This window comes from Flavobacterium cerinum, assembly GCF_024496085.1.
In the GTDB taxonomy this organism is placed as follows: domain Bacteria; phylum Bacteroidota; class Bacteroidia; order Flavobacteriales; family Flavobacteriaceae; genus Flavobacterium; species Flavobacterium cerinum_A.
On the sequence record NZ_CP101751.1, the window covers coordinates 461,371 to 576,713 of the forward strand.

The 115,343-nt window shown below is 38.1% G+C and carries 105 protein-coding genes and 2 tRNA genes (1 of these 107 running past the window's edge); 66 read left to right on the top strand and 41 right to left on the bottom strand.

The features are described 5' to 3' along the window. Positions 1 to 83: 83 nt before the first annotated feature. The 5 genes from NOX80_RS02040 to NOX80_RS02060 form a co-directional block, all read right to left on the bottom strand. Positions 84 to 560 carry a hypothetical protein gene (locus NOX80_RS02040; RefSeq protein ID WP_256551676.1) on the bottom strand — a complete coding sequence of 159 codons (477 nt, stop codon included), beginning with the start codon at positions 558 to 560 and terminating at the stop codon, positions 84 to 86. Continuing rightward, positions 557 to 1,393, bottom strand: coding sequence for a phytoene/squalene synthase family protein (locus tag NOX80_RS02045; protein ID WP_256551677.1), 837 nt, complete (start codon positions 1,391 to 1,393; stop codon positions 557 to 559). Before NOX80_RS02045 ends, NOX80_RS02040 begins: the two co-directional genes overlap by 4 nt. Beyond that, on the bottom strand, positions 1,377 to 2,870 hold the full coding sequence (locus NOX80_RS02050) for a phytoene desaturase family protein (protein WP_256551678.1): 1,494 nt from the start codon (positions 2,868 to 2,870) through the stop codon (positions 1,377 to 1,379). The genes NOX80_RS02045 and NOX80_RS02050 overlap by 17 nt, the downstream gene beginning before the upstream one ends. 12 nt (positions 2,871 to 2,882) lie before the next feature. Continuing rightward, positions 2,883 to 3,548, bottom strand: a complete 666-nt coding sequence (locus NOX80_RS02055; RefSeq protein WP_256551679.1) for a MarR family winged helix-turn-helix transcriptional regulator — start codon at positions 3,546 to 3,548, stop codon at positions 2,883 to 2,885. A 435-nt stretch (positions 3,549 to 3,983) separates the two neighbouring features. Next, positions 3,984 to 4,691 (bottom strand): CPBP family intramembrane glutamic endopeptidase, encoded by a 708-nt coding sequence (locus NOX80_RS02060; RefSeq protein WP_256551680.1) that lies wholly within the window; start codon positions 4,689 to 4,691, stop codon positions 3,984 to 3,986. Between the two features lie 86 nt (positions 4,692 to 4,777). Between NOX80_RS02060 and NOX80_RS02065 the strand changes: the two genes are divergently transcribed. From NOX80_RS02065 to NOX80_RS02135, 15 genes are all read left to right on the top strand, one after another. Further along, a complete protein-coding gene (locus NOX80_RS02065; RefSeq protein WP_256551681.1) occupies positions 4,778 to 5,200 on the top strand; it encodes a helix-turn-helix domain-containing protein in 423 nt (140 codons plus the stop codon). A gap of 305 nt (positions 5,201 to 5,505) precedes the next feature. Then, positions 5,506 to 5,874 carry a hypothetical protein gene (locus NOX80_RS02070; protein WP_256551682.1) on the top strand — a complete coding sequence of 123 codons (369 nt, stop codon included), beginning with the start codon at positions 5,506 to 5,508 and terminating at the stop codon, positions 5,872 to 5,874. A 196-nt stretch (positions 5,875 to 6,070) separates the two neighbouring features. After that, positions 6,071 to 6,997 carry a FixH family protein gene (locus NOX80_RS02075; protein ID WP_256551683.1) on the top strand — a complete coding sequence of 309 codons (927 nt, stop codon included), beginning with the start codon at positions 6,071 to 6,073 and terminating at the stop codon, positions 6,995 to 6,997. A 4-nt stretch (positions 6,998 to 7,001) separates the two neighbouring features. Further along, positions 7,002 to 8,996 carry a TonB-dependent receptor plug domain-containing protein gene (locus NOX80_RS02080; RefSeq protein ID WP_256551684.1) on the top strand — a complete coding sequence of 665 codons (1,995 nt, stop codon included), beginning with the start codon at positions 7,002 to 7,004 and terminating at the stop codon, positions 8,994 to 8,996. A 40-nt stretch (positions 8,997 to 9,036) separates the two neighbouring features. After that, the gene (locus NOX80_RS02085; RefSeq protein ID WP_256551685.1) at positions 9,037 to 9,903 is read left to right on the top strand and encodes an MbnP family protein; all 867 of its coding nucleotides are present in this window, start codon (positions 9,037 to 9,039) and stop codon (positions 9,901 to 9,903) included. 53 nt (positions 9,904 to 9,956) lie between these two features. Continuing rightward, positions 9,957 to 10,976 (top strand): cytochrome-c peroxidase, encoded by a 1,020-nt coding sequence (locus tag NOX80_RS02090; protein ID WP_256551686.1) that lies wholly within the window; start codon positions 9,957 to 9,959, stop codon positions 10,974 to 10,976. Positions 10,977 to 11,135: 159 nt separating this feature from the next. Next, positions 11,136 to 11,741, top strand: a complete 606-nt coding sequence (locus NOX80_RS02095; protein ID WP_256551687.1) for an SCO family protein — start codon at positions 11,136 to 11,138, stop codon at positions 11,739 to 11,741. 4 nt (positions 11,742 to 11,745) lie between these two features. Next, on the top strand, positions 11,746 to 12,123 hold the full coding sequence (locus NOX80_RS02100) for a hypothetical protein (protein WP_256551688.1): 378 nt from the start codon (positions 11,746 to 11,748) through the stop codon (positions 12,121 to 12,123). 38 nt (positions 12,124 to 12,161) lie between these two features. Further along, positions 12,162 to 13,025, top strand: coding sequence for a helix-turn-helix domain-containing protein (locus NOX80_RS02105; protein ID WP_256551689.1), 864 nt, complete (start codon positions 12,162 to 12,164; stop codon positions 13,023 to 13,025). Between the two features lie 18 nt (positions 13,026 to 13,043). Next, complete coding sequence (locus NOX80_RS02110) at positions 13,044 to 13,376, top strand: YHS domain-containing protein (protein WP_256551690.1); 333 nt, start codon at positions 13,044 to 13,046, stop codon at positions 13,374 to 13,376. Positions 13,377 to 13,524: 148 nt separating this feature from the next. Beyond that, complete coding sequence (locus NOX80_RS02115) at positions 13,525 to 13,692, top strand: hypothetical protein (RefSeq protein WP_256551691.1); 168 nt, start codon at positions 13,525 to 13,527, stop codon at positions 13,690 to 13,692. Positions 13,693 to 14,071: 379 nt separating this feature from the next. Continuing rightward, positions 14,072 to 15,538 carry a c-type cytochrome gene (locus tag NOX80_RS02120; protein ID WP_256551692.1) on the top strand — a complete coding sequence of 489 codons (1,467 nt, stop codon included), beginning with the start codon at positions 14,072 to 14,074 and terminating at the stop codon, positions 15,536 to 15,538. After that, positions 15,531 to 16,883, top strand: a complete 1,353-nt coding sequence (locus NOX80_RS02125) for a c-type cytochrome (protein ID WP_256551693.1) — start codon at positions 15,531 to 15,533, stop codon at positions 16,881 to 16,883. The genes NOX80_RS02120 and NOX80_RS02125 overlap by 8 nt, the downstream gene beginning before the upstream one ends. A gap of 4 nt (positions 16,884 to 16,887) precedes the next feature. Then, complete coding sequence (locus NOX80_RS02130; protein WP_168732830.1) at positions 16,888 to 17,052, top strand: hypothetical protein; 165 nt, start codon at positions 16,888 to 16,890, stop codon at positions 17,050 to 17,052. Positions 17,053 to 17,816: 764 nt separating this feature from the next. Next, positions 17,817 to 19,505, top strand: a complete 1,689-nt coding sequence (locus NOX80_RS02135; RefSeq protein ID WP_256551694.1) for a GEVED domain-containing protein — start codon at positions 17,817 to 17,819, stop codon at positions 19,503 to 19,505. 496 nt (positions 19,506 to 20,001) lie between these two features. Here NOX80_RS02135 and NOX80_RS02140 read toward each other — a convergent pair. The 4 genes from NOX80_RS02140 to NOX80_RS02155 all read right to left on the bottom strand — a co-directional run bounded on the left by NOX80_RS02140 (position 20,002) and on the right by NOX80_RS02155 (position 23,137). After that, positions 20,002 to 20,089: transfer RNA gene (locus tag NOX80_RS02140), tRNA-Ser, on the bottom strand. 62 nt (positions 20,090 to 20,151) lie between these two features. Further along, on the bottom strand, positions 20,152 to 21,180 hold the full coding sequence (locus NOX80_RS02145) for an asparaginase (protein ID WP_256551695.1): 1,029 nt from the start codon (positions 21,178 to 21,180) through the stop codon (positions 20,152 to 20,154). Continuing rightward, positions 21,173 to 22,306: a 1-acyl-sn-glycerol-3-phosphate acyltransferase gene (locus tag NOX80_RS02150; protein WP_256551696.1), complete on the bottom strand. Its 1,134-nt coding sequence runs from the start codon at positions 22,304 to 22,306 to the stop codon at positions 21,173 to 21,175. The genes NOX80_RS02145 and NOX80_RS02150 overlap by 8 nt, the downstream gene beginning before the upstream one ends. Before the next feature lie 63 nt (positions 22,307 to 22,369). Continuing rightward, positions 22,370 to 23,137, bottom strand: a complete 768-nt coding sequence (locus NOX80_RS02155) for a TatD family hydrolase (protein ID WP_256551697.1) — start codon at positions 23,135 to 23,137, stop codon at positions 22,370 to 22,372. Between the two features lie 67 nt (positions 23,138 to 23,204). Between NOX80_RS02155 and NOX80_RS02160 the strand changes: the two genes are divergently transcribed. The 3 genes from NOX80_RS02160 (at position 23,205) to NOX80_RS02170 (ending at position 26,362) form a co-directional block, all read left to right on the top strand. Next, positions 23,205 to 23,645, top strand: coding sequence for a retropepsin-like aspartic protease (locus tag NOX80_RS02160; RefSeq protein WP_256551698.1), 441 nt, complete (start codon positions 23,205 to 23,207; stop codon positions 23,643 to 23,645). A 61-nt stretch (positions 23,646 to 23,706) separates the two neighbouring features. Continuing rightward, entirely contained in the window at positions 23,707 to 25,290 is a 1,584-nt protein-coding gene (locus NOX80_RS02165) for a T9SS type A sorting domain-containing protein (RefSeq protein WP_256551699.1), read from the top strand. Between the two features lie 265 nt (positions 25,291 to 25,555). Beyond that, positions 25,556 to 26,362 (top strand): hypothetical protein, encoded by an 807-nt coding sequence (locus tag NOX80_RS02170; protein WP_256551700.1) that lies wholly within the window; start codon positions 25,556 to 25,558, stop codon positions 26,360 to 26,362. A 75-nt stretch (positions 26,363 to 26,437) separates the two neighbouring features. Here the strand turns inward: NOX80_RS02170 and NOX80_RS02175 are convergent, their stop codons facing one another. The 3 genes from NOX80_RS02175 to NOX80_RS02185 all read right to left on the bottom strand — a co-directional run bounded on the left by NOX80_RS02175 (position 26,438) and on the right by NOX80_RS02185 (position 31,862). Further along, the gene (locus NOX80_RS02175) at positions 26,438 to 27,655 is read right to left on the bottom strand and encodes a TCR/Tet family MFS transporter (RefSeq protein ID WP_256551701.1); all 1,218 of its coding nucleotides are present in this window, start codon (positions 27,653 to 27,655) and stop codon (positions 26,438 to 26,440) included. A 160-nt stretch (positions 27,656 to 27,815) separates the two neighbouring features. Next, positions 27,816 to 29,036 (bottom strand): 2-oxoglutarate dehydrogenase complex dihydrolipoyllysine-residue succinyltransferase, encoded by a 1,221-nt coding sequence (gene odhB / locus NOX80_RS02180; RefSeq protein ID WP_256551702.1) that lies wholly within the window; start codon positions 29,034 to 29,036, stop codon positions 27,816 to 27,818. A gap of 54 nt (positions 29,037 to 29,090) precedes the next feature. Further along, entirely contained in the window at positions 29,091 to 31,862 is a 2,772-nt protein-coding gene (locus NOX80_RS02185; protein ID WP_256551703.1) for a 2-oxoglutarate dehydrogenase E1 component, read from the bottom strand. 108 nt (positions 31,863 to 31,970) lie between these two features. Between NOX80_RS02185 and NOX80_RS02190 the strand changes: the two genes are divergently transcribed. After that, positions 31,971 to 32,522 (top strand): hypothetical protein, encoded by a 552-nt coding sequence (locus tag NOX80_RS02190; protein WP_256551704.1) that lies wholly within the window; start codon positions 31,971 to 31,973, stop codon positions 32,520 to 32,522. On the opposite strand, the gene NOX80_RS02195 is transcribed toward NOX80_RS02190, so the two are convergent. Further along, on the bottom strand, positions 32,506 to 32,856 hold the full coding sequence (locus tag NOX80_RS02195; RefSeq protein ID WP_256551705.1) for a hypothetical protein: 351 nt from the start codon (positions 32,854 to 32,856) through the stop codon (positions 32,506 to 32,508). The two genes, NOX80_RS02190 and NOX80_RS02195, sit on opposite strands and share 17 nt — an antisense overlap. 1 nt (position 32,857) lies before the next feature. Further along, positions 32,858 to 33,832 (bottom strand): polyprenyl synthetase family protein, encoded by a 975-nt coding sequence (locus NOX80_RS02200; RefSeq protein ID WP_256551706.1) that lies wholly within the window; start codon positions 33,830 to 33,832, stop codon positions 32,858 to 32,860. A gap of 137 nt (positions 33,833 to 33,969) precedes the next feature. On the opposite strand from NOX80_RS02200, the gene NOX80_RS02205 reads away from it, so the two are divergent. Genes NOX80_RS02205 through NOX80_RS02220 form a run of 4 tightly spaced genes read left to right on the top strand, consistent with a single transcriptional unit; the run spans position 33,970 to position 40,215 of the window. Beyond that, a complete protein-coding gene (locus NOX80_RS02205; RefSeq protein ID WP_256551707.1) occupies positions 33,970 to 34,569 on the top strand; it encodes a TetR/AcrR family transcriptional regulator in 600 nt (199 codons plus the stop codon). 7 nt (positions 34,570 to 34,576) lie between these two features. After that, positions 34,577 to 35,911, top strand: coding sequence for a TolC family protein (locus tag NOX80_RS02210; RefSeq protein ID WP_256551708.1), 1,335 nt, complete (start codon positions 34,577 to 34,579; stop codon positions 35,909 to 35,911). Positions 35,912 to 35,923: 12 nt separating this feature from the next. Then, entirely contained in the window at positions 35,924 to 36,988 is a 1,065-nt protein-coding gene (locus NOX80_RS02215; RefSeq protein ID WP_256551709.1) for an efflux RND transporter periplasmic adaptor subunit, read from the top strand. A gap of 53 nt (positions 36,989 to 37,041) precedes the next feature. Next, positions 37,042 to 40,215 (top strand): efflux RND transporter permease subunit, encoded by a 3,174-nt coding sequence (locus tag NOX80_RS02220; RefSeq protein ID WP_256551710.1) that lies wholly within the window; start codon positions 37,042 to 37,044, stop codon positions 40,213 to 40,215. Positions 40,216 to 40,342: 127 nt separating this feature from the next. On the opposite strand, the gene NOX80_RS02225 is transcribed toward NOX80_RS02220, so the two are convergent. Beyond that, positions 40,343 to 40,690, bottom strand: coding sequence for a toxin-antitoxin system YwqK family antitoxin (locus tag NOX80_RS02225; RefSeq protein ID WP_256551711.1), 348 nt, complete (start codon positions 40,688 to 40,690; stop codon positions 40,343 to 40,345). A gap of 230 nt (positions 40,691 to 40,920) precedes the next feature. On the opposite strand from NOX80_RS02225, the gene aspS reads away from it, so the two are divergent. From aspS to NOX80_RS02325, 20 genes are all read left to right on the top strand, one after another. Continuing rightward, positions 40,921 to 42,672: an aspartate--tRNA ligase gene (gene aspS / locus NOX80_RS02230; RefSeq protein ID WP_256551712.1), complete on the top strand. Its 1,752-nt coding sequence runs from the start codon at positions 40,921 to 40,923 to the stop codon at positions 42,670 to 42,672. Between the two features lie 174 nt (positions 42,673 to 42,846). Continuing rightward, the gene (locus NOX80_RS02235; RefSeq protein ID WP_136403891.1) at positions 42,847 to 43,047 is read left to right on the top strand and encodes a cold-shock protein; all 201 of its coding nucleotides are present in this window, start codon (positions 42,847 to 42,849) and stop codon (positions 43,045 to 43,047) included. A 237-nt stretch (positions 43,048 to 43,284) separates the two neighbouring features. Then, positions 43,285 to 43,650 carry an NADH-quinone oxidoreductase subunit A gene (locus NOX80_RS02240; RefSeq protein ID WP_136403890.1) on the top strand — a complete coding sequence of 122 codons (366 nt, stop codon included), beginning with the start codon at positions 43,285 to 43,287 and terminating at the stop codon, positions 43,648 to 43,650. A 65-nt stretch (positions 43,651 to 43,715) separates the two neighbouring features. Continuing rightward, positions 43,716 to 44,267, top strand: a complete 552-nt coding sequence (locus NOX80_RS02245) for an NADH-quinone oxidoreductase subunit B (RefSeq protein WP_256551713.1) — start codon at positions 43,716 to 43,718, stop codon at positions 44,265 to 44,267. A 1-nt stretch (position 44,268) separates the two neighbouring features. Then, entirely contained in the window at positions 44,269 to 44,790 is a 522-nt protein-coding gene (locus NOX80_RS02250) for an NADH-quinone oxidoreductase subunit C (RefSeq protein WP_256551714.1), read from the top strand. Between the two features lie 32 nt (positions 44,791 to 44,822). Further along, positions 44,823 to 46,058 carry an NADH-quinone oxidoreductase subunit D gene (locus NOX80_RS02255; RefSeq protein ID WP_256551715.1) on the top strand — a complete coding sequence of 412 codons (1,236 nt, stop codon included), beginning with the start codon at positions 44,823 to 44,825 and terminating at the stop codon, positions 46,056 to 46,058. Between the two features lie 5 nt (positions 46,059 to 46,063). Continuing rightward, positions 46,064 to 46,594, top strand: a complete 531-nt coding sequence (locus NOX80_RS02260; protein ID WP_256551716.1) for an NADH-quinone oxidoreductase subunit NuoE family protein — start codon at positions 46,064 to 46,066, stop codon at positions 46,592 to 46,594. A gap of 4 nt (positions 46,595 to 46,598) precedes the next feature. Then, positions 46,599 to 47,966: an NADH-quinone oxidoreductase subunit NuoF gene (gene nuoF, locus NOX80_RS02265; protein WP_256551717.1), complete on the top strand. Its 1,368-nt coding sequence runs from the start codon at positions 46,599 to 46,601 to the stop codon at positions 47,964 to 47,966. A gap of 18 nt (positions 47,967 to 47,984) precedes the next feature. Continuing rightward, positions 47,985 to 49,013 carry a 2Fe-2S iron-sulfur cluster-binding protein gene (locus NOX80_RS02270; RefSeq protein WP_256551718.1) on the top strand — a complete coding sequence of 343 codons (1,029 nt, stop codon included), beginning with the start codon at positions 47,985 to 47,987 and terminating at the stop codon, positions 49,011 to 49,013. A 4-nt stretch (positions 49,014 to 49,017) separates the two neighbouring features. After that, positions 49,018 to 50,049, top strand: coding sequence for an NADH-quinone oxidoreductase subunit NuoH (nuoH, locus tag NOX80_RS02275; RefSeq protein WP_256551720.1), 1,032 nt, complete (start codon positions 49,018 to 49,020; stop codon positions 50,047 to 50,049). Positions 50,050 to 50,061: 12 nt separating this feature from the next. Then, complete coding sequence (gene nuoI / locus NOX80_RS02280) at positions 50,062 to 50,607, top strand: NADH-quinone oxidoreductase subunit NuoI (RefSeq protein ID WP_256551721.1); 546 nt, start codon at positions 50,062 to 50,064, stop codon at positions 50,605 to 50,607. A gap of 2 nt (positions 50,608 to 50,609) precedes the next feature. Next, a complete protein-coding gene (locus NOX80_RS02285) occupies positions 50,610 to 51,116 on the top strand; it encodes an NADH-quinone oxidoreductase subunit J family protein (RefSeq protein WP_256551722.1) in 507 nt (168 codons plus the stop codon). Positions 51,117 to 51,122: 6 nt separating this feature from the next. After that, on the top strand, positions 51,123 to 51,443 hold the full coding sequence (nuoK, locus tag NOX80_RS02290; RefSeq protein ID WP_136403880.1) for an NADH-quinone oxidoreductase subunit NuoK: 321 nt from the start codon (positions 51,123 to 51,125) through the stop codon (positions 51,441 to 51,443). A 6-nt stretch (positions 51,444 to 51,449) separates the two neighbouring features. Then, on the top strand, positions 51,450 to 53,336 hold the full coding sequence (gene nuoL / locus NOX80_RS02295) for an NADH-quinone oxidoreductase subunit L (protein ID WP_256551723.1): 1,887 nt from the start codon (positions 51,450 to 51,452) through the stop codon (positions 53,334 to 53,336). 10 nt (positions 53,337 to 53,346) lie between these two features. Continuing rightward, the gene (locus NOX80_RS02300) at positions 53,347 to 54,780 is read left to right on the top strand and encodes a complex I subunit 4 family protein (protein ID WP_256551724.1); all 1,434 of its coding nucleotides are present in this window, start codon (positions 53,347 to 53,349) and stop codon (positions 54,778 to 54,780) included. Between the two features lie 15 nt (positions 54,781 to 54,795). Then, positions 54,796 to 56,163 carry an NADH-quinone oxidoreductase subunit N gene (locus tag NOX80_RS02305; RefSeq protein WP_256551725.1) on the top strand — a complete coding sequence of 456 codons (1,368 nt, stop codon included), beginning with the start codon at positions 54,796 to 54,798 and terminating at the stop codon, positions 56,161 to 56,163. A 203-nt stretch (positions 56,164 to 56,366) separates the two neighbouring features. After that, positions 56,367 to 56,834 (top strand): DUF6934 family protein, encoded by a 468-nt coding sequence (locus NOX80_RS02310; RefSeq protein ID WP_256551726.1) that lies wholly within the window; start codon positions 56,367 to 56,369, stop codon positions 56,832 to 56,834. Between the two features lie 2 nt (positions 56,835 to 56,836). Then, the gene (locus NOX80_RS02315) at positions 56,837 to 56,986 is read left to right on the top strand and encodes a hypothetical protein (protein WP_256551727.1); all 150 of its coding nucleotides are present in this window, start codon (positions 56,837 to 56,839) and stop codon (positions 56,984 to 56,986) included. Positions 56,987 to 57,253: 267 nt separating this feature from the next. Further along, positions 57,254 to 58,522, top strand: coding sequence for a Y-family DNA polymerase (locus tag NOX80_RS02320; protein WP_256551728.1), 1,269 nt, complete (start codon positions 57,254 to 57,256; stop codon positions 58,520 to 58,522). Continuing rightward, complete coding sequence (locus NOX80_RS02325) at positions 58,513 to 58,950, top strand: LexA family protein (RefSeq protein ID WP_256551729.1); 438 nt, start codon at positions 58,513 to 58,515, stop codon at positions 58,948 to 58,950. Before NOX80_RS02320 ends, NOX80_RS02325 begins: the two co-directional genes overlap by 10 nt. Here the strand turns inward: NOX80_RS02325 and NOX80_RS02330 are convergent. From NOX80_RS02330 to NOX80_RS02355, 6 genes are all read right to left on the bottom strand, one after another. Next, complete coding sequence (locus tag NOX80_RS02330) at positions 58,947 to 59,300, bottom strand: hypothetical protein (protein WP_256551730.1); 354 nt, start codon at positions 59,298 to 59,300, stop codon at positions 58,947 to 58,949. The two genes, NOX80_RS02325 and NOX80_RS02330, sit on opposite strands and share 4 nt — an antisense overlap. 149 nt (positions 59,301 to 59,449) lie before the next feature. Then, a complete protein-coding gene (locus NOX80_RS02335; protein ID WP_256551731.1) occupies positions 59,450 to 60,463 on the bottom strand; it encodes an LLM class flavin-dependent oxidoreductase in 1,014 nt (337 codons plus the stop codon). Between the two features lie 66 nt (positions 60,464 to 60,529). Next, positions 60,530 to 62,227 (bottom strand): single-stranded-DNA-specific exonuclease RecJ, encoded by a 1,698-nt coding sequence (gene recJ, locus NOX80_RS02340; protein WP_256551732.1) that lies wholly within the window; start codon positions 62,225 to 62,227, stop codon positions 60,530 to 60,532. Between the two features lie 58 nt (positions 62,228 to 62,285). After that, positions 62,286 to 62,708, bottom strand: coding sequence for an OsmC family protein (locus tag NOX80_RS02345; RefSeq protein WP_256551733.1), 423 nt, complete (start codon positions 62,706 to 62,708; stop codon positions 62,286 to 62,288). 2 nt (positions 62,709 to 62,710) lie between these two features. Then, the gene (rsmI, locus tag NOX80_RS02350; RefSeq protein ID WP_256551734.1) at positions 62,711 to 63,415 is read right to left on the bottom strand and encodes a 16S rRNA (cytidine(1402)-2'-O)-methyltransferase; all 705 of its coding nucleotides are present in this window, start codon (positions 63,413 to 63,415) and stop codon (positions 62,711 to 62,713) included. A gap of 73 nt (positions 63,416 to 63,488) precedes the next feature. Then, complete coding sequence (locus NOX80_RS02355; protein ID WP_256551735.1) at positions 63,489 to 64,538, bottom strand: hypothetical protein; 1,050 nt, start codon at positions 64,536 to 64,538, stop codon at positions 63,489 to 63,491. A 104-nt stretch (positions 64,539 to 64,642) separates the two neighbouring features. On the opposite strand from NOX80_RS02355, the gene NOX80_RS02360 reads away from it, so the two are divergent. From NOX80_RS02360 to NOX80_RS02395, 8 genes are all read left to right on the top strand, one after another. After that, the gene (locus NOX80_RS02360; protein WP_256551736.1) at positions 64,643 to 65,266 is read left to right on the top strand and encodes a thymidine kinase; all 624 of its coding nucleotides are present in this window, start codon (positions 64,643 to 64,645) and stop codon (positions 65,264 to 65,266) included. Between the two features lie 3 nt (positions 65,267 to 65,269). After that, complete coding sequence (locus tag NOX80_RS02365; protein ID WP_256551737.1) at positions 65,270 to 67,702, top strand: bifunctional UDP-N-acetylmuramoyl-tripeptide:D-alanyl-D-alanine ligase/alanine racemase; 2,433 nt, start codon at positions 65,270 to 65,272, stop codon at positions 67,700 to 67,702. Positions 67,703 to 67,785: 83 nt separating this feature from the next. After that, positions 67,786 to 68,163: a large conductance mechanosensitive channel protein MscL gene (mscL, locus tag NOX80_RS02370; RefSeq protein WP_256551738.1), complete on the top strand. Its 378-nt coding sequence runs from the start codon at positions 67,786 to 67,788 to the stop codon at positions 68,161 to 68,163. 126 nt (positions 68,164 to 68,289) lie between these two features. After that, positions 68,290 to 69,279, top strand: coding sequence for an aspartate-semialdehyde dehydrogenase (locus NOX80_RS02375; protein WP_256551739.1), 990 nt, complete (start codon positions 68,290 to 68,292; stop codon positions 69,277 to 69,279). A gap of 100 nt (positions 69,280 to 69,379) precedes the next feature. Further along, on the top strand, positions 69,380 to 69,727 hold the full coding sequence (locus NOX80_RS02380; RefSeq protein WP_256551740.1) for a hypothetical protein: 348 nt from the start codon (positions 69,380 to 69,382) through the stop codon (positions 69,725 to 69,727). Between the two features lie 71 nt (positions 69,728 to 69,798). Further along, positions 69,799 to 72,186, top strand: a complete 2,388-nt coding sequence (locus tag NOX80_RS02385) for a TonB-dependent receptor (protein ID WP_256551741.1) — start codon at positions 69,799 to 69,801, stop codon at positions 72,184 to 72,186. After that, positions 72,179 to 72,499, top strand: coding sequence for a hypothetical protein (locus tag NOX80_RS02390; protein WP_256551742.1), 321 nt, complete (start codon positions 72,179 to 72,181; stop codon positions 72,497 to 72,499). The genes NOX80_RS02385 and NOX80_RS02390 overlap by 8 nt, the downstream gene beginning before the upstream one ends. Positions 72,500 to 72,566: 67 nt before the next feature. Further along, positions 72,567 to 73,070, top strand: coding sequence for a DUF4625 domain-containing protein (locus NOX80_RS02395; RefSeq protein ID WP_256551743.1), 504 nt, complete (start codon positions 72,567 to 72,569; stop codon positions 73,068 to 73,070). 75 nt (positions 73,071 to 73,145) lie between these two features. Here the strand turns inward: NOX80_RS02395 and NOX80_RS02400 are convergent, their stop codons facing one another. Further along, the gene (locus NOX80_RS02400; RefSeq protein WP_256551744.1) at positions 73,146 to 74,129 is read right to left on the bottom strand and encodes a hypothetical protein; all 984 of its coding nucleotides are present in this window, start codon (positions 74,127 to 74,129) and stop codon (positions 73,146 to 73,148) included. 241 nt (positions 74,130 to 74,370) lie between these two features. On the opposite strand from NOX80_RS02400, the gene NOX80_RS02405 reads away from it, so the two are divergent. Beyond that, on the top strand, positions 74,371 to 76,500 hold the full coding sequence (locus tag NOX80_RS02405) for a prolyl oligopeptidase family serine peptidase (protein ID WP_371926073.1): 2,130 nt from the start codon (positions 74,371 to 74,373) through the stop codon (positions 76,498 to 76,500). Between the two features lie 80 nt (positions 76,501 to 76,580). Here NOX80_RS02405 and NOX80_RS02410 read toward each other — a convergent pair whose 3' ends face one another. Beyond that, positions 76,581 to 77,384 carry a TIGR00266 family protein gene (locus NOX80_RS02410; RefSeq protein ID WP_256551745.1) on the bottom strand — a complete coding sequence of 268 codons (804 nt, stop codon included), beginning with the start codon at positions 77,382 to 77,384 and terminating at the stop codon, positions 76,581 to 76,583. Positions 77,385 to 77,594: 210 nt separating this feature from the next. On the opposite strand from NOX80_RS02410, the gene NOX80_RS02415 reads away from it, so the two are divergent. Next, complete coding sequence (locus NOX80_RS02415; RefSeq protein WP_256551746.1) at positions 77,595 to 78,035, top strand: DUF1842 domain-containing protein; 441 nt, start codon at positions 77,595 to 77,597, stop codon at positions 78,033 to 78,035. A gap of 113 nt (positions 78,036 to 78,148) precedes the next feature. Here the strand turns inward: NOX80_RS02415 and mtgA are convergent, their stop codons facing one another. From mtgA to NOX80_RS02435, 4 genes are read right to left on the bottom strand one after another with little or no spacing between them, the layout of a single operon-like run. Then, positions 78,149 to 78,892 (bottom strand): monofunctional biosynthetic peptidoglycan transglycosylase, encoded by a 744-nt coding sequence (gene mtgA, locus NOX80_RS02420; RefSeq protein WP_256551747.1) that lies wholly within the window; start codon positions 78,890 to 78,892, stop codon positions 78,149 to 78,151. Then, on the bottom strand, positions 78,892 to 80,010 hold the full coding sequence (locus tag NOX80_RS02425) for an NAD(P)/FAD-dependent oxidoreductase (RefSeq protein WP_256551748.1): 1,119 nt from the start codon (positions 80,008 to 80,010) through the stop codon (positions 78,892 to 78,894). The genes mtgA and NOX80_RS02425 overlap by 1 nt, the downstream gene beginning before the upstream one ends. Next, positions 80,010 to 80,696: a DedA family protein gene (locus NOX80_RS02430; RefSeq protein WP_256551749.1), complete on the bottom strand. Its 687-nt coding sequence runs from the start codon at positions 80,694 to 80,696 to the stop codon at positions 80,010 to 80,012. The genes NOX80_RS02425 and NOX80_RS02430 overlap by 1 nt, the downstream gene beginning before the upstream one ends. Positions 80,697 to 80,727: 31 nt before the next feature. Continuing rightward, the gene (locus NOX80_RS02435) at positions 80,728 to 82,233 is read right to left on the bottom strand and encodes a dicarboxylate/amino acid:cation symporter (RefSeq protein ID WP_256551750.1); all 1,506 of its coding nucleotides are present in this window, start codon (positions 82,231 to 82,233) and stop codon (positions 80,728 to 80,730) included. Between the two features lie 260 nt (positions 82,234 to 82,493). Between NOX80_RS02435 and NOX80_RS02440 the strand changes: the two genes are divergently transcribed. From NOX80_RS02440 to NOX80_RS02460, 5 genes are all read left to right on the top strand, one after another. Beyond that, positions 82,494 to 85,847: a GEVED domain-containing protein gene (locus tag NOX80_RS02440; RefSeq protein ID WP_256551751.1), complete on the top strand. Its 3,354-nt coding sequence runs from the start codon at positions 82,494 to 82,496 to the stop codon at positions 85,845 to 85,847. A 134-nt stretch (positions 85,848 to 85,981) separates the two neighbouring features. Beyond that, positions 85,982 to 87,883 (top strand): S9 family peptidase, encoded by a 1,902-nt coding sequence (locus tag NOX80_RS02445; RefSeq protein ID WP_256551752.1) that lies wholly within the window; start codon positions 85,982 to 85,984, stop codon positions 87,881 to 87,883. Positions 87,884 to 88,230: 347 nt separating this feature from the next. Beyond that, positions 88,231 to 88,932: a hypothetical protein gene (locus NOX80_RS02450; RefSeq protein ID WP_256551753.1), complete on the top strand. Its 702-nt coding sequence runs from the start codon at positions 88,231 to 88,233 to the stop codon at positions 88,930 to 88,932. Between the two features lie 214 nt (positions 88,933 to 89,146). Then, positions 89,147 to 90,343 (top strand): aminopeptidase C, encoded by a 1,197-nt coding sequence (locus tag NOX80_RS02455; RefSeq protein WP_256551754.1) that lies wholly within the window; start codon positions 89,147 to 89,149, stop codon positions 90,341 to 90,343. Positions 90,344 to 90,448: 105 nt separating this feature from the next. Beyond that, a complete protein-coding gene (locus NOX80_RS02460) occupies positions 90,449 to 91,645 on the top strand; it encodes a hypothetical protein (protein WP_256551755.1) in 1,197 nt (398 codons plus the stop codon). Between the two features lie 37 nt (positions 91,646 to 91,682). Here the strand turns inward: NOX80_RS02460 and NOX80_RS02465 are convergent, their stop codons facing one another. The 8 genes from NOX80_RS02465 to pdxA form a co-directional block, all read right to left on the bottom strand. Then, positions 91,683 to 92,258 carry a DUF481 domain-containing protein gene (locus NOX80_RS02465; protein WP_256551756.1) on the bottom strand — a complete coding sequence of 192 codons (576 nt, stop codon included), beginning with the start codon at positions 92,256 to 92,258 and terminating at the stop codon, positions 91,683 to 91,685. Further along, a complete protein-coding gene (locus NOX80_RS02470) occupies positions 92,258 to 93,325 on the bottom strand; it encodes a hypothetical protein (RefSeq protein WP_256551757.1) in 1,068 nt (355 codons plus the stop codon). Before NOX80_RS02470 ends, NOX80_RS02465 begins: the two co-directional genes overlap by 1 nt. A 96-nt stretch (positions 93,326 to 93,421) precedes the next feature. After that, entirely contained in the window at positions 93,422 to 94,771 is a 1,350-nt protein-coding gene (gene accC, locus NOX80_RS02475; protein WP_256551758.1) for an acetyl-CoA carboxylase biotin carboxylase subunit, read from the bottom strand. A 90-nt stretch (positions 94,772 to 94,861) separates the two neighbouring features. Next, complete coding sequence (accB, locus tag NOX80_RS02480) at positions 94,862 to 95,353, bottom strand: acetyl-CoA carboxylase biotin carboxyl carrier protein (protein WP_256551759.1); 492 nt, start codon at positions 95,351 to 95,353, stop codon at positions 94,862 to 94,864. Between the two features lie 22 nt (positions 95,354 to 95,375). After that, the gene (locus tag NOX80_RS02485) at positions 95,376 to 96,380 is read right to left on the bottom strand and encodes a beta-ketoacyl-ACP synthase III (protein WP_256551760.1); all 1,005 of its coding nucleotides are present in this window, start codon (positions 96,378 to 96,380) and stop codon (positions 95,376 to 95,378) included. 162 nt (positions 96,381 to 96,542) lie between these two features. Further along, entirely contained in the window at positions 96,543 to 96,737 is a 195-nt protein-coding gene (gene rpmF, locus NOX80_RS02490) for a 50S ribosomal protein L32 (protein WP_256551761.1), read from the bottom strand. Between the two features lie 9 nt (positions 96,738 to 96,746). Next, positions 96,747 to 97,280, bottom strand: coding sequence for a YceD family protein (locus tag NOX80_RS02495; protein ID WP_256551762.1), 534 nt, complete (start codon positions 97,278 to 97,280; stop codon positions 96,747 to 96,749). Positions 97,281 to 97,350: 70 nt separating this feature from the next. Next, entirely contained in the window at positions 97,351 to 98,400 is a 1,050-nt protein-coding gene (gene pdxA / locus NOX80_RS02500) for a 4-hydroxythreonine-4-phosphate dehydrogenase PdxA (RefSeq protein ID WP_256551763.1), read from the bottom strand. A gap of 58 nt (positions 98,401 to 98,458) precedes the next feature. Here pdxA and NOX80_RS02505 point away from each other — a divergent pair, with 58 nt between their 5' ends. Continuing rightward, entirely contained in the window at positions 98,459 to 99,055 is a 597-nt protein-coding gene (locus NOX80_RS02505) for a riboflavin synthase (RefSeq protein WP_256551764.1), read from the top strand. A gap of 29 nt (positions 99,056 to 99,084) precedes the next feature. Here the strand turns inward: NOX80_RS02505 and NOX80_RS02510 are convergent. Beyond that, positions 99,085 to 100,316 (bottom strand): IS3 family transposase gene (locus tag NOX80_RS02510; RefSeq protein WP_256551765.1). Its coding sequence is split into 2 segments (ribosomal slippage): positions 99,085 to 99,968 and positions 99,968 to 100,316, totalling 1,233 coding nucleotides; the frame shifts between segments, so codons are not numbered across the junction. A 63-nt stretch (positions 100,317 to 100,379) separates the two neighbouring features. Continuing rightward, the gene (locus tag NOX80_RS02515) at positions 100,380 to 100,595 is read right to left on the bottom strand and encodes a hypothetical protein (RefSeq protein ID WP_256551766.1); all 216 of its coding nucleotides are present in this window, start codon (positions 100,593 to 100,595) and stop codon (positions 100,380 to 100,382) included. 544 nt (positions 100,596 to 101,139) lie between these two features. Here NOX80_RS02515 and NOX80_RS02520 point away from each other — a divergent pair. Then, positions 101,140 to 101,517 carry a hypothetical protein gene (locus NOX80_RS02520; RefSeq protein ID WP_256551767.1) on the top strand — a complete coding sequence of 126 codons (378 nt, stop codon included), beginning with the start codon at positions 101,140 to 101,142 and terminating at the stop codon, positions 101,515 to 101,517. Positions 101,518 to 101,651: 134 nt separating this feature from the next. Here NOX80_RS02520 and NOX80_RS02525 read toward each other — a convergent pair. Both NOX80_RS02525 and mce read right to left on the bottom strand, forming a co-directional pair. Then, positions 101,652 to 101,725: transfer RNA gene (locus NOX80_RS02525), tRNA-Ile, on the bottom strand. 46 nt (positions 101,726 to 101,771) lie between these two features. Further along, a complete protein-coding gene (gene mce / locus NOX80_RS02530; RefSeq protein ID WP_256551768.1) occupies positions 101,772 to 102,176 on the bottom strand; it encodes a methylmalonyl-CoA epimerase in 405 nt (134 codons plus the stop codon). A gap of 116 nt (positions 102,177 to 102,292) precedes the next feature. Here mce and rbfA point away from each other — a divergent pair, with 116 nt between their 5' ends. The 3 genes from rbfA (at position 102,293) to NOX80_RS02545 (ending at position 105,474) form a co-directional block, all read left to right on the top strand. Then, on the top strand, positions 102,293 to 102,685 hold the full coding sequence (gene rbfA / locus NOX80_RS02535; protein ID WP_256551769.1) for a 30S ribosome-binding factor RbfA: 393 nt from the start codon (positions 102,293 to 102,295) through the stop codon (positions 102,683 to 102,685). Continuing rightward, positions 102,686 to 103,885, top strand: coding sequence for an ABC transporter permease (locus NOX80_RS02540; protein WP_256551770.1), 1,200 nt, complete (start codon positions 102,686 to 102,688; stop codon positions 103,883 to 103,885). Positions 103,886 to 104,046: 161 nt separating this feature from the next. Continuing rightward, entirely contained in the window at positions 104,047 to 105,474 is a 1,428-nt protein-coding gene (locus NOX80_RS02545; protein ID WP_256551771.1) for an MATE family efflux transporter, read from the top strand. Between the two features lie 78 nt (positions 105,475 to 105,552). Here the strand turns inward: NOX80_RS02545 and dusB are convergent, their stop codons facing one another. After that, a complete protein-coding gene (gene dusB, locus NOX80_RS02550; RefSeq protein WP_256553055.1) occupies positions 105,553 to 106,545 on the bottom strand; it encodes a tRNA dihydrouridine synthase DusB in 993 nt (330 codons plus the stop codon). Positions 106,546 to 106,965: 420 nt separating this feature from the next. Here dusB and lepA point away from each other — a divergent pair, with 420 nt between their 5' ends. From lepA to thiL, 3 genes are all read left to right on the top strand, one after another. Beyond that, positions 106,966 to 108,762 (top strand): translation elongation factor 4, encoded by a 1,797-nt coding sequence (gene lepA / locus NOX80_RS02555; protein WP_256551772.1) that lies wholly within the window; start codon positions 106,966 to 106,968, stop codon positions 108,760 to 108,762. Between the two features lie 191 nt (positions 108,763 to 108,953). Beyond that, on the top strand, positions 108,954 to 113,006 hold the full coding sequence (locus NOX80_RS02560) for a T9SS type B sorting domain-containing protein (RefSeq protein ID WP_256551773.1): 4,053 nt from the start codon (positions 108,954 to 108,956) through the stop codon (positions 113,004 to 113,006). 91 nt (positions 113,007 to 113,097) lie between these two features. Beyond that, entirely contained in the window at positions 113,098 to 114,147 is a 1,050-nt protein-coding gene (gene thiL, locus NOX80_RS02565) for a thiamine-phosphate kinase (RefSeq protein WP_256551774.1), read from the top strand. 417 nt (positions 114,148 to 114,564) lie between these two features. Here thiL and NOX80_RS02570 read toward each other — a convergent pair whose 3' ends face one another. Next, positions 114,565 to 115,343, bottom strand: partial view of a glycine--tRNA ligase gene (locus NOX80_RS02570; RefSeq protein WP_256551775.1) — the 3' portion only. 763 nt of this gene lie beyond the right edge of the window; the window shows 779 of its 1,542 coding nt (coding positions 764–1,542); its start codon lies beyond the right edge, outside the window — the gene reads right to left on this strand; the stop codon is at positions 114,565 to 114,567.

The following is a 115,343-nucleotide window of genomic DNA, read 5'->3' on the forward strand; positions in this document are numbered from 1 at the left end:
AAATGAACTGAGCACTGATTGTAACCCACATTGAAAAAGCGGTTTTGACACATGTAATGGTTGTTTTCTTTTAAATTGGTATATCATCGTATTTCTTTTTTAATGACTTTGGCAATCATATTCTTCAGTAAAGTTGAGGTTATGCTGTTTTTGTTTTCGTGAATAAATTGCAAATCTTGTGCTACTTCGTTATTGTATCCTAAAAATGAAGGACAATTTTGCTGAATCGATAATCGGATAAAACGGATTTCAATATTATCCGGGTTTTCTTTTACAGCATTTTCGATATCTTTTTTTCCCTTGTTAAAAGCATTGAGTTTAACAATCGGATTGATGGCATGACTCGCCCAGATTGTTTTGAAAGCTCCCCTGTAGGCAAGATAAACACTATTTCCGTTTTTAGTATGCAACTGCACTAACATGGCCTTACATAACTTTTTATCCGACACGGCTTTAATGTAATTCGCTCGTATGGCATCCATCTCCTTATCCGGATAATCATTATCTGCTACCCTTGTAAGATAGGGAAAAAGGAGTAGCAACACCATCAATAACTTCATAAAACAGCTATTTTATATTGTACATAACTGCTCATCGCAAGGGATAACTTTTGACTATTGGGAATACGGATCCGTTGCGACATTATTTTCTCCGCCGGAGTGTTTTTAATTTTATTAAATAATGACAAATAATATTTATAGGCCAGATAGACTCCAAACCGGGACGAAGCCGGTAGCATTTTGATCCCGGTAAGCGCTTCTTTAAATTCCGTTTCGATTTCGGTTTCGATCTGATGTTTAATCTCCGGGCTAAAAAGATTCATTTGAATATTAGGAAAATAGGTACGTCCCAAAATCTGATAGTCGTCTTTCAGATCTCTTAAAAAATTCACTTTCTGAAAAGCGGAACCCAATTTCATCGCATAGGGTTTTAGTTTTTCAAACGAGGCCTTATCTCCATCCACAAATACCTGAAGACACATTAGCCCTACCACTTCGGCTGAACCTAAAATATATTCCTGATACCGCTCGGAATTATAATCTAACTGATGCAAGTCCATTTCCATACTATGCAGGAATTGTGCAATTAATGACCGGTCGATATTATAACGGCTTACCGTTTCCTGAAAAGACTGTAATATCGGGTTTAATGAAATTCCTTCCTGAAGAGCCGTATCGGTTTCATTTCGAAAGCGTTCCAGTAAAGTCGCTTTATCATAATCGTGAAAACTGTCAACAATCTCATCTGCCAGTCGTACATAACCATAAATAGCGTATATAGCAGGTCTGATAGCGGGCTTTAAAGCCAGAATACCCAGAGAGAAGCTGGTACTGTATTTTTCGGTCACAATTTTACTGACCTTATAGGATACTTCGTCAAATAGCTTTTTCATACCGGGATATTTTTAGTTTATCTACTTCTTTTGCAACTATATTACCTGATATAATAGAAGGTGGAACTCCCGGTCCGGGTACTGTTAGTTGACCGGTGTAGAACAGATTTTTTACGTGCTTGTTTTTAATAGACGGTTTTAGTACCGCCGTTTGATTTAGCGTATTGGCTAATCCGTAGGCATTACCGCCATAAGCATTATAATCGTTTATAAAATCGCTGACACAATAACTTTTTTTATACTCTAATTTTGATTTTAAGTTATAAACTCCGGTATGTTTTTCTATGCGTTCTAACATTTCGTCCAAATACTTTTCCCGAACGGATTCCGCATCGGAAAGCCCCGTGGCAAGCGGTATCAGTAAAAAAAGGTTTTCACAACCTTCCGGAGCGACAGTAGGATCGGTTTTAGACGGACAACAGGCGTAGAACAATGGTTTTTCCGGCCATTTTTTAGTATTGTAAATCGTATCGACATGTTCGTCCAGATCATTCTCAAAAAACAACGTATGGTGTTTCAAGCCGGGAATCCGTTCCTTAAACCCCAGATAGTAAATTAAACAGGAAGGTGCAAAGGTTCGGGAAGCCCAATACTTTTCATCATAATTTCGCATTTCGGGTTCCAGCAGCGTTTCTGTATGATGATAGTCACAGGATGCTATTATGCTATCAAACGCCTGGAATGTTCCGTTAACGATTAATCCTTTAGCCTGACCTTGTTCCACAACAATCTGATCAATATTTTGATTAAAATGAAAATGCGCACCTTGTTCTTCTGCTACTTTTTTCATTGCTATAACCAATTGATAAAAACCACCTGCCGGATACCAGGTTCCCAGAGCATAACCGCCATAATTCATCAGACTATACAAGGCCGGAATTTTGATTGGTGAAGCCCCGAGAAATATAACCGGAAATTCCATTAGCGTTCTTAGCTTGGGATTGGAAAAATAGTGACCTACATAACTTCTGAAATTAGTAAGCAAATTCAGTTTTAAAGCGGTACCTGCAATTTTGGGTGACATGAATTCAACCCAACTGTGACAAGGCTTATTTACAAATTCACGCATTCCAACATCATATTTGAATTTGGCAGCTTTCATAAATACGTCCAGTTTTTTACCGGCTCCTTTTTCAATATCCTCAAATAAAGCTTTAAGCGCTTCATAGGATTTCGGAACTCCGATTTTTTCATCGCTGAAAATCATTTCAAACTGCGGATTTAAAGCTATCAGATCGTAAAAATCGGAAGTACGATAACCAAAGTCATTAAAAAATGATTCGATAATATCGGGCATCCAATACCAGCTTGGCCCCATATCAAAGGTGTATCCGTTAGTCGTTTGAAACTGCCGGGCTCTTCCGCCGGGCTGACTTTGCTTTTCAAAAACATGAACCTCATTACCCGACTGAGCGCAATATGAAGCTGCTGACAAACCCGAAATCCCGGAACCGATTATTGCGATTTTCTTTTTCATAGCCTATATTTTTTAGTCTATAAAATAGGCCGCATTCACTTTTTGCAAAAGCTCATGACTATCTATCTGTTGAGAAAAAATCGGGTGATGAAAATCATCCAGCTTATTTAACAACCGTATTAATTGCATTTTTTCGGAATGAGACAGATCTCCTGAAACGATTTGGGTTGCAAGTCGTATTTTTCCCATTTGAGCATCTAATGACTGTAAGCCTTCCTGTGAAATTTCAATTACCTTACTCCTTTTATCCGTTTCGGAGTCATTTTGTGTTACCCAACCGTTTTTAATTAATCGGTTTATGATCTGCATTCCGGTTGGCTTATCCTGAATATTTCTTTTAATAAGCTCCATTTTGGTCATTGCTCCAAATGCCTTCAAGTTGATCAAATAAATAAAATCTTCCTGAGTCGAAAATTCTGATTCCTGTATTGCCGACTTGGAATAGGTTTTAGCATATCGATTCATGTGCACCAATAAAGTACTGATTACACTCTCCGGGCTTCTTCCCTCCGTTTTACCTTCCCAATCAGGTTCATCTAAAGAAAAGTCCGTTTGTTTTTCCCTCTCAAAAAACCATCTTTTAAAACCACTTACATCTTTGGCATAACCATCATTGTTATTCTCCTTTTCGAATTTTTCGACAAGTTGAATAACATCCTGAATAAGCTGATAGTTCATAAATAATCTATTTTTAGTATGTAAATATACTAAAAATAAACAAACAAGTATTTTTAAATACTTTATTTTATTAGAATTTAGAAAAAAGAGACGTTCTACACAGAAATAAAAGCAGATAAAGCACTACCATCCAAAGCATTAAAATACTTACAAAAACTTCTAAGCAATTCCCATTTTTAAATTCTTTGTAGCAAAAAAAGATTTTTCCCATAATGACCGATAAATAAAACCCCTATAATTCTTGCATTTATTTCAAGAGGCAACAAGCATTGAAGGAAAATGAAAGTTTGTTAGTTTTTTATATTTATAGTTCTTTCCGACAAAAAATACTATAAAAAGGAAAAATCAGACTATTACACGAGTAGTATTTATACGTATAGATAACCTACATTTTAAAAAGTACCGAACATCCGGATCTATACAGATTCAGGAGATCTAAATAGTATTGGGTTTTGATCTTTTTTGTATTGCTTTCAAATACATATAACTAAGTATTTGAAAACCCGAAAAATGGATAACCAGAACCGTAATAGAAATAACAGCCACGGGCACAACCGGATCAGCCGGAAAAGATTTTATTAATAATTGCAGACCGATAGCCTTATTCTTAGAAAAAAGAATCATCGTGGAAAAATTGGTTCCGAAATGTAGCGCCAGCGGTAAATATATAGTTTTAGATTGTGCAAATGCCAATGCAAAGATATAGCCCACTGATCCCGTGCTCAAAAATATAAATACCATTTGTAACGGACTACCAAATGCATTCCAGGAAAACCAATGATAAACACCAAAGGCTATAGAAGATATTATTATTGCTTTTTGATTGCCTAATTTTCGGATCAGAATATACAGTAAAGCACCGCGAAAAATTAGCTCCTCAAAAACAACTGCCCGAATGATATATACAACAGAATTTACAAAAGCTGAAAAAGTATAATCCGGATTCAACTTTAAAGGATTGTGAACAAGTGCCGCTACTGAAAATTCAAAGAGGCAGTAATAAGCAACCGGCCATACAATACTTACTGAAAACAAAATGAATCTGTACCGGGTGAGCTTAACACCAAGCACGCTTAAATTTTCCTTAATTGCATACTTTAAAATAAAGTACGACAAAACGATTTCTATAAAAATTCCTATCATAACATATTAATTACCCAAATTTATTAACTTTGAGTATAGAAAATTGCCGCCAAATACAAATGGCGTATAAATGACGTATTGACGGGATGTCTACAAATAACCAATGTATAGCTGAACTTCTTCGTACCGGCAGAATAGCCAAAGGGTATACTCAACAGAAACTTTCCGAAGTGACCAATGTCAGTTTGCGTTCGATACAACGAATCGAAAAAGGTCAGGTAAAACCCAGAATGTATACACTACAATTGTTATCTGCCGAACTGGGAATACAGATAGCGGATTTATCACTTTCCGAAAAGAGTTCTGAACCCTTGACAAAAAAACAAATCAATTTTGCACGGGAAATCATTCTCTCTGTAGGGAGTGGACTTTTCTTATTATTTGGCAGTGTTGCTTTTCTTTGTCAAAGTGTAAGATTTCCCGAAACCCGTTTCGAATTATATGCCTTTTGGGCTATCATTACGTTGGTTTACCTGATAATCACGTTAAAAATATGGAAAAACAATTAAGCCTGTATTCGTTATACATTACATTATTTCAGTTTTTTAACTCGCTATTCAGGGACAAACAACCTTTTTCCTCCGAAATCAGCAGTTCGTTTTCATTGAGAGATATTATCCGCTTAAATAAAGATTCAGTGACTAAATTTTACCATTGCGATATTCCAAGCCTGTAATTATTGTTTATTTAGCAAATTCATCAGGCATATTCAAGCCGAAATTCGGAAATTGACACAAAACGAGTGAATTTTGCACAAAAAAGATTTCCATCTAAAATGTAATAATTACCTTTGCTGCGGATTTAAACTGTTTTAGTGAGAAAGTTTATAGTCATATTAGCACTCTTTATGCTTCTTAAGCCTGTAATTCCGGTTTTGGAGTATATTGTATTTTATGATTATATCAAAAACGAACTTTGTGAAAACAAAGACAAACCGAAACTTAAATGTAACGGAAAATGCCATTTAGCGAAAGAGATGGCTAAAGCATCCGATACTCCTGAAAAAGGAAACGAAAAAAAGCATATTTCAATAGAAACAAGTATTGTTTTCTATAAAGAAATCGAAGAGGATTTCGGTTTTAGTCCCCTTTTCTACAAATACAAATCAAAAATATCTTCAAATTATGATCTGTCCTATTCTTATTTAGAGACAGATTCTCTATTTCGACCTCCGGTAGTTTAATTTTTTAATAGGATTATTGCACCAGGTATTGTTTTTCTACAATATCAGAACGGATATGGCCTGTATTCAGATATGTGCACTATTCTCTATTTTATCACCGGTAGCTTTACAACTTAATAGCGCTTTTTTTAAAACTGTTATTTCATGTAAACTGCCAGTCGATACCACATAGTTTTTAATTAAACATTTACCTGAAATGAAATTTTTTAATTTTTTTGTAATTGCGACATTGTTCGCAGTTATAACTTCATGTACTCTGGACAAAACGGATTTTGAAGCCGAAACCAACAGGGATGTTACCGAATATTTTGAATTTAAAGAAGTTACTTCTTTCAACAGCGGTAATTACAAGATAAGTGTTGCGGCTTTAAACGGGACTTTTTATAAAGGATATAATGAAATTCGCTTAACCATAATAAATACTCAAAACAACCAGACTCTGAATAGCTCAGATGTCACTTGCTTACCTATACTGACCAATTCAGACGGTAATAAAACTTCGTGTCCACACCGATATAATTTGGTCTATAACACAGAGGGGAATTATTATTCGGGATATGCCGTATTTACAAGTATAAGTAATCCAATGGAAAACTGGGACCTTTATATTGGTTTCACCGATAATAATCAGTTACATTCCGCTAATGGCCTTATCTCCGTTCAGAATCAACCAAATATGAATCTGAATATGACATCCTTTACGGGAAATGACGGCGAAAAGTATTTTATTGCATTGGTAGCTCCTCAGAAACCCAGAGTAGCCGAAAACGAATTGGTAGCAGGAATTTACAAATACAATCAGCCCACAGAACCTGCGGGAACATTTCCTGATCCGTCACAGTTTTCATATTCCGAAGTGCAAAATTATACTTTGAAACTGGATCCGAGAATGCCGGAACCCTCAATGGGTAATCATTCCTCGCCTAACAATGTTGATTTAACTCAGAAAACAGACGGGTTGTATTATGGAGTAGTTAATTACACCATGACCGGAAACTGGACACTGAATTTTATTATGCAGAATCAAAACGGACAAGTCATAAAAGGAACAGAAGTTCCGACGGATTTCACACCGGGAATCGAAGGAGTAAAAAGCGAACTTTATATTGACATTTTATTCTGATACTATGAGATATATCACAATAGTATTGCTTTTTTGGGGAATGTTTCTCAATGCTCAGAATAACGGAGCAAAAAAAGACAGCATTAAAGAAAAAGAAATCAAGTTAAAAGAAGTCGAAATTATTGTAGCTACTAAGAAGAAAATAGAAACCGAAATGAAAATGGCAGTTTCGGTAGATCAGTTTCTGGCTTCTTCCGATCAGATCAGTTTTATTAAACGTGGCGCATATGCATGGGAACCATTGTTAAACAATATGAGTACAGAACGTTCTGTCATCACTATTGACGGAATGCACGTTTTCGGAGCTTGTACAGACAAAATGGATCCGATTACATCTTATGTGGAGAGCAATAATCTATCGACAATCGATATAAAATCAGGTCAGGAAGGCGGCATGCACGGTTCAACTGTAGCGGGAAGCATCGATTTGAAAAGAAAAAACACAGCATTTAGCGAAAAGCAAGAATGGAAAGGTGCTTATCAATCGGGTTTTGAATTTAACAATAAGCAGTTTTTCAACCTTGGAAATGTATCTTTTGCGAGTAATAAATTCGTAGCAGACGGAAGTATTTCCTATCGAAAAGCCGAAAATTATTTTGACGGTAATAACAATGAAGTGAAACATTCGCAATTCAAAAAATTCAACAGTTCTTTAGGATTGGCTTACAAAACGAGTACTTTGTCTTCTCTACGAGCTGATGCTATTTTTGATATGGCGAAAGATGTAGGCTATCCTGCACTTCCGATGGATTTATGGCTTTCAAGAGCATTAATCACTTCGGTTGCCTACAAGCAATTGTTTAAAGAAGGATTAGTAAGAGTCTGGGATTCGAAAATCTATTTTAATGCCATAGAGCATTATATGGACGACACCACCCGACCTGAAAACCTGGTGCATATGGATATGCCGGGCTGGAGTACAACGTATGGATTGGTTTCTAAAATTAATCTAAAAAAAGAAAACTACTCTTCAGAAGTTCAGCTGAATGCATATAATAATGTTTCCATTGCCGAAATGCGAATGTATCCGCAGGATCGAAGCAAACAGACCATGTTTGCCTACAGCTGGCCCTGGGTTACAACTCGTTATGCTGGCCTTTCCATAAACAATTCATTGGAAATTACTGAAAAAAGTCAGATCAATTTCGGTGGTTCTTTAGGCATGAATTATAACCATTCCAAATATGTGGATTTTAATTGGATTTTTCATCCCGGAGCGCCACAGGAAAAAACCCGTTTTTTACCCAGTCTGTATGCCGGTTATACGATAGATGTCAAAAAGTTTAATTTTTCTGCCGGAGGCGGTTATGGCCATCGTGCGCCATCTGTTTCAGAAGGTTACGGCTATTATATCTATAACAGTTTCGATCGTTACGATTACATAGGAAACCCGGATTTAAAAAATGAAATTTCGTATGAGATTAACGTTGCTGCCGGTTTCTCTGATGAAAAGTTTAGCCTTAAAGCCAAAGCAAACTATTTTTATATTCAGAATTACATCATCGGAAGAATTTTAAGCATGGGAAGTCCTATGAACTATCAATCAGTTGGAGTAAAAGGATACACTTCGCTTGACTATGCTACTTTGTTTAATTTTTCACTTAACGCTCAATACGACATACTGGAACATCTGCATTGGAAAGGAACCCTGACCTACGCCCGCGGGAAAGATAATAAAGACGGAAACCTTCCTTTTATACGCCCGTTGAGTTATCAGACTTCATTACAGTATCACTATAAAGATTTCGGTTTTCAGACCGCTTTAAACGGTGATTTCGAACAAATTAATTACAGTCCTGAATATGGAGAAGACAAAACACCCGCTTACAGGATTTGGAACTTGTCTGCTGATTATACTTTTTATATCAACAATTTCAAAACTGTATTTCAGATCGGTGCCGAGAATATCTTAAATGAATATTACAGTACTTATGCCGACTGGGGAAATATCCCAAGAATGGGACGCAATATTTTTACCTCTTTAAAAATCAATTTTTAATTCTAAAATCAATTAATAGTAACAACTAAATTTTTCAAAAATGAGAAATCTTAAAAAGTACCTTTTATTATCTGCTATTTCATTAGCAATTGTATCGTGCAGTAGTGATGATGCCGCACCAGTAGCCAATAACGTAACACTATCTTTCAAAAACACCTTTGGGGATACCGAGATTGTTTTAGGAGGAGCGACATCTTCTACGGCAACTGTAAACACATCTGATGCAGGTCAGGTTCACCATTTTTCGGAACTGAAATATGTAATCAGTAACATTCGTCTGGTAAAAGCAGATGGAACTGAAGTACCATATAATATAAACGATTTGGATAAAGGCGCGACCGTTATTAACCATGCCAATCCTTCAACATTAAATTATGTAATGAGTAATATTCCTACCGGAGAGTACAAACAAATTAAATTCGGTTTGGGAGTACGAAGTGACCTGAATACATTAAATCAGGTAAGTTTCCCTAACTTCTATGCTACTGCCGGTGCCAACGACACTCAAATGATGTGGGAATGGGGAACGGGATATCGCTTTACCAAAATTGAAGGATTTTATGGTGCCGATAATAAAGAAATGTCTATTCACACCGGAAGCACTGTTGAAGGTTCTGAAGGGAATTATACGCAAGGTGTTGATGCCTACAGAAACATTACATTGGATCTGCCTGTAAACGCTGTTGTCGGTAATCAGTCGCCTAAAATTAAAATAAAAGCCGACTTTAATAAACTATTAAGCGGAACTACTAATACGATTACATTATCAACCGGAACAGGAATGGGTGACAATGCTACACCTAATATTCACACAGCTGTTCAGATGGTAAAATTTGTAGATAATTTAGGCGGAAACGGAACAAACGATCTTAAAGGAATGTTCTCTGTTAGTACCGTAGAAAACTAATTGATACAAAGAGCCGTCTTAAACAGGCGGCTCTATTAAATACTTCATATAAGATGAAAGTTTTTTTTAAAATTTTACCTCTTTTATTCTTGTCAGTGTCTTGTAGCAATGACAACTACGAACCGGTTTCATATGATAATCCCGAACTATCATTAAATATTCCCGTTGGTTTTCCGGCATTGAATAATTCGTTTTACACCAACAAGCCTACAAAATACGGAGTTGAATTAGGAGAAAAACTGTTTAATGAAAAACGGTTTAGTGCAGACAATACTATTTCGTGCGCAAGTTGTCACAAGCAATCATCTGCCTTTGCCGACAATGCTATACAGGCAATCGGAATTAATGGTAGAATCGGACTTCGGAATACACCACCAGTTCAAAATCTTGCTTTTATGAAATTCTACAATTGGGACGGAAGCAAGCTGAGTTTAGAAAATCAGCCCATTGTTCCCATTATTACCCATGAAGAAATGGATTCATCTATTTTAGAAGTCATTGGTAAAATTCAAAATGACACTTCATACAAAACACTTTTTCAAAAGGCATTCGGGGATGAAAATATTACACCCGAACGAATTTACAAAAGTATTGCCCAGTATGAATACACATTGATTTCCGCCAACAGTAAATACGACAAAGTAATGCGAAATGAAGGAGCTGCTTTTACAGAAAGTGAAACACAGGGCTATCTGATTTTTCAGCAGAAGTGCTCCGGTTGCCACAGTACAGAACTCTTTACCGATCAAAGTTTCCGAAACATAGGATTTCCGGTAAACCCGAATTCTAATGAAGCCGGGAGAGCAAGAGTTACCGGAAATATGCAAGAGTACATGAGCTTTCGGGTACCGTCTTTACGTAATGTCGAATATACCGCGCCTTATGGCAGTTTTGGACAATTCGCGACACTTAAAGATGTTTTGGATTATTTTGACAATGGCGTTTTAGATGCCGATAATTTAGATCCTGTATTTAAAAATAATGACAAAAGAATTCCGCTTACCGAACAGGAAAAAGAATATCTAATTTCCTTTATGAAAACATTAAGTGACGGCAGTTTTACAAATCATTAATATTAAATTCTGATGACTATACTTTATCTCAGACAGCATTGGTTCACTTTAAATGTATGTTAGAAAAGACCTAATTCCGATCTCCCTGTTTTAAAGAAGCAATGCAATTTTAGCAAAAATTAAAAATTACATTTACAATATTTTGATCATCATTTTTCAATGGAAAAATTAGTAGGAAGCATACTGTTAGGACTGGTATTATTGTCGTGTACGAACCGACAACAAAGATTGCCTTTTCTGGGGAATCCGATTGTAAAAGGACAAGACACCCTCTATCCGAAGATTAAGGATTTTACTTTTATTAATCAGGATAGTATAACGGTGACGAATAAAACATTTGATGGTAAAATATATATCACCGATTTTATTTTCTTGTCTTGCCCAACGATTTGTCCTAAAATGACCGTTGAAATGCTTGCTGTTTATCACGAATATCAAAACAATCCAAATATTGCTTTTTTATCGCATACGATAGATCCCGAACAGGATACTATAAAGCGGTTAAAAACATATTCAGAAAACCTGGGGATTACCGGTAACTGGCATTTTGTAACCGGCAATAAGGAAAACATCTATCAGATGGCAACCGAAAGCTACTTTATGACAGCTTATCCCGATGCCAAAGAACCGGGAGGCTATGTACATAGCGGCGGGTTACTATTAATCGATCGTAACCGACATATCCGTGGTGTTTACGACGGAACCAATCCGCAGGAAACAAAACGATTAATCGCTGATATAGCCTTATTATTAAAAGAAAAATAAAGCAGTGAAAAAGATTACAACCTTTTTTTTACTTATTTTATTTGTGTTTCAAAGTACGAGTAACTTTTGGATCATAACTTCTTTTTATATCAATCAGGACTATATTACTGAGAACATATGTATCAACCGGTTTGATAAAATTCCGGTTTGTTATGGTAAATGTTATCTATCCAAACAGCTTAGGGAAAATGACAAAAAAGAACAAAAGCTTCCTAATATAAAAGAAAAAGAAATTCAACTCTTTTATTACAACGATTTTGATTTTACAATCAACAAAGTAACCGATAATGGTTATTATATACATTATCCCCGGTACAGACCGAAATTCTTTACGGAAGAATACCTTTATTCCGTATTTCACCCTCCCAAACAGAACGCCTAAAATACCGTTTAAAATTTTTTAATTTAAATGAAACCATTATGCAAACCGGATATTTAACTGTTTGTAACATGGGTTTATTCGGCGATAATGCTGTTAACTTCTGGATGGAGGACCTGACGGGTATTCTGGAGCGGTTTCCGCTATTGGAACGTCCACACAAGCAGGATTTTTTTGCCATCTACAGTGTTGAACAGGCGGAAGGCGATATCTGTATTGATAATCAAAAGATTAAGCTGGAACCGCAAAAGGTTATCGTAATCAGACCTCGTTGCATCAGTAATATAAACATTAATAAAGCAGCTAAAGGAAAGCTGATTTGTTTTACAGAAGACTTTTTTTCCCTGCGTTACAATAACAATATTCTGCATCACTTTTCTTTTTTAGAAAGGGAAGCATTGCCGTATATCAGGTTAAATGATACTCAAATAGCGCGCTGGGAAACATTACAACTTTTTGTTGATAGCGAATTTAAAACCAAAGGAAAGGAAACGGGCAAGGTACTCCGTTCGTATCTGAATATTTTATTATTTGAGTTGGAGCGACTCTATAATCCTTTAGGAACACCAAAAGAACATTCACTCCGACAAGAGAAGATACAACTTTTCCAAAAGTTAATCGATCAGAATTTTAAAGAAAAGAAGTTACCTTCCGACTATGCCGCAATCTTAAATGTAAGTCCGAATTACCTGAATAAAATGTGTAAGGAAGAAACGGGACTCACTGCCGGCGATCTTATCCGGAAGCAAATCGTATTGGAAGCACAGCGATTGTTGCTCTATACTACGGATACTATAAACGAAATAGCCGATAAACTCGGATTTGAAAACGTATCTTATTTTGTGACTTTCTTTAAAAAGCAGGCTAATGTTACTCCTGAGCAATTCAGAAGAACTGAGAAATAAATCGTAAAAACAAACACCATGAAAATAAAACATAACAAACTTCTAACAATACTACTGAATACAATGGCATTGTTGACGCTGACAGTCTTTTTCAGTTGCCAGGAAAAAGAGGGCGGAAATACTTTAAATAGTTCTAAGCAACTGATTCAACCGGAAAATCCGCTTAATAAACTGAAATACGATAATACAATCGATTTTTTTTGTAAAATGGATATAACCCGGTATGGTGTTAGTGATACACTTCACTATAAGGGAAAATTATACGGTTTTTGTTCTAAAATGTGCAAAGATGAATTTCGGAAGAACCCGGATTCATACCTTACCGATAAAACGGTTTTGGAGCATAAATAACCAAAAGTGTAAAAAGTAAAATAAAAGTACTTTTTATCTAATGAAAGCGTTCCGTTTATTGAAACTTCCGGCATGATTATTTTGAAAGTTTTTACTGATTTGTAGTCATCTTTGTGAAGTCAAAACAAAGCGCAAAAGCAAAGAAATAATGCCAAAAATTTTTTATTTTTTTCCTTTTCTGGTTTTATCGGTACTGATTGTTGCTATATGCCATGATCAGGATCAAAAGAAAAAAATTGCAGAAAAAGAACCGGATATAGTAAATGTTACAGGAACCGATTCTAATTCAAATACCCGTAAATTAATTAAAGCCTGATCTTTAAAAACGTTGTTACAGTCGTGTGTAGCGACCGGAATGGAGATCAGTAACGATAACTGTAACTGCTGACAAAAAACAGTTATTTATTTTAATTACAAGAGCCATTTTCCAAAGAAGCAGTAATGTTAAAAAGTACCCATTATTAGTAAGCTTCCTGAAAGCGGTTAGTTAAAGCCCCTGATGCGAAAGTATCGGGGTTTTTTGTACCCTATTTTTAGCGATAATAATGGAAATACGTTATATCGCGGGTTTTAAGGTGTAAAAAACGAAAAAAAAGTCCGCTTTCATGAAAAAGAAAGGAACGTTTATCTAAATATTCCGCTTTTTTATTTTTATGTCCGTGGCCGTATTCTTCGAAACTTTGCAAAAAAAATTTATGGATTTCCCAATGTTTCATTTGGACTGGCTTAATAACCGGATGCTGATCGCCGGTATAGCCACCCTGCATGTAATTATTAATCATAGTCTTGCTGTAGGCTTTATTCCTTTTATAACATGGTTAGAACAAAAAGGAGTAAAGAAAAGTGCTGCCCATGAAGTAACCCAAACGGAATGGGATCAAATGGTCTATAAAATGATGAAAGTAGCATTTATCATTACCACAACTATTGGAGCGATGACCGGAGTTGGAATATGGTTTTCGGCCTCACTAATAAGCCCGGCTTCGATAGGTAGTTTAATCCGTGTTTTTTACTGGGCATGGTTTACGGAATGGATAGTATTCGTTACAGAAGTTATTCTCATTATGATCTATTTTTTGACATGGAAGAACAGTAATAGCTCATTAAAAGCCAAGTTGCGACATATCCGCTTCGGCTGGTTTTTGAGTATCGCATCCTGGATAACTATGGCGTTAATTGTTTCCATTCTTGGATTTATGATGGATCCGGGAAATTGGAATACCGATAAAAGCCTGATAAATGGTTTTACAAACCCGATCTATCTGCCGCAATTGTTATTCAGAAGCCCTACAGCTATGTTATTGGGAGGTATTTTCGGATTGTTGTTGGCTACTTTGTTTACCAAATCCGGATCGGAAATAAGAAAAGTAGTAGTTCAGGCAGCTTCAAAATGGATATTGCTTTGGGCCCCGATCACACTTATAGGTGCTGTCATTTACTATAAGGCGATACCGGAAGCAATGACTGAAAATATGAGTACAGCAGTTGGAACAATGGACTTTGCGCAGTATTATGATTTACTGAAATATATGATTGTAGCAGGTATCGGATTAACAGTTATTATAGCTTTAATCGGTTTGTTCAAAACAAAAAAGATTAAGCCTTATATGGTAGTCATACCGGTTATTACTGCCTTTGCCTTTTTGGGATTCTTTGAGCGGGTAAGAGAATTTATTCGTAAACCTTATGTCATCGGGCAATATATGTATTCGAATTTATTGCTGGAAGACGATTATGTGGTCTATCAACAGGATGGTGTTTTAAAACATGCTACTTATACTACCGTAACGGAAATCAATGATGAAAACAAGATTGAAGCGGGTAAAAATGTATTTACCATTGCTTGTAGCCGTTGCCATACGACACAGGGTGTAAATAGTGTGGTGGATGTCTTCGAAAGAATGTATGGCGTTGGTCAGCCGCTGGATATAAATTCAATGGCTACTTATATTCCCAACATGCACAACGGAAGAAACTATATGCCGCCATTTCCGGGAACACAACAAGAATCGGAAGCATTAGCCGAATATATCCGATATGTCCAGGAAACAGGAGAATCTCTGGAAGGCGCACAAACGGATGGCATTGCTGTGAATCCTTCCAATTCTGTAAAAGCTGTTTTAGAGTATAAAAAAAGTAAAAAAAAGACAACAGATGAATAATAGCTTATTGATAGCCCTGCAATCCGGTTCAATACCGGTACCCAAAGATATCCCATTACCCTTACCGCTACCGGAATGGTTGCTGATTATAATATTAGTGATTTCATTTTTAGCCCATATTATTTTTGTGAACCTGATGTTGGGCGGATCACTATTGACACTTTGGTCCGAAATAAAAGGATTAAAAGACAAAGAGTACGATATTCTGGCTCTCGAAATAGCCAAAACGACTACTGTAAATAAAAGTATTGCCGTAGTATTGGGAGTTGCACCGCTTTTGAGTATTAATGTATTATATACCGTATACTTTTATTCGGCTAATGCACTAACCGGTTTGGTATGGATTGCGGTAATACCGTTGGTAACCATAGCTTTTCTACTCACCTACCTTCATAAATATACATGGAAAACCCTGGAAAATAACAAAGCCGTTCATATTTCAATTCTGGCGCTGGCAGTGGTAATCTTTTTATTTATTCCGTTTATCTTTCTAACCAATATCAATCTGATGTTATTCCCCGAAAAATGGGCGGTTGTAAAAGGCTTTATGGATGCTTTGCTGTTACCTAATGTCTTTCCGAGGTATTTCCATTTTATTTTTGCTTCACTGTCGGTTACCGGATTATTTCTGTTCTGGTATATGAGTCGAAAGAACTATCCTTTTGAAACGATTTTTAGCAGACTAACCCGTTACGATATTCAACGCAAAGGCTATTCTCTGGCTTTGGTTGCTTCGATTGCACAGTTTCTGATCGGTCCTTTAGTATTGCTTACATTGCCGTCCAAAGGTATGGGGTGGAACCTGATTTTAGTGATTCTCACCGGAGCTGCGATGGCACTTCCGGCGATGTGGATGATGTGGAAAGCGCTTTCCGGAGCCCGGGAAAATATGAGCCGGAATTTTTATAAAATTGCCCTGCTGCTCACCGTAACCGTATTGTTTATGGGATCCGGAAGGCAGATATACCGGGCGAATTCATTAAAACAACACCAGGAACTGGTAAAAATTAAAACAGTAGCATTTCAGGAAATTAAAAAACAGGCTATCGCAAAGAGTAAAACAGCACAGACGAATGAAGCCAATGGAACACTTTCGGAAGCCGATAAAGGTAAAAAAGTATTCAATCAATACTGTGCTGCGTGTCATAAACCAACGGAAAAGCTGGTTGGACCACCGGTAACAGAAATGCAATCCATTTATAAAGACAATGTTCCCGGATTGAAAAACTGGATTCGTAAACCCGGAAAAAAACGCCCGGATTATGCCCAAATGCCGGCATTCCCACAGATAGCTGATTCGGATTTGAATAACTTGACAACGTATCTTTTAACATTAAACAAATAAAACTATGGTAGCCGTATTTGGAATCATGATCGCCTTATTTATTGTTCTCGCGGTGATAAACCTTGTAAAGATCAATATGCTGGCATTACAGATTATTAAAGACAAAGAGCTTAATAATCAGGAAAACCCGAAAGAGAAAAAATATCAGTTTATTAAGGGACTGTATTAAAAGTAATACCCGCCAGTTTTCAGGCGGGTTATTCTAATTTAGAAAATCAATCCGAATATATATGTTTTCGGTTATAAGAATGCTATTCACGAAAACAAATAGGTTCTACTCTTTTGTGAAGCGTTACTTTTGTCTCGTGAAAAAAATACTTGTCATATTTGCTTTTTGGATGTTGCTAAAGCCGGTCTTACCAGTTTTGGAGTACGTAGTAAATTATCAGTATATCGTAACAGAACTTTGTATCAACAAAAACAAACCAGCGGTTCATTGTAACGGAAAATGTCACTTAATGCAAGAGTTGGCTAAGGCTTCTGACAGCCAGGAAAAACAATTACCGGAAAAAAAGCTCTCGCTTTTGGAAAGCAGTATTTTGTTTTACAAAGAACTCGAATATTTTAAAATCTGTTATTGGACTCAACCGGAAAATCGGAAAAGTCACTTTAACTACGACAATTCTTTTTATACGCATCTTATTAGCTGTTCACTGCTAAAACCTCCCATTTTTATTTAATTCTAAATATCAGGATTCGCCTCTCAGAAAAGTAGTTTATCTACCAGTATTCCGTTGGAATAAAGAATATTAAATTCAAATGAACAGGAAACCAAAATCAAGCAAAACAGCCCTTTAGTCTCATTCTAATAGGTTTTAAACTTTTATTTGGCGATTCTACGGAAAGAGCAAAGCTGACAGTATTCCTGAAAACCCTTATGGATTATGATCATATCAATAATCCGTTATTTTACTTTCAAACATAGAAAAACCAATGAAAAACAACTATATTTTTTTACTGCTGTTTTTAAGCAGTATGGCAATGGGACAAAATACTGTCCAACCACAATGGAACACACAGGGAATAACCGTAGCCGGCGGAAACGGAGCCGGTTCGGATGCCAACCAGCTTATGATGCCCTACTCTGTTTTTGTAGATGAACAAAATAATATATATGTAGCTGATGCTCCCAATCATAGAATCCAAAAATGGTTACCCGGAGCAACAACCGGAATAACCGTAGCCGGAGGAAATGGTGCGGGAGATGGTAGTAATCAGCTAAACTATCCCACAGGAGTATGGGTTAAAAATGACGGAACAATTTATATTTTAGATAGTTTTAATGCCCGAATTCAGCAATGGTTACCAGCTGCAATTACAGGAACAACTGTAGCGGGAGATAATGGTGTTGGTAGTGCTGAAAATCAAATGAGCTATCCGGGCGGATTCTTTTTAAAAGGAAATGATTTTTACATTGCGGATTCCGGGAACAGTCGCATTTTGAAATGGGGAATTGGTAATACTACAGGATCAGTCGTAGCCGGAGGAAGTTTTGGTGCCGGAATGAACCAATTAGGCAATCCTAATTTAAGCGGAACTGTCTATGTCGATAACGATAATGCTATTTATGTAACCGATTTCAGTAACAACAGAATCCAGAAATGGCACTCGGGAGCAACAGATGCCATAACGGTCGCCGGCGGAAACGGTGATGGTTCCGGTAATAACCAAACGTTTACTCCTAATGGTATTTATGTGTTGAACGGTGGAATAATACTGATAGCCGAATACGGAAATAACCGGATTAGCCAATGGACAGAAAGTCAGTCGGAAGGTACGGTTATTGCCGGCGGAAACGGATCCGGTTTAGCTGCCAATCAGTTGAATTTACCAAGAGGTCTGTTTGTCGCACAGAACGGAGATCTTTATGTAACAGACTTCGGAAATAACAGAATACAAAAATTTGAAGCCATTCCACAACAGCAACCTATCTGTACGGAAAATCTTGGTGGTGGCTTAGAGCCTTCTTTTGTGGAATTAAAAATCAACGGAACCAATTTCCTGCATACTACTTATGAAGAGCCTACAATATATTATCATGAATACCCACAGTCAGGAAATACCACAACCCCATTAAATCGCGGACAGCAATATAGTTTTTACACTTTTACATCTTCAGAAGCTGTCATCGGACTTTGGATTGATTACAATCGGAATAATATTTTTGAGGCGAATGAGTATACGCAGCTTGTAAATAATATGAATTCTCAAAACACCAAGAACTTTACGGTTAGTACTAACGCTCTAATAGGAACTACCAAAATGAGACTTCGCTCCCGTGCCTACGGTAGTACAATTGAAGATAATGATGCCTGTACCCATTTCGGCTCCGGTGAAACCAGAGATTATACTATTACGATAGCCGATTCCAATCTTTCTTTAGGAGAAAACGAAACCGCAAAAAAGGTTCACTTATTTCCGAATCCGACACAATCTACGCTTAATATACAAGCATCAAAACCGGTTTCAATTGCGATACTTAGTCTGGATGGTCGGATACAAATTCCGCGTGAACAAACAAATGTACTGAACTTACAATCACTATCTCCTGGAATTTACATGGCATTAGTGTATGATGAAGACTTAACAATTCGGGAAGTGGTTAAAATAATTAAACAATAAAATAAACACGATTTTTAAAGTGACAATTCATTTTGATTATAAACCCGTATTTCAACTGATTTGGATAACCTTTTCAGAAACTTCATGTCTGAATTTAGAAGATTGTAATACTTGTAGATACTCAATAAGTTGAAGAAGCGTGGGATTTAGCTCAATGCTTAACAGTAATTTATGGACATTACATATATTCATCTAACTAAATCTTGACAATGCAAATACTAAGATTTCATTGTTAATCGCTATAGATTATAGTTCATTTTTTAAGCCTTTATAAGATCATAAAGGCTTATTTTTTTGAATTATTTACTTTCATAAACTTATCTATGCATTGATAATCAAAGTGAGATTTAAATTTACAAAAGCAATAAAAAAGCACAATATTTAATTTATTATCAGTCAATCAATTGTCACTACTTGGCTGTAAAGGTTTGAGAGGATTTGAACAATAAAAAAACACGCTGTAAATCAATGATTTACAGCGTGTCACACTATTCAGCAGAGAGGAAGGGATTCGAACCCTCGATACTCTTTTGGAGTATACACACTTTCCAGGCGTGCGCCTTCGACCACTCGGCCACCTCTCTAAATTTTCAGACTGCGAATTAACGACTTTTATTTTGTTTTTTCAATGCTTTTTGAAAAAAATTTATGTCATTTCCCCGCGTATTGCTGTTTCGAATATAGTTTTAAAAACCGAAGGCGAAACTTGTTGCCCTAACAGGTACATCAACTTAGCAATTGCTGCTTCTGTAGTGATATCCCGTCCGGAAATCACGCCTATTTTTTTCAGTTCCAGTCCGGTTTCATATTTGTCCATATTGACACTTCCACCGGAACATTGCGTCACATTGACCACATGAAGTCCTTTTGCAATGGCTTTTTCTAACGTACTGATAAACCATTCTTCCGTAGGTGCATTTCCGGAACCATAGGTTTCCAGCACTACTCCTTTTAAATTCGGAATATGCAATACGGCTTGTAATACGCTTTCATTAATTCCCGGAAACATTTTAACGATTACCACATGATCGTCGAATGCAGTGTTGACTTTTAGTTTTTTATTTCCGGTTTTATGGAACAACAGATCTTCATTTACCTTTAAATGTACACCGGATTCCGCTATAGCCGGATAATTAGGCGATGTAAAGGCATTAAAATGTTCTGCACTTATCTTAGTAGTACGGTTACCGCGGTATAATTTATATTCGAAATACAAACATACTTCCGTAACCAGCGGTTTATTTTTATTTTTTAGTGTCGCAATTTGTATCGCTGTGATCAGATTTTCTTTTGCATCGGTTCTTAAATCCCCTATCGGTAATTGCGATCCGGTAAAAACAACGGGTTTATCCAGATTTTCTAACATAAAACTTAATGCAGAAGCCGAATACGACATCGTATCGGAGCCGTGTAACACCACAAATCCGTCAAATTGATCATAATTGCTTTCAATTGCATTCGCCATTGCTACCCATTTTTTCGGGTTCATATTGGACGAATCAATCGGTTCTTTAAACGAGAACGTCGCAATATCGCAATCCAGTAGTTTCAGTTCCGGGATACGCAATAGCAATTCATCGAAGTCAAACGCTTTTAAGGCACCTGTTTCGGCATCTTTTACCATACCGATGGTTCCTCCTGTATAAATCAACAGAATGTTCGGTCGATTAGACATTTTCGTATTTCATTTTATTGATAACCGGATTGGCATACATTGCCAAAAATCCTTCCCGAAGTGTTTTTACTTCAGCTCCGAGTTTCATTTCCAGTCTTCTTTCAAAAAGTTGTTTTTCTTTCTGCGTATATTGATTGGAAAAACGATCGGTTTTATGTAATAAATCATAAGCAATATAGTTTGTTGGCCACAATCTGTATGTCGAAAGAATCGAATCGTCAATTACTTGCGCCAATGCTTGAATCTGCTTATTGGAGTTATCAAATTCGGCTCCGATCTTATCCAGCTCTTTGTCCAATATATCACCAACATGGATATGAATACGTTTTTTTTGCCCTATAATTCCGCTTATCAACGTGATAAAATCTTCATTTTTCTCTTTGATATATACCTCATCATTGGCTTCAGCCATTAATTGCGGCATTTTAAGGGCATCGGTAGGATCGTATTCGTACGATATCGATACCGGAACTATTTTCAGTCTTTTAAAGAATCCTATTACATCCTTTCCTTCGCAGGCCATAGCCAACATTTTCAAAACGCCGGGATGCGTGGCATCATTACCGTCTTTTGTACGTCCTTCCCGTTGGGCAATCCATACGGAACGGTTTTCTTTTGTTAGCAAATGATACATAAACTCCGACATTAACTTGGAGCTTTGCAATAGTTCCCGAGGCGACAATCCGCGTTGTACCAAAAAGTTTCGGTTTAACTTGGAAAGTGACAATAAGAAGGATTTTTGCACCAGGTTATCCCCGATAGCAGAAGCTGTCATAATCTGTCCGTGATCAAAAAGGCTAACATTCAATAAAGAAGTATCCAGAATGATATCCCTGTGATTTGAAATAAAAAGATAAGCTGTATTCGGTTCCAACTTCTCAAATCCGGAAGTGGTGAGACCATCTGAACTTTTTTCCAACACCCGTTGTACTGACTGGTAAATAAAATTTACCTGAAAGTCTCTGATAGAATGTGTTCTTCCCAATTGCTCCATCCATACCGCTTCATCTACATCGGGAAACGTAAAGCTCATCAAAGCTTTCATCATAGGGTGATGCATGATACTTTTCAGGGCTTCATTTACTTCAGAATCATAAAACTGGCGTATATGATCAAATTTTGACATTAGTTACTAATTTAACAATCCACAAATGAACAAAAATTTTATTAATTGAAGGGAAATTCTTTGTTAAATCCCAAAAATTGCTTTCGAGTTTTCCGTGGTAATCCGGGCGATTTCTTCTATTGGAAGTTGGTACAATCCGGCCAGTTTTTCAGCAACCAGTTTTGTATAACCGCTCTCATTTCGTTTTCCCCGATACGGAACCGGTGCCAAATAAGGCGAATCGGTTTCCAATACAATATGTTTCAGATCAATTTGTTCTAAAAATTGATCGATTTTTCCGTTTTTAAACGTAACCACTCCACCGATTCCCAGTTTCATATTATACGATATCGCTTGCAAAGCTTGCTCATAAGTCCCGCTAAAACAATGGAAAATTCCAAATAAATCTTCTGATTTTTCCAGTTCCAAAACTTCAAAAATTTCATCGAAAGCTTCCCGGCAATGAATATTAATCGGTAATTTATATTTTTTTGCCAGCTGTATCTGACGACGAAAAGCAATTTTCTGGATATCCAATGTGGTTTTGTCCCAATATAAATCGATACCGATTTCGCCTATGGCTTTAAATTCCCGTTGTTCCAAAGCAGCTTCTACATGTGCTAGTTCCTGTTCGTAGTTTTCTTTTACATAACAAGGATGCAATCCGATCATCAGATAAATATTGTCCGGATAGGCTTTTTCCAACGCATACATTTTCTGAGTATAGGAAGAATCTATCGAAGGTACAAAAAAACGGGTCACTCCTTCTGCAATCGCTCTTCTTATCATCTCATCCCGATCCTGATCAAACTCTTCTGAGTATAAATGCGTATGGGTATCTGTTAAAATCATTCTAAATCTTTTCGTTTAAAGCGGCAAAGGTACAACAGTTGTTTAATTTTTAAGCTACTTTTGATTTATGGAAAATTTACATGAAGTTTTAAAACACAACGGTTATACCAAGATCCCTTTCAAAGTATCGAAAACACAGCATTTATTGATTAAAGCCAAAATCAACGGTGCTTCCGGCAACTTTATCCTGGATACCGGTGCATCCAACAGTTGTATCGGTTTTGAAAGTATCGAACGTTTTTTTCTTGCTGCTGAAGATTCTCCCACCAAAGCAGCCGGTGCCGGCGCTACCGGTATGCACACCCAAATGGCTAACGGAAATCTGCTACAACTTTCCCGTTGGAAAACAGATGATTTTTCATTGGTTATTTTCGACATGAGTCACGTCAATCTGGCTTTAAAACAATACAAAGCGAAACCGGTTCACGGTATTATAGGCGCTGATGTACTATTAAAAGGCAAAGGAATTATCGATTATTACAATCATTATCTTTATTTAAAAAAATAGTATTCGCCATTCGCGATTTTTCATTAGCTTTAGCCATCCAAACCAATGACTATCAAAGCATATGAAAAAAAATTACGTATTCACATTACTTACCTGTCTGATCACCTTGTTTGCATTCGGAACCTGTCCGACTCCAACCGGGCTTTCCGTAACAGGCGTCACTTCTAATTCCGCTCAAATTGGCTGGATCGGTAACATCCAGACCGAATGGGAAGTTTATATTACTCCGGTAGGAACACCAGCTCCGACAGTAAATACTACGGGCACAATTGTAACCTATAATCCTTATATAGCGACAAACCTTATTTCTTGTACTTCCTACAATGTATATGTCCGCTCAGTTTGCTCTCCGACCGAATTCAGTAACTGGTCGGCTGCTATTACTTTTAATACGAAATTAGGTCTTAATTCTGACATTCCGGCTATTGAAGTTTGTGACAGTAATAACGACGGAATAACCAGTTTCGATTTAACATCGAATAACTATGCGATCTTATATGGTTTAAACCCAAATGAATACACTGTAAGCTTTCATGAAACTCCGGAAGGTGCTTATAACAATACCGAACCCATCACTACACCTACGAGCTATCTCAATATTAATCCGTATACAATGACGATTTATGTCCGAGTAGCGAACTTAACATCCGGCTGCTTCGGTGTTGTTACTTTCAATATCATTGTCCATTCAAGTCCATCAATTCATCTTCCATACAATAGTTATATTTGTTATGACAATACAACCAGTACGGCCACACCTTATATTATTAACACGTATTTATCTCCTAATCAATATACTTTTGAATGGTATAAAGACAGTGTGATTATCGCCGGTGCAACAGGAAGTTCATTCACCACTACTACAGCCGGTGTTTATTCGGTTGTTGTCCACAACATCATCACCGGATGTACTATTAATGCCACAACTGCGATTACCTATTCAAATGCTCCAACTGCTTCGGCCGATATCGACAACCAAACCGTTACAATCACTACGACCGGACCCGGAAATTTCAAGTATTTAATCGACAATGAACCGGCACAATTGAGTAATATCTTTGAAAATGTAGCTTTAGGAACACATACTATTCAGGTAATTCCGACTAATTCGAGTTGTCCTCCGTTTTATCTGACCATAACGGTGACAACACCTTCCTCACCGCTTGGGCAAACAACTCAGACATTTACACAAGGACAAACTTTAGCCAATCTGGTGATAACCGGGCAAAACATTCAATGGTATGCCACTCCCGGAACAGCAGGATTAACTTCTACTACCGAAACGCCATTACCAATGAGCACTGTTTTGGCACATAATACAACCTATTATGCATCGCAAACAATTAACGGGATTGAAAGTCCGGATCGATTAGCTGTTACCGCAATGATGGTGCTTAACAATGACGATTTCACTTTTAAAAAATTAGTTTATTATCCGAATCCGATTTCGAATAATCTAACGATTTCCAATCAGGAAGCAATTTCAGCAATTACCATTTCTAACTTATTAGGTCAAACCGTAGTAGACAAAAAAATAAACAGTAATCAATATGATGTTGATTTCTCCGGTTTATCCAAAGGCATTTACCTTGTTAAAGTCACCGCCAATAATCAAAGTAAAACATTTAAAGTCATAAAAGAATAAACAAGAAAGCCTCCATCATCCGGAGGCTTTTTTTATACTCCTCTTTCGTCTGTTTAACTCCTAAATAGCATTTATTATTTATAATTATATCTCAATCATGAGATATAATAAACTTTTAAACAAATCCGTTAAATTCTTTTATTATTTCAAAAATATTGTTAAAATTTGTAAAGCATAATACAAAACTAACTTTTAAATTAATTCCATTTAATGACACCAAGCCAATGATAAACTAAAAATCTAACCCAATCTTAACTAACTAAAAATGAAACTGATTATTGAACAACTTAAAAAAGGCATTCAAACCCATCCTTCCGTTCTTAACAGTACCTTATCAAGTGTCAAAACATGGAAAAGAGCCCAATACATTATCCTTTCGGAAATCATGTCCCATGTATTAGCCCGGTCAGAATTCCTTCAGGGAAATCGGAAAAACGAATTAGGCACCACTATTTCGAGTACAACCTTACATCGTATTTTTACCAATGATTATACAGCGAAGGAGAACCTAGATTTACGATTCCTTAAAACGCTGGATAAACTCGCCATATTTATCGGTTACCCCTCGCTAAATAATTTTATAGCCAACCATCACGGTAAGCCGATCGATCATACCGAACATACGGCTTATTTCGAACATCTAATCTATCAATTTTGTGAAGATGAATTTCAGTGCCTGCTTAAACTTCCGGAAGTTAATCTGAGCGGTTTATCTGATTTTATTTTTGAAGACGGTCCGTTAACCCAGCGAATTACCGGATTATTGGAAAAATACGCGCAATTAAACTTACATCTGAATACCGACAATAACCGATCTAATTTTGAAATATTCGATTTTCGGCATACGCGTATAGATGACTCTCTGGCTGTAATTTCAGCTAAGGAACTTTGGAATCTCGAATGGCGGGATGCTACCGGAACGATTAATAACGTCTATAACAAAGTTAATTTACAAACTTATTTTATCAAAAAACAGCATAACATCTGGAAAATATGGGACAATTACAATCCTGATTATCACAATTTAAGCTTAGAATCCTCATTAAATATGCTTCAAAAAATAGAGACTTAAAACTTTATTTATTCCATAAAAAAACCTGTCAGATTGATTTCTGACAGGTTTCTATTTTTTTAAACGTTTCCGGTATTACAAATTACCTTTCTTGAAAACCATATAGGATATTATTGTACTAACTAACATCAATACTCCACCTAGTAAAAAAGGGGCTCCGGCAAACTGGAACGGCGCCTGATCATGTGTAAAGAAATAAAACGTATTTGTCATTAACGGCGGACCGATGATCGATGTTACGCTCATCAAACTGGTTAAGGTTCCCTGCAATTCCCCTTGTTCTGTTGGCGGCACATGACTGGTTATAACCGATTGTAAAGCCGGTCCTGCAATTCCTCCTAAACAGTACGGAATAAGAAACAGCAACATCATCCAACCTTCATAAGCAAAAGCAAACAGGAACATCCCGATCGTATATAATAACATTCCTACATAGATACTTTTTTCATTTCCTAATTTCGGATTGATCCACCGAATTAAACCTCCCTGTACCAAACCAACCAATAATCCAATGGCTCCTAATGAAATTCCAACCATTTTTTCATCCCAATTGAAACGATACATCGTAAAGAAACTCCAGTTACTATGTACGGCATGCGCCGCAATATAAAGAATTGTCATCGATACTACCAATCCGATTAGTGCCGGATATTTTTTCAGATTCAATAAAGACCCTACCGGGTTAGCTCTTTTCCAGTCGAAAGCCCGACGGTTTTCTTTTGCCAATGATTCCGGAAGGACAAACATCCCATACAAAAAGTTTATCGCACATAAAACTGCTGCTGCATAAAACGGAACACGCGCTCCGTATTGTCCTAAAACGCCTCCTATTACCGGTCCGATTATAAAACCTAAACCGAAAGCAGCACCGATCATTCCGAAGTTTTTAGCCCGGTCTTCACTCGTGCTGATATCAGCAATATAAGCGGAAGCCGTTGTTATACTGGCACCGGTAATACCGGCTAAAATACGCCCTATAAACAACCAGGTGATGGTTGGCGCAAACGACAACAGCAAATAATCTAATGCAAATCCTAATAAGGATACTAATATAATGGGTCTCCTCCCGTATTTATCGCTTAGGTTTCCGATTACCGGAGCGAAAATAAATTGGGTAAAGGCATAGGCAAATGTCAACCATCCGCCGTATTTGGATGCCACACTGACATCTCCGTGTATTAACTCTTCGATCAGTTTAGGGATAACCGGAATAATAATTCCCCAACCGGTAATATCGATAAGCATGGTTATAAATATAAAACCAATCGCTGCCGATTTTTGTTTCTGTTTCATCTATTTTTTTCTTACTAATCCGTCACAAAAATATTCTTTTTTGCTTCTGTTATTCATTTTTCTTTTAAAGGTTACTTTAACTTTTTTATAGCGCCTGTTTGAAAAGCATAAAAAAACCACGCTAATAGCGTGGTTTTTTTTATCATATTGAAAGATCTTATTATAGCTCTAATGCTTTTTTAGGATTGTTATCCATTAAGATTTCCATTGGGTTTTCCAACGCTTCTTTTACAGCCACAAGGAATCCTACTGATTCACGGCCGTCAATAATTCTATGATCGTATGATAAAGCTACAAACATTACCGGAGCGATAACGATCTGACCGTTTTTCACTACAGCACGCTCTACCACATTATGCATTCCTAAAATACCGGATTGCGGCGGATTGATGATTGGTGTCGACAACATACTTCCGAATACACCTCCGTTAGAGATTGTAAATGTACCGCCTGTCATCTCGTCAACCGTGATTTGTCCGTCACGAGCACGTATCGCTAAACGCTTAATTTCTGCCTCAACACCTCTGAAAGACAATAATTCTGCATTACGCACTACCGGTACCATTAATCCTTTAGGACCGGAAACAGCTACGGAGATATCACAGAAATCATACGAAACTTTTTCTTGTCCGTCGATCATTGAGTTTACATCCGGATATAATTGCAATGCTCTTGTAACCGCTTTAGTAAAGAATGACATAAAACCTAAACCTAATCCGTGTTTTGCTTTAAATGCCTCTTTATATTCTTCACGTAACGCGTAAATTGCACTCATATCCACTTCGTTGAACGTAGTCAACATTGCTGTTTCGTTTTTCGCAGACACTAATCTTTCTGCAACTTTACGACGTAACATAGATAATTTAGTTCTTTCAGAACCTCTGTTTCCTCCTGTAGGCGTACCCATTGAAGGAACTGCATTTACAGCATCTTCTTTTGTAATTCTTCCACCTTTTCCAGTACCAACGATTTCTGTAGACTGAATGTTTTTCTCATCAAGAATTTTTCGGGCAGCAGGTGATGGTGTACCTGTTGCATAAGTAGTAGCTGCCGGTGCCGGCGCTGCTTTAGGAGCTTCAGCTTTAGGAGCCTCAACCGCTTTTTCTTCTTTAGCCGGTGCTGCTGCGCCACCTTCCGGTTTTGCTGCACCTGTATCGATTAAACAAACTACCTGACCTACTGCTACCGCATCACCTTCTTCAGCTTTAAGGGTAATGATACCACTTGCTTCCGCCGGTAATTCAAGGGTTGCCTTATCGGAGTCAACCTCTGCAATAGCTTGATCTTTTTCTACATAATCTCCGTCTTTTACCAACCACGTTGCAATTTCAACTTCTGTGATTGATTCCCCCGGTGAAGGGACTTTCATTTCTAAAATCATCGGTATATAATTTTATAAGGTGTTGTTATTTTTACTGTGTCTCAAATGTACAATTTAATTGAATAAATTTTTGTCAAAAACCATTGCAATTGCATTAGCATGACGTTTTTTAGAACGGGTATAACTTCCGGCAGCCGGTGCGCTATACGCTTTCGGTGAAGCCAGACGCAATTTCACTTCATTGAAATTCATTAGCATATATCCGTAAGCTCCCATGTTTTTCGGTTCTTCCTGAGCCCAAACAAAATCATCTGCATTCGGGTATTTTGCCAATACCGCTTTTATTTGCTCTACCGGTAACGGGAACAATTGTTCGATTCGTACTAAGGCTACATCGTTTCTTCCTTTTTCTTCTCTTTCCGCTAATAAATCATAATAGAATTTACCGGTACAGAATACTACTGATTTTACTTCATTAGGATTTACCGTTACATCATCGATTACTTCCTGGAAGTTTCCGGTTGTAAATTCCTCAACTGAAGAAACCGCTAACGGATGACGCAATAAACTCTTCGGTGTAAATACGATTAACGGTTTACGGAATTTCGTCACCATTTGTCGGCGTAACAAGTGGAAGAAGTTAGCAGGTGTAGTACAATCCGCTACATACATATTATGTTTCGCACACAATTGTAAATAACGCTCCATACGAGCCGAAGAGTGTTCTGCTCCCTGGTTTTCATATCCGTGCGGCAATAACATTACCAAACCGTTTTGGTTATTCCATTTATCTTCCGCAGCAGAAATATACTGATCAATCATGATTTGTGCTCCGTTCGAGAAATCTCCGAACTGTGCTTCCCAGATTGTCAATGTATTCGGGCTAGCCAAAGCGTATCCGTAATCAAAACCAACTACTCCGTATTCTGACAATAATGAGTTATAGATATAGAATTTACCTTTCTGATCTTTCAGCTGGTTTAATAATACCACTTCTTCTTCCGAATCTTCTACTTTTACAACGGCATGACGGTGCGAGAACGTTCCTCTTTCTACGTCCTGACCTGAAATACGCACATCGTATCCTTCTGTTAACAAGGAACCGTAGGCTAACATTTCACCCATTGCCCAGTCTAACTTATCGGTTTCGAAGAACATCGTTTTTCTGTCGTTTATCAGTTTTTGAATCTTACTGATAAATTTTTTGTCGGATGGCAATTCTGTCACCACTTTAGCAATATCAGTCAACACTGATTTGTCTACTTTGGTTTCAAATTTCTGCAACATCACATCATCACTCACTTGTTCGAATCCTTTCCATTCGTCTTGCATGAACGGGGTGATGATTGTTAAATCTTTTTTACGGGAAGCTTCTAAATTCTCTTCTAATCCCGCTTTATATTCGGCTTCCAATGTACCCACATAGTTATTGTCGATTACATTTTCTGCTTTTAATTTCTCTGCATAGATATCTCTTGCATTTTTATGTTTTGAGATGATCTTATATAATTGCGGCTGCGTAAAACGAGGTTCATCACCTTCGTTATGACCGTATTTTCTGTATCCTAAAAGGTCGATAAATACATCCGATCCGAATTCCATTCGGTAATCCAATGCAAATAACATTGCGTGTACTACAGCTTCCGCATCATCCGCATTAACATGTAATACCGGCGACAAGGTTACTTTTGCAATATCCGTACAATAGGTAGACGAACGCGCATCTAAATAGTTCGTTGTAAATCCAACCTGGTTATTGATCACTAAGTGAATCGTTCCGTTGGTTTTATAACCGTCCAGTTTTGCCATCTGAACAATTTCGTATACAATTCCCTGTCCGGCCACAGCTGCGTCACCGTGAACAGCGATCGGCAATACTTTCGCCGTATCATTCGGGAAATATCGGTCTTGTTTTGCTCTGGCGATTCCTTCGATTACCGCACCTACTGTTTCCAGGTGAGACGGGTTTGGTGCCAGGTTGATATTAATATTTTTTCCGGTCTGTGTCGTTCTGTTGGCTGTTAATCCTAAGTGGTATTTTACGTCACCGTCAAACAAGGCATCATCATCATAATCTTTTCCGTCAAATTCAGAGAAAATATCCTGAGTTGCTTTTCCGAAAACATTTGCTAAAACATTTAAACGTCCGCGGTGTGCCATTCCCATTACAAACTGCTCAACACCTTTTTCAGCTGCTGTTTCAATTAAGGCATCTAAAGCCGGGATTGCTGATTCACATCCTTCCAGAGAGAAACGTTTTTGTCCAACATATTTTGTATGAAGGAAATTTTCAAAAGAAACCGCTTCATTTAATTTTTTAAGGATACGTTTTTTCTGATCGGCATTAAAACTTGGGTGATTATCATTGATATCCAGTCTTTTCTGAATCCACTCGATGATTTTCGGGTCACGGATATACATGTACTCCACTCCGATTGATTCACAATACACTTTATTCAGGTGATTTAAGATATCCTGAAGTGTACATGGGTTTAAGTTTACCACTCTTGCCGCGTCAAAAACCGTATTCAGATCTGCTGTTGTTAATCCGAAGTTTTCAATTGCTAATGACGGTGTAAAGATTCTTCTGTCACGAACCGGATTTGTTTTGGTAAACAAATGCCCTCTTGTACGATATCCTTCAATCAGTTTTAAAACGTTAAATTCTTTTTGTAATTTATCGGAAACTGCAGAACAATCCGTTTGTCCGTTTGCCATAGCCGATAATTGCTCTACCGGGCTTTCGCTATATTCACTAGCAAAATCAAACCCCTGGAAGAAGCTCCTCCAACTTGGTTCAACGCTATCTGGATTCTGTAAATATTGATCGTATAAATCTGCAAAAAATGCAGTGTGTGCCGCGTTTAAAAAGGAAAACCTATCCATAACTTTGTCTAAAGACCTTTTTTGTTAGAAAATTTTTCGCAAAAGTACGACAATTGTAATAATCTTTCAATGTTTTTCATACTTTTATGTCATAAAATATTCCTAAAAATGAACATCAAATCAAGCATCAACAGTTTTTTAACAATCTTTTTGAGTTGTGTCTTTTATTTAATGTCGACTTCTACATTAAAAGCACAAGTTTATCAACAAACGGCTCAAAAAAGTGATTTCTGGGAAAAAGTACGTTTTGGAGGTGGTTTAGGCCTAAACTTTGGGAATAATTTTACAAATATTAATATTGCACCGAGCGCCATCTATCAGGTCAACGAATATTTTGCTGCGGGAATCGGTCTGACCGGGAGTTATGTTAAACAAAAAAATTACTACGATTCCTATCTTTACGGCGCCAGTCTTATAACCTTGTTTAATCCGTTACCGGAAATACAGTTATCGGCAGAATTGGAACAACTTCGCGTTAACAATACCTATACGCAGTTTACACCAAAAATAGAAGATGACTTTTGGAATACCGCTTTATTTTTAGGTGCCGGATATCACCTTCAAAACATTACGATCGGAGTACGTTATAACGTTTTATTTAAGGAAAGAAACAATGTGTACAGCGAAGCTTTTATGCCTTTCGTTAGAGTTTATTTCTAAACCAAACTTTTTGCCATTCGCGTTTTAAAACCAGAAAAGCAACTTGTTCCGCTAATTCCACGATATCAGAACCATCCAGACTTTTTACTTGTTCTTCCGGCACATCAATAATGTACAGCAGATTTAAATATTCGGCAAATTTAAATTGAATCAGCTGGTAAATTTTATCATGCAACCGCAACTTTAAATCAATCGGCGAAATAGAAACATCCAAATCCAGACTTTCATTAGCCAAAGTAAAATCTTTATTGATCTGTTCAACCAGCTTTCGGTACAAATCTTCTTTTTGTGCTTCCGATAGCAGCAAATCGGTATTTAAAGGCGGTGTATACATCTTAAACCTGTCGTTTCATCAGGTTTTCCCCGAAGTCTTTTAATTTTTCTTTTTTATCTGAAGCGATATCCATTTTTTCCAATGTTGCAAATGCTTTTAAAGTATAAAATTCAATCGCTTTTTGCGTTTCTTTTGCCGCTCCGGTATTCTCAAAAACACTTTTTACGGAAGCAATTTTATCGTTATTATCGACCGGCTGAATAGAAAACAAATGCAATAATTCCGCTTTAGTAGTAGCATCAGCAAATTCCAATGCTTTCAGGTACAAATACGTTTTTTTATTTTCGATGATATCGCCTCCAACCTGCTTTCCGAAAGTCAGCGGATCACCAAAAGCATCCAGATAATCATCCTGCAACTGGAAGGCAATACCCAGATTTAGTCCGAAATCATAAATCAAATCTGCATTTTCCGTACTGGCTTCCGCTACAATCGCACCCATTTTCATCGCCGCAGCAACCAAAACAGCCGTCTTATATTCGATCATTTTCAGATATTCCGGAATAGTCACATCATCACGTTGTTCAAAGTCGACATCCCATTGTTGTCCTTCGCAAACTTCCAAAGCCGTTTTACTAAACAATTTGGCTAAAGCCGAAAACACTACAGGTTCGTATTGTTCAAAATATTGATACGCCAAAATAAGCATGGCATCACCCGATAATATTCCGGTATTGATGTCCCATTTTTCATGAACCGTTTCATTTCCTCTTCGCAACGGAGCATCGTCCATAATATCATCATGAATCAGTGAAAAATTATGAAACAACTCAACTGCAGTGGCAGCAGCCATCGCTTTTCCGGCATCGGTATCGAATACTTCGGCCGCCATTAAAGTCAAAACCGGTCGCATTCGTTTCCCTCCCAACGACAATATATAAGTAATCGGGTCGTATAAATTTCTCGGTTCTTTTTCGATGGATAGCGTTGAAAAATGTTCTGCAATGAGCGTCTGATAATAATGTACTGGGTGCATACCTGATATTTTCGGCTAAAATAAAGCAAATAGCAACGCTATCAAAGCAAAAAATTTTTGTTAAAATATCGTAAAAACTTTGGAAACTTTTTTAGTATTAAAAGTTTCCTTTATACATTTGCCGAAATTTTTTGACCATGAAAAACGAAATTTTAGAGAAAGCATCCGACATGTTCCTGAATTTAGGCTTCAAAAGTGTGACGATGGATGACATCGCTTCTGAAATGGGTATTTCAAAAAAAACCATTTATGAACACTATGCCACTAAAGTGGAATTAGTCAAAGCAGCGACTACATATCTGTTTGATAAAATCTCTGCCGGAATTGACGAAATATGCACACTCGGCAAAAATCCGATCGAAGAGCTTTTCGATATTAAAGATTATGTGCAAAAAAACATAAAAGAGGAAAACTCTTCAACCATATTCCAGTTACAAAAGTACTATCCGAAAATTCACGATTGTTTAAAATCCATGCAATTTGAAAAAATGGACACTTGTGTGATCGACAACCTGAACCGGGGAAAAGAAGCCGGTTTATTCCGCCAGGAAATCGATGTAGATTTTATCGGTCGTATTTACTATGCCAGTGCCATGAGCACAATGGACATTGAATTGTTCCCGGAAAACATGTACACGCGTAAGGAGCTGGATGAAAAACTGTTGGAATATCACGTTCGCGGTATTGCCACTCCGAAAGGAATTGAAACTTTAGAAAAATTACTCATTAATCAATAAACATCATATGAAAACAAGAATAACAATTGCGTTATTATTTTTTGCCATTGTCAGCCAGGCACAGGTTCAGCGTTTGTCGCTAAAAGACGCTCTGAAATATGCCCTGGAAAACAAAGCCGATGCTAAAAAAGCTAAGCTTGAGGTTGACAACAGTAATCACAAAATAGCCGAAGTACGCTCCCGTGCCTTACCGCAAATCAGCTTAAACGGAAGCCTTACTTATAACCCGATCTTACAGCTAAATGCTTTACCGGGCGACTTTTTCGGACAACCGGGAACTACTATTCTCGCTCCGTTAGGGCAAAAATGGAACTCTGTTGGCGGCGCCACTTTAACACAGAATATCTTTGATTATTCTGTTTTAACCGGATTAAAAGCAGCGAAGTCTACTCGTGAATTTTATCAGGTGAATGCGCAATTAACAGAAGAGCAGGTGATCGAAAAAGTGGCTAATGCTTACTATCAGGTATTCGTACAAAAACAAAAACTGAACACTATCGACAGTACATTGGCGAACAATACCAAAGTACGTAATATTATCGACGGACAGTTTAAAAACGGATTGGCCAAAAAAATCGATTTGGATCGTGTAAATGTAAAATTGATCAACCTTAATTCTACAAAACAACAATTGGTTAACGGTGTGCAAATGCAGGAAAACACATTAAAATTCCTTATTGGTTTACCTGCTTCCACCCCAATTGAAATTGTAAAAGAAGACATTCAGGTTAAACCGTTCCTAAACGAGACACCATCCGTAACAAACAGAAGTGAATATCAGTTATTGGAAAAACAAAAAACACTTCTGAAATACCAAAAAGAATCATTTATAGCAGAACATTATCCCACTTTATCCCTTTCTGCTAACTATAATTATATTGGTCAGGGTCCGGTAATGCCTTTAGGAGCAAAACCTGCTGACGGTGTGTATTGGTCGGATTTCTCTACGATCGGATTAAACCTGAAGATTCCTGTTTTTACCGGTTTCGCCACCCGTTCAAAAGTAAGACAAGCTGATGTGAGTCTTCAAAAAATTGAAGAAGATCTGAAAGATTCTGAATTAGCTTTAGGATTAGAATTTGAAAATGCGAAATCGCAGTTAAACAACAGTCTTATTACGATTAACAATCAAAAAGAGAATGTGAATCTGGCCCAGGAAGTTTTCAGCAATACCAAAAACAATTATATCAACGGACTGGCTTCTTTAACTGATCTGTTGGATTCTGAAAATGCACTGACAGAAGCAAAAAACAATTATACATCCGCTTTATTGGAATACAAACTGGCCGAAATCCAGATCATTAAATCCAAAGGAGCGTTAAAAACACTTTTAAATCAATAACCATCAATCAATATGAAAAGAAAAATTATCACAGCAGTCGTTATATTAGGTTCATTAGGCCTGATCGCTTATGTGTTAAGCAGCAATAAAGCAAAGAATGAAGAGAAAACAGCCGTAGTAGCCGAAACCAATGCTACTGTAGTTGTAAAGATAGATACTGTAAAAACACAACCCGTTTCCCTGGATTTCATCGCAAACGGAAATTTTTATCCGTCTCAGGAATTAAATTTCTCCGCTGAAAACTCAGGACGCGTAACAAAGGTTTTAGTTGATGAAGGAACGCCGGTACGAATCGGACAAACTTTAGCCATAATTAAAGCGGATAAAATTAACGTAGACTTACAAAATGCGGAAGCTTCTTATCAAAATGCAGCAGCTGATGCGCAACGTTTTGAAAGCGCATTCAAAACCGGAGGTGTAACCAAACAACAATTGGATCAGGCGAAACTGGCACTTGCCAATGCTAAAGCGCATTTACAACAAGCTAAAATCACATTGGGTGATGCAAGCATTAAATCGTCTATCAACGGAATCGTAAACAAACGTTTTATCGAACCGGGATCTGTTGTTTCTCCGGGAACACAATTGTTTGAATTAGTGAATGTATCCACTTTAAAATTAAAAGTTTCCGTAAGCGAAGATCAAATTGCCGGGCTTAAAGTAGGTTCACCTATTAAAGTGAAAGCAAGCGTTTATCCGGATAAAGAATTTAACGGTAAAATCACCTTTATCGCTCCGAAAGCCGATAGTAGTCTGAATTTCCCGGTTGAAATCGAAATCGTAAACAACGCTGCTAACGAATTAAAAGCAGGTATGTACGGAACCGCTTTGTTCTCTTCTTCATCAGACAAAACACCTTTAATGATTGTACCGCGTACAGCTTTTGTAGGAAGTGTTAGCGCTAATCAGGTTTTTGTAATGGAAAAAGACGGAACGGCTAAAATGAAAACCGTAACCGGCGGAAGAATCATTGGTGAAAAAGTAGAAATCCTGAACGGATTAAGCAATGGTGATATCGTGATTACGAGTGGTCAGATCAACTTAACTGATGGTGCAAAAGTTACCGTTTTAAAATAGTTATGTGTTTTGATTAAACCGATCAGAACATTGACATAAACTTAAAAAAACATATGAAATTAGCAGAAATATCCATAAAACGTCCGTCCTTAATCGTCGTTCTCTTTACGATTCTGACATTAGGAGGACTATTCAGCTACGGTCTTTTGGGTTATGAATTGATCCCGAAATTCGAGAATAACGTAATCAGTATTTCGACCATTTATCCGGGTGCTTCGCCGGGTGAGGTTGAAAACACGGTTACTAAAAAAATTGAGGATGCGATTTCCTCGTTGGAAAACATTAAAAAAATCGATTCCAAATCCTACGAAAGTTTATCCGTTGTAGCAATCCAGTTAAACAATAACGCCAATGTGGATTATGCGTTAAACGATGCACAACGTAAAATCAACGCGGTTTTAAGTGATCTTCCGGATGACGTTAAACAACCGTCATTGAGTAAATTCTCCTTGAGTGATTTACCGATTATGACTATTGCGGCGAACGCTAAAATGGACGAAGCACAGTTCTTTGACCTTATCGATAAAAAGATCAGCCCGATATTATCCCGTGTTAACGGTGTGGCACAAATTCGTTTAATCGGCGGACAAGAACGTGAAATTCAGGTAAACCTTGACGCTAACAAAATGAAAGGATACGGATTATCCGTTCCGCAAGTACAACAGGGAATTTTAACCTCTAACCTGGATTTCCCTACCGGAAATATCCAAACACGCGACCAGAAAATTTTGATTCGTCTGGCCGGTAAATATAAAACGGTAGAAGAATTGCGTAACCTTGTTGTTTCCGATAACAAGGGTGTACAAGTACGTCTTCAGGATGTTGCCGATGTACAGGATACACAAAAAGAGGTTGAAAAAATTGCTCGTGTAGATGAGAAAAATGCGATTATCCTTCAGGTGATCAAACAGTCTGATGCTAACGCAGTAGAAGTAAGTGAGCATATTCAGAAATTATTAGGAGAACTAAAAGTTGATTATAAAGAGCAACAACTACAATTAGATATTGCTAACGACAGTTCCGTGTTTACACTTCAGGCTGCTGATTCGGTTATCCACGATTTGATATTAGCGGTTATCCTGGTAGCATTGGTAATGTTGTTCTTCCTTCACAGTATTCGTAACTCGTTAATCGTAATGGTTTCGATTCCGGCTTCGTTAATTGCTACGTTTATCGGATTTGTATTCCTGGATTATACGCTAAACTTAATGAGTTTATTAGGACTTTCTCTTGTAGTAGGTATTCTGGTGGATGATGCCATTGTGGTATTGGAAAACATATACAGGCACATGGAGATGGGTAAAAACAGAGTTCGTGCTGCTTATGATGCAACATCTGAAATCGGAGGTACTGTAGTTTCGATTACATTGGTAATCGTGGTCGTATTCTTACCGATTGCGATGAGTACCGGATTGGTATCAAACATCATTACACAATTCTGTGTGACCGTAATTATCTCTACCTTACTATCCTTATTATCTTCATTTACAATCGTACCGTGGTTATCATCCCGTTTCGGTAAATTGGAGCATATCGAAGGTAAAAACTTATTCGGACGAATCATTTTAGGGTTCGAAAAAATATTAACTCGTTTTACAAACTGGGTAAGTGATATTTTAGTTTGGTGTTTAGGACACAAGAAAACAACATTGGGAATTGTAGCCGGGTTATTCTTTGCTTCCTTATATATGGTAGCCGGAGGTTATGTGGGAGGAGAATTCTTCGCCCGTTCTGATGCCGGAGAATTCCTGGTTCAGATCGAAATGCCGAAAGATGCTTCATTAGAGCAAACGAACTTTATGACCCAGAAAGCGGAAGACTTTCTTAAAAAACAAAAAGAAGTAAAAAGCCTGATCACTACCGTAGGACAAACCAGTGAAGGGTTTGGCGGAACGCAGGCAACCGCTTATAAATCGGAGATCCGTGTAAAATTAGTGGATCAGGATCAACGTCAGGATGACTCTTATGTATATGCTGCTAAGGTCAAACGTAAAATGCAAAATGTATTAGTTGGTCCGAAAATCAAGACCGTAGGTATGAGTATCATGGGTACTGCCGAAGAAGCACCGCTAGCATTAGTGGTAACCGGTACAACATTAGACAGTGCAATGGTATTTGCTAAAGCGGCTGAAAAAGAATTATACAAAATTAAAGGTGCATCTGAAATCAAATTATCAGTAGAAACCGGAAACCCGGAAGTTAACGTTCAGGTAGACCGTGATAAAATGGCTGCTTTAGGGTTAACATTACAAACGGTGGGTATGACGATGCAAACGGCTTTCAGCGGAAATACCGATGGAAAATACCGTGCCGGTGAATACGAATACGATATCAACATCCGATACAATGCATTCGACAGAAAAAATATCGATGATGTAAGTAACCTGATCTTCGTTAATAATAAAGGAGAACAAATCAAATTATCGCAATTTGCAACCGTAAAAGAAGGTTCAGGACCAAGTCAGCTAGAGCGTCGTGATAAGAGTGCTTCCGTAACTGTACAGGGACAAACGGTAGGTCGTCCTACCGGAACTGTCGCAACAGAATGGCAGTCGGCTTTCGAAAAATTACACAAACCAACCGGTGTAAACTATGTTTGGGGTGGTGATATGGAAAATCAAACAGAAGGTTTCGGTACGTTAGGATTCGCATTATTAGCAGCAATCATTTTGGTTTACCTGGTAATGGTGGGACTTTATGATAGTTATGTTCACCCGTTTGTCGTATTGTTCTCGGTTCCGTTATCGTTTATCGGTGCATTACTAGCCTTAGGTTTAACCAATAATTCCCTGAATATCTTTACCATTTTGGGTATCATCATGTTGATCGGATTGGTATGTAAGAATGCAATTATGTTGGTCGACTTTACCAACCAGCGTCGTGCAGCAGGTGAATCGATTCACAATGCATTAATCCAGGCGAACCACGCACGTCTTCGTCCGATTTTGATGACGACTATCGCGATGGTATTCGGTATGCTACCGATCGCATTGGCTTCCGGAGCCGGAGCTGAATGGAAAAACGGATTGGCATGGGTTATTATCGGAGGTTTGATCAGTTCATTATTCCTGACACTTGTTATCGTTCCGGTGATCTATGATATTATGGAAAAACTAATTCACAAATTCTCGAAAGGAAAAACTACTGATTATTCTAAATTGATGGTGGAAGATTATGTAGCGAATGAAATAAGTGAAGATGGTTTTACGCCAACACACAAAATGTAAACAAACAAAGCAATTTAAACTAAGAATGGCTGTTATGAATTTTCATAGCAGCCATTCCTCTTTTAGAAGCGAACCTTATAAAGGTCTCACGAAACAGTATTAATTTTTTTTGAAAATCAAACCGTAATTAATTTCTGTTTACTAACGCTTCCTGTTTCCAGTTTTTGATATCCGCGATTCGGCTATTCGAATAATCGACTTCACTTAACATCGCTTTGTTCCAGAAAAACCATTTTCCGGATTTATTTCCATCAACATATTCTCCTATCGCCTGCTTGGATCCGTCTTCATTAAATGAAACCCATTTCCCATGCGGCTTGGCATCTTTATAAAAGCCTTCCTGTTTTAACTGACCATTATCATAATAATAGGTCGCCTTCACTAAATTACCGACAATCTCATATTTAGGCTCCACATTTTGTGCAAATAACACTCCCGAAAACAGTAATAATCCGGCAATCAAGTTCTTTTTCATAGCTTTACGTTTTAAATGGTTAATCAATTCTATATCAAATTTAGAAAATGTATTTACAATTTCAAAACTTTCACTTAACAATTTCATAACATTGCGGTCAAATTTAACATTGGAACACTAATTCTTTCCTGTTTACTTTAATTTTCCGCTCTTTATTCCGCAGAAACTTTAAAGCATTGACTTTAAACTTGAAACAAAAAACTTAAATTTGCGCATAAATTTTTAAGATAATGTACAGAAGTCATAATTGTGGAGCTTTACGAGCTTCCGATAGCAACAAAGAAGTTACTCTAGCCGGATGGGTGCAAAAAACACGTGATAAAGGTTTTATGATTTGGGTGGATTTGCGCGATCGTTACGGAATTACACAATTAATTTTTGATGCCAACAGAACCAACCCGGATGTATTTGAAAAAGCCAAAACATTAGGTCGTGAATTTGTTGTTCAGGTAAAAGGAACCGTTATTGAACGAGAATCCAAAAACCCGAATATGCCAACCGGTGATGTTGAAATCTTAGTAAGCGAACTGAACGTTTTAAATACTTCTATCACACCTCCGTTCACAATTGAAGATGAAACGGATGGCGGTGAAGATATCCGTATGAAGTTCCGCTACCTGGACATTAGACGAAATCCGGTAAAAAACAACTTGTTATTCCGTCATAAAGTAGCTCAGGAAGTACGTAATTATCTTTCTTCTCAGGATTTCTGTGAAGTAGAAACACCCTATTTGATTAAATCGACTCCGGAAGGTGCCCGTGATTTCGTGGTTCCGTCCCGTATGAACGAAGGTCAATTTTACGCTTTACCACAGTCACCTCAAACCTTCAAACAGTTATTGATGGTCGGCGGTATGGATAAATACTTCCAAATCGTTAAATGTTTCCGTGATGAAGATTTAAGAGCGGACAGACAACCGGAATTTACGCAAATTGACTGCGAAATGGCCTTTGTTGAACAAGAAGACATTCTAGATACTTTCGAAGGACTTACGCGTCATTTATTAAAAGAAATCAAAGGAATCGAAGTCGATAAATTTCCTCGTATGACATACGATCATGCGATGAAAACCTACGGAAATGACAAACCGGATATTCGTTTCGGAATGGAATTCGGTGAATTAAACAGTGTTGCACAACATAAAGAGTTTGCCGTATTCAACAGTGCCGAGTTAGTTGTTGGTATTGCTGTTCCGGGCGCTGCTTCTTACACCCGTAAAGAAATCGACAATCTGATTGATTGGGTAAAACGTCCGCAAATCGGAGCTTCCGGTATGGTCTATTGTAAATATGAAGCAGACGGTTCTTTAAAATCATCCGTTGATAAATTCTACGATCAGGACGATTTATTAAACTGGGCTAAAGCAACCAATGCAAAACCGGGCGATCTGATTTTAGTTTTATCCGGTCCGGCCAATAAAACACGTACACAATTAAGTGCTCTGCGTATGGAAGTTGCCACACGCTTAGGATTACGCAACTCAGATGAATTCGCACCTCTTTGGGTGGTAGATTTCCCTCTATTGGAATGGGATGAAGAAAGCGAACGTTTCCATGCTATGCACCACCCTTTTACTTCGCCTAAACCGGAAGATATTCACTTATTGGATACTGATCCGGGTAAAGTGCGTGCCAATGCGTATGACATGGTATTAAACGGAAATGAAATCGGAGGAGGATCAATCCGTATCCACGATAAAGAAACACAACAGCTAATGTTCAAACATTTAGGATTTTCCGATGAAGAGGCAAAAGCACAGTTTGGTTTCCTGATGGATGCTTTCCAATATGGAGCGCCGCCACACGGAGGATTAGCTTTCGGATTAGACCGTTTGGTATCAATTCTTGGCGGACAAGAGACAATTCGCGATTTTATCGCTTTCCCTAAAAACAATTCCGGAAGAGATGTTATGATCGATGCTCCGGCACCGATCGACAACAAACAACTCGAAGAATTATCGATAAAATTAAACCTTAAATAATAAAGTAAAAGCGGACGTTAATCCGCTTTTTTTTATGAATTTAAAAAAATATTAACAATAATTTAAAGTCTTCAAAATTTAAACATTTTTACTTAATTTTTTTCACCAAAAACTTGCTTGTGTTAAAAAAAAGTATATCTTTGAGTATTATTAATTATTTTTTATTATTACACTATGCGAACAGGCAAAGTAAAATTTTTTAATGAATCTAAAGGTTATGGATTCATTACTGACGAAGAAACTGGAAAAGACATTTTCGTACACGCTACTGGAATTAAAGTGGAAACTTTAAATGAAGGTGACAAAGTTTCTTACGAAGAAGAAGACGGAAGAAAAGGTAAAGTAGCTGCTAAAGTAGTAGTTATCGAAGACTAATATAAATATTAATTTTTGGTTACCTAAATGGACTAAGCCGCTCTTCACAGAGCGGCTTTTTTACATTTTCACTTTCTGTAATAATTGTTCTCTAAAATTTCACTATTTATATTTAGTCTAAATATGTTTTGCATTTATATTAAAAAACAACGTCAAATAGATTAAAAAATTACGTTGCTTATCCCGTTTAGGAATGTATATTTGTGAATTATTTCCAGAATTAAGAGAACTAAAATCATGCAAACAAATCAAATTGATTACATTCCAATAGTGATGCAATCACTACTAGCTATCGGTTTTGTGGTTACAACGATCATAATTTCAGGCCTGTTAGGTCCTAAAAGACACTCTCAAAACAAGGATAAAAACTTCGAATGCGGTATTGAATCCGTAGGAAACGCCCGTATTCCTTTCTCCGTAAAATACTTTTTAGTCGCCATATTATTTGTTCTTTTTGATGTTGAAGTAATCTTCATGTATCCGTGGGCTGTAAATTTTAAAGCCATGGGAGTTGAAGGTTTTATGAAAATGGGTATTTTCATGACACTTCTTGTAGTAGGATTCTTCTACGTTATCAAGAAGAAAGGATTGGAATGGGAATAAAGAATTCAGGATTTTAATCTGTTTCAAAAGCTTTTGAAATGCTTAAGATTTAAAATAATAAAACGATGAGTGATACTTCTAAATATAATACGGTAGACGCACCGGAAGGATTTGCCGGTGAAGGTTTTTTTGCTACCAGACTGGACTCCGTTGTCGGATTAGCCAGAGCCAATTCCTTATGGCCTTTACCTTTTGCAACTTCATGTTGTGGTATTGAATTCATGGCCACAATGGCAGCACACTATGATGTGGCACGTTTCGGATCGGAACGTATGAGTTTCTCGCCAAGACAAGCAGACATGCTTTTGGTTATGGGTACTATCGCTAAAAAAATGGCTCCTATCTTACGTCAGGTTTACGAACAAATGTCAGAACCGAAATGGGTTATTGCCGTTGGAGCCTGTGCTTCATCCGGTGGTGTATTCGACACTTACTCCGTACTTCAGGGAATTGACAAAGTGATTCCGGTTGATGTATATGTACCGGGTTGTCCGCCAAGACCGGAACAAATTCTGGACGGTATTATGCGTCTGCAGGAAATTGTTAAAAGTGAATCGGTAAGAAGAAGAAGTTCCGATGAATATAAAGATTTATTAGGTTCTTATAACATCAAGTAAAATGGCTTTAGAAACCTCAGTAATACAGAATAAATTGATTGAAAATTTCGGTTTAAAAGTAACCGATTTCTTTCAACAACACGATATTTTCACATTTGAAGTAGCATCAGACTCTATAGTAGAAGTAATGAAATTTCTTAGAGATGATGCTACTTTACGTTTTAATTTCCTAACGGATCTTTGTGGTATTCATTATCCGGATTACGAAAAAGGACGCCAGTTTGCCGTAGTATATCATATGCACAACTGGATGGACAATGTTCGTATCCGTATCAAATGCTACCTGGATGGTGATAACCCGGAAATCGATACCGTAACCGGTTTATTCCTGAGTTCCAACTGGCAGGAAAGAGAAACCTATGATTTCTACGGGATCATTTTCAAAGGCCATCCGCAATTGAAACGTATCCTGAATATGGACGAAATGACCTCTTTCCCGTTACGTAAAGAATTCCCTATGGAAGACGGCGGAAGAACCGATAAAGATGACAGATTCTTCGGTAGAACAACCCAAAATTGCTAATAGTAACCTGAAAAAAATATTTTACAGCTAAAATGTCAGACCTATTATTACCACCAGAGCACCGGTATGCGAAAGAAATAGAAAAAAGACGTAATGAAGACGGCAGCGAACTTTCCATATTAAACCTGGGACCTACGCACCCGGCTACACACGGAATTTTTCAGAACATCCTTTTAATGGACGGAGAACGTATCCAGGATGGAGAAGGTACCGTGGGTTATATCCACCGTGCTTTCGAAAAAATTGCCGAAAACAGACCTTTTTACCAGATTACGGTTTTAACCGATCGTATGAATTATTGTTCCGCTCCTATTAATAATATGGGATGGTGGATGACACTGGAAAAAGCATTGGGCATTGAAGTACCGAAAAGAGTACAATACTTACGTGTAATTATTATGGAATTAGCCCGTATTGCCGATCACATTATTTGTAGTTCGGTTATGGGTGTGGATACCGGAGCCTTAACAGGTTTCTTATATGTATTCCAGTTCCGTGAAAAAATATATGAAATTTACGAAGAAATCTGTGGGGCGCGTTTAACGACAAACATGGGAAGAATCGGAGGTTTCGAAAGAGAATGGAGCCCGGAAGCTTTTAGAAAGATCGATGCTTTTATGGAAGAGTTCCCTCCTATCTGGACTGAATTTGAAAACCTGTTAACCCGTAACCGTATCTTTATGGATCGTACTATCGGAGTGGGTGCCATTTCAGCCGAAAAAGCTATCAGCTACGGATTTACAGGTCCGAACCTTCGTGCTGCCGGTGTCGATTATGACGTTCGTGCTATGCAACCTTACAGTTCATACGAAGATTTTGAATTTAATATTCCGGTAGGAAAACACGGAGATACTTACGATCGTTTTTGCGTTCGTAATGCCGAAGTTTGGGAAAGTTTAAGTATCATTCGTCAGGCTTTAGCAAAATTACCGGAAGGTCCTTTCCATGCTGATGTTCCGGATTATTACCTTCCTCCGAAAGATGAAGTATACCATAATATGGAAGCACTTATCTACCATTTTAAAATTGTAATGGGAGAAGTTCCGGTTCCGTTAACCGAAGTATATCACCCGGTTGAAGGCGGAAACGGAGAAGTTGGTTTCTATCTGATTACTGACGGAAGTCGAACTCCTTATCGTTTGCATTTCAGAAGACCTTGCTTTATATATTATCAGGCCTATAACGATATGGTTAGAGGACAAATGCTATCGGATGCGATCGCAACGTTGTCGAGTCTTAACGTAATTGCAGGTGAATTAGACGCATAAGGATTATGGAAAATACACAGTATAAACAAGAAATAAATATTACTCCGGAATTGATGACGCGTATTAACGAGTTGATCAGTCATTATCCGGAAGATAAAAGAAAATCGGCTTTATTACCGGTATTGCACGAAGTACAGGATGCACACGACAACTGGCTAAGCTACCCGTTAATGGACAAAGTTGCCGAAATATTGAATATCCAACCGATTGAAGTTTACGAAGTGGTATCGTTTTATACGATGTACAACCAAAAACCAATCGGAAAATATATGTTCGAATTTTGCCGTACTTCCTGTTGTGCCGTTCGCGGAGCTGACGATTTAATGGACTATACCTGCGAAAAACTGGGCATTAAAGAAGGTGAAACTACTCCGGACGGAATGTTTACCGTTGTAGGTGTAGAATGCCTTGGTGCATGCGGTTATGCTCCGATGATGCAAATCGGTGATTTCTATAAAGAACACCTTACCAAAGAAAAGGTAGATACAATCATCACGGAATGCAGAGAAGGAAAAATCAACTTATACGATAAATAATACCATGGGAAGAAAGATATTATTAGACAAGATAAATATTCCAGGTATCAAAACCTACGAAGTATACCGTCAAAACGGTGGTTATGCTTCTGTGGAAAAAGCATTAAAAACATTAACTCCGGATGAAGTTACAGAAGAAGTAAAAACTTCCGGACTTCGTGGTCGTGGGGGAGCTGGTTTCCCTGTTGGATTAAAATGGAGTTTTATCGATAAAAAATCCGGCAAACCAAGACACTTGGTATGTAATGCCGATGAATCGGAACCGGGTACTTTTAAAGACCGTTTCCTGATGGAATACATTCCGCACTTATTAATTGAAGGAATGATTACATCCAGTTATGCATTGGGTGCTAACCTTTCTTATATCTATATCCGCGGCGAATATATGTGGGTATTTAAAATTCTGGAAAGAGCAATCAAGGAAGCTTATGCTGCCGGATGGCTTGGAAAGAATATTTTAGGTACTGATTTCTCTTTAGACCTACATGTTCACTGTGGTGCCGGAGCTTATATCTGTGGTGAGGAAACCGCTTTGATTGAATCATTGGAAGGAAAAAGAGGTAACCCGAGAATCAAACCACCATTCCCGGCGGTTAGCGGTTTATGGGCCAATCCTACCGTAGTAAACAACGTTGAATCTATCGCAACTGTGCCTTGGATTGTTAACAATTCCGGAGCGGAATATGCTACTATCGGAATCGGACGTTCTACAGGAACAAAATTGATTTCTGCTTCCGGACACATTAAAAATCCGGGCGTTTATGAAATTGAATTGGGATTAAGCGTAGAAGAATTTATGAACTCGGATGAATATTTGGGTGGTATGATGAATGACAGACCACTTAAAGCGTTAGTTCCGGGAGGTTCTTCCGTACCGATTTTACCGGCGCATCTGATTTACAAAACAGCAAACGGAGACGATCGTTTAATGTCGTATGAATCCTTAAGTGACGGTGGTTTTGCAACCGGTTCAATGTTAGGATCCGGTGGTTTTATCGTCTATAACGATACAACCTGTATTGTACGTAACACCTGGAATTTCTCCCGTTTTTACCACCACGAAAGTTGCGGACAATGTTCCCCATGTCGTGAAGGTACCGGATGGTTGGAAAAAGTATTACACAGAATCGAACACGGCCACGGTCGTATGGAAGATATCGATTTGCTTTGGGATATTCAGAGTAAAATAGAAGGAAACACTATTTGCCCGTTAGGTGATGCCGCCGCATGGCCGGTAGCTGCTGCAATTCGTCATTTCCGTGATGAATTCGAATACCACGTTCGTTTCCCAGAAAAAATCAAAAACAGAGATCACTTTGTGGAAGAGCCTTTTGAAAAGGTACGTCACTTAATCTCAAAACAAACTGTATAAAGTCAAGAATCTCGTACTATGAAAGTTACTATAGACGGTCAAGAAATAGAAGTAGAACCAGGAACCACCATCTTGCAAGCTGCCAGAATGATCGGAGGAGAATCGGTTCCGCCGGCAATGTGTTATTACTCCAAACTGAAAGGTAGCGGAGGAAAATGTCGTTGCTGTTTAGTAGAAGTATCCAAAGGTAGTGATGCCAACCCAACGCCTATGCCAAAATTAATGGCCTCTTGCGTTACCGGAGTTATGGATGGTATGGAGGTAAAAAGCATCTCCTCTCCAAGAGTTCAGGAAGCCCGTAAATCGGTTACGGAATTCCTATTGATCAATCACCCGTTGGATTGCCCGGTTTGTGATCAGGCCGGTGAATGTGATTTACAAAACTTAAGCTTTAACCACGGAAAATCAGAAACCCGTTTTATCGAAGAAAAAAGAACCTTCGAACCGGAAAATATCGGAGAAAACATTCAGTTACACATGAATCGTTGTATCCTTTGTTACCGTTGTGTAATGACGGCCGATCAATTAACGGACGGACGTGTACACGGTGTTGTAAACAGAGGAGATCATTCTCAGATTTCAACTTGTATTTCCAAAGCAATTGACAATGAATTCTCCGGAAATATGATTGATGTTTGTCCGGTTGGAGCCTTAACTGATAAAACATTCCGTTTTAAATCGAGAGTTTGGTTTAACAAACCGTTCAATGCGCATAGAAACTGCGACAAATGTTGCGGAAAAACAACGGTATGGATGTTCGGAAATGAAATTCAACGTGTTACTGCGCGTAAAGATGAATATCATGAAGTAGAAGAATTTATCTGTAACGACTGTCGTTTTGACCATAAAAATGTTGAAGACTGGGTAATCGAAGGGCCTCGTAAATTCGAGAAGTTCTCTGTAATTAACCAGAACAATTATACTCGTAAACTGGACAATGTAACGATTGAAACCGAAAAACAGATTCTTTTAGGTAGAGATCAGGACAGAAAGAAAATCAGTATGGTGGAAGTTCCGTTAAATAACGCCGAAAATTCAAAATCATAGTGTCATGGAGAGTACAATTATCATAGAAAAAAGTGTCATTATTATAGCGGTTTTCGCTCTTACCATGTTGATGGCCATGTATTCTACTTTGGCTGAACGTAAAATTGCAGCCTGGCTTCAGGATCGTGTAGGTCCAAACCGTGCCGGTAAAGGTGGTATCTTACAACCCCTTGCCGATGGTTTGAAATTATTTTCAAAAGAAGAATTTTTACCGAATACCCCTAATAAATTTTTATTCGTAATCGGACCTGCCATTTCGATGAGTATGGCTTTAATTACGAGTGCTGTTATTCCTTGGGGTGATAAATTACATTTATTCGGTCGCGATATCATTCTTCAGGCAACGGATATTGATGTAGCGATGCTATTCATTTTCGGTGTATTATCGGTAAGTGTATACGGAATTATGATCGGTGGATGGGCTTCAAACAACAAGTTTTCCCTGATGAGTGCGATGCGTGCCGGTTCTCAGATGATCTCTTATGAGGTAGCAATGGGATTGGCCATTATTGCATTGGTGATGATGTCCGGAACGTTAAGCTTACGCGAAATTGCAGCACAACAATCCGGTATGAACTGGAATATTTTTTACCAGCCCGTTGGATTCCTGATCTTTTTAGTGTGTTCGTTTGCCGAAACCAACAGAACGCCTTTTGACCTTGCCGAATGTGAGGCGGAGTTAATCGGTGGTTACCATACGGAATATTCCTCCATGAAAATGGGATTCTATTTATTCGCAGAATACGCGAGTATGTTTATTTCCTCTACTATTCTGGCGGTATTATATTTCGGCGCTTACAACTACCCGGGAATGGACTGGGCTATTGAAAACTGGGGTGTAAACACGGCCAACGTTATCGGAATGATAGTGTTGTTTGCCAAAATCTGTTTCTTCATCTTCTTCTATATGTGGGTAAGATGGACGATTCCGAGATTCCGTTATGACCAGTTGATGAATTTGGGATGGAAGATGTTAATTCCTCTTGCCATTGTAAACATTGTTATAACGGGAGCAGTAATATTACTTTTCCAATAAAATAATACAGAAATGTCATTAGATACAGTTTCATTATCAGGAAGAAAAAAAGAGGTTTCCAACAAAAAGATGACTTTTTGGGAAAGCCTTTACCTGGTTGCGATCGCAAAAGGTTTATGGATTACAATCCGTCACTTATTTAAAAGAAAAGTGACTATTAAATATCCGGAGCAAAAACGGGAATTCAGTCCGGTATATCGTGGTCAACATATGTTGATGCGCGATGATGAAGGACGTGAGCGTTGTACTGCCTGCGGACTTTGTGCGCTTTCCTGCCCGGCAGAAGCAATTACCATGAAAGCCGAAGAGCGTAAACCGGAAGAAAAACATTTATACCGCGAGGAAAAATATGCATCGATCTATGAGATCAATATGTTGCGTTGTATTTTCTGCGGACTGTGTGAAGAAGCTTGTCCGAAACAAGCTATTTACCTGACTAAATCAAAAGTTATCGTAAAATCGAATAGTAACCGTGAAGATTTTATCTACGGAAAAGACAAATTGGTAATGCCGTTAGAAATGGCGATCCAAAATACTAACCAGAATAAGGCAAGTTAATTATGATTGAAGTTATTTTTTACATACTATCGACCATTACACTGGGAACCGCACTGCTTACCATTTTTAGCAGAAACCCGATCCACAGTGCTATCTACCTTGTTGTCTGCTTCTTTTCTATTGCAGGACATTATCTTTTATTAAACGCTCAGTTTTTGGCTATTGTACACATTATCGTGTATTCCGGTGCTATTATGATTCTGATGTTGTTTACCATCATGTTAATGAACCTGAACAAAGAACACGAAAAACACAAACCAAAACTGATTATCGTTGCTGCAACTATTGCTTTCTGTTTAGTAGCTTTAGTATTATTAGCTGCTTTATTGAAAACCAAACCGGTTGTGGAAAGTTATTACAATTCAGGTACCGACTTCCAGTCGATTAAAGTTTTAGGACAGGTATTATTAAACGAATACATGGTACCATTCGAATTTGCTTCGGTATTATTACTGGTTGCCATGATCGGAGCGGTATTAATCTCTAAAAAAGAAAAAGAAAAAGCCTAAATTGATATGGAACATATTTTAAAAGAAATAGGTGTAGAAACCTACTTATATTTATCGGCACTATTATTCAGTATAGGTGTTTTCGGAATCCTTTTGCGTAGAAATGCAATCATCATGTTTATGTCTATTGAAATCATGTTGAATGCAGTTAACCTTTTATTGGTTGCTTTTTCTACATTCCATCAGGATGCCTCCGGACAGGTTTTCGTATTTTTCTCGATGGCTGTGGCTGCTGCCGAAGTAGCGGTTGGTTTAGCGATTCTGGTTTCGATTTTCCGTAACCTCGGATCGATTGATATTGATAATTTAAAGAATTTAAAAGGATAATCCCTAATGGAGACAAGTTTAGTTTTACTCTTATTATTGGCCCCTTTTGTCGGGTTTTTATCTAATATATTTTTCGGGAAGCAACTCGGTAAAGCCGGTTCCGGTATTTTAGGAACTTTGGCGGTAATTGTTTCCTTCTTTGTTACTTCTTATTTCTTTATGCAGGTAAGCGGAAGCAAACAACCTATTAACGTACATTTATTCGATTGGATTTCTTTAGGGAAGTTCAGTATTAACTTCGATATTTTATTAGATCAGTTGTCTTTGCTATGGCTGATGTTTGTTACCGGTATCGGATCGTTAATCCATATCTATTCGATCAGCTATATGCATGATGATGAAAATATGCATAAGTTTTTTGCTTATCTGAACCTGTTCATATTCTTTATGATCACTTTGGTAGTCGGAAGCAACTTATTGATCATGTTTATCGGTTGGGAAGGTGTTGGATTATGTTCTTATCTGTTAATCGGATTCTGGTATAAAAACCAGGAGTATAACGATGCGGCTAAAAAAGCCTTTATCATGAACCGTATCGGAGATTTAGGTTTCCTGATCGGAATCTTTATCATCGGATATTTATTTAATTCATTAGATTTCAACGTAATCAAACAAGCGGTTTTAACGGGTTCTAATCCGGAATTAGCAGGATGGTTAAGCATTGCTACGCTGTGTTTATTTATCGGAGCTGCCGGTAAGAGTGCACAAATTCCATTGTATACCTGGTTACCGGATGCGATGGCAGGTCCGACTCCCGTTTCGGCTTTGATCCATGCGGCTACGATGGTTACTGCGGGTATCTTTATGATCACGCGTTTGAATTTCTTATTCGATTTAACACCGGATGTTCAGAGTATCATTGCCGTTGTTGGTGCAATCACTTCTTTAGTGGCTGCTTCTATCGGATTGGTACAAAACGATATCAAAAAAGTATTGGCCTACTCTACTGTTTCCCAATTGGGATTAATGTTCCTGGCTTTAGGTTTGGGAGCGTATGAAGTAGCGGTATTCCACGTAATTACTCACGCTTTCTTTAAAGCCTGTTTATTCCTTGGTTCCGGTTCGGTTATCCACGCTTTACACGGCGAACAGGATATGCGAAGAATGGGTGGATTAAAAGGCGCGATGAAAGTAACGTTCCTTACGTTTTTATTGGCTACACTTGCTATTTCGGGTATTCCTCCTTTTGCCGGTTTCTTCTCAAAAGATGAAATCCTGATGGTGGCTTTCCACGAAAACAAAGTATTATGGGTAATTGCTGCTGTAGCTTCTATTATGACAGCTTTCTATATGTTCCGTTTATTGTACCTGACGTTCTTTAAAGAATTCCGCGGTACAGAAGAACAAAAACATCATTTACACGAAAGCCCGATGTTAATTACTTTCCCGTTAATGATTTTAGGTGTATTGTCTGTAGTTGGAGGAGCAATCAGTCTTCCGGGTAACAGTTGGTTAAATCATTATCTGGAACCGATCTTCGCACATAAACCACATGAAGCGCATCATTTAGGAACTACAGAATATATGTTAATGGCATTTGCTGTTGTAGGTGCTTTAATCGGAATCGGAATTGCTTATGCGAAATACATCAAAAAAGCAGAAGTTCCGGCAGAAGACGATCAGATTACCGGATTTGCAAAAGTCTTATATAACAAATATTATGTAGACGAAACGTATATGGCTGTAATAGTAAAACCAATCTATTCATTAGCACGTTTCTTCAGAGATTATATCGAAACCGGATTATCGCAATTGATCTTCGGATTCGGTTCTGTAGCAGACGGATTGGCTTTACAAGGTAAAAAATTACAAAACGGAAATATCGGTTTCTATTTATTCGCCTTTGTATTCGGACTTTGTTCGGTAGTGTTTTATTTATTCTTTTTACGATAATCTATTAAAAATGGACGTAACAATAGTACTCTTAATTTTATTACTCGGAGCGGTTGTCACTTATTTCTCAGGAAATAAAGCGGCATCTAAAGTAGCTTTGCTTTTTAGTGCAGTTGCTTTTGGAGCTTCACTTATGATTTTAAACCAGTATAGTCAGGGGATTGACTGCGGTTTCTCAGCAGTCTGGATGACAAATCCCAATATTCTTTTTTCGCTAAAAGCAGACGGACTGGCCTTATCTATGGTCATTCTGACAACGGTATTAACACCTTTAATTATTCTGTCTTCTTTAGGAAACAATTTTAACAATGCAAAGAACTTCTACGCGTTGGTTATGTTTATGGCTTTTGCCATGACCGGTACTTTCCTGGCGTCTGACGGTTTCTTATATTACATTTTCTGGGAACTTTCGTTAATCCCGATTTATTTTATCGCTTTACTTTGGGGTAACGGCGATGCTGCCGAAAGAAAGAAAGCCGTAATCAAATTCTTTATTTATACGTTTGCCGGTTCTTTATTTATGCTAGTAGGTTTTATCTACTTATATCAAAAAGCCGGAAGTTTCCAATTGGATAAACTATATACTTTGGAATTAACTGCAAACGAAGAATTATGGATTTTCCTGGCGTTCTTTTTGGCCTATGCTATTAAAATTCCAATCATCCCGTTCCATACCTGGCAGGCGAATGTATACCAAAAAGCACCGACAGTCGGCACAATGCTTTTATCCGGTATCATGCTTAAAATGGGATTATATTCCGTTATCCGTTGGCAGTTGCCAATTGCACCGAATGCCGCACATGAATTAAAATATATAATTCTTGCATTAAGTATTGCCGGTGTTATCTACGGTTCATTCGTAGCTTTAAAACAAAAAGATTTAAAGAAATTATTAGCCTATTCGTCTTTAGCCCACGTTGGTTTAATCGCTGCCGGGTGTTATACATTAACATTAGACGGTTTAAGAGGCGCTGTATTGCAAATGATTGCTCACGGTTTTGTAATCGTAGGTTTATTCTTTGCCGCTGAAATTATTTACAGACGTTTCGAAACCCGTGATATTTCTGAAATGGGTGGTATTCGTACACAATCACCGAAGTTCACTTCCATGTTTATGATTTTGGTATTGGCTTCCGTAGCTTTACCGGGTACCTTTAACTTTGTAGGTGAGTTTACCGTATTATACAGTTTATTTCAGGTTAACCTTGCATTTGCCATCGTAGGAGGAACAACTATCATTCTGGGAGCATTCTATATGCTACGCATGTTCCAACACGCTATGTTAGGTGAAACCAATGCAAAACCATTTGCAGACGTAAGCTTTAATGAAGGAATTGTTTTTGTGCTAATCATCGGATTCCTATTGTTTTTCGGATTATATCCAAAACCGATCATCGAATTGATTACGCCAAGTTTACAAGATATATTAGTACATATTAAATAAATTTAGTCCAGCATAATGAGTACAATAATAGCAATTGCAGTATTAGGTGTCGTTTGCCTTTTAGCTGAAATTTTTAACTTACGAAAAGCCATTATTCCAATAGCCGTTGTCGGTTTGTTGGTAGCATTAGGCATGACCGTGACTGAATTTAACGTAACCGAAAGTTACTATAACAATATGATTGTGACCAATCGTTTTACAGTAGCTTTTTCCAGTTTATTTATACTGTTAACCCTTTTCCTGGTTACTTTAAGTCATAATTTTTACAAGAACCGTCCGTCAAAACTTTCTGATTTTATCGCCATCAAAATATTCCTTTTATTAGGAGCGATTTCAATGGTATCCTTCGGAAACCTGGCGATGTTTTTCTTAGGATTGGAAATCTTATCTATTTCATTGTATATCCTTGCCGGAAGTAAACCGTTAAGTCTGAAAAGTAATGAAGCAGGTATGAAATATTTCCTTATGGGATCTTTTGCGTCGGGTGTAATTCTTTTCGGTATTGCTTTAATCTACGGAGCTGTAGCTTCTTTCGATATGAACATGATCTACGAAGCTTCGAATTCAGCTGCTACCGGTGACTGGTTTTATATCGGTGTTTGTATGATCACTGTGGGAATGTTATTTAAAATTGCAGCCGTTCCGTTCCATTTCTGGGCGCCGGATGTATATGAAGGTGCTCCTGCTCTAACAACGGCAACGATGAGTACACTAGCAAAAGTCGTTGCTATGGCAACTTTCTTTAAGCTAAATCTTGCAATGAACGGTAATATGAATTTTGCCTACGAAACGGTTATTGTAATCATTTCGATCCTTTCTATGACTGTTGGTAATATTATGGCATTACGCCAAAACAATATTAAAAGAATGTTGGCCTTTTCGGGTATTTCACATGCCGGATTTATGTTAATGGCTCTTTTAAACTTATCCAATGCAACCGGAAGTTTGTTTTATTACGCTACCGCTTATACATTAGCCGGTATTGCTGCTTTTGCTGTGATTCTTTACGTATGTAATAATAAAGAAGACGAAAGCATTACATTCTTTAACGGACTAGGGAAAAATAATCCGTTAATGGCTGCGATTTTATCAGCTTCATTATTGTCGATGGCCGGTATTCCGATTTTCTCCGGTTTCTTTGCCAAGTTCTTTATTTTGAACCAGACATTACAAGCGGGTTATCTTATCCTGTTAATTGCCGGTGTGATCAACTCCATCATCAGTGTGTATTACTATTTTAAAGTAATCAGTGCGATGTACACCAAAGAACCAAATGAAGAAAAAAGACCGGTTCCGTTCGAATATTATATCGTAGCGGTATTAGCTATCGGACTAAACATTGCGATTGGTCTGTTCCCTTCTTTCCTAATGGATTTACTATAAGGTTTATTATACATTCATTTATACTAACTAAAAAAGTCATCGGGAAACTGATGACTTTTTTGTTATTATACTCTTTTAGGATTAATTGTTATTTTCAACACCCTTAAAAAAGGACAATTATTCCATAAAAAAGACTATTCTGTTAATCAAAATTTATCTTGCAGAAAATACTATATTTTGTTAGGCAAAAGTTATAACTACCAATGAACTATACCAAATATGATGCAAATAAAAGTACTGATTCAAAATTATTTCGTTTTACAAGTAGCGGAACAATAGGTGATGTTTCAAAAATGGTTCATTATACCGTTACTGATAAAACAGATTTATATAATTTAGCATTTGGAGATCTTAAATATGACAAAGAAAATGAGCAATATTTCATTGATGATGAAATTGTAACAGGAAATGGAGATATTCGGGAAGTATTAGCTACAGTAGCTCATACAGCCTATGATTTTACACAGACATATCCTAATGCCACCATTTTTTTTAGAGGTAGTGACAAAAGAAGGACAAATCTATACAAAAGAGCTATTCATTTAAATTTGAATGAATTATCAAAAACTTTTAATATCTTTGGAGCAAGAATGAATAAAAATGGGGACATACTCGACCACCCATTTGACTACAAAGAAGATTTTGATGGATTTCTAATTAAAAGGAAGTAATTATGAAAAACAACGATATTAAAAAAGATATTACCTCAAAAAAAGATGCAAAAATTACGCTTAACACTGAGTTAGATAAGTTTAAAGACATCAAATTTAAATCAGGTAAACCCGAAGAAATAAAGAAATTAAGATTTAAACTTAGTTTTTAATATAAAAACCTCCTTGATTCGGAGGTTTTATTTTTCCTCTTTTTACATAACATACATATCTCTTGATTTATAATAGCATAAAAATAACATGCTATTTATCGACTGGAAGTAATCATATGTAAGATTAATTCAGAAACTTTCGATAGCTACTTTCACTCAAAAATTTATTAGCCGAATACAAACCCGGTCTTCCTCGTTTAAAAATAAACAGTAACATTTTAACGCCCCATTTTGTCTCCCTATTGACCAAAACCGTAATTTTACATCATGTATGCATTGGTCGATTGTAATAACTTTTATGCTTCCTGCGAACGGGTATTTCAACCCCAATACGTGGGTCAACCTGTTGTGATTTTATCGAACAACGACGGCTGTATTATTTCGCGCAGCGAAGAAGCGAAAGCCCTCGGAATTCCAATGGGTGCTCCGGAATTTCAGGTGCGTGATCAGTTAAAACAACTCGGAATTAAAGTCTTTTCGTCCAATTATGCTCTTTATGGTGACTTGAGCGGACGCGTGATGAACATTCTCCGCCAATTTACACCTCACGTCGAAGAATACAGTATCGATGAAGCCTTCCTGAGTTTTGACGGCATGATGATACCTGACTATCACGATTATGGTATCCAAATAAGAAAAAGGATCCAAAAATGGCTAAGTATCCCAATATGTGTGAGTATGGCGCCAACAAAAGCATTGTCAAAAGTAGCCAACAAAATCGCTAAAAAATTTCAGGAACGTACCGGCGGTGTTTATGTTATTGATAGTGATGAAAAACGAATTAAAGCCTTAAAGTGGACTAAAATTGAAGATGTTTGGGGTATTGGCTATCGGTTGATCAAAAAAGTAAAAGCCCGTAATATTTTTACCGCTTACGATTTTACCTTACCGGAACACGAAGGTTGGATCCGAAAGGAAATGGGCGTTATCGGTTTGCGTTTACGCAGTGAATTACTCGGCAATCCGGTATTGGAACTCGAAACGCAACACGATTCGAAAAAGAGTATCGCTATTACCCGTAGTTTTGAAAAAAAATTATCTGACTATCGGGAAATCCGGGAACGAATTGCAACTTTTGCTTCTGTTTGCGCTGAAAAACTCCGCAAACAAAAATCCTGTTGCTATAGTGTGGTCGTACTATTGGTAAAAGACAAACACCGGTCAAACACCAAACGTCATTATTACAGTCAGATGGAGACTTTACCTTTTGCCAGCAATTCGAATATCACAATCAGTAATCTGGCGATCGAAATCCTTGAAAAACTGTACGAACCAAATGAAGTCTATCTGAAAGCCGGTGTTATTGTAACGCAGTTACTCCCTCAGGATCAGAAACAATTGCATTTATTTGATGAAGAAAACCCGAAACATCAAAAACTGATGGAAGTAATGGACCTGTATCACCAAAAAACCGGTGATCGTAAAATCCGATTGGGTAATCAGGATTTACAGCGAACCTGGAAGATGAAACAAAATCATCTTTCTCCGAATTATACAACAGACATTAAGGACATACTGGAAATACAATGCCACTAGACAAAAATCCCCTGCATTTTTTTATTCCCGAAAGTGAAGCTTCGATGGAGTTACCCTTTATTGCCGATGGTATTAAAGCCGGGTTCCCGTCGCCTGCCGCCGATTTTGACGGAACTAAAATCAGCCTGGATAAAGTTGTCGTTAAAAATCAGGAAGCCACTTTTTATGCCCGGGCTAAAGGCAATTCGATGAGCGGTGCCGGTATTGATGATGGTGATATTCTGGTGATCGATCGTAGTCTGGAACCTAAAAACAATAAAATTGCCGTTTGTTATATCGATGGGGAATTTACCGTAAAACGGATTAAAATTGAAAAAGATTGCATTTACCTCATCCCTGAAAATACCGATTATACTCCGATAAAAGTAACGGAAGATAATGAATTGATCATCTGGGGAATTGTAACGTATGTATTGAAAAGTGTTTAGTTTTTACACAACTCATCCAAATACATATTCAGGTTTAACTGAAAAAGCGTTCCTTCAACCAGATCTTTAATCTGGTAAACTTCTTTTCGGGTCACAGCAAGATCCAGCGCCTCAAAAGGCGTCTTCAATAAAAACTTATGACAACGGTTACGCATTTCACATTCCGAGCAACATGCACTCTCACAAGATAAATCGATAAGTTCTGAAAACTCCTGCATTTCCTCTTTTGTCAGATAAAATCCTGTTTCCTTAAATACCAATTGTATTTTATGGCGTAATGTTCTCTGGTCTTTAATCCAGAAAAAAGCTACTCCGAAATCGTTATGATAAAGTTGTTCTATCTGTTGCATCACCTTTAATTTTAAACAAATATAAAAATTATTTATATTCATTCTAAATAAAAATTAATTTATTTTAAATCAGGATAGCCAACCCTTATATCCGGACCTATAAATATAAGGGCTATCCAAAAAACCATTTTTATTAAGGCTATCCGTAATTAGTTTCTAAAAGCTTCGGCCAATATCTCAAAAGAACGCAACTTTGCCTGTTGGTCGAAGATTTGTGAAATGGCCATAATCTCATTTACTTTAGTAGCCTGTATAAACTCGCTAAAGTGTTTTTGTAATGTTTCTTTGTTTCCGACAAAAGTAAAAGCTGTCATCTGCATTACTGCTTCCATTACATCAGCAGTCCACACCTCATCCATATCATCAACCGGTGGCATTAACGGACGACGGGTATTGGTTATAATCCCGGTAAAAGCCTGGTAAAGCGATGTTGAAAGATAATTAGCTTCATCATCATTATCCGCAGCAATGACATTTACACATGCCAGTATATATGGTTCTGATAAATAATCGGAAGGAACAAAATAATGACGGTATAATTCGATAGCCCGGTAAAACTGAGCCGGGGCAAAATGGGCTGCAAAAGCGTAAGGCAATCCTAATTTTCCAGCTAAAACGGCACTTTCCATACTCGATCCTAAAATCCAAATCGGGATATCAATTCCTTCGCCCGGAAAGGCTCTTACTTTTGCCGCGCTGTTTTCAGCACTTAAATACTGTTGCAATTCCTGAATATGCGCTTCAAAATCATAATTCAGATCATAATTGTTTTTCCGTAAAGCCATCGCCGTTGCTCCATCTGTTCCGGGTGCACGTCCCAATCCCAGATCAATACGATCCGGATATAAAGTACTTAAGGTCCCGAATTGTTCTGCTACAGCAAGCGGAGAATGATTCGGTAACATAATCCCACCGGAACCTACTCGTATGGTTTGAGTATGTTCGGCAATATTACCAATCAGTACAGAAGTAGCCGAACTGGCTACATGTTGCATATTATGATGTTCGGAGAGCCAAAAGCGGGAGTAACCCAGCGCTTCCGCTTTTTGTGCCAATTCCCGGCATTTTCGAAAAGTATCTGAATAAGTGTCTCCCTGGGAAACTACTGCTAAATCAAGTATAGAATATTGAACTCCGTGTAACGGATTATCGGGTGAAATCATTTCTCTTTATTTATAATAAATAAATTTAGAGAAATACTTTTTTAGGAAAACCCAATAAACTGTTAATTAAGATTCTTTAATATCACGTAATCGTAGTTGCTTACTCACCGTTCCGTTCCATTCGTTTTCATCGATCGAGAAAACAGCGTCAAAATGTTTTCGGTTTTGGGTCATACTGATTTTATTCGCCAGTCCGAAACCAATTGCCGCAAATCCTTTATCATTCGAATGTTGCTTTACAAATAAACGCAGGTGTTCTTCATCCTGTCCGATTTTTTTACCGTATCCGGTATCCGTTAGCTTTTGCGCAAGGAAAACCGGCGTCATATTTCCCGGTCCGAAAGGTTCCATTTGATTAAGAATACGGACTAATTTATCATCTATAGCATCAAAATCAATTACGGCATCGATACTAATTTCGGGTACCATCAAATCAGGAGTAATGGTCTCGGATACGACTTTTTCAAATTGTTTTTTAAAATTTTCGTAGTCACTTTCTTTTAACGTTAATCCGGCAGCATACATATGACCTCCGAATTGTTCCAAATAGTCTGAACAGGCTTCCAAAGCATTATACACATCAAAATCTTTAACCGATCGTGCCGATGCTGCCAACTTATCCCCACTTTTAGTAAAAACCAGTGTGGGACGATAGTAAACTTCCGTTAAACGGGATGCAACGATTCCGATAACCCCTTTATGCCAGTCTTCCTGATATACAACAGTTGTATAACGTTCCTGTTCGCCGCTTCCTTCAATCTGTTTTAAGGCTTCTTTGGTAATTTGTTTGTCCAGATCTTTCCGATCAGCATTAAACATCTCAATCTGACTTGCAAATTCACTTGCTTGCAGCAGATCAAATTCCGTTAGCAATGCTACAGCATGATTTCCGTGTTTAATTCGGCCGGCCGCATTAATTCGGGGTGCGATGATAAAAACGACATCAGTAATCGTCAATTCCTTCTTTTTGACATTTTTAATCAATGCTTTAATACCGGGACGCGGATCGGCATTAATCACCTCTAATCCAAACTTCGCTAATACCCGGTTTTCGCCTGTAATCGGGACAATATCCGCCGCAATAGCGGTAGCCACAAGATCCAGATACGGCGTTAAATCTTCAATAGCCAAACCTCTGTTTGCTGCTAACGCCTGTATCAGTTTAAAACCGACTCCGCAACCGCATAATTCGTCATACGGATAAAAACAGTCCGATCGTTTCGGATCGAGTACGGCAACAGCATCCGGCAATTCATCTCCCGGACGATGGTGATCACAAATCACAAAATCGATGTTTTTCTGACGAGCGTAAGCTACTTTATCAATCGATTTAATTCCACAGTCTAATGCAATGATTAACGTAAATCCGTTATCCTCAGCAAAATCAATTCCCTGAAATGAAACCCCATATCCTTCCGCATAACGATCGGGAATATACGTTGCTACATTCGGATAATAACTGCTCAGATACGAACTCATCAAAGCAACAGCAGTCGTTCCGTCGACATCATAATCGCCGTAAACCAAAATATTTTCTTCGTTTGCTATTGCTTTTTCTATTCGTTCTACCGCTTTATCCATGTCTTTCATCAGATACGGATCGTGTAAATCATCCAGCGACGGACGAAAGAAAGCTTTAGCCTGATCAAACGTATCAATCCCACGTTGTATCAATAAGCCGGCAATTAAAGGACTAACATTAAGTTCACTTGCCAGTTGTTTTATTTTTTGGGGATTTGGTTTCAGTTTGATTGTCCAGCGCATGCTTGATTATTTAGTCACACCTGACAGATTTTAAAAACCTGTCAGGTGTGATAGGTATTTATACTGTATGATAGTGTATTTTGATCTCGACTTTGGCAAATTGACGGAACATTTCCATCACGCCACAATATTTTTCTACCGAAAGATTGACTGCTTTTTCGAGTTTTTTCGGTTCAAGATCGGAACCGTAAAAATGATAATCGACCCGAACGGTATGATAGGTTTTCGGATGTTCTTCTGTAAGTTCACCTTCCGTTTCGATTGTAAAATCGGTCACTTCCAGCTTCATTTTTTCGATAAGCGAGGCGACATCCAATCCTGTACATCCGGCTAATGCTGATAACATCAACGCTTTCGGACGCAACCCTTTGCCTTCACCTCCGTTTTCCGGACCGGCATCAATCGTCATTACATCACCACTGGGATTGGTGGATTCAAATTGCATTTTCCCTAACCATTTGGTACGTACCTGATGTGTCATATTTACTCGTTTTTATCTTTTTTATTTTCTTTAGCGATTACCTTCCCTCCCACAATTACTACGATCTCTCCTTTTGGTGGTTTGGCTTCAAAATGTTTTAAAACTTCTTCCGCTGTTCCGCGTACGGTTTCTTCGTGTAGTTTGGATAATTCCCGCGAAACCGAAACCGGTCGGTCGGCACCGAAATACTGAATAAATTCGGCCAGTGTTTTCACCAATTTATGCGGTGAAACATACAAAATCATCGTTCGGGTTTCTTCCGCCAATGCAAGATAACGGGTTTGTCGCCCTTTTTTATCCGGTAGAAAGCCCTCGAATATAAACTTGTCATTCGGCAATCCGCTATTGACCAAAGCCGGTACAAATGCAGTTGCGCCCGGAAGACATTCCACTTCGATTTTGTGTTCTACACAGGCACGTGTTAATAAAAAGCCCGGATCGGAAATAGCCGGAGTTCCCGCATCGGAAATCAACGCTATTGTTTCTCCGGATTGCAACCTACGGATAATCGTTTCAACCGTCTTATGTTCGTTGTGCATATGATGACTCTGCATCGGTGTGGCGATTTCGAAATGTTTGAGCAATTTCCCGCTGTTACGGGTATCTTCCGCCAAAATCAGATCGACTTCCTTTAATATGCGGATCGCCCGGAAAGTCATGTCTTCCAGATTTCCGATCGGGGTTGGTACCAAATATAATTTAGACATAGCGTAAAATTTAAACACCAATCAGCATAAACTAACATTCATGCCGATTGGTGTAATGGATAAGTTATGACTATTATGAAAATCGCTTTTCAACGATCTCCATAAAACGTGTTTCGTATTCTTCTTTTCCTTCCCAGTTATTGTAATCCGGTCTTACCAGATCTTCAATAAAATTTCGGGCATCTTCATAATTGTCGAATGTATTTAACTGCGACAATACCCGGTTTAAATCTTCTCCGCTTCCGCCAAAAAGATTTTTTTCGAAAGCAATGCGGTCGTTCAATCCTAAAGCAATTGTTTTACCGGCCGAATCCGTTTTACGACTATACGCTTCTCTTTCAGCATCAATCGAAACAGAATGTACTTCCGCTTTCGGTTCAAATACCGGCTCAAATGCGATATCAGCCACTTTTTCTACCTCCGCAGGAACATCTTCTACTTTAACAAATTCCGGTTCTTTATAAGAATGTTGCCCTAACAGATCTTCTAATGTGATCTGATGTGATTCTTTTTTCGGTTCTTCTTTTACCGGTTCAAAAACAGGTTCTACTATTTCCGGAAAAGCCACTTTTTCTTCTTCGATCAGCGGTTCTTCATCTTCCAAATCACTTTCATCAATATCAATCTGACCAACAACTACTTTTTCGGCTTCCGGTTCTTTTTCTTCTTCTGCTACTAGTTCTGTTTCCGGTACAATTTCAGCTATAGGCTCTTGTTCCGGTTCCGGGATAACTTCTTCTTCCTCTTCTTCCATTACAGCCTGAACTTCTTCTACTGCTTCCGGTTCCATTGTAGCGGCTTCTGCTTCTTCCGTTTTTTCAACTTCTTCGGCATTTGTTTCTTCTCTTTCAGCCACTATAGGTTCAGCCGGTGTCGCTTCAGCAATTGTAGTTGTTGTATCCGGTTCCTTATTTTCTAACACTTCGTCCAGTTTCCCTTCCAGTTCCTCTACTCCGATCGTTGGCTTCGCTTCTTCAAAATTTTCTTCGTAGAAACGCAATACAGATAAGATTTCATATAATTTTTGCGTTTCCTGATGTAACTGAATTACTTCCGATTTATTTTTTAATTTTAAAATGCGATGCGCGATACTGATTAACTCAGCCTCTAGCTTTTTCTTCATAACTTTTGCTTTTATATAGGGTAAAACGATGGTTATTTTAATAAATTTGTTTCCATTACAAAAGTAACAGAAAAAAACGCTGTTTTCAGCTTGAAAAGTACAAAATGTTTCTCGAAAATACGGTAAATCACAAAGAACAATTTGGGTGGATTGAAGTCATCTGCGGCTCCATGTTTTCCGGTAAGACGGAAGAACTAATTCGTCGTTTAAAAAGGGCTCAGTTTGCCAAACAGCGTGTTGAAATTTTCAAACCGGCCATCGATACCCGTTATCATGACGAAATGGTCGTATCGCACGATTCCAACGAAATTCGCTCGACTCCTGTTCCCGCTGCAGCCAATATTCGTATACTTGCCGATGGTTGTGATGTAGTTGGCATTGATGAAGCTCAGTTTTTTGACGATGAGATCGTTGCGGTTTGTAATGATCTGGCCAATTCCGGAATCCGTGTTATCGTTGCCGGTCTGGATATGGACTTTAAAGGCAATCCTTTTGGTCCGATGCCGGCTCTGATGGCTACCGCTGAATATGTAACCAAAGTACATGCCGTTTGCACCCGCACCGGAAATCTGGCCAATTACAGTTTCCGAAAAGCTCAAAACGACAATCTCGTTTTATTGGGCGAAACCGAAGAATACGAACCACTGAGTCGTGCCGCTTATTTCTCTGCAATGAAAGAAATGCAGGAAAGAGAAAAAAATTCTAAAAACAGAAAAAACAACGAATAAGTTTTGAGTTTTATCATCAAAAATATTATCCCTGTCATTACTGCCAAATGGTATGGGACTGACGAAACCTGCACTATTGACAACGTTTCTATCGATAGTCGTTCATTACAAAACGGGAGCGGAACTTTGTTTTTTGCTTTGGTAGGTCACAATCACAACGGTCATCATTATATTGAAAGCCTGATCGCTAAAGGCGTAACTAATTTTGTAGTCAACCATATACCGGAGCATCTGGTAGGGAAAGCCAATTTTCTTTTGGTAAACGACACACTGGAAAGTCTCCAGCAATTTGCAGCCTATTATCGTACATTATTTGATATTCCTATAATCGGGATCACCGGCAGTAACGGAAAAACCATTGTAAAAGAATGGCTTAACTTTTTACTGAGTCCGGAATACAACATTATTCGTAGTCCCAAAAGTTATAACTCCCAAGTTGGCGTTCCGTTGTCGGTGATCGGAATTAACGAAAAGCACAACCTCGGGATTTTTGAAGCCGGTATTTCCACTATTGGTGAAATGGAAAAACTGGAACCGATTATCAAGCCGACCATTGGTATTTTAACCAATATAGGAGCCGCTCACGATGAAGGATTTACAGACAGGCAACAAAAAACAACTGAAAAATTAAAGCTTTTCAAAAACACATCCGTTCTGATCTGTCAGAAAAACGAAACGATAGACACACTACTGGATCACAACCAGAAGACATTTACCTGGAGTTTCGATAACGACAAAGCCGATGTTCTTCTTACAAAATCCAACAACTCCATAGGCATTACTTACAATAAACATCATTTTTCGGTTTCAATTCCGTTTCAGGATGCGGCATCTGTAGAAAACAGTATTCATTGCCTGATGGTCTTATTATATTTAAACTATCCGGAAGCGGTTATACAGGAACGTATCGCGAATCTGTATCCGGTTGAAATGCGATTACAGGTAAAAAACGGAATTCATAACTGCACCATTATCGATGACAGTTACAGTTCCGATTACCAATCTTTAAAAATTGCTTTGGATTTTCTAGAGCAACATAAAACGCATCAGAAGAAAACCGTTATTCTTTCGGATATTTTCCAAAGCGGTTTCCCGGTAGAAGAACTTTACAGTAAAGTCGCCCGATTATTAACCAATAATAAAATTGAACGGGTAATAGGTATCGGAGAGACGATAAGTCGTCATCTTCAGGATTTCAAAGGTTTTATTTCCTTTAAAAATACGGCTGATTTTTTAAATCAGTACAATTCATCCGCATTTGAGAATGAAACCATACTGATTAAAGGAGCCCGAAATTTTCATTTTGAGGAGATTGTAACACTACTGGAAGAAAAAACGCACGAAACCGTATTAGAAATCAACCTCAACGCTATTAGTCATAACCTTAACTTTTATAAATCAAAGCTAAAACCGGGCACCAAAGTAATGGTTATGGTAAAAGCTTTCGGATACGGAAGCGGTAGTTTTGAAATTGCGAAACTTTTGGCACATCATAAAGTAGATTATCTGGGCGTTGCTTTTGCTGATGAAGGAATCGCGCTACGTAATGCCGGTATCGATATGCCGATTATTGTGATGAATCCGGAAAACAGTGCTTTTTCGGCTATGGTGGCTTATAATCTGGAACCCGAAATCTATTCTCCTCAGGTATTAAAACGTTTTATTACGCTGGCACAACAAAAAAACCTGTCGAATTATCCGATCCATATCAAACTGGACACCGGCATGCATCGATTGGGTTTTGAGTCCGGCAATTTAAACGAGTTGATTACCACATTGCAACACAATAATTTTGTTTCTGTAAAAAGTATATTTTCTCATCTTTCCGCCAGTGACGGTCCGGAATTCAACGATTTTACATTACAACAGATTCATACTTTCGACAATTGGTCGCAGCAAATAGTAACCGCTTTACAAATCCAACCGATACGACATATATTAAACACGTCCGGTATTTATAATTTTCCGGAATATCAATTTGACATGGTTCGCCTTGGCATCGGATTATACGGTGTCGGAAACGATGAAAATGAGATGAGGCAACTGGAAAATGTAGGCACCTTAAAAACCGTCATTCTTCAGGTCAAAAATGTACCTACCGGCGACAGTGTAGGCTACAGCCGTAAATTTATGGCCACTCATTTAACTCACACAGCTACTATTCCGATCGGATATGCCGATGGCATTCCCCGAAGTTGGGGTAATCAAAAAGGGTATGTTCTGATTCACAATCAAAAAGCGCCTATCATCGGTAATATCTGTATGGACATGTTAATGGTTGACATTACCGGAATTGACTGTAAAGAAGGCGATACTGTCATTATCTTCGGCGAACAGCCACGGGTAACCGAAATCGCCAAAACAATCGGTACAATTCCGTATGAAATCCTGACCGGTATCTCACAAAGGGTGAAACGTATTTTCTATAAAGAATAAAAAATACTACTAAAATTGTTAAATTTTTAATCCGTTTTAGTACTTTAGTGCTACGTAAATTTTTAATTTAAACATTATAAGGTATGGGAATGCTATCAGAATTTAAGGAATTTGCCATGAAAGGCAACGTTGTAGATCTTGCAATCGGGGTTATCATTGGCGGTGCTTTCGGTAAAATTGTCAGCTCATTTATCGATGATGTAATTACACCTTTATTGTTAAAACCGGCATTAGAGGCAGCCAACTTGTCTAAAATCGAAGATCTTACCATTCTCGGCGGTGTCAAGTACGGTATGTTTTTATCGGCGGTTATTAATTTTGTAATTGTGGCATTTGTATTGTTTCTTTTGATTAAAGGAATTAATGCTACGAAGAAAAAAGAAGCTCCGGCTCCGGCGGCTCCGACAGGACCTACTCAAGAAGAATTATTGGCAGAAATTCGTGATTTATTGAAAAAATAATCCGCTACACACATATTCTAACTTAAACCGTTCCTGTGTGAACGGTTTTTTTATTTATTGTTTTTTTAACAGCATTATTATTTACTTTTGTTAGACTAAAAATTAACTAAAAACACATCTATTAAAATGAAAGTAGCCGTTGTAGGTGCCACCGGAATGGTAGGCGAAGTAATGTTACAATTACTGGCAGAAAGAAACTTCCCCCTAACTGAATTAATCCCTGTCGCTTCGGAAAAGTCCGTTGGAAAACAGATCGAATTTAAGGGTAAGTCCTATACTGTAGTAGGATTACAAACAGCGGTTGACCTGAAACCTGAAATTGCTATTTTCTCAGCCGGCGGACAAACTTCTTTGGACTGGGCTCCTAAATTTGCCGAAGCGGGAACAACCGTTATCGACAATTCATCAGCATGGCGAATGGATCCGACCAAAAAACTGGTAGTTCCGGAAATCAATGCTTCAACATTGACCAAGAACGATAAAATTATTGCCAATCCGAACTGTTCTACAATTCAGATGGTGATGGTTTTAGCGCCGTTACACCATAAATACGGTATCAAAAGAGTGGTCGTATCGACGTACCAGTCCATTACCGGGACAGGTGTAAAAGCCGTAAAACAACTGGAAAACGAATATGCCGGTATTCAAGGCGAAATGGCTTACCCTTACCCTATTCATCGAAATGCTATACCTCAATGTGATGTTTTCGAAGAGAATGATTATACTAAAGAAGAGATGAAGTTGGTTCGTGAAACTCAGAAAATCATGAACGATAAAACAATTGCCGTTACTGCAACAGCTATCCGTATTCCGGTAGTTGGCGGTCATAGCGAATCGGTAAATATTGAGTTTTTAAATGATTTCGATGTTACTGACATTCGTACTATTCTTCACAATACTCCGGGCGTAGTGGTTCAGGACAATACCGATACCAAAACTTATCCGATGCCGATTTATGCACACGGTAAAGACGAAGTATTTGTGGGCCGAATCCGTCGTGATGAAAGTCAACCGAATACACTAAACATGTGGATCGTAGCCGACAATCTTCGTAAAGGAGCTGCAACCAACACGATTCAGATTGCGGAATATCTGGTAGCAAACAATCTATTGTAATCCCTATTTTATCACAATAACAGCCGTTTTACTTTAGCAAAACTTAAATTTTGTTAAAATAAAACGGTTTTGTTTTTTTGGTTTTCTATATTTGCAGGAAATGAAAAAGAAACTGGCCTTATTAAATCTTTCTTTAATGTTGGCGGTATTGTTTGCAATACTGTTCCAATCGGTCCATTCTTTTGAACATCTGGCAGACGAATTCACACATGATCATTGCCATCATAAATACGATACCTCCAAAACAGAATTCACACATGCTCATCATGATTTCGATCATTGTTTCGCCTGTGAATTTACTTTTAGCAGCTATCTGCCAACCGAATTCTTTTCATTTTCATTTACCAATTCTTTTAAAACCTTAACGCAAAACACTGTAAAAACGGAGCAACCTATTGTTTTTTCAGGCGCTTTGTTTGCTTTACGGGCTCCTCCTGTATTCTTATAATCATACCGTTAGTTTCTGTTTCATAGCCCGTTGGCTTATGGACTTTCGTATATTATCTGAATCAGGAAAAAATGCAACAAAAATCTTTTCTTGTTCTCTGCTTGCTATTGGCTGGTATTACAGGTTTTTCCCAAAACAAAATTTCCGGGATTATTACCCATGTAAAAAGACAGCCTTTAAACGGAGCACATATTCATATCGCAGACAAAAGTACTGCCACTAATCCCGCAGGAAGATTTGAAATAAAAAATATTCCTTCCGGCAAAACACGCCTTATCGTATCCTATATCGGTTACAGAACAATCGATACGTTACTTACGATAACGGATGATATTTCCGTTTCATTTACGATGAAACCGGATATCAGCGCGCTTAAAGAAGTGGTCATCAGCAAAGCAGCACAACCGCAGAGCACTAAAAACTCCGAAAAGGTCAACCAGAATTATATTCAGGAATCCTATGCCGGTTCGTTTGCCAAGTCATTGGAAAAACTTCCCGGGGTAAATGCAATGGAAATCGGCGCCGGAACATCCAAACCGATCATACGCGGATTAGGTTTTAATCGCATCGCCGTTACTGAAAACGGAATCAAACAGGAAGGACAACAATGGGGAGCCGATCACGGTCTTGAAATAGATGCATTTAATGCCGAAAACGTAGAAATTGTAAAAGGTGTAGGCGCTATTGAATATGGCAGTGATGCTATGGGAGGCGTTATCAGCATCAACAATGAAGCCGTCCCGAGTCCCAATAGTTTTTCAGGTCAGGCATTAGCCATCGCTAAATCGGTTAACAATACCATCGGAACTTCCGTAGGCATCCAATATCGAAAGGATCATTTCTTTTATAAACTAAAAGGAACCGTTCTGGATTTCGGAGATTATAAAGTACCTACCGACGAAATTCTTTACCTGAATACGCATATTCCGGTTTACAATCAAACCCTAAAAAACACAGCCGGTCGGGAGACTGATTTTTTCGGACAAGTGGGCTATATCGATAAAAAATTCAAATCCACTTTAAGTATCAGTAATGTCTATTTTAAATCGGGATTCTTTCCCGGTGCACATGGAATTCCTTCAATTGCAGCGGTTCAGGATGATGGTGATGACCGTAATATCGGCCTACCTTATCAACGCGTCAATCATTTCAAAATCATTAATAATAATCAGTGGAGTTTTCAAAATTCACAGCTAAATGCTTCTGTCAGTTTTCAGAATAATCATCGTCAGGAATGGAGTAAATTTCACACCCATTATAGCAATCAGCAACCACCGGAAGTGAATCCGGATCTCGAACTTGATTTTAATTTAAGTACGCTTGATGCGCAACTAAAGTACAAATACAACTGGTCGGTGGCCCATCAAACCACCGTAGGCATACAAAACCAGTATCAAAGTAATACAATAGACGGATATAGCTTTCTATTGCCGAAATTCACCCGAAATGCTATCGGAGCTTATGCCATTCATGATTATACCGTTTCCCAAAAATTAAAATTAAATGCCGGAATCCGTTTTGACCGGGCTCAGATCGCGATTGATAAGTTTTTTGATCAAACATTATACGATTACCTGACCGGAAACGGACAAAGTCCTGCTGTAGCCAATTTTTATGCCGAAAGAAGTCGGGATATCGACAAAAATTTCTCCAGTTTTAATGCCTCCGTCGGTATGGGATATAAAATGAATGACAGCTGGAATTTAACCGCTACGATCGGGAGTAATTTCCGCTTTCCTACGGCTATAGAGCTAAGCGCTAACGGAATTCACCACGGTGCTTTTCGCCATGAAATGGGAGACGCTACATTAGATCCGGAAAAAGGGATCTCATTTGACACGAAATTGAGTTATACCAAAAATAATTTCAAGGCTGCTTTTAGTCCGTATGCTTATTATTTCAGTAATTACATTTTTCTAAAACCGTCCGGGCAATTTTCTATTCTTCCTCATGGCGGTCAGATTTATCAATACTCGCAATCGGAAGCGCTTTTATCCGGTTTTGAAGTCAGTCTGGAAAAACGTTTTCTGGATCGCATTACCGCCGAAGTGGTTTTGGAATATTTGTACAATAGACAAGTTACATCCGATTCGTCGAAAGATTATCCGTTACCATTTACACCTCCTGCTAATGGCTACTGGGAAATCGGTTATAATTTTAAATCCTCTAAAATATTCACCAATGCCGTTGTTTCCGTTAACGGAAGAACCGCACTGGAACAAGATCGTATTGCTCAAAACGAACTGATAACACCCGGGTATTCCATTTTTGGCGGAGCTGTAAAAAGCGACATTAAACTAGGTTCATTTCTGGCTAATGTTCAGTTATCGGTAAATAATGCCTTCAATACAAAATATTTCAACCATAACAGTTATTACAGGGCGTTGGAAATTCCCGAAATGGGACGTAACATTCAGTTATTAATCCGAATTCCTTTTGGAAAAGCATCACATGAATAAATACAAGCAACATATTGTTATACTGCTGTGTCTTATTTTTGCTTTTCCGCAAATTAATAATGCCGTACACTATTTTTGGCTGGAACATACTTTTAGTTATTCCGCCGAAAAAAGAGTTGTTGTTAGCGAACAGCACAACAGCCATAATTGTGAACTGCATATTTTTAAAGTTCCGGCCATTACGGCGATTACTTTTTTAAGTTTTACACCTTTTATACCGGTACTTCCAACTGAAAAGCCATTTAGACATTTTAAAAAATACGGTTCTAAAACTATACATTCCCGTTTTTTAAGAGGTCCTCCGACCGTTTGATTTTTATTCGATTAACAACACAACACGAAACAATAAAATATAAATCAAACACTATTAAAATAATATCATGAAAAATATCAAATATCTATATGCATTTGCCACTATTGCCGCTTTAAGTTTTACTTCTTGTAGTAAAGATGACGATAATAAAGACACGGAAAAACCTGTAATTACTATTACCGAGCCTGTAGTTGATGAAGGTTTTGCACCCGGATCAGAAATTCATCTTGAAGGTGTTTTAACTGACAATGTGGAGTTAGCTTCCTATAAAGTAGAAGTGCACAGTGCAGAAGACGGCCATACACATGGAAAATCAGCCAATGCAGAAGCCGCTAATTATTTCCATTATGAGCAAACCTTCCCGATCGAAGCCGGACAACGTATTAAGGAATTCCACCATCATATCGAAATCCCTGCTTTGGCGGCAAACGGAGAAGCTTTTACCGACGGACACTACCACTTAGGTGTATTTTGTTTGGATAAAGCCGGAAATCAACAACAGGTTTTTATTGAAATTTATATCGGCGCCGGTGGTGACAATCACGGACATGATCATAAAACAGTAAACTAAAGTCATTTTTAAGAACAATGCCCTCTAACAATAGTGAATTGTTAGAGGGCATTTCTATTTTAAGTTTCGAAATAATTATGTTAAAGGAATAGGTTCTTCTGCATATATTTCTACATCTGTATTATCATCTATTATTATTTCCCAGGATTGGAATCGTTTATCGTCAGGAATCCCGTCCATTAATTTTACTGCCGGTGTATTTCCTCCTGTGAAATACGGTATATTAGCTGCCGTCCACATTGATCCCGTAATTAATATCGGTACTTTATACAACAGCCGTTTTCTTGTAGTCTTTTCGATTATTAAAATTTTTCTTTTTGTTTTGGGAGGAACTCTTGTAGTATAGGTAGTCCGTACTTCTTTTTCATTTGTTTTTTCCTCTCCTCCTTCAACCGTAGTTGACAATGAGACTTCAGCGCCTCCTTCTCCAACAAAGGGAAGTTTGACTTTAAACGATGTTGTTACTCCGGCTGTAACAGCAACATTCCATCTTGTCTTTTTTTCTGTTTTATATGCAAATTCTTTTACCAATTCTTCTTCTGTATTACCTCTATTATACACCCAGGTTTCCGAAGCTCTATAATTTTGAATATCACCATCATCAGATGGCAATGTCTCAAGTACTGATGTCCCAAGTTCTAAATAAGCAGTACCACTATGCTTTTTTGCTAAATCCAAATGTCTGGCTTTTGAAGTGTGATAATCATTTATAACAATCGCATCCGGCTTTCGGGTAAACGGATTTAAAGTAGCGCTGTTATAATTCTTAAATAAATCTATCAGCTTTTGTTCCGTAAATCCTAACCCTTGGAGATGCCCCTCTGTTAATTTTTCCCTCTTTTCTGAAGTTGCTCCTTTATTACTTTCAGTATAATTTTCAAAAGCTAAGAAATCCGGAGTAGACTTATAGACGAGCTCTCCTTTAATTTTCTTATAAAAAGCTTCATCAACATCCCTTTTTTCCATTTCAAGAGCAGCTGTTTTTACTTCATCGTTACTATCATAACTACAAGAAACAAAAAACAATACTGCCGCAAAGAGTGTAAATTTTAATTTCATTTTTTTTATTTTATATGTTAAATGAACTTTAATCCACACTAAGTTAAATCACAAATTGTTATACAAAAACAATCTTACCAGTCAAAAAAGACAATAAAAAAGACAATAAAACCCGGTCGCCTTCTCAAAACTCTCCTCTTATTCATTTTTATTTCAACACTTTAACGACTAATCAACCTTTCTATATTTTAACGAAACTATAACAATTGATTTCCTATTTTTGTTAAAAACCAAAAACCAAATGAAAAAAACAATAACAACCATGGCTGTGGTTTGTAGTCTATCCATGAATGCACAAACATCCAAGAGCGCGGGTAAATTAAAATACCCGGAATCCCGTAAAACGGAAACAACCGATACCTATTTCGGTTCAACAGTAAAAGACCCTTATCGATGGTTAGAAGACGACCGTTCAGCAGAAACTGCGGCCTGGGTAAAAGCGGAAAACAAAGTTACCTACGATTATTTGGCCCAGATTCCTTTTCGGGATGCACTAAAAGCCCGACTGGAAAAACTGTGGAATTACGAGAAGATCAGCGCGCCTTTTAAAGAAGGTAACTATACCTACTACACAAAAAATAACGGTTTACAAAACCAATCGGTTATTTACCGTAAAGATGCTTCCGGAAAAGAAGAGGTTTTTCTGGATCCGAATACATTCTCAAAAGACGGGACGTCCTCTTTAGGCGGACTTGATTTTTCCACTGACGGCTCTAAAGTGGCCTATTCTATTTCTGAAGGCGGTAGCGACTGGAGAAAAGTAATCATCATGGATGCTATCACTAAAAAGATAATTGAAGATACTTTAGTTGACATTAAATTTAGCGGTGTATCCTGGAGAGGAAACGATGGTTTCTATTATTCCAGCTACGACAAACCAACCGGGAGTGAATTATCCGCTAAAACCGATCAGCATAAATTATATTACCACAAATTAGGTACTTCTCAGAAAGATGACAAAGTCGTTTTCGGAATGGACCAGAAAAGAAGATATGTGAGCGGAGGTGTTACAGAAGACGACAAATATTTAGTAATCTCAGCGGCGAATTCTACTTCGGGTAATGAGTTGTATATTAAAGATCTTACGAATCCGAATAGTCCGATTATTACAATCGTAAACAATTTTGATTCCGACAGTTATATCATGGAGAATGAAGGTGGAAAATTGTTTATTATGACCAACCTGAATGCTCCGAACAGACGTATTGTTACAACGGACATCAGTAATCCGAAACCGGAAACCTGGAAAGATTTTATTCCCGAAACAGAAAACGTATTGTCTCCGATTACCGGAGGTGGTTATTTCTTTGCCAATTATATGAAAGATGCGATATCGGTAGTAAAACAATACGACTATAAAGGTAAGCTGGTTCGTGAAGTTCAGTTACCGGGTATAGGAAGTGCTTCCGGTTTTGGCGGAAAAAAAGAAGTAAAGACATTGTACTTCTATTTTACCAACTATACCACACCGGGAACGATTTATTCGTATGATCCGCTAACCGGAAAATCGGATATCTATCAAAAACCTAAAGTTGATTTTAACAGCGCGGATTATACTTCAAAACAGGTTTTTTACACCTCTAAAGACGGTACAAAAATCCCTATGATCATCACGTATAAAAAAGGAACAAAACTGGATGGCAAAAACCCGACTATATTGTACGGTTACGGCGGATTTAATGCAAGCCTTACACCAAGCTTTAGTATTCCTAATGCAGTATGGATGGAGAATGGCGGTATTTATGCAGTTCCTAACTTACGTGGTGGTGGCGAATATGGTAAAAAATGGCATGATGCCGGAACCAAACTTCAAAAACAAAATGTATTTGATGATTTTATTGCCGCGGCAGAATACCTGATCGCCAATAAATATACTTCTAAAGATTTTCTTGCTATCCGCGGAGGATCGAACGGAGGATTATTAGTTGGTGCAACGATGACGCAACGTCCGGATTTGATTAAAGTCGCTTTACCGGCAGTTGGTGTTATGGATATGCTACGTTATCATACGTTTACAGCCGGCGCAGGATGGGCGTATGATTACGGAACGGCCGAAGACAGTAAAGAGATGTTTAACTATCTGAAAGGTTACTCGCCAGTACACAATGTAAAATCAGGCGTTGAATATCCGGCTACTTTGGTTACAACCGGAGATCATGATGATCGTGTTGTTCCGGCACACAGTTTTAAATTTGCTGCTGAGTTACAGGAAAAACAAAGCGGAAATAATCCGGTTCTGATCCGTATCGATATTAATGCCGGGCATGGTGCCGGAAAATCGGTAGCGGCTTCAATCCAGGAGAATGTTGATATTATGGCTTTTACGCTTTTCAACATGGGAATCAAAAAATTACCTACACAGAAAAAGTAATGTTATAAAATTCAAAAAGCGCCCGCAATTGCAGGGCGCTTTTCTTTTATAAAATCAATTAATTAGAAAAAAATGCTTGTTTAAAAACGGTTATCACCGTCTAACAGGTTTCCAAGTCCGCCCAACAAGCTTCCTTCTTCCCTGCTTTTTCCTCCGGCTCTCGGTGCGGAAGCAATAATTCTGTCGGCTAAACGACTAAACGGTAAAGACTGCACATAGACAACACCCGGACCGCGAAGCGTTGCAAAGAATAATCCCTCTCCTCCGAAAATCGAATTCTTAATTCCGCCGATAAATTCAATATCATAATCAATATCCTTGGTGAAACCGACAATACATCCGGTATCTACCTTAAGTACTTCACCCGCCTGTAATTCTCTTCGGGCCAGTGTTCCGCCGGAATGTACAAAAGCCATTCCGTCTCCTTCAATTTTTTGCATAATAAATCCTTCTCCTCCGAAAAGACCGGTTCCCAGTTTTTTGGAAAACTCAATTCCGATCGAAACACCTTTAGCGGCACATAGGAAAGAATCTTTCTGGCAAATAAATTTCCCCTGGTATTTTGTCAAATCGATTGCTACAATTTTTCCCGGATAAGGCGATGCAAAACAGATTCTGCTTTTACGGTTATTCTGATTGGTATAAGCAGTCATAAAAAGGCTTTCCCCTGTCAACACTCTTTTTCCGGCTGAAAGTAATTTCCCGAAAATTCCCGATTGTTGTTGTGCGGAACCGTCTCCGAAGATCGTTTCCATTTTAATTCCGTTATCCATCATCATAAAACTCCCCGCTTCGGCAACTACTACCTCTTGCGGATCCAGTTCTATTTCCACATACTGCATTTCTTCACCATGTATCTGATAATCGATTTCATGTGCATACATAATTGTTCGTTTTTTGATTTATCTATTAGACGCTTATCTCTTTTAATTGTTACAAGACCTTCAAAACCAAAATAAAAATTAGCACTAAAAACCTACTTATCAGTACACTTACAGGTAGTTTTACCTAAAAAAAAGAAACCGTAATTCTACGTTAAAATTTAGCTGTCAAACTCCGGAACTTTGTTATCCTAATCTCAAATCTATATCATTATGGAATCAAAATCTGGTTTATTCATCGTTTCGTACAAGATTGCATCTCCTAACTTAGGAGCTCCGACTTTCGAAGTACATTTTGCTGTTAACACACCTGCTAAAACCGTTTCAGGAAAAGGAATTGTACACAATGCTACAGTAAATCCTCCTTTTACTTTATATACGGATTTACGTGGTGATTATACTTATATGACTGTTATGCCTAACAACTCTCATATATTAGTAGTAGCTGAAGGATATCCGAACATTAAATTCCCGCCTCATGCAGGAATCGGACCGGTTATCTTACCTAATACTAAATTAAGAATGGTGTTAGAGTCGGATTGGCAATCAGGAAAAGCAAATTATTCTTATACAGACGATAAAGGGAACTGGCATGATGTTAATGATGCTATCGTTACAATTATCAAAGTAGGAGAATTAGCCGCCAGCAATTAATATCTTACCGCAACAAAAAGAAAAAGGCTGTCTCTCAAAAGGAGACAGCCTCTTTCTTTATAAACAGAAAAACCTGTCGGGTCTTGAAGACCCGACAGGTTTTATACTTTTTGCTAATATTCTATTTTTCCGATATGTCGCATCACGCGAACAATCTTATCTTTTCGTCTGTTGATATAAGCCGATGAATTAGTTGCTTTGAATCTTCTTGGGCTTGGTAATATCGCAGCAATTCCCGCTGCTTCATATTTAGACAGGTTTTTAGCACTCTTTCCATACCAGTATTCTGATGCCGCCTGAGCTCCGTAAATCCCATCACCCATTTCAATGCTATTCAGATACACTTCCATAATCCGTTCTTTTCCCCAGATCAATTCGATCAGTACCGTAAAATACGCTTCCAATCCTTTACGAAGGTAACTTCTTCCCTGCCACAGGAAAACGTTTTTAGCCGTTTGCTGAGAAATCGTACTTCCGCCTTTTAGTTTTCGGCCTTTCTGGTTACTGCTAAAAGCTTTTTGCATGGCCCCGAAATCAAAACCATTATGCGACAAAAACGTACCGTCTTCACTGGCAATAACTGCTTTTTGCAGATTTTCCGAGATATCTTCCAGCGGAACCCAGTCGTGTTTACAAACTGCCTCTTTTCCGCCTTGTTTATGTTCCATCCCACGTATTGCCATTAAAGGGGTAAACGGAACCGGAACGAATTTAAAAAGAATTACAAAAAATAAGGAAATTGCAAAAAACCAAAGAAAGGCTTTGACACAAAAGCGAATGACTTTTTTGCCAAAGCTTCTGTTTTCTTCTTTCGGTTTTGCTTTCGTATTTGTTTTTGATGTTTTTTTTACTGCCATTATTCTAATAAATCTGCTAATTCCTGACCGATCAGACCACCGATTGCTACGCCCATTCCGCCCAAACGGACACCACAAAACACATTTTGAGAAAGCGATTCTACAATGGGTTTTTTATGGGTTCCCATTCCCATTATTCCGCTCCAACGATGTGCAATCTGAAAATCCTGATTCGGCAAAATTACATTTTTTAACAATTCTTCCAAGCGGTTTTGAATCGTTTCGGTAACTCCGAAAGTTGCTGTAGTTTCTCCTTCAAAATCAAGGTTTCTTCCGCCACCGAATAAAATTCGGTCACCGATATTACGAAAATAGTAATAACCGCTGTCGATATGAAACGTTCCTTTTATATCCAGATTGGGAATCGGTTCCGTAATCAAAACCTGTGCACGAGCCGGACGAACCGCTCCATCGGTAATTTTACCGGCAAAACCATTCGTTGCAAAAAACAGCTTTCCGGTTGTAAAAACGAAATCATTGGTATGCACTTCAACTTGATTTCCTTTATCGATATAACCGGAAACCGTCTGGTAATTTAAGATTTGTATGTCGTTGGTTATCGCTTCTTTTAATAACGCCTGCATCATATTTCCGGTATCGATCTGTCCTTCAAACGGATTAAAAATCAGATAGTCCCGAATCCCTTTAAAGTCGAAACGATCTACTTCTTTTGTAAACACATCGGCTTTAAAAAGCGGTTTCAGAACTTCATTAACAAACGGCATCTTCTGCAAACATTCGGCATACGATGCTTCATCGTCATTCAGAAATAATTCATAACCGCCATACGGGCGAAAATCAATTGTTTGATCACCTAATCGTTTACGCAACAATTGTAATCCTTTCCAACGTTTTTCGATAAGTTGTACGACTTCGTCTTCGGTATGATTTTTTAAATCGTCTATAATCTCAGACAAACTTCCAAAACAGGCAAAACCGGCGTTTTTAGTACTGGCTCCTTGTGGCAGCGGCCCTTTTTCGAGTACGACAATTTTGCTTCCCGGAAATCGTTCGCGCAATCGCAAAGCTGTATGAAGTCCTACAATGCCACTTCCTACGACCGTATAGTCGACATTAGAAAACCAATTCTTAATTTCCCAGTAACTAAGACTAAGCATTAGCTTCTTCTTTCTTTAATTTTATTTTTCAGGTAATTGATCACCAATGGTGACGTTGAAAGAATAATAATAGCAATTACGATATATTCGATGTTTGCTTTTAGGTCCATATTGTGGTTATCCAACAGATAACGGTATAAGTAATGTCCGGAGAAAATCAGTGTAAATGACCATAAGAAAGAACTTACGATATTAAAAAACATGAATTTCTTTTTTTCCATTTGAACAATTCCGGCTACAATAGGAGCAAATGTTCTTAAAATTGGTAGAAAACGCGCAAAAATGATCGCTCTTCCTCCGTGTTTTTCAAAAAACAAACGGGATTGGATCAGGTATTTTTTCTTAAACCAGAAATTATCTTCTTTAGCATATAGAAAGTGTCCGCTTTTAGCGCCGAACCAGTAACCGAATATATTTCCGATGATTCCGGAAACAGCAACAAGAGTGGCCAACAAGGCTACATTAGCAAAATCACCTTTAACGAATACCAGTTCACGCATTAGCACTTCACTGTAGATTCCGGAAAGAAATAATAAACTGTCTCCCGGTAAAAAGAAACCTGCAAATAAACCGGTTTCTGCAAAAACGATAAACAATACTACATAAATTCCGATATGGTGTCCGCCGATTTCCAAGTTAATATAAAACTCAGGATTCAACAATTGTGTCCACTTAAAGCTTTCCATAATTTTTGGGTCAATTATAAATATTAATTAGTTAGTTAGTTTCATTCGCTGTTTCCCATTTGTCTACGGCTGTAGTTGCCAAAGCATTTCCAAGAACGTTGGTCATACTTCGTGCCATATCACAAAAATGGTCAATCGGTAATATCAATGCTATTCCTTCCGGCGGAATACCGAACATTGCACAAGTTGCTACTACTACAATCAATGATGCTCGCGGTACTCCGGCCACACCTTTACTGGTTAACATCAGTACCAACAACATTGTTAGTTGCTTTTCAACCGGCATATCGATTCCGTATACCTGTGCAATAAAGATACTGGCAAAGGTCATATACATCATACTACCATCCAGATTGAACGAATATCCTAACGGTAATGTAAACGACACGATACGGTTTTGGCATCCGAAACGTTCCAGTTCTTCAACCAGTTTCGGGAAAACCGCTTCGCTACTGGTTGTTGAGAAAGCGATAAGAAGCGGGCTTTTAATACGTTTCAGTAATTCCCACAAACGTTTTCCTAAAATCAGATAACCGGCCGTTAACAATACTACCCATAATAATGCTATTCCTATAGTGAAATCCAACAGATATTTAGCATATAATCCGAAGATATCGAATCCGTAAACCGATACTGCAGCAGCCACCGCACCGAATACTCCAAGCGGAGCTGTCCACATAATATAAGTAACCATTTTCAAAATCACATGTGAAACGACATCCAACATTTTGATAATGCCTTTAGCTGCTTCTCCAAGTGAAGCCAATGCTATACCGAACATAACCGAGAAAATTACAATCTGTAAAATCTCATTCGTCGCCATTGCTTCAAAAATACTTTTCGGGACTACGTGTTTTACAAATTCTTCCAGTGAGAAGGCCTGTGTTTTTTCCAGAAGCTCACCGGCCGAAGAGGCATCTTCCATTTTAATTGGCGTTCCTTTACCCGGTTGTAACCAGTTTACCAACAGCATCCCTAGTAATAATGACATCAGGGAAGCCGAAATAAACCATCCCATTGCTTTTGCTCCTACTCGTCCTACCATTTTCATATCGCCCATTTTCGCAATTCCTACAACAAGAGTTGAGAAAACCAACGGCGCAATAATCATTTGAACCAGGCGGATAAAAATAGTTCCCAGTAGTTTTATCTTTTCAGCAAACGAATCAATATTATCAATAGAGGTAACCGATTCATTAACCGACTTATGTGTTTTTTGAATTTTTAAAGTCTCATTTGTTTTAAACACCTCCGGTACTACACTGACTTTCTTCTTTTCCTTTGCTACGACTATCATTACATCAGCCGGTAATGTTTTATGCAAAGCATTATATTCCAGACTGTCTTTAATAACAAAAACTTTTTGATGATGCGTTACGCCATCATTGGTTTCAAAAATCAGCTCATCGGCTCCTTCTTTCGATGGTGTATATCGGAGCGTATTTCCTTTTCCTAATGAATTGACCAAATACCCGAGGAACACCCCTAACACCAATGCTGCGATAATTGCAATAAATAGTTTGTTGTTACTTTTCACGTACATTATAATTTTAGTCCGTGAAAATAGTTATATTTTTCCAAACTGCCTGTTCCTATTTTCATAAAAAGCGAATTTAATACCCGCTTACGCTCCTTTTTCTTCTTCGAATTTACCAAAACTACCGGCAATTTATTTTAAGGCTATAAAAAGATAAGATTAAGATAAGGTTCACTTATGTCTCATTTTAATTATTCATAAGATAAAATGTTAAAATACATTTGTTATCTTATAAATTTAACCAAATCAACTCACAACTTATGAAGCGTAAATTACTTTCAATTGCTATATTAGCAATAACAAGTGTTTCTTTTGCCCAAAACGGGAACACCTTCTGGAAAGTGTCTTCATCCAAAAGTAACACAGCTACTTTTGAAAAGAGAGCACCACTTCCTACTAAAAACCTGTTTAATCTGGATTTGAACGGACTTAAAACTGCACTGCTACAGGCTCCGGACCGATCGCAAACCTATGCCAAGTCGAGCATTATTATTGCTTTCCCGAATGCCGATGGTGAATTAGAACGGTTCCGAATGACGGAAGCTTCTGTTATGGAACCGGGATTAGCCGCTCGTTATCCGGAAATAAAATCATATGTAGGACAAGGTGTTGATGATCCTTCAGCCATTATCCGCGTTAGTGTTTCTCCACTGGGTGTACAAACCATGCGAACGGCTGCCGATAAACAAACGGTTTTTATCGAGCCTTATACGACCGATTTAAAGACATATTCCATTTATAAACGTTCCGATAAAATGGCGGGCTTTACAAAATTCGAATGTGAAGTACTGGATCATGCCATTTCCAAAGTAAGTAATACAGGAGAAGCGCTTCGTCCGAATGCCGATGACAGTACATTGCGTACCTACCGTCTGGCTATGTCGGTAACCGGAGAATACACCAGTTATCACGGCGGAACCAAAGCATTGGCACTAGCTGCTATCAACAATACCATGACACGTGTAAACGGTGTTTTTGAAATGGATTTCGGTGTACGTATGGTATTAATTTCCAATACAGATGCGGTTATTTACACCAATGCCGGTACCGATCCTTACGGTAGTACGGATGCCAATTATAACTCCGAGTTACAATCTACTTTAACCAGCGTTATCGGATCGGCCAATTATGATGTAGGCCACCTGATGTCAGCTATCGGGAACAACGGAAATGCAGGTTGTATCGGTTGCGTTTGTAAAACGAACAAAGGAAGTGGTTTTACAACCAGTACCGTTCCTACAGGCGACAATTTCGATATTGATTTCGTAGCTCATGAGATGGGACATCAATTTGGTGCCAACCATACTTTTACTTTTAGCAACGAAGGAACCGGCGTACAAAACGAACCGGGAAGCGGTACTACGATAATGGGCTATGCCGGTATTACAGGAGCAACGGATGTACAAGCACACAGTGATCCGTTTTTTCACGCTGTAAGTATCGAACAAGTAACCAATTACATAAAAACCACAACTTGTCAGACCAATACCGCTACCGGAAATTCCGTTCCTACAGCAAATGCCGGAGCAGACTATACTATTCCGAAAGGCACTCCTTTTATGTTAACCGGTAGTGCCACCGATGCTAACGGAGATGCCTTAACCTATTGTTGGGAACAAATGAACTCCGGAACCTCATCTACTACTTATCCTAGTGTTACAGCTACTTCCGGACCTGCGTTTAAATCGTTTATTCCAACCACTTCTGCTATACGTTATTTCCCTCAAATGTCGACTATTAAAACAGGAGCCACTTCCTGGAAATGGGAAGCCGTACCTAATGTAGCCCGTACTATGAATTTCCGTCTGACGGTACGCGACAACAGAGCCGGAGGACCAGCCAATAATAGTGACGACATGGTTGTATCTGTTAATGCTACAGCCGGTCCGTTTACAGTAAGCGCACCTAATACAGCCGTTTCCTGGGCCGCCGGATCAACACAAACCGTAACCTGGAATGTAGCCGGAACAACTGCTAACGGTGTAAACGCTGCGAATGTCGATATCTTATTATCAACCGACGGCGGAAATACGTATCCGATTACTATTCTGTCCGGAACACCAAATGACGGAACGCAAACGATTACTGTACCGAATAATCCCGGAACTCAAAACCGAATCATGGTAAAAGGATCCAATCATATTTTCTTTGACATTTCAAATGTAAACTTTACCATTACCGGAGGAACCGGAGGCGATATTGAAGCGCCGACAGCACCAACCAGTTTAGCCGCTTCAGGAACAACACAAACAACAACCAACCTATCCTGGACTGCATCAACCGACAACGTAGGTGTAACCGGTTATGATGTATACCGCGGTACAACATTATTAGGAACGGTAACAACAACGACCTATAATGTAACCGGATTAACAGCTAATACCACTTATACATTCTCGGTTAAAGCAAAAGATGCGGCCGGTAATATTTCAGCCGAAAGCAATATTGTTTCTGTAACAACACTACCGGCGACTGCCAGTTATTGTACATCCAAAGGGAATAGTGTTGCCGATGAATATATCGGACGTGTACAACTTGGCACCATCAACAATGCTTCTACAGGCGGAACCGGATATTCTGATTTCACCAGTATCTCTACAAATCTGAACAAAGGAACTGCCTACACTATTACAGTAACGCCAACCTGGACCGGAAGTACCTATTCTGAAGGTTTTGCGGTATGGATTGACTATAACGGTGATAAGGATTTTGACGATGCAGGTGAATTAGTATGGAGCAGAACGGCTTCTACCACTACACCGGCAACCGGAACCTTTACCGTTCCGGCAACTGCAATCACCGGAGCAACAAGAATGCGTGTTTCCATGAAATACAACGGAGTACCGACAGCATGCGAGGCTTTCTCTTATGGTGAAGTAGAAGATTATACTGTAAACCTGCAAACCGGCGGAACAACTCCGGTTACCTATTGTACTTCTAAAGGAAACAGCGTTGCCGATGAATACATCGGACGCGTTCAACTTGGCACCATCAACAATGCCTCTACAGGCGGAACCGGGTATTCTGATTTTACCAGTATCAATACGAATCTGGTAAAAGGATCTTCCAACACTATAACCGTAACACCAACGTGGACCGGAACGGCTTATTCAGAAGGTTTTGCCGTTTGGATTGATTACAATCAGGATGGCGATTTTGCCGATACCGGCGAATTAGTATGGAGCAGAGCTGCTTCTACCGCAACACCGGCCAGCGGTTCTTTTACCGTACCGACAACAGCTTTGAACGGCGCTACCAGAATGCGTGTTTCCATGAAATACAACGGTGTCCCAACATCTTGTGAAGCCTTCTCCTATGGCGAAGTAGAAGACTATACCGTAACAATCACTTCTTCAGCAAGGGAAGAAAACTACAGTCGTAATACGAACACAACTGAAATACAGTTATATCCGAATCCGACAAGCGATATTCTAAACATTACCAATGTTTCCGAAAAAGCTACCTTCCGAATTTTTAATTTATTAGGACAGGAAGTACAAAGCGGACGTATCAACAATAACTCGGTAAATGTTACCAATATCACAACCGGCAATTATATCCTTGAAATCAATGATAACGATACGGTTAGCAGCAAACGTTTTATCAAACGATAATCGCTTTGCGTTAGCCCTTAATTAATCCTTCGAAAGCGACCCGGTTACCGGGTCGCTTTTTCATTTTTGCATTATCCGTCTAATCCCAATAAAATGCTTACTTTTAAGCTTTCTTTTTTAAAATTAATTCACGAATGAAAAAACTACTTATTTTAACCCTGGGTATGATGGGACTGACAAGCACAGCACAAGAAACCCTGAATCCGGATATTCTCTGGAAACTGGGACGTCTTTCCCCTATCGGGATTTCTAAAGACGGGAAGAATATTGTTTACAAAGTAGCGACACCTTCCATTGACGAAAACAAGCTTAACTCTAAATACTATACGATTCCGGTAAACGGTGGTATTCCTACCGAAGTTCCGGACGTTAAAGGTTTGGTTGCCGATAAAAATCTTTCGCCTGACGGAAAATATATTTTGTCGCATAAAGAGGTAAAAGTAGCCAAGGTATTAGGAAAAGATTTTTATCCGGAATTAAAAAAAGCGGAAGCTCAGATTTATGACGGGTTAGATTACCGTCATTGGGACACCTGGAATGACGGAACACACAATCACGTTTTTTATGCTGAAAACACCGATAAAGCACGTGCTATCGATATCATGAAAGACGAACCGTACGATTCACCGCAAAAACCATTTGGCGCCGATGAGGATTACATCTGGTCAAAAGACGGTTCCAAAATTATATATGTTTCCAAAAAGAAAGCCGGTACCGCATACGCTATCAGTACCAATACGGATTTATACGAATATGATCTTGCGACTAAAACGACACGTAATCTGACCGAAAACAATCCGGGATATGATACGCATCCTTCTTTATCTCCTAATGGTGACTTAACCTGGTTGCAAATGAAACGTGACGGTTATGAGGCCGACAAAAACGACATCATTGTAAACCACAAAGGAATCAACATCAACCTTACCGGCGGATGGGACGGAACAGTAGACGGTTTTAAATGGAGTGCCGACGGTAAAAAAGTGTATTTTATTGCCGCTGTGGACGGAACCCGACAATTATTTGAAGTAAACTTCCCGGGATTAACCAAAATTGCCGTACGCGTTAACCAGATCACCAATGGTGATTTCGACGTTACCGAATTAATCGGTATTAATGGTAATAACGCTATTGTAGCGCGTACAGATATGAATCATGCTCCGGAAATTTATGCTTATGATCTTAAGAAAAAAAGCTGGAAACAACTTACAACCGTAAACAACGAAAGTTATGGCAAACTGGCATTAAGCAAAACGGAAAGACGCTATGTTACTACTACTGACGGTAAAAAGATGTTAGTATGGGTGATTCTTCCGCCTAACTTCGACAAAACGAAAAAATATCCTACCTTATTATATTGTCAGGGCGGACCACAATCTGCTTTAACACAAAGTTATTCCTTCCGTTGGAATTTCTCATTAATGGCTTCACAGGGTTATATTATTGTAGCACCTAACCGTCGCGGTATGCCGGGTCATGGTGTTCAATGGAATGAAGCAATCAGTAAAGACTGGGGCGGACAAGTAATGGACGATTACCTTTCAGCTATTGATGACGTTGCCAAAGAATCATATGTAGACAAATCCCGTCTAGGTGCTGTAGGTGCCAGTTACGGTGGTTATTCTGTATTTTATTTAGCGGGTATCCATAAAAATCGTTTTAAAACTTTTATTTCACACTGTGGTGTTTACAATCTTGAAAGTATGTACGGCACTACCGAAGAAGTATTCTTTAATAACTGGGATCATGGCGGAGCGTATTGGGAAACCGATAATGCCGTAGCTCAAAAAGCATACAACCAATTTAACCCTATAAAACTGGTGAACAACTGGAATACTCCGATTCTGGTTATTCAGGGCGGAAAAGATTACCGTGTACCAATCGGACAAGGACAAGAAGCTTTTCAAGCCGCACAACTAAAAGGTATTAAAAGCCGTTTTATGCTTTTCCCTGAAGAAAATCACTGGGTGACAAAACCACAGAACGCCCTGGTATGGCAGCGTGAATTTTTTAAATGGTTAAAAGAAACCTTATAATAACAGAACCGAAGCAAATGCTTCGGTTTTTTTATTTCATCCTATCCGGTTTTGAAGCGCAGCATCGTTAAAATAAAATAATATCGTTTGCATTTTCTACAGCAAAAAATACCCGAATATAGATTATATATTATATTTCACCTCAATATTACCTAGTTAGCACAATACCTATTTTATTTTTTATATATTTATAATTCAAATTCCCTCAGATTCTTTCGAATCATCCCCCATTTATTTCAATTCTGGTTTTAAAACCGGAAAGATCATCTCCCCAAAAGTGTTTACAACTTTCCTTTAAGTTGCGAACAGTCGTTTATATGCCTTATTATTAATTTAATTTCAATATTATGAGATCATGTTCTGAATCCGGTTTTACATCTAAAGTAATAAATGCAGAAAAACTGCTGACGTTATTAGAGCAAACCGCTCTTCCATCTGAATTCAACCCGACTATTAACGAATTAAAAACAGCAATCGCTACTATTAAAAAACAAAATGCTGTTATCATCCTTAAAAAACAACACTATTCTCAGACTGTGGAAGATTTAAAGCAATTGTTTGTCTCAAAAGATAATGCAATCCGCAAACGGCTTTCCCTAATCGGAGCTTACGTTAAAACTCATTATGGAAAAACATCTAAGGAAGCCATTCAGGTTTCCGATTATATATCCGAAATACGAGGCTCTAACAGAGTTCATAACGTTGGGAACAGCAGTGTCAAAAACAATATCAACCAATCGTACCTATCTTACACCTCTCAAATCCGTTTATTTTCCGAACTCATTCAGTATCTTAAAAGTCTGGATAAAACGTATACACCGTCGAACAAAAATCTTACGGTAGCTGCACTACTTTCGATACAGGAAAAAGCGACGTATGTTAATGATGCTGTAATTGTAACGTATACTGAGCTCCTGCAAATTAAAAATACCCGAAAAGAAACCTGCACTCGATTAACTCAACTCGCACAGGAAATCAAATCGCATATTAAAAAGACGGATTATAATCAACTTCCCGAATTCCGTCATCTGCGAAGTTTTAAAATATAAGCTGAAACTTTTCAGCAATTCCCCCTATTTTATTCTACTAAATCCCGTTTTTGACTGTCAGTATATCCATTGAACATTCACTACAAAACACCTGTCGTAAGAAAATCCTTTTCACAAAGGTTATTAAAAGCATAAATATGTGTTAAAATTTGGTTTCCCGTGTAACAAGATCCTAATTTCGGACTCAAATTAATGAAATCAAAAAAATTAAATTATGTACAATTTTTCTATTAAACCGGTTGTATTGGCTTCTGCCTTATTGATGGGTTTAAGTTCAGGATTCGCACAGGACAACTTAGTAAATGCTTTAAAGAATAATGCGAGTTCTAACAGTAAAGAGTCTTTTAAATTTACCGATGTTATTAACCTGGAAAACACTTCTATTAAAAACCAGGGGTCTTCAGGAACGTGTTGGAGTTATTCTGCCAACTCTTTTATTGAGTCGGAAATGATCCGAATGGGCAAACAACCTGTTGAATTATCTCAGATTTTCTCTGCTCGTAATGCTTATGTAGAAAAAGGAAAAATGTATGTACGTATGCATGGTGCCGTTACATTAGGTGACGGTGGTGCTTTCCACGATGTAATGAATATGTACCGTAAATATGGTGCTGTTCCGCAAAGTGTTTACACCGGATTACAATACGGAACAGATAAAAATAAATTTGCCGAAATGAGCGGTATTATGGAAGGTGTATTACAGGCTGTTGTTAAAAATCCAAACGGAGAATTAACACCAAACTGGGAAAAAGCGTATACTGCTGTAATCGACTCTTATCTTGGGCAAGTACCTGCTTCATTTGACTATAAAGGAAAAAAATATACTCCGCAATCGTTTGCTAAAGAAGTAGTAGGAATTAATGCGGATGATTATGTAGAAATTTCTTCATTACAGGAATATCCTTACTACTCTAAATTTACTTTATTAGTACCGGATAACTGGGCTTTCGATCAGGTTTACAACGTAAAAATGGATGAATTAACGGAAATCGTTGATAATGCTATCAAAAAAGGATATACTGTAGCATGGGCCGGTGATGTAAGCGAAAAAGGATTTAGCTGGAAAAACGGTGTTGCTTTTATTCCAGAAAAAAACTTTGCAGACATGACTCCGGAAGAAAAAGCGGATATGTTTAACGGTCCGAAACCGGAAATGAAAATCACAGAAGAACTACGTCAGAAAGCTTTTGACAATTATACCACTACTGATGATCACGGAATGCACATCGTTGGAATCTCCAAAGACCAAAACGGTAAAGAATATTATATCGTGAAAAACTCATGGGGTGTTACAAACGACTACAAAGGGTATTTATATATGACTAAAGACTTTGTAAAATACAAAACTACCGATATCATGGTTCACAAAGGAGCTATTCCATCGGCGATTGCAAAAAAGCTAAAATTATAATTTACAATATCATCATCAATCAAAATCAAATCCCGGGCTTCCGGGATTTTTTTTATATACTATTTATCTAAAAATCCAGTTATATTTATAAAAACTGATGATAATATGACGATAAAGAAGTATCTGCTGAATTTTCTTTTTATTTATTTTATTTTTCACTTATTCAGCTTTCTTTTTGCCCTGATCTTAAATCCTTTGATTTACTGGTCAGCCAGTGCGCTGTTTCATATCGAATATTCTTTCGATGCCAGCGGATTTGGCAGCGGAGACAACACCTATAAGTATCTTGAAACATTTTGGCATTTGTGTCTAAGTCTTATTTTGGCAATACCAGTCAGCATGCAAATTCGTCAAATCACAGTCAAAAACAGCTATGCTATTCTACGCTACCTTTTTGAGGTTACTTTGCGATTATATCTTGTCTTTTTTATGCTTATTTACGGATTCAGTAAAGTGTTTCCGTTCCAGTTTCCGCCACTGCATTACTTTCGTTTAGCTCAGCCTTACGGTGAATCTTCCCCGATGGGACTTGCGTGGACCTTTATGCAATATTCTCCTTATTACACCGCTTTTACAGGACTTGCGGAAGTTACAGGCGGTTTGTTATTATTAAATCGGAAAACCGTTACATTAGGAGCCGTAATACTTACCGGTGTTACTTCCAACATTGTTATGATGAATTTCTGTTATGACATTCCGGTTAAACTCAGCTCAATGCACATGCTTTTGGCCGCTTTAATTTTATTGTATTTTGATCGTACCCGACTGCTTTATTTCTTTATTCAGGACAAAGCTGTTCCGAAAAAAGGAAGTGAAATTTATCTGGGCGACGCTCGTTCCGAAAAAATATTACATTATATTAAAACCGGCTTCAAACTAGTATTGTCGGTAGGCATATTTACCGCATTCTCAATTGCTTATCTAAAAATGCAAAATCAAGACAAAAAAGAGCCGGTTCTCTATGGTTGCTACGAAGTAGTTCCGTCTGAAAAACCATCCAAATATCTTCATTTTGTTTTTGAAACATATGATGGTGCCGGTATTCGCTATACCGATAACACGGAAATTAAATTCACTTCTACCATCGACACCATGACCCGAAACATAATACTCCGCGAAATTACGGATGACTCCAAATCGACTGGTAAAACAGAACATTTCCGCTATGAAAAAACAAAAAACGGATTACTTCTATATACAAAAGATTCATTGGAGATTGACTTAAAACGAAAAACCAAAGAAGACTTCTTACTTACCAATCGTGGATTTCACTGGATTAACGAAACACCTTTTAACCGTTAGAAACAAAAAACCTCACTATAAAGTGAGGTTTTTTTACTTAAAAATGAAAATTTAGCTGAATATAACCCAACTTCCCGAAGCCGGATTCCGACCAGGTTGTTGTTTTCTTTTCTAAAAATGTTGCATTGTCTACAACGATATTATATTTAAAATACAATGCCGGTTCTATTGATATGGAAAAATTATCCACAACATTAAACTGAATCCCCAAAAACGGGGCTATTCCAACGGCATAATTATCTTTATTTACATTTTTAAAATTCGAGTAGCTGCTCATTAAATCGGCTCCAAAATAGAACGTCCAAAGTTTATTTCGGCGAAACACTTTGTCAGCGCCCAACTTTAATCCAATCTCCGTAAACCCGCCTTCACTATCATCTTTTTCATAACTTCCTCCGGCCCGCAATGCATATTTTTTATTTAGAGCATAACGGTATTCCAGATTGTATGCATTTTTATCCGATGAAAACGCCGAGTTAATAAAATTAGAAATGCCTATTCCTAAACGGCTTCGAAATAGTATTGTATCGGTTGTTTTTTGAATTTCATTTTGCGAAAAGCAACCTAAAGAACTCAGTAATACTATAAATAGTATTTTATTTTTTACAGACATTACAGGTAATTTGCAAAGATACTTCTGATTTTAGTTTCGAAGTCGGCTACATACACATCTACATTTTCTCTTGAACCGTCAGAATACACAATGTAAAACTTAGACACTCCATTCACTTCATCATAAATCAGGTTTCCGATTTTGAAGTTATTATAATACACTTCTGCATTCGTATTGTTATTAATCTGAGCCGGTGTCGGATTGTCATAAGCTGTAATTGCCTCTACATTGGCTGCATAAACGATTTTCAGATTACCAACCGCTACATTTCCGTTTACGGTTTTAACATCGCTTACTGATGTAATGTTACCATAATCAGAATGCTTTAATTTCACATTCGTTACAATGGCATTGGTACATCCCTGTGGCGTAGCAGAGTTATAGGTCAACTGGAAATCAACAGCAGAGTTTCTTCTCCATGAAAAATTATGCGTATACGGAGCGGTATAGATAACCACATCAGCATTAGTCGGCATACTGAAATTTGTATTAACATCAAATGTTATATTAGACGCATTCAATGAGAAAACAAGATTATTATTTCGTTTTAGTGTCAGATTAACCTGAGTTGGTAACCAATACGTCTCCGAAGTATATGATACCGATGTATCGTTATATGAATTTAAGCTAAACTCAGCATCATTTTCTGTTTGATTCTGACGTGACGGGAACTTCAATGTAACAATATTTGAAGACGATTGTTTTGTCCAGTTTTGCGATGTAGGATTCCATACATATACACCGGCACGGTTAGCAAATTGCAGTTTATTATTGATAAACACTTTACCGTATTGCGCTTCAAATTTATTGGAAATACTTTTGATCCAGGAGTCGTTATATTCCTGGTTTCCGGAGTTGAATAGTGAATATAGCAAGAAATTCGACAATTCTCCGTCATCCAACGTATTCAGACAGTTATAAAAGCTGTCAAATGTATTTGAAATATTTTGCTTATCCTCAGCAACAGTTGTCGGAGAAGATGATGAATCCGATGATGATTCGGACGAACAGGAATAAAGAATGGTAGCGAACACTGCCAATCCTAAAAGTAATTTTTTAAATTTCATAAGGTTTGTTTTGTCGCTCAAATATATAATATTCAAAATAATTTCAAAAAAAAATCTCACATTTATGTGAGATTTTAAAATTCTATCATCGAATGACTATTCTACCGGGTCTTTCATTACAAAATCCTCCATGAATTTTGTAGTATAATTACCGGCAACATAATCAGGATTATCCATTAATTGTCTGTGGAACGGAATTGTAGTTTTAATTCCTTCGATTACGAATTCATCCAAAGCACGTTTCATTTTATTGATTGCCTCTTCTCTTGTTTGCGCCGTTGTAATCAATTTTGCAATCATAGAGTCATAATTAGGCGGGATAGTATATCCGGCGTAAACGTGCGTATCTAAACGTACTCCGTGTCCTCCAGGTGAATGCAACGTAGTGATTTTTCCCGGTGACGGGCGGAAATCGTTATACGGATCTTCAGCATTGATACGACATTCGATAGAGTGTAATTGCGGTAAATAGTTTTTACCTGAAATCGGCACTCCTGCAGCTACTAAAATCTGCTCACGAATCAAATCATAATCAATAACCTGTTCTGTGATCGGGTGTTCTACCTGGATACGTGTATTCATTTCCATGAAGTAGAAATTACGGTGTTTGTCAACCAGGAATTCAACCGTTCCGGCACCTTCATATTTAATGTATTCTGCCGCTTTAACCGCAGCTTCACCCATTTTATTACGCAATTCATCAGTCATGAAAGGCGAAGGTGTTTCTTCTGTTAATTTTTGGTGACGACGTTGAACCGAACAATCTCTTTCAGAAAGGTGACAAGCTTTTCCGTAAGAATCGCCCACAATCTGTATTTCAATATGGCGTGGTTCCTCAATCAGTTTTTCCATATACATACCATCGTTTCCGAAGGCTGCACCGGCTTCCTGACGGGCACTTTCCCATGCTTTTTGTAAATCTTCTTCTTTCCAAACGGCACGCATTCCTTTACCACCACCACCGGCAGTAGCTTTTAGCATGATCGGATATTTGAATTCTTTCGCTAATTGTTTAGCTTGCTCATACGATTCCAATAAACCTTCTGAACCTGGAATTGTAGGAACACCTGCTTCTTTCATGGTTGCCTTAGCCGTAGCTTTGTCTCCCATTTTTTCGATCATTTCCGGAGAAGCACCGATAAATTTAATACCGTGCTCTTCGCAAATTTTCGAAAATTTAGCATTTTCCGAAAGGAATCCGTAACCTGGGTGAATTGCATCTGCATTTGTAATTTCAGCAGCAGCAATAATGTTCGACATTTTCAGGTAGGATAAATTACTTGGCGGGGGGCCAATACATACCGCTTCGTCAGCAAACTTTACGTGTAAACTTTCTGCATCGGCAGTAGAATATACTGCTACGGTCTTTATCCCCATTTCTCTACAGGTTCTGATTACACGAAGTGCAATTTCTCCCCTGTTTGCGATTAATATTTTTTTAAACATCTTTTGAAATTTTAAATTCGGGTTAAATTTTAAATTCTTTTAAATGAGGCATAAAAAAACCATCATTTAAAATTTTGCATTTAAAATTTCTTATGATGGATCAACTAAAAATAACGGTTGGTCGAATTCTACCGGAGAAGCGTCATCAACTAATACCTTAACGATTTTACCGGATACTTCCGATTCGATTTCGTTAAACAATTTCATTGCTTCAATAACACATACTACATCTCCTTTATTGATTGTGCTACCAACTTCTACGAAAGGCGCTTTGTCCGGAGACGGTTTACGGTATAATGTTCCGATAATCGGTGATTTTACCACTACATATTTCGAATCGTCGTCAGCAGCCGGAGTACTTACCGGTGCAGCAGGTGCAGGTGCAGGTGCTGCTACTGCCTGAGGTGCTGCCACTTGCGGAACAGCCGCTTGCATTGGAACATGTTGAACATAAGTAGTTTCGGTCGCTCCTGCTTCAGTAGTTTTAATGGTGATTTTGAAATCATCCATCTCTAATTTCACTTCAGTAGCACCAGACTTCGCTACAAATTTGATTAGGTTTTGAATTTCTCTAATATCCATCTTGTTCGGAATTTTGATTTAGTTAGTTTTTTTGTTTATTGTAGGCCCATTTTAAATAGATAGCTCCCCAAGTGAAGCCACCACCAAAAGCGGCAAAAATTATATTATCTCCTTTTTTTAAAGAATCTTCGAAATCAGACAACAATAACGGTAATGTTGCCGAAGTGGTATTACCGTATTTTTGGATATTTACCAATACTTTTGATTCGTCTAGCCCCATTCGGTTTGCGGTAGCATCAATGATACGTTTATTCGCCTGATGCGCTACCAACCAATTGACATCTTCTTTTGTAAGCTTATTACGCTCCATTATTTTCTCACTTACGTCAGCCATTCCGGAAACCGCATATTTAAAAACGGTCGTTCCATCCTGATGTACAAAGTGTTGTTTATTTTTTACCGTTTCTTCAGAAGCCGGTAATATAGATCCTCCTGCTTCGATTTTCAGGTATTCTCTTCCAACTCCGTCACTTCTCAAATATTCATCCTGGAATCCTAAACCTTCGGTATTCGGTTCAAATAATATGGCTCCGCCTCCGTCGCCAAAAATAATACAGGTAGCTCTGTCCGTATAATCAATAATAGAAGACATTTTATCGGCTCCTATTAATAATACTTTTTTATAACGTCCTGATTCAATATAAGCGGAAGCTGTAGATATTCCGTATAGAAAACTGGAACATGCTGCCTGTAAATCATAGGCAAAAGCATTTGTCGCTCCAATTTGCGTTGCAGTATATACTGCTGTAGAAGCTACCGGCATATCCGGCGTTGCCGTTGCTACGATAACCAAATCAATTTCTTTGGGATCAACACCTGATTTTTCGATCAGATTTTGGGCTGCTTTTATTGCAAGAAAAGAAGTTCCCTGTCCTTCTTCTTTGAGAATACGTCTTTCTTTAATTCCCGTACGAGTGGTAATCCATTCATCGTTGGTATCGACCATAGTCTCCAGAATCTGATTCGATAAAACATAGTCCGGAACATACGATCCAACCGCGGTGATGGCTGCTGTTATTTTAGTCATAAGGGTTACTTTTTCTTTTTCAAATTTTAGCTCAAAAAAGTGGTGGAAATTACAAAAAAAATCCGAAACCAAGCCTTTTTTATCGCTACTTAATTCGTTTCAAAGGGTTTTTAACAAAAAAAACTCCCACATAGTGAGAGTTTTCTCTATTATTTTCTTCGATTAAGCAACAGCTTCTTGCTTATCAATTACAACTTGACCTCTGTAGTACATTTTACCTTCATGCCAGTAAGCTCTGTGATACAAATGCGCTTCTCCTGTTACAGGACATGTAGCAATTTGCGGAGCTGTCGCTTTATAATGCGTTCTTCTCTTATCTCTTCTTGTTTTCGAGGTTTTTCTCTTAGGATGTGCCATCTTACTATATTATTTATCCGTTAATAGTTGTTTTAATTTGTCCCATCTGGGATCTGTATTTTCTTCTTCTTTGTGTTCTTCTTTTGGAGCCAATTCATTTAAGCGATCAATTGCTTCTGATTTCAATGTTCCGTCTTTTACTCCGGGATGAATCCTTTTTGTTGGAACCGACAGCACAATTGACTCATAAATATACTGCTTAATATTGACCTGAAATTCACCATGAGGCAACACCAGCCACTCATCGTTCTCATCATTATAGGTATCACCGAATTTTACAATCAAATTCATTTTACCTTTAATCGGCAAATCAAAATCTTCATTAGTTAAATCACAAGGAACATTAACTTCTCCTTTATGTTTAAAACTAAGTTCAAGCATCGTACTTTTTTTGTCCAGAATCACATCGACTTTGACGTTGACATCATTATATTCATCAAAACCAAAGCTCTCAAAGAACTTCTTATCTATATGATATTCAAACTGATGCTTCCCTTGCTTTAATCCGACAAAGGGGATCAAAAAATCTTTATCATTATTCATAACAACAGTTTTGAGCGTGCAAAGATATAAAATTATTGTAATTTCAAACGAGTTGTAAACATTTTTTTGTTTATAACTGTTTTTGTTTGGTTTTCAAAGGGTTTTTAACCAGTTCTTTATGCTCGTTCCGGTTATTGTAAATATCAATTGCCAGATAAACAGCTTCTTTAAACGAATTATAATCCGCTTCTCCTTTACCGGCAATCTCATAAGCCGTTCCATGATCGGGTGACGTTCTGATTTTTTCCAGTCCGGCCGTATAATTCACTCCGTTTCCGAACGATAATGTTTTAAAAGGCACCAATCCCTGATCGTGATAATTGGCAATAACAGCATCATATTTTTCATACTGACTTAATCCGAAAAAGCTATCTGCCGAAAACGGTCCGAAAACCATAATTCCTTCATCAAATAATTTTTTCAAAGCCGGTTTGATTACCTCATCATCCTCTTTTCCGATCACACCGTTATCTCCACAATGCGGATTCAATCCTAAAACAGCAATTTTTGGTCTTGTAACACCAAAATCGGCAATCAGTGTTTTATGAACGGTTTCAATTTTTTTACGAATGAGTTCTTCCGTCAGGTGATTTGATATTTCATTAACCGGAATATGATCGGTAAACAATCCTACTCTTAAGTTATCCTGAACCATCAGCATCAACGCATCACCTTCCAACTCCTGATCCAGATAATCAGTATGTCCCGGAAAATGAAATTCCTCCGATTGTATATTATATTTATTAATCGGAGCCGTTACCAATACATCAATCAACCCTTCTTTTAACGCTTTTGTAGCCGAAGTAAATGAACGAATCGCATATTTACCGACATTTTCATCATTAACTCCAAATTCCAGATTCACACCTTCCCGCCATACATTCAACACATTAATTTTTCCGGGAACGATTTGTTCTAATTTGTCTATTCCCTGAAGATTTGCATTTAACTGTAGTGTCTTCTTTATAAAGGAGAGGATTTTTACATTAGCAAAAATAACCGGCGTGCAAAGCTCCAGCATACGAGTATCTTCAAACGTCTTCAGTATTACCTCGCTCCCGATTCCATTTAAATCTCCCACGGAAATTCCTACAATTATATTTTCTGCTTTTTTCACCATGCCGACTAGTTATTTATTACTAATTTTGGATATGCAAATTTAGCAAAATAAATCAGTTATGTTTACAGGAATTATCGAAACTCTCGGAACCATCCGGAACATCCAAAAAGACAATGACAATATCCATATTCATGTCCAATCTTCCATAACCCATGAGCTTAAAATTGACCAAAGTGTTTCCCATAATGGCGTATGTTTAACCGTTGTAGCCATTGACGGCGACACCTATACCGTAACCGCTATTAAAGAAACCCTTGAAAAAACCAATCTGGGCACATGGCAAACGGGTGATTTGATCAATCTGGAGCGAGGCATGAAATTAGGAGATCGACTAGATGGTCATATTGTACAAGGACATGTAGACCAGATCGGAACTTGTAAAAATATACAAGACGCCAACGGAAGTTATTATTTCACTTTTGAATACGACAAAAATTTACAGAATATCACGATTGAAAAAGGCTCAATTACAGTTAACGGGGTAAGCCTTACCGTTGTTAATTCAAAAGAGAATGAATTTAGCGTCGCTATTATTCCTTATACTATGGAGCACACCAATTTCAAAAATTTCAAAGTCGGAACGACCATTAATCTCGAGTTTGATGTCATTGGAAAATATGTCAGCAGGCTACATGAACTGCGTGAGTCGTCCTAAAATAGGTTGACAGATTTTACAATAAATTTTTAGATTAACCAGTCAGACTTACCTGGCTGGTTTTTTTCATGTATAAAGTTAGGCGTTTTCATTTTTAAACTCAAATGAGGTCTTTTAGTATTATAAGTTTCTATTGCCGTTTTTACAAGTTTTTCTAATGTTGCGCCATCTTTACATTTGTAAATCAAAAATTCGTTTTTTAAAATTCCGTTTATTCTTTCAGCTAACGCATTTTGATAACAATCATATCCATCGGTCATAGAAGGTATAATATTGTTTTTTGCTAATACTTCCTGGTAAATTTTAGAACAATATTGTAAACCTCTATCGGAGTGATGTATAAGCGGTAATGTTGATTTTCTATTCTTAACTGCCATTTTTAATGCTTGTACTACATTTTCAGAACTCATATCATCACTCAGTTTATAACCCATTATTTTTCTGCTATAAGCATCCGTAACTAACGATAGATAATGCGTTTTCTGATATGATTTGATATAAGTAATATCACTAACGTATACCTGTTCGGGACGGTTAATCTCACACTCTTGCAAAAGATTTTCGTACTTGTGTAGCCAATGTTTAGAATAGGTAGTTTTAATATAGCTCTTCATTGGTTTAACTAGTAACCTCTCTCTTCTTAGATAATCAAATAAAGCATCACGACCTATCTTTACACCCTGTTGATCAAATTGTTTTGAAAGTAGGTAATATAGCTTACGTGTTCCTATACGTGGCATTTCCAATCGCAAAGAAAGAACCAGATGCTTTACTTTGTGTAGCTCAGATTCACGATTGAGGATTCTTTTTTGTTCCTGATATATAGCTTGCCTACTCATCCCAAACAATCGACAACTTTTGGACAAACTTATTCCTGCTCCTTCCCGGAGTCGGAAGATGGTTTGGGAGAAAACTTTTTTCGGATCTGAGTCCCGTACTGACTATCAGAAATGTCGATCATCGTATTGAGAATCTTATTTCGAAGTTTCTCATCGGCCAGTTCTTTCTCTAGTCGCTTAATAATCTGAGCCGGAGTTTCTTTAGATTTAGACATAAATAACAGATTTGGTTTACTCCAATCTAAGTTACCATATTTTCGCAGCCAAACCAAAACTGTACTTCTTCCCTGGATGCCGTAAACAGATTGAGCCTGTTTGTAGGTCATTTCACCTTGCTCAACTCGCGAAATTATTGCTAATTTAAAAGCCATGTTGTAATCCTTTTGACTACGTTTAATAGCTGTATTGGTTTTGTCTTTCATAATAAAGTCGATTTGTTGTCAACTTATTTCAGGACGGGACAGCGAAAATAAAAAAAGCGTCCTTTATTCGGACGCTTTTTTTGTATGTTCATTTACAAGATAATAAAATGCATATAACAAACCTATACCTAACAGCAAATATACATTTTCATCAATAGGCAATCCCGGCGCAGGAGGTGCACCATTTTCAGGAGGCGGCGGTACCGGAGCTCCCATAACCGATAATGTATTCAAAACGAAACAGGAAATAACTCCTATTTTTAAAAAGCTGTTTTTCATTTGGTAAAAGTAAAAAATATTCTTAACGTAAATAAAAAATATTTTACAAGAAATTGTTAATCTAATTGAAATAATCTCAGGATTTATTAAAATCACAAGCTTTAAACAATCCTTACTTCGGATACGAATGTAGCAAGTTTTTTTAACAAAACAATGCTTTTTTCAAAAAATATAGACGAAAAACACTTTTTTATTGATTAACTACTAAAACCTGACAATGTTGTCCCTCAATGACTTATTTCTGTCCCAATAACATGATCATCATATTTCACTTCTTCTTATTTCCAAATGATTTACCACATAATTGGTCTTAAATAAAAACGTTACTTTTCATTCTTTATTCTATAAAACTATTGTATCGTTGTTACCGTAATTCATATTCTTTTATAATCCGATCTAAAATCTATTTATTTCTACTTTAAAAACACTTTATATAAAATCTATTCACCTCCTTATTATCTCTATTTTATCTTTAGCCGGGATCATCTCCGTCTCATGCAATAATATAGCTGCCGGAAGTTATCCATATGCAGAACATTATGAAATGGACATATCTGAAGAACTTTTAATTACCGCTATCAAAAATTTCAAAAAATACCATCCCGAATTTACGCCCCCAAATGCAGTAACTATAAAAGGCAATCCTTCCTCTTTAAAAGACGGTCGTGACGGAACAGATGATTTTTGGCATCACCTCTATTTTTATTATCCGGACAGCGATCAAATTATATACGCATGGAGTCGACCGATAAACAGTTCCCGAACAGCATTCGCTTTAGTCGGTATCAATCAAGGTTTAGAACTCGGAAACTGGAAACTAATCAATCACGATTTAAAAGGAGAAGAAAACAGACATCAAAAAGAAAAATTCGAACAGCTTATTATTAAAGGTATCAAAAAAGAACTATCCTCCTTAAAATGAATACATCATAATTAAAAGCATGTATTACAAATCCGTGATAGCTGCTTGCTATACCTGACAGGTTTTAAAAACCTGCCTGGTATAGCAACAAAAAAAGCCTTACATTACTGCAAGGCTTTTCGTTTTTCAACCAGTGGTCCCACTTGGGCTCGAACCAAGGACCACCTGATTATGAGTCAGGTGCTCTAACCAACTGAGCTATAGGACCGGTTTAGAGGGTGCAATATTACTATTATTTTTCGTTTGATGCAAACTTATTCCGAAATTTCTTGACACAACTCCACCAATACTCCATTTGTCCCTTTTGGGTGCAAAAAGGCCACCAACTTGTTATCCGCACCTTTTTTAGGTACTTCATTCAAAACGGTAAAACCTTCTGCCTTTAAACGGGCAATCTCCGAAACAATATCTTCCACATCAAATGCAATATGATGGATTCCTTCTCCTTTTTTCTCGATGAATTTCGCAATCGGACTATCCGGATTAGTTGCTTCCAACAATTCAATCTTATTCGGCCCGTTCATAAAAAAAGATGTTTTTACACCTTCGCTCGCCACTTCCTCCTGTTTGTATGCCGGAGCACCGAATAATTTCTCAAAAACAACATTGGAGACTTCCAAATCTTTTACAGCAATCCCGATATGTTCAATTTTTCTCATTGTATTAATTTCAATTTTTAATTCTTTTGGTCGCAATCTTGCGAAAACAAAGATAAAAAACTTTATCCGCCTACAACTTTAAAACTTTACAACCCAAAAAATTGTACTTTTGCATCATGGAAACAAATAGACAAAAAAAGATAGGAACCGTTTTGCAGAAAGATCTTGTTGATATTCTGCAGGGCGAAGTGCGTAAAAACGGAATTAGTAATCTAATTATTTCCGTATCGAAAGTAAGTGTAACCACCGATTTATCAATCGCAAAAGTATACCTGAGTATTTTTCCGGCCGACAAAGGTCCTGAAATACTAAATGCCATTCGTACCAATACCCCGTTAATCAAACACGATTTATCACAACGGGTAAAATTACAATTACGTAAAGTACCGAATCTGGCTTTCTACATTGATGACAGTCTTGATTATATCGAAAAAATCGACAAAGCTCTTTCAGGAGAAGAAAACCCAATTGAAAATCCGGATCTTTTAATCAAAAGAAAAAAATCGTAGTTGAATTTTCCGTTTCACATAGCCAAGCGATATACCGTTAGCTTTAGCAAAAGTACCGCAATCAATATCATCACCGGTATTGCTTCATTGGGTATTATTGTAAGTGCTATGTCTTTATTTGTCGTACTTTCTGTATTTAGCGGCCTACGTGAGTTTAGCCTCTCATTTGCTAACGATACTGATCCCGACTTAAAAGTATTCGGAAAAACTGGAAAATCAGTAACGATAAGTCCGGAACAGGAAAAACAGCTTAAAAATTCCAAAAACATCGCCCGCTTTAGCAAAGTAGTCGAGGAACGTGTTCTTTTTTATTTTGACGGAAAAGAACAGGTTGCTTACTTAAAAGGTGTCGACAGCATTTTTAAACAGATCAATCCATTTGAAAAAAAGTTTTACGGCGGACAATGGCTTACACCTAATACCAGTCAGGTAGTTGTGGGTTATGGCATCGCCAATAAACTTTCGATGGGTCTTTTTGATTACAACAATGCATTTGAAGTTTTCGTACCCAAACCGGGCAAAGGAACAATCGACAATCCGAACGATGCTTTCAATAAGGCCGTTTTGGTTCCGATCGGGATTTACGCCATCAATGAAGAGCTGGACAATAAATATGTATTTGCCGATTTAGGATTGGCTCAGGAATTATTACAATACACCCCGAATCAGGTAACCGCAATCGAGTTTCAGCTAAAACCCGGTATTAGTGAAAATAACGCTATTTCCGAAATCGAAACCGTTTTTAAAAACAACGTAACGATTAAAACCCGCGCGCAACTCAACGACAGCCTTTATAAAATGCTGAATACCGAAAATATTGCCGTGTATCTGATTTTTACTTTGGTTATTATCGTAGCCCTCTTCAATCTGATCGGAGCTTTGATTATGATGATTCTTGACAAAAAAGCCAATTTAAAAACCCTTTTTAATTTAGGTGCCGAAATCAAACATCTCAGAAGTATCTTTCTTTTTCAAGGTTGTTTGATTACGATTACCGGTGGTCTTATCGGTTTAGTTCTCGGCATTATTGTGGTAATCCTTCAAAAACAATTTTCACTGATCATGGTTACTCCAAGCATGGCCTATCCTGTAGTTTTTGATGTAATGAACATCATAACCGTCCTCCTGACAATCATTATCCTGGGCTTTCTGGCCTCATTGATTGCCTCCGGCCGTGTTAGTAAAAAATTATTGCAATAGAATTTCCAATACAAAATAAATCCTATATTTGTCGCTCTTATAATTGAAAGCCGATGAAAGTTTCTGCCTAGTCCTATCCTTATCCGACGATAATTAGGACACTCCGATTTTATTTCTTGTCCCACTTCGGGACCTTTTTAATCTTTTAATCCTAATTTATTATGACAGAAACTAATATTCCGCAAAATACATTTTCCAAAATTTTCAACACCCTAAAGCAAGCCCTTAAAGGCGATGAAACGTTCGATTATACCAGTGGAAGCATTAAGAAAGCAGTCATCTTGCTTGCTATTCCGATGGTATTGGAAATGTTGATGGAATCCGTTTTCGCATTAGTTGACCTTTATTTTGTTGGTCATCTTGAACACAGCAGTTATGCTATCCAAACGGTGGGACTAACCGAATCGGTTATCACCATTATTTACTCACTGGCAATCGGGATTAGTATGGCCGCAACTGCTGTTGTAGCCCGACGTATCGGTGAAAAAGATCCGGTAGCTGCTGCCAAAGCCGGAATGCAGGCTATTATCATCGCGGTCATTATCAACAGTATTATCAGTATCGGCGGATTTATTTTCGCTAAAGACATATTACTTCTGATGGGCGCTTCTCAGGAAGCCGCCGATTACGGCGTTAATTTTACTCGCATCATGATGGGCGGTAGTTTATGTATCATGCTGCTCTTTCTGATCAACGGAATTTTCCGCGGAGCCGGAAATGCTGCTATCGCGATGAAAAGTTTATGGCTTGCCAACATCTGCAATATTATTTTATGCCCTGTATTAATTAACGGTTTCGGACCTATACCGGCTTTCGGACTTACCGGAGCCGCTATTGCCACTACAACCGGAAGAAGCATCGGTGTTTTATACCAATTGTATCATTTATTTAACGGGAAAGGAATCCTAAAAATCATTCCTTCTTATTTTATTCCGGATTTCAATCAGATAAAAGCTTTGATTAAAATTGCCGCTCCCGGTGTTTTACAATTCGTAATTGCTTCATGTAGCTGGATATTTTTAGCACAGCTTGTGGCTACAACCGGCGGCGATCACGGTTCGGCCGGATATCAGACCGCTTTAAGAATTATGATGTTTTTTATTCTTCCCGCATGGGGATTGAGTAATGCTGCGGCTACTCTGGTAGGACAAAACCTCGGTGCTAAACAAGTAGACCGCGCCGAAAAGTCGGTGTTTACAACGGCTAAATATAACGTAGTCTTTATGGCAACCATTACAGTCGTAACCTTTTTGTTTGCCAATTTCATTATCGGTTTTTTCACAAACGACATACAGGTCAGAGAAATAGCTGTTGAAGCTTTACATATTATGTGTCTGGGCTATGTATTTTATGGTATCGGAATGGTATTGATTAATACCTTTAACGGAGCCGGAGATACCTGGACACCGACTTGGGTTAATTTTTTCGGTTTCTGGTTGTTTCAGATTCCTTTAGCCTATGTACTGGCTAAGCACTATAAAATGGGACCGACCGGAGTGTTCTTATCCGTTCCGATTGCAGAAACGGCTATTACAATTGCCAGTATTTTTCTATATCGAAAAGGCAAATGGAAACGAATTGAAGTATAAATAAAAAAGCCTGTCAGAATTATAACTGACAGGCTTTCTATTATTATATCATTAAAGAGGTGTATTTATTATCTCTTTTTATGTCATTTGATAATCGGAATAAGCATCCTCAATTTCTTCAAAAACCTTAAACAATACTTCGCCGTCATCCTGAGTAACCAATTTCTGGCGGTATTCTTTAAATCCGTGTATTCCTTTAAAATAATTCGTATAATGACGACGCATTTCTACAATTCCAACGCGCTCTCCTTTCCAGTCCATTGACCAGGTAAGATGATTACGAGCTGCTTCCACTCTATCTTTTATCGTTGGCGGCGGCAATACTTCTCCGGTTTCAAAATAATGTTTGATTTCATTAAATATCCATGGATATCCGATTGCTGCTCGTCCGATCATAATACCGTCCAATCCGAACCGGTTTTTATATTCCAATGCTTTTTGCGGACTGTCGATATCACCATTACCGAAGATCGGCATTGTAATTCTCGGATTATTCTTTACTCGTTCAATATGAGTCCAGTCAGAATGTCCTTTATACATTTGCGCCCGGGTACGGGCATGAATTGTCAGTGCCTGTACACCAACATCCTGTAAACGTTCTGCTACTTCATCAATATTAATAGAATCTTCATCCCAACCTAAACGGGTTTTTACGGTTACCGGTAAATGGGTACTTTTTACTACCGCTTTTGTAAGCCGCACCATTAAATCCACATCTTTTAAAACGCCGGCACCGGCACCTTTACATACCACCTTTTTAACCGGGCAACCAAAATTAATATCAACTAAATCCGGTTCAACGGCTTCCACAATTTTAGCAGAAAGCGCCATCGCTTCTTCATCTCCTCCGAAAATCTGGATTCCTACCGGTCTTTCATAATCGAAAATATCGAGCTTTTTACGACTCTTCATCGCATCACGGATTAAGCCTTCTGAGGAAATAAACTCAGAATACATCAAATCCGCACCATGTAATTTACACAGCCTGCGGAAAGGCGGATCGCTTACATCTTCCATCGGTGCAAGCAATAACGGATAATCCGGTAATTCTATGTTGCCAATCTTGACCATCATCTACATTTTGCCGCAAAATTACAAATTTTTACCGGATTCTTTTTCGTATCGTCATCTGAATGATTATGAGTGTATTTGCGTTGTACATTCATCACTATAATCTACTATTAATTTCCAGTTGGTCTTTTCTATCTCCTCTTTCTTCTTATATATTTTCTGTTTCCTTAAAAAAAGATACCGATTTCAACACTATCTGTTTGTAACTGTTTAACTTTAAATTATATTTGCCGATTATTTCACTACCTTTATATGTTAGGCCACGGTGAATAAGCCCTAATCGGAAAAATAAGCTTCTGATTAGCTGCGTAAAGGATTGAAGCGGCATCCTTTTGCTATACGAAGCAGGCAAAAGATAGAGCGAAAAGCCTGACCTGCTTCCGGCAGGATACGCCCAAATAAACTTGATACTAAACGAAGATGAAGCATATTAGAAATTTTTGCATTATTGCCCACATTGATCACGGAAAAAGTACATTAGCCGATCGATTGCTTGATGCTACCCAAACAGTTACCGCCCGTGAACAACAGGCGCAGTTACTGGACAACATGGATCTGGAGCGTGAGCGTGGAATCACGATTAAAAGTCACGCCATTCAGATGGAATATACCTATAAAGGCGAACAATATATTCTGAATCTGATTGATACTCCGGGACACGTGGATTTCTCTTATGAGGTTTCCCGTTCCATTGCGGCCTGCGAAGGTGCTTTACTAATTGTAGATGCTGCACAAAGTATTCAGGCACAAACGATTTCCAACTTATATCTTGCATTGGAAAACGACCTTGAGATTATCCCGATTTTAAATAAAGTGGATTTACCAAGTGCCAATCCGGAGGAAGTGAGCGATGATATCGTGGATTTATTAGGATGTAAACACGATGAGATCATTCCGGCATCCGGAAAAACAGGTCTTGGTGTTGATAAAATATTAGAAGCTATTATTGAACGTATTCCGGCTCCGAAAGGAGATAAAGAAGAACCGCTTCAGGCTTTGATTTTTGACTCGGTTTACAATCCTTTCCGTGGAATTGAAGTTATTTTCCGTGTTATTAACGGGGAAATTAAAAAAGGACAGAAGATTAAATTCATGGCCACCGGCAATGAATATTATGCTGATGAAATCGGAACTTTAAAATTAAATCAGGTTCCGAAACAAGTTGTTTCGACAGGAGATGTTGGTTATTTGATTTCCGGTATTAAAGAAGCTCGCGAAGTGAAAGTGGGTGACACCATTACAGATGCCAAAATACCAACTCAAAATATGATTAAAGGTTTTGAGGATGTAAAACCAATGGTATTTGCCGGTATTTATCCCGTTGACACCGAAGATTATGAAGAATTGCGTAACTCCATGGAGAAATTGCAATTGAATGACGCTTCTTTAGTGTTCACGCCGGAAAGTTCTGCTGCTTTAGGATTTGGTTTCCGTTGTGGATTCTTAGGAATGCTACACATGGAAATTATCCAGGAACGTCTGGAACGCGAATTCAACATGACGGTTATCACTACTGTTCCGAACGTTTCGTATCTGGCTTACACCAAAAAAGAACCGGATACGCCTTTAATTGTAAATAACCCTTCCGACTTACCGGAGCCTTCAAAATTAGACCGGGTAGAAGAGCCTTATATCAAAGCTACTATCATTACCAAATCCGATTTTGTGGGTAACGTAATGTCTTTATGTATTGAAAAACGTGGTTTAATCACCAATCAGACCTATTTAACAACGGAGCGTGTTGAATTGAATTTCGATATGCCGCTAGCCGAAATCGTATTTGATTTTTACGATCGTCTGAAAACCGTTTCCAAAGGCTATGCCTCATTCGATTATACGCCAATTGGAATGCGTACGTCAAAATTAGTAAAACTGGATGTCCTATTGAATGCCAATTCAGTAGATGCCCTTTCAGCACTAATTCACGAAGACAATGCTTACAACATCGGTAAGAAAATGTGTGAGAAGCTAAAAGAGCTGATTCCGCGTCAGCAATTTGACATTCCGATTCAGGCCGCTATCGGTGCTAAAATCATCGCTCGTGAAACCATTAAAGCGTTACGTAAAGATGTAACGGCAAAATGTTATGGTGGTGATATTTCCCGTAAACGTAAGTTACTTGAAAAACAGAAAAAAGGTAAAAAACGTATGCGCCAGGTAGGTAATGTTGAAATTCCTCAGGAAGCATTTATGGCAGTACTAAAACTAAACGATTAAAAATACAGGGCCGGATTTTAAAATCCGGCCTTTTTATTTGCGTTCCTCCTCATCACAAAATCAAAATTAATGACATTTCATCTTTTTAACACTAAACACATAATTAGTTTTAAAAAACAAAACTATCACATTCTTTTATACAACAAAAAGCTCTTTTTTAGTAACTTTACCGGATTAATGTCCCCACAAACATGAAGAGCGCAATCTTCCTCATATTATTATTTTCCGGCTTCACATTTTATGCGCAGGGAATCACTATTGACACTACTTCACAAACCGTTCCGCAGTTAGTGAGTAATATTCTTTTACAGAATTCCTGTTTTAACGAAACTAATTTTCAGTTTTCGTCGCATCGTGGCATAGGGCTATTCACAAATACCAATCCGAATTTTCCGATACAGGAAGGAATCATCATCCGTAACGGTATTGCTAAACATACAGAAGGACAATACACCGGACTAAACGAAAGTTCTTTTCTGACCAATGCCGGCGATCCGGATTTACAGGCTATAAGTAATACCAGCGGTCAGACATTAGCCATCAATGATGTAGCCTATATACAATTTGATTTTACACCATTATCCAGTAGTTTTAGTTTCGACTTTCTGTTTGCTTCTAATGAATATGGTGAATATCAATGTGGCTTCAACGATATTTTTGCTTTTTTGCTAACCGACTTAAATACGGGTGTCACCACAAATCTGGCCGTTATACCAAATAGCAGTATCCCGGTTTCGGTCAAAACGATTCGAAATAACCTCTATAATTCCGGCTGTACGTCCTCCAATCCAAGTTTATTTGGTCGTTATAATGTTACCAATCCGGCAGGATCCGCTCTTAATATGCGTGGCGAAACCGTTTTACTAACCGCTTCATCCGCTGTTATCCCCAACAATCCGTATCGAATCAAATTAGCTATTGGCGATTATAATGATTCCAATTATGACTCTGCTGTTTTAATTGCCGGAAAAAGTTTTACAACTCATACAAATTTAGGATCTGACACAACTATCTGTCAGGGCGAAACAATTCTTTTAGAATCCGGATTAGGTCCTCAGTTTGATCATGTATGGACGTTTAACCACAATATCATTCCCGGAGCGACATCCTCTTCTCTTAGCGTAACACAACCCGGTACCTATAGCGTAATCGCCACAACCACAAACGGAGCTTGTCAAATGACCGATGAAATTGTTATTACCGACCTAACTATCGGAACACCACAAGATATACGAGTTTGTAATAACGGTAACGCCTCATACCCTTTCAACCTGTCTCAAAATAATGCCACAAATCTGGGATTAAACCCCAATGATTATGATGTGTTGTATTACGCCTCAATGGCCGATGTTACAGCCAACAATCCGATTCCGGCATCAAGCATCAACAACTATCAAAGTAACGGCAACCAAACTATTTATATTAAAGTACGCAAACGTAATGGTAATTTCATTTGCGACAATCTGGTTTCATTTAATCTAATCGTTAATAACACCATTGTACCCGGACAAGCATTGAATATGTCCAAATGCAGCAACCGTAACGGTCGTTTGAGCTTCGATTTGACTGTGGAAACACCTATTGTTCTGAACGGGCAAAGTCCTTCCGACTTTACTATCTTTTATTTTACATCGCAAAGTGATGCTGACAACAACATTAACAGCATTCCCGATCCAACCGCCTTTCTTGTATTAGCCCCACAATCTCCGGTTACCATTTGGGTTCGAATGACCGATGCCAACAATGTCAATTGTTATGCCCTAACCAGCTTTACGATCACTATACAACCATTACCTTTGGTGGATGTTCATCCGGATGTAATCGAATGCAGCAGCTATACTTTACCTCCGATAACCAACGGGAATTATTTTACCGGATCTCAAGGCTCCGGAACTCCGCTTTTCGCCGGTGATGTTATTACGCAACAAGGCACCTATTATATATATAACGGTCCAGTTGGTCCTTTGGGCTGTGCCGATCAAACTACCTTTATGGTAACATTAATTGATCAACTAAGCTTCCCGGAAATAGGCTGCGGCGAATATACCATTCGTAACTCACCGGCCGGGCATTTTTATACCGCACCGGGTGGCGGAGGCGATATATTACCCGTAGGAACAGTACTCCATACAGATCAGACGATTTATTTCTATGCGGTTGTAAACGGCAATGTATGCCAGGAAAAAACATATCATATCCGAATTCTTCCTGTTCCTCCAATCGACACTCCGGACGATGTTATCACCTGTAATTCCTATACATTACCCTCATTAGTTCACGGTGCTTATTACACCTATCCGAACGGTAGCGGCGTAACGGTTAATCCCGGAACAGTAATAACTGAATCTACAACATTATATCTTTATACGTATGATGGCGAGTGTTCGAATGAACATACTCTACGGATAACAATTATCGACGGTCCTTCATTCCAACCCGTTACAGCCTGTGGTGAATTTATACTCCCGGCCGTTGAAGTCGGAAATTATTTTACTCAACCGATGGGGAACGGAACCATGATTCCCGCCGAAACAGCCATTCAAAGTTCCCAAACGGTTTATTATTATGTTCCGACCACAACTTCACCCAATTGTACCGACTATCTGAATTACCAGATCACGATATTACCGAAACCTTTAGTTGACACTCCTGCCGACCGTACAGAATGCGGACAATATATACTACCTCCTTTAACCAACGGAAACTATTTTACCGGAACTAATGGAACCGGAACTCAAATGAGTGCCGGACAGATTATAATCAGCACAAGGACAATCTATATTTATGCAACATCGAGTAATGGTTGTACTAACGAACATTCTTTTACCGTAACCATACGTCCTTTCCCTCCTGTTGACAGTTTTACAGATGTATACACCTGTACTTCTTTTATCTTACCACAATTAACCAACGGAAAGTATTTTACAGGATCGGGCGGAACCGGAACTCAGTTAAGTCCCGGAACCGAAATAACAACTTTGCAAACGCTATACATTTATAATAACTGGAGTGATTTTCCAACCTGTAGCAGCGAAACCGTATTTACCGTAAATGCTATCGGTGTGGAAGTCGGCACTTTTGATGATGTTAAAGCTTGTGACAGTTATACGTTACCGAACCTTACCGTAGGTAATTATTATTCGCAGCCAAACGGTCAAGGTGCTATCATCCCGGCAGGAACTGTTATAACCACAAGTCAGACTATTTATGTTTATGCTATTTCCGGAAATCGTATTAATTGTACCGACGAAGACGATTTTCTCGTTACCATTTCAACGACTCCGACACTTCCGAATTTCAGCAATATAGAACGTTGCGACAGCTATACTTTACCACCATTAACATCCGGCAATTATTTTAGCGGTAGCGGCGGAACCGGTACAACTTATCAGGCCGGAGACAACATTACTACTTCACAAACGATTTATGTAATGGAAGCAGCAGCCGATAATCCCGACTGTTTTACTGAAAAATCATTTTTCGTAACCATTTATCCGTTATTGGATCTGAATATTTCCGACGGCACTATTTGTGTCGATCCGGTAACACAAAATACCATCACACCTTATACCGTTTCAACCGGCTTAAGTCCTGCTTTATTTACCGTAGAATGGTACCAGAATAATCAGTTGATTCATACCGGACCTAGCTATACAGCAACACAAGCCGGACAATACACGATCAACACCATAAAACTAACTCCGGAATCCGGAAACGATTGTAATTATAATCCAAAAACCATAAATATTGATCAATCAAGTTCAGCAATAGCTTCTTTATCCGTTAGCGAACCGTTTTCCGATATCAGTACGATTAGTGTCATCATTACCGGCGGATACGGTCAGTATGTATACCAACTGGACGATGGAATTGAGCAGTCCTCCAACGTTTTTGAGAATGTTTCCGGAGGCGAGCATTGGGTAACCGTTACTGATACAAAAGCGAATTGCGGCAGTATCCGATTAAAAACGTATATCCTGAAATACCCGAAATTCTTTACACCAAACGGCGACTCCTATAACGACACCTGGAATATCCGCGACCTTCGCAATCAAAAAGAAGCCCGGATTTATATTTTCGATCGTTACGGTAAATTCCTCGCTCAACTCCGACCGGACGGACCGGGTTGGGACGGAATGTATAACGGTCATCCGTTACCCTCTACCGATTATTGGTTTAAAGTTGTTTTCACAATGAACGGCGAAGAAAAAGAATTCCGATCCCATTTTTCAATGAAACGTTAGCCTTTTCATTTTTAAGTTGATAGAATCTTAGGCCGATGCGTTTTTTTTTCTAAAAAAACCTTTGCAACTTTGCATTCTTATACTTATTCAGATGATAGAAGACAAAACGCCTCAAAGAACCAGTTTGTCGCAACTGGGAGAATTCGGATTAATATCGCATTTGACCCAGCACTTCAAAATTAATCAGCCATCCACATTAACCGGGATTGGCGATGATGCGGCTGTACTGGATTTTAACGATAAAAAAGTGGTGATTTCAACCGATTTATTGGTAGAAGGCGTTCACTTTGACCTTGCTTATATGCCTTTAAAACATTTGGGATATAAAGCTGTAGTCGTTAACCTTTCCGATATCTGTGCAATGAATGCCAAACCAACACAGATAACCGTTTCGATTGCCGTTTCGAATCGTTTCCCTTTGGAAGCACTGGAAGAACTTTTCGACGGAATTGCTTTGGCTGCCAAAATATATGATGTAGATGTGATCGGCGGGGATACCACTTCTTCTCAGAAAGGATTAATCATTAGCATTACAGCTATCGGCGAAGCAAAAGAAGAAGAACTGGTTTACCGTAACGGAGCCGGTGAAACCGATTTATTAGTTGTTACCGGTGACCTTGGTGCCGCTTATATGGGATTACAGGTTTTGGAACGCGAGAAGCAGGTTTTCCAGGTTAACCCGAATAACCAACCGGATTTGGATGCTTATACTTATCTTATCGAACGTCAGTTAAAACCGGAAGCGCGTAAAGACGTAAAAGAATTATTGGAAGCACTAGACTTAAAACCGACTTCAATGATTGATATTTCAGATGGATTATCCTCTGAGATTATTCATATTTGTAAGAATTCGTCAAAAGGTTGTAATCTATACGAAGACAAATTACCACTGGATCCTCAATTGATCAATGCTTGTGAAGAATTTAATGTCGACAGTACTACAATTGCCATTAACGGAGGAGAAGATTACGAATTGTTATTTACAATCAAAATGTCAGATTTCGATAAGATTAAAGGAAATCCGAATTTTACAGTAATCGGGCATATGGCACCGGAAAGTGAAGGTATTCATTTAATAACTCGTGCCAACACTAAAATTCCATTAAAAGCAAGAGGGTGGAATGCATTAAGTGAAGAATAAAATTCTTACAAAAAACAATAAAGACATAAAAAAAGCGTTAGTACATTACTAACGCTTGATTTTTAATGAGCTAAACCAAATCCTCTATTTGGCTGGGCTGTAGCAAGACCTTTTACAGGCTGGGCTAAAGAAGGTAATCCACTATATTTACCTTATACTGTATAAACTAACTTAATTAAGTATTTAATGACACTGTAAAAGTACTTGTTTCCCACACAAGCATTTTACGGTTTTTTTCAGTTTTTTTTACGGTTTGATTTTTTTTTAGCTTTTTTGTCCATTTTAACATTTTCAACCGCTTTAAAAACCTCCATTTTGCACTAAAAATACTACTTAAACCAGAAACCCTACCTTAAAGAACGATAAAACCGTAAATAAAAAAGCTCTCCATTTACGGAAAGCTTTTTTAAAATTGCATTACATTTTCATCAACCAGTTACGCATAGAAACTTCGTCACTGATAATTGCTCTCAATTCTGAAATTTTAACGCGATCCTGCTTCATGCTATCTCTATGACGAATCGTTACGGTTTCATCTTCTAATGTCTGATGATCTACCGTAATACAGAATGGTGTTCCTAATGCATCCTGACGACGGTAACGACGCCCGACAGCATCTTTTTCATCATACGACACATTGAAATCCCATTTCAGATCGTCTATAATTTTTCGGGCTACTTCCGGTAAACCGTCTTTTTTAACCAATGGCAATACCGCAGCTTTTGTTGGCGCTAATACTGACGGTAATTTTAATACGGTACGGGTTGATCCGTCTTCCAATGTTTCTTCCTGTAAGGCTTTTGAGAAAACAGAAAGGAACATACGATCCAATCCAACTGATGTTTCCACTACATACGGTACATAGCTCGAATTGGTTTCGTTATCAAAATATTGTAATTTTTTACCGGAATGCGATTCGTGTGCTTTTAAATCGAAATCCGTTCTGGAGTGAATTCCTTCCAATTCTTTAAATCCGAACGGGAAGTTAAATTCGATATCCGCAGCGGCATTAGCATAGTGTGCTAATTTTTCATGATCGTGGAAACGGTAATTCTCTTTTCCAAGTCCTAATGAAAGATGCCATTTTAATCGGGTTTCCTTCCAGTATTCATAATATTTCATTTCTTCTCCCGGACGAACGAAGAATTGCATTTCCATTTGTTCAAATTCGCGCATACGGAAGATAAACTGACGTG

What these genes read in the sequence shown, in the direction of transcription:
- NOX80_RS02040 (WP_256551676.1), bottom strand. Translation starts at nt 560, where the DNA reads ATGAAGTTATTGATGGTGTTGCTACTCCTTTTTCCCTATCTTACAAGG.
- NOX80_RS02045 (WP_256551677.1), bottom strand. Translation starts at nt 1,393, where the DNA reads ATGAAAAAGCTATTTGACGAAGTATCCTATAAGGTCAGTAAAATTGTG.
- NOX80_RS02050 (WP_256551678.1), bottom strand. Translation starts at nt 2,870, where the DNA reads ATGAAAAAGAAAATCGCAATAATCGGTTCCGGGATTTCGGGTTTGTCA.
- NOX80_RS02055 (WP_256551679.1), bottom strand. Translation starts at nt 3,548, where the DNA reads ATGAACTATCAGCTTATTCAGGATGTTATTCAACTTGTCGAAAAATTC.
- NOX80_RS02060 (WP_256551680.1), bottom strand. Translation starts at nt 4,691, where the DNA reads ATGATAGGAATTTTTATAGAAATCGTTTTGTCGTACTTTATTTTAAAG.
- NOX80_RS02065 (WP_256551681.1), top strand. Translation starts at nt 4,778, where the DNA reads ATGTCTACAAATAACCAATGTATAGCTGAACTTCTTCGTACCGGCAGA.
- NOX80_RS02075 (WP_256551683.1), top strand. Translation starts at nt 6,071, where the DNA reads ATGAAATTTTTTAATTTTTTTGTAATTGCGACATTGTTCGCAGTTATA.
- NOX80_RS02080 (WP_256551684.1), top strand. Translation starts at nt 7,002, where the DNA reads ATGAGATATATCACAATAGTATTGCTTTTTTGGGGAATGTTTCTCAAT.
- NOX80_RS02085 (WP_256551685.1), top strand. Translation starts at nt 9,037, where the DNA reads ATGAGAAATCTTAAAAAGTACCTTTTATTATCTGCTATTTCATTAGCA.
- NOX80_RS02090 (WP_256551686.1), top strand. Translation starts at nt 9,957, where the DNA reads ATGAAAGTTTTTTTTAAAATTTTACCTCTTTTATTCTTGTCAGTGTCT.
- NOX80_RS02095 (WP_256551687.1), top strand. Translation starts at nt 11,136, where the DNA reads ATGGAAAAATTAGTAGGAAGCATACTGTTAGGACTGGTATTATTGTCG.
- NOX80_RS02105 (WP_256551689.1), top strand. Translation starts at nt 12,162, where the DNA reads ATGCAAACCGGATATTTAACTGTTTGTAACATGGGTTTATTCGGCGAT.
- NOX80_RS02110 (WP_256551690.1), top strand. Translation starts at nt 13,044, where the DNA reads ATGAAAATAAAACATAACAAACTTCTAACAATACTACTGAATACAATG.
- NOX80_RS02115 (WP_256551691.1), top strand. Translation starts at nt 13,525, where the DNA reads ATGCCAAAAATTTTTTATTTTTTTCCTTTTCTGGTTTTATCGGTACTG.
- NOX80_RS02120 (WP_256551692.1), top strand. Translation starts at nt 14,072, where the DNA reads ATGGATTTCCCAATGTTTCATTTGGACTGGCTTAATAACCGGATGCTG.
- NOX80_RS02125 (WP_256551693.1), top strand. Translation starts at nt 15,531, where the DNA reads ATGAATAATAGCTTATTGATAGCCCTGCAATCCGGTTCAATACCGGTA.
- NOX80_RS02130 (WP_168732830.1), top strand. Translation starts at nt 16,888, where the DNA reads ATGGTAGCCGTATTTGGAATCATGATCGCCTTATTTATTGTTCTCGCG.
- NOX80_RS02135 (WP_256551694.1), top strand. Translation starts at nt 17,817, where the DNA reads ATGAAAAACAACTATATTTTTTTACTGCTGTTTTTAAGCAGTATGGCA.
- NOX80_RS02145 (WP_256551695.1), bottom strand. Translation starts at nt 21,180, where the DNA reads ATGTCTAATCGACCGAACATTCTGTTGATTTATACAGGAGGAACCATC.
- NOX80_RS02150 (WP_256551696.1), bottom strand. Translation starts at nt 22,306, where the DNA reads ATGTCAAAATTTGATCATATACGCCAGTTTTATGATTCTGAAGTAAAT.
- NOX80_RS02155 (WP_256551697.1), bottom strand. Translation starts at nt 23,137, where the DNA reads ATGATTTTAACAGATACCCATACGCATTTATACTCAGAAGAGTTTGAT.
- NOX80_RS02160 (WP_256551698.1), top strand. Translation starts at nt 23,205, where the DNA reads ATGGAAAATTTACATGAAGTTTTAAAACACAACGGTTATACCAAGATC.
- NOX80_RS02165 (WP_256551699.1), top strand. Translation starts at nt 23,707, where the DNA reads ATGAAAAAAAATTACGTATTCACATTACTTACCTGTCTGATCACCTTG.
- NOX80_RS02170 (WP_256551700.1), top strand. Translation starts at nt 25,556, where the DNA reads ATGAAACTGATTATTGAACAACTTAAAAAAGGCATTCAAACCCATCCT.
- NOX80_RS02175 (WP_256551701.1), bottom strand. Translation starts at nt 27,655, where the DNA reads ATGAAACAGAAACAAAAATCGGCAGCGATTGGTTTTATATTTATAACC.
- odhB (WP_256551702.1), bottom strand. Translation starts at nt 29,036, where the DNA reads ATGATTTTAGAAATGAAAGTCCCTTCACCGGGGGAATCAATCACAGAA.
- NOX80_RS02185 (WP_256551703.1), bottom strand. Translation starts at nt 31,862, where the DNA reads ATGGATAGGTTTTCCTTTTTAAACGCGGCACACACTGCATTTTTTGCA.
- NOX80_RS02190 (WP_256551704.1), top strand. Translation starts at nt 31,971, where the DNA reads ATGAACATCAAATCAAGCATCAACAGTTTTTTAACAATCTTTTTGAGT.
- NOX80_RS02195 (WP_256551705.1), bottom strand. Translation starts at nt 32,856, where the DNA reads ATGTATACACCGCCTTTAAATACCGATTTGCTGCTATCGGAAGCACAA.
- NOX80_RS02200 (WP_256551706.1), bottom strand. Translation starts at nt 33,832, where the DNA reads ATGCACCCAGTACATTATTATCAGACGCTCATTGCAGAACATTTTTCA.
- NOX80_RS02205 (WP_256551707.1), top strand. Translation starts at nt 33,970, where the DNA reads ATGAAAAACGAAATTTTAGAGAAAGCATCCGACATGTTCCTGAATTTA.
- NOX80_RS02210 (WP_256551708.1), top strand. Translation starts at nt 34,577, where the DNA reads ATGAAAACAAGAATAACAATTGCGTTATTATTTTTTGCCATTGTCAGC.
- NOX80_RS02215 (WP_256551709.1), top strand. Translation starts at nt 35,924, where the DNA reads ATGAAAAGAAAAATTATCACAGCAGTCGTTATATTAGGTTCATTAGGC.
- NOX80_RS02220 (WP_256551710.1), top strand. Translation starts at nt 37,042, where the DNA reads ATGAAATTAGCAGAAATATCCATAAAACGTCCGTCCTTAATCGTCGTT.
- NOX80_RS02225 (WP_256551711.1), bottom strand. Translation starts at nt 40,690, where the DNA reads ATGAAAAAGAACTTGATTGCCGGATTATTACTGTTTTCGGGAGTGTTA.
- aspS (WP_256551712.1), top strand. Translation starts at nt 40,921, where the DNA reads ATGTACAGAAGTCATAATTGTGGAGCTTTACGAGCTTCCGATAGCAAC.
- NOX80_RS02235 (WP_136403891.1), top strand. Translation starts at nt 42,847, where the DNA reads ATGCGAACAGGCAAAGTAAAATTTTTTAATGAATCTAAAGGTTATGGA.
- NOX80_RS02240 (WP_136403890.1), top strand. Translation starts at nt 43,285, where the DNA reads ATGCAAACAAATCAAATTGATTACATTCCAATAGTGATGCAATCACTA.
- NOX80_RS02245 (WP_256551713.1), top strand. Translation starts at nt 43,716, where the DNA reads ATGAGTGATACTTCTAAATATAATACGGTAGACGCACCGGAAGGATTT.
- NOX80_RS02250 (WP_256551714.1), top strand. Translation starts at nt 44,269, where the DNA reads ATGGCTTTAGAAACCTCAGTAATACAGAATAAATTGATTGAAAATTTC.
- NOX80_RS02255 (WP_256551715.1), top strand. Translation starts at nt 44,823, where the DNA reads ATGTCAGACCTATTATTACCACCAGAGCACCGGTATGCGAAAGAAATA.
- NOX80_RS02260 (WP_256551716.1), top strand. Translation starts at nt 46,064, where the DNA reads ATGGAAAATACACAGTATAAACAAGAAATAAATATTACTCCGGAATTG.
- nuoF (WP_256551717.1), top strand. Translation starts at nt 46,599, where the DNA reads ATGGGAAGAAAGATATTATTAGACAAGATAAATATTCCAGGTATCAAA.
- NOX80_RS02270 (WP_256551718.1), top strand. Translation starts at nt 47,985, where the DNA reads ATGAAAGTTACTATAGACGGTCAAGAAATAGAAGTAGAACCAGGAACC.
- nuoH (WP_256551720.1), top strand. Translation starts at nt 49,018, where the DNA reads ATGGAGAGTACAATTATCATAGAAAAAAGTGTCATTATTATAGCGGTT.
- nuoI (WP_256551721.1), top strand. Translation starts at nt 50,062, where the DNA reads ATGTCATTAGATACAGTTTCATTATCAGGAAGAAAAAAAGAGGTTTCC.
- NOX80_RS02285 (WP_256551722.1), top strand. Translation starts at nt 50,610, where the DNA reads ATGATTGAAGTTATTTTTTACATACTATCGACCATTACACTGGGAACC.
- nuoK (WP_136403880.1), top strand. Translation starts at nt 51,123, where the DNA reads ATGGAACATATTTTAAAAGAAATAGGTGTAGAAACCTACTTATATTTA.
- nuoL (WP_256551723.1), top strand. Translation starts at nt 51,450, where the DNA reads ATGGAGACAAGTTTAGTTTTACTCTTATTATTGGCCCCTTTTGTCGGG.
- NOX80_RS02300 (WP_256551724.1), top strand. Translation starts at nt 53,347, where the DNA reads ATGGACGTAACAATAGTACTCTTAATTTTATTACTCGGAGCGGTTGTC.
- NOX80_RS02305 (WP_256551725.1), top strand. Translation starts at nt 54,796, where the DNA reads ATGAGTACAATAATAGCAATTGCAGTATTAGGTGTCGTTTGCCTTTTA.
- NOX80_RS02310 (WP_256551726.1), top strand. Translation starts at nt 56,367, where the DNA reads ATGAACTATACCAAATATGATGCAAATAAAAGTACTGATTCAAAATTA.
- NOX80_RS02315 (WP_256551727.1), top strand. Translation starts at nt 56,837, where the DNA reads ATGAAAAACAACGATATTAAAAAAGATATTACCTCAAAAAAAGATGCA.
- NOX80_RS02320 (WP_256551728.1), top strand. Translation starts at nt 57,254, where the DNA reads ATGTATGCATTGGTCGATTGTAATAACTTTTATGCTTCCTGCGAACGG.
- NOX80_RS02325 (WP_256551729.1), top strand. Translation starts at nt 58,513, where the DNA reads ATGCCACTAGACAAAAATCCCCTGCATTTTTTTATTCCCGAAAGTGAA.
- NOX80_RS02330 (WP_256551730.1), bottom strand. Translation starts at nt 59,300, where the DNA reads ATGCAACAGATAGAACAACTTTATCATAACGATTTCGGAGTAGCTTTT.
- NOX80_RS02335 (WP_256551731.1), bottom strand. Translation starts at nt 60,463, where the DNA reads ATGATTTCACCCGATAATCCGTTACACGGAGTTCAATATTCTATACTT.
- recJ (WP_256551732.1), bottom strand. Translation starts at nt 62,227, where the DNA reads ATGCGCTGGACAATCAAACTGAAACCAAATCCCCAAAAAATAAAACAA.
- NOX80_RS02345 (WP_256551733.1), bottom strand. Translation starts at nt 62,708, where the DNA reads ATGACACATCAGGTACGTACCAAATGGTTAGGGAAAATGCAATTTGAA.
- rsmI (WP_256551734.1), bottom strand. Translation starts at nt 63,415, where the DNA reads ATGTCTAAATTATATTTGGTACCAACCCCGATCGGAAATCTGGAAGAC.
- NOX80_RS02355 (WP_256551735.1), bottom strand. Translation starts at nt 64,538, where the DNA reads ATGAAGAAAAAGCTAGAGGCTGAGTTAATCAGTATCGCGCATCGCATT.
- NOX80_RS02360 (WP_256551736.1), top strand. Translation starts at nt 64,643, where the DNA reads ATGTTTCTCGAAAATACGGTAAATCACAAAGAACAATTTGGGTGGATT.
- mscL (WP_256551738.1), top strand. Translation starts at nt 67,786, where the DNA reads ATGGGAATGCTATCAGAATTTAAGGAATTTGCCATGAAAGGCAACGTT.
- NOX80_RS02375 (WP_256551739.1), top strand. Translation starts at nt 68,290, where the DNA reads ATGAAAGTAGCCGTTGTAGGTGCCACCGGAATGGTAGGCGAAGTAATG.
- NOX80_RS02380 (WP_256551740.1), top strand. Translation starts at nt 69,380, where the DNA reads ATGAAAAAGAAACTGGCCTTATTAAATCTTTCTTTAATGTTGGCGGTA.
- NOX80_RS02385 (WP_256551741.1), top strand. Translation starts at nt 69,799, where the DNA reads ATGCAACAAAAATCTTTTCTTGTTCTCTGCTTGCTATTGGCTGGTATT.
- NOX80_RS02390 (WP_256551742.1), top strand. Translation starts at nt 72,179, where the DNA reads ATGAATAAATACAAGCAACATATTGTTATACTGCTGTGTCTTATTTTT.
- NOX80_RS02395 (WP_256551743.1), top strand. Translation starts at nt 72,567, where the DNA reads ATGAAAAATATCAAATATCTATATGCATTTGCCACTATTGCCGCTTTA.
- NOX80_RS02400 (WP_256551744.1), bottom strand. Translation starts at nt 74,129, where the DNA reads ATGAAATTAAAATTTACACTCTTTGCGGCAGTATTGTTTTTTGTTTCT.
- NOX80_RS02405 (WP_371926073.1), top strand. Translation starts at nt 74,371, where the DNA reads ATGAAAAAAACAATAACAACCATGGCTGTGGTTTGTAGTCTATCCATG.
- NOX80_RS02410 (WP_256551745.1), bottom strand. Translation starts at nt 77,384, where the DNA reads ATGTATGCACATGAAATCGATTATCAGATACATGGTGAAGAAATGCAG.
- NOX80_RS02415 (WP_256551746.1), top strand. Translation starts at nt 77,595, where the DNA reads ATGGAATCAAAATCTGGTTTATTCATCGTTTCGTACAAGATTGCATCT.
- mtgA (WP_256551747.1), bottom strand. Translation starts at nt 78,892, where the DNA reads ATGGCAGTAAAAAAAACATCAAAAACAAATACGAAAGCAAAACCGAAA.
- NOX80_RS02425 (WP_256551748.1), bottom strand. Translation starts at nt 80,010, where the DNA reads ATGCTTAGTCTTAGTTACTGGGAAATTAAGAATTGGTTTTCTAATGTC.
- NOX80_RS02430 (WP_256551749.1), bottom strand. Translation starts at nt 80,696, where the DNA reads ATGGAAAGCTTTAAGTGGACACAATTGTTGAATCCTGAGTTTTATATT.
- NOX80_RS02440 (WP_256551751.1), top strand. Translation starts at nt 82,494, where the DNA reads ATGAAGCGTAAATTACTTTCAATTGCTATATTAGCAATAACAAGTGTT.
- NOX80_RS02445 (WP_256551752.1), top strand. Translation starts at nt 85,982, where the DNA reads ATGAAAAAACTACTTATTTTAACCCTGGGTATGATGGGACTGACAAGC.
- NOX80_RS02450 (WP_256551753.1), top strand. Translation starts at nt 88,231, where the DNA reads ATGAGATCATGTTCTGAATCCGGTTTTACATCTAAAGTAATAAATGCA.
- NOX80_RS02455 (WP_256551754.1), top strand. Translation starts at nt 89,147, where the DNA reads ATGTACAATTTTTCTATTAAACCGGTTGTATTGGCTTCTGCCTTATTG.
- NOX80_RS02460 (WP_256551755.1), top strand. Translation starts at nt 90,449, where the DNA reads ATGACGATAAAGAAGTATCTGCTGAATTTTCTTTTTATTTATTTTATT.
- NOX80_RS02465 (WP_256551756.1), bottom strand. Translation starts at nt 92,258, where the DNA reads ATGTCTGTAAAAAATAAAATACTATTTATAGTATTACTGAGTTCTTTA.
- NOX80_RS02470 (WP_256551757.1), bottom strand. Translation starts at nt 93,325, where the DNA reads ATGAAATTTAAAAAATTACTTTTAGGATTGGCAGTGTTCGCTACCATT.
- accC (WP_256551758.1), bottom strand. Translation starts at nt 94,771, where the DNA reads ATGTTTAAAAAAATATTAATCGCAAACAGGGGAGAAATTGCACTTCGT.
- accB (WP_256551759.1), bottom strand. Translation starts at nt 95,353, where the DNA reads ATGGATATTAGAGAAATTCAAAACCTAATCAAATTTGTAGCGAAGTCT.
- NOX80_RS02485 (WP_256551760.1), bottom strand. Translation starts at nt 96,380, where the DNA reads ATGACTAAAATAACAGCAGCCATCACCGCGGTTGGATCGTATGTTCCG.
- rpmF (WP_256551761.1), bottom strand. Translation starts at nt 96,737, where the DNA reads ATGGCACATCCTAAGAGAAAAACCTCGAAAACAAGAAGAGATAAGAGA.
- NOX80_RS02495 (WP_256551762.1), bottom strand. Translation starts at nt 97,280, where the DNA reads ATGAATAATGATAAAGATTTTTTGATCCCCTTTGTCGGATTAAAGCAA.
- pdxA (WP_256551763.1), bottom strand. Translation starts at nt 98,400, where the DNA reads ATGGTGAAAAAAGCAGAAAATATAATTGTAGGAATTTCCGTGGGAGAT.
- NOX80_RS02505 (WP_256551764.1), top strand. Translation starts at nt 98,459, where the DNA reads ATGTTTACAGGAATTATCGAAACTCTCGGAACCATCCGGAACATCCAA.
- NOX80_RS02515 (WP_256551766.1), bottom strand. Translation starts at nt 100,595, where the DNA reads ATGAAAAACAGCTTTTTAAAAATAGGAGTTATTTCCTGTTTCGTTTTG.
- NOX80_RS02520 (WP_256551767.1), top strand. Translation starts at nt 101,140, where the DNA reads ATGGACATATCTGAAGAACTTTTAATTACCGCTATCAAAAATTTCAAA.
- mce (WP_256551768.1), bottom strand. Translation starts at nt 102,176, where the DNA reads ATGAGAAAAATTGAACATATCGGGATTGCTGTAAAAGATTTGGAAGTC.
- rbfA (WP_256551769.1), top strand. Translation starts at nt 102,293, where the DNA reads ATGGAAACAAATAGACAAAAAAAGATAGGAACCGTTTTGCAGAAAGAT.
- NOX80_RS02545 (WP_256551771.1), top strand. Translation starts at nt 104,047, where the DNA reads ATGACAGAAACTAATATTCCGCAAAATACATTTTCCAAAATTTTCAAC.
- dusB (WP_256553055.1), bottom strand. Translation starts at nt 106,545, where the DNA reads ATGGTCAAGATTGGCAACATAGAATTACCGGATTATCCGTTATTGCTT.
- lepA (WP_256551772.1), top strand. Translation starts at nt 106,966, where the DNA reads ATGAAGCATATTAGAAATTTTTGCATTATTGCCCACATTGATCACGGA.
- NOX80_RS02560 (WP_256551773.1), top strand. Translation starts at nt 108,954, where the DNA reads ATGAAGAGCGCAATCTTCCTCATATTATTATTTTCCGGCTTCACATTT.
- thiL (WP_256551774.1), top strand. Translation starts at nt 113,098, where the DNA reads ATGATAGAAGACAAAACGCCTCAAAGAACCAGTTTGTCGCAACTGGGA.